Source organism: uncultured Faecalicoccus sp. (assembly GCF_944327125.1).
In the GTDB taxonomy this organism is placed as follows: Bacteria; Bacillota_I; Bacilli_A; order Erysipelotrichales; family Erysipelotrichaceae; genus Faecalicoccus.
Window position 1 is genome coordinate 1 of the sequence record NZ_CALVGO010000001.1, and the last position, 87,806, is coordinate 87,806.

87 protein-coding genes, 4 tRNA genes and 2 riboswitches are annotated in these 87,806 nt (G+C 40.4%); of the genes, 71 read left to right on the top strand and 20 right to left on the bottom strand.

Features of this window, described 5'->3' with window-relative positions; genetic code table 11:
* Positions 1–353 precede the first annotated feature (353 nt).
* Complete coding sequence (locus tag Q0K03_RS00005) at positions 354–1,481, bottom strand: trypsin-like peptidase domain-containing protein (protein WP_297236423.1); 1,128 nt, start codon at positions 1,479–1,481, stop codon at positions 354–356.
* A 217-nt stretch (positions 1,482–1,698) separates the two neighbouring features.
* Between Q0K03_RS00005 and Q0K03_RS00010 the strand changes: the two genes are divergently transcribed.
* Together Q0K03_RS00010 and Q0K03_RS00015 are read left to right on the top strand one after the other, a co-directional pair.
* Positions 1,699–2,856, top strand: a complete 1,158-nt coding sequence (locus Q0K03_RS00010; RefSeq protein ID WP_297236425.1) for a neurofilament protein — start codon at positions 1,699–1,701, stop codon at positions 2,854–2,856.
* 73 nt (positions 2,857–2,929) lie between these two features.
* The gene (locus Q0K03_RS00015; RefSeq protein ID WP_297236427.1) at positions 2,930–3,181 is read left to right on the top strand and encodes a hypothetical protein; all 252 of its coding nucleotides are present in this window, start codon (positions 2,930–2,932) and stop codon (positions 3,179–3,181) included.
* A 2-nt stretch (positions 3,182–3,183) separates the two neighbouring features.
* Here the strand turns inward: Q0K03_RS00015 and Q0K03_RS00020 are convergent, their stop codons facing one another.
* Positions 3,184–4,185, bottom strand: coding sequence for an isocitrate/isopropylmalate dehydrogenase family protein (locus Q0K03_RS00020; protein WP_297236429.1), 1,002 nt, complete (start codon positions 4,183–4,185; stop codon positions 3,184–3,186).
* A gap of 12 nt (positions 4,186–4,197) precedes the next feature.
* Positions 4,198–5,460 (bottom strand): citrate synthase, encoded by a 1,263-nt coding sequence (locus Q0K03_RS00025; RefSeq protein WP_297236431.1) that lies wholly within the window; start codon positions 5,458–5,460, stop codon positions 4,198–4,200.
* A 96-nt stretch (positions 5,461–5,556) separates the two neighbouring features.
* Between Q0K03_RS00025 and Q0K03_RS00030 the strand changes: the two genes are divergently transcribed.
* The 9 genes from Q0K03_RS00030 (at position 5,557) to Q0K03_RS00070 (ending at position 15,271) form a co-directional block, all read left to right on the top strand.
* Positions 5,557–7,473: an aconitate hydratase gene (locus Q0K03_RS00030; protein ID WP_297236433.1), complete on the top strand. Its 1,917-nt coding sequence runs from the start codon at positions 5,557–5,559 to the stop codon at positions 7,471–7,473.
* Positions 7,474–7,572: 99 nt separating this feature from the next.
* Positions 7,573–8,712, top strand: a complete 1,140-nt coding sequence (gene nagA / locus Q0K03_RS00035) for an N-acetylglucosamine-6-phosphate deacetylase (RefSeq protein ID WP_297236435.1) — start codon at positions 7,573–7,575, stop codon at positions 8,710–8,712.
* A gap of 107 nt (positions 8,713–8,819) precedes the next feature.
* Positions 8,820–9,488, top strand: coding sequence for a transaldolase family protein (locus tag Q0K03_RS00040; protein ID WP_297236437.1), 669 nt, complete (start codon positions 8,820–8,822; stop codon positions 9,486–9,488).
* 81 nt (positions 9,489–9,569) lie between these two features.
* Complete coding sequence (locus Q0K03_RS00045; RefSeq protein ID WP_297236439.1) at positions 9,570–10,436, top strand: DMT family transporter; 867 nt, start codon at positions 9,570–9,572, stop codon at positions 10,434–10,436.
* The gene (locus Q0K03_RS00050; RefSeq protein WP_297236441.1) at positions 10,429–10,968 is read left to right on the top strand and encodes a hypothetical protein; all 540 of its coding nucleotides are present in this window, start codon (positions 10,429–10,431) and stop codon (positions 10,966–10,968) included. Before Q0K03_RS00045 ends, Q0K03_RS00050 begins: the two co-directional genes overlap by 8 nt.
* A 122-nt stretch (positions 10,969–11,090) precedes the next feature.
* Positions 11,091–13,652 (top strand): AAA family ATPase, encoded by a 2,562-nt coding sequence (locus Q0K03_RS00055; RefSeq protein ID WP_297236443.1) that lies wholly within the window; start codon positions 11,091–11,093, stop codon positions 13,650–13,652.
* Positions 13,653–13,749: 97 nt separating this feature from the next.
* Positions 13,750–14,115 carry a hypothetical protein gene (locus Q0K03_RS00060; RefSeq protein ID WP_297236446.1) on the top strand — a complete coding sequence of 122 codons (366 nt, stop codon included), beginning with the start codon at positions 13,750–13,752 and terminating at the stop codon, positions 14,113–14,115.
* A 39-nt stretch (positions 14,116–14,154) separates the two neighbouring features.
* A complete protein-coding gene (locus Q0K03_RS00065) occupies positions 14,155–14,874 on the top strand; it encodes an NAD-dependent protein deacylase (RefSeq protein ID WP_297236448.1) in 720 nt (239 codons plus the stop codon).
* Between the two features lie 184 nt (positions 14,875–15,058).
* Positions 15,059–15,271, top strand: a complete 213-nt coding sequence (locus Q0K03_RS00070) for a helix-turn-helix transcriptional regulator (RefSeq protein ID WP_297236450.1) — start codon at positions 15,059–15,061, stop codon at positions 15,269–15,271.
* 33 nt (positions 15,272–15,304) lie between these two features.
* Here Q0K03_RS00070 and Q0K03_RS00075 read toward each other — a convergent pair whose 3' ends face one another.
* Both Q0K03_RS00075 and Q0K03_RS00080 read right to left on the bottom strand, forming a co-directional pair.
* Positions 15,305–16,087 carry an HAD family hydrolase gene (locus tag Q0K03_RS00075; RefSeq protein ID WP_297236452.1) on the bottom strand — a complete coding sequence of 261 codons (783 nt, stop codon included), beginning with the start codon at positions 16,085–16,087 and terminating at the stop codon, positions 15,305–15,307.
* Positions 16,088–16,172: 85 nt separating this feature from the next.
* Entirely contained in the window at positions 16,173–17,450 is a 1,278-nt protein-coding gene (locus tag Q0K03_RS00080) for an adenylosuccinate synthase (RefSeq protein ID WP_297236454.1), read from the bottom strand.
* A 209-nt stretch (positions 17,451–17,659) separates the two neighbouring features.
* Between Q0K03_RS00080 and Q0K03_RS00085 the strand changes: the two genes are divergently transcribed.
* Positions 17,660–18,025, top strand: coding sequence for a BlaI/MecI/CopY family transcriptional regulator (locus tag Q0K03_RS00085; RefSeq protein WP_297236458.1), 366 nt, complete (start codon positions 17,660–17,662; stop codon positions 18,023–18,025).
* A gap of 58 nt (positions 18,026–18,083) precedes the next feature.
* Here the strand turns inward: Q0K03_RS00085 and Q0K03_RS00090 are convergent, their stop codons facing one another.
* Together Q0K03_RS00090 and Q0K03_RS00095 are read right to left on the bottom strand one after the other, a co-directional pair.
* The gene (locus Q0K03_RS00090) at positions 18,084–18,452 is read right to left on the bottom strand and encodes a BlaI/MecI/CopY family transcriptional regulator (protein ID WP_297236460.1); all 369 of its coding nucleotides are present in this window, start codon (positions 18,450–18,452) and stop codon (positions 18,084–18,086) included.
* A 470-nt stretch (positions 18,453–18,922) separates the two neighbouring features.
* Positions 18,923–18,996: transfer RNA gene (locus Q0K03_RS00095), tRNA-Trp, on the bottom strand.
* A gap of 141 nt (positions 18,997–19,137) precedes the next feature.
* On the opposite strand from Q0K03_RS00095, the gene Q0K03_RS00100 reads away from it, so the two are divergent.
* The 8 genes from Q0K03_RS00100 (at position 19,138) to Q0K03_RS00135 (ending at position 24,519) form a co-directional block, all read left to right on the top strand.
* On the top strand, positions 19,138–19,839 hold the full coding sequence (locus Q0K03_RS00100) for a TIGR00266 family protein (RefSeq protein WP_297236462.1): 702 nt from the start codon (positions 19,138–19,140) through the stop codon (positions 19,837–19,839).
* A gap of 146 nt (positions 19,840–19,985) precedes the next feature.
* Positions 19,986–20,303 carry a PadR family transcriptional regulator gene (locus tag Q0K03_RS00105; RefSeq protein ID WP_297236463.1) on the top strand — a complete coding sequence of 106 codons (318 nt, stop codon included), beginning with the start codon at positions 19,986–19,988 and terminating at the stop codon, positions 20,301–20,303.
* Positions 20,296–20,916, top strand: a complete 621-nt coding sequence (locus Q0K03_RS00110) for a DUF1700 domain-containing protein (protein WP_297236465.1) — start codon at positions 20,296–20,298, stop codon at positions 20,914–20,916. The genes Q0K03_RS00105 and Q0K03_RS00110 overlap by 8 nt, the downstream gene beginning before the upstream one ends.
* On the top strand, positions 20,904–21,101 hold the full coding sequence (locus tag Q0K03_RS00115; RefSeq protein WP_297236467.1) for a hypothetical protein: 198 nt from the start codon (positions 20,904–20,906) through the stop codon (positions 21,099–21,101). The genes Q0K03_RS00110 and Q0K03_RS00115 overlap by 13 nt, the downstream gene beginning before the upstream one ends.
* A 117-nt stretch (positions 21,102–21,218) precedes the next feature.
* A riboswitch (glycine riboswitch) is annotated at positions 21,219–21,308 on the top strand.
* Positions 21,309–21,357: 49 nt separating this feature from the next.
* Positions 21,358–22,755, top strand: a complete 1,398-nt coding sequence (locus tag Q0K03_RS00120; protein WP_297236469.1) for a sodium:alanine symporter family protein — start codon at positions 21,358–21,360, stop codon at positions 22,753–22,755.
* Positions 22,756–22,826: 71 nt separating this feature from the next.
* A riboswitch (FMN riboswitch) is annotated at positions 22,827–22,943 on the top strand.
* A 99-nt stretch (positions 22,944–23,042) separates the two neighbouring features.
* Entirely contained in the window at positions 23,043–23,657 is a 615-nt protein-coding gene (locus Q0K03_RS00125; RefSeq protein ID WP_297236471.1) for an ECF transporter S component, read from the top strand.
* 93 nt (positions 23,658–23,750) lie between these two features.
* Positions 23,751–23,838 (top strand) — tRNA-Ser (locus tag Q0K03_RS00130).
* 150 nt (positions 23,839–23,988) lie between these two features.
* Positions 23,989–24,519 (top strand): DnaJ domain-containing protein, encoded by a 531-nt coding sequence (locus tag Q0K03_RS00135; RefSeq protein WP_297236473.1) that lies wholly within the window; start codon positions 23,989–23,991, stop codon positions 24,517–24,519.
* 2 nt (positions 24,520–24,521) lie between these two features.
* Here the strand turns inward: Q0K03_RS00135 and Q0K03_RS00140 are convergent, their stop codons facing one another.
* Genes Q0K03_RS00140 through Q0K03_RS00150 form a run of 3 tightly spaced genes read right to left on the bottom strand, consistent with a single transcriptional unit; the run spans position 24,522 to position 26,655 of the window.
* Positions 24,522–25,358, bottom strand: coding sequence for a hypothetical protein (locus Q0K03_RS00140; protein WP_297236475.1), 837 nt, complete (start codon positions 25,356–25,358; stop codon positions 24,522–24,524).
* Complete coding sequence (locus Q0K03_RS00145) at positions 25,346–26,104, bottom strand: RNA methyltransferase (protein ID WP_297236477.1); 759 nt, start codon at positions 26,102–26,104, stop codon at positions 25,346–25,348. The genes Q0K03_RS00140 and Q0K03_RS00145 overlap by 13 nt, the downstream gene beginning before the upstream one ends.
* Positions 26,101–26,655 (bottom strand): hypothetical protein, encoded by a 555-nt coding sequence (locus Q0K03_RS00150; protein WP_297236479.1) that lies wholly within the window; start codon positions 26,653–26,655, stop codon positions 26,101–26,103. The genes Q0K03_RS00145 and Q0K03_RS00150 overlap by 4 nt, the downstream gene beginning before the upstream one ends.
* A 78-nt stretch (positions 26,656–26,733) precedes the next feature.
* On the opposite strand from Q0K03_RS00150, the gene Q0K03_RS00155 reads away from it, so the two are divergent.
* From Q0K03_RS00155 to Q0K03_RS00200, 10 genes are read left to right on the top strand one after another with little or no spacing between them, the layout of a single operon-like run.
* A complete protein-coding gene (locus tag Q0K03_RS00155; RefSeq protein WP_297236481.1) occupies positions 26,734–27,711 on the top strand; it encodes an FHA domain-containing protein in 978 nt (325 codons plus the stop codon).
* A complete protein-coding gene (locus tag Q0K03_RS00160) occupies positions 27,698–29,080 on the top strand; it encodes a hypothetical protein (protein WP_297236484.1) in 1,383 nt (460 codons plus the stop codon). The genes Q0K03_RS00155 and Q0K03_RS00160 overlap by 14 nt, the downstream gene beginning before the upstream one ends.
* Before the next feature lie 9 nt (positions 29,081–29,089).
* Positions 29,090–30,859 carry a hypothetical protein gene (locus Q0K03_RS00165; protein WP_297236486.1) on the top strand — a complete coding sequence of 590 codons (1,770 nt, stop codon included), beginning with the start codon at positions 29,090–29,092 and terminating at the stop codon, positions 30,857–30,859.
* Entirely contained in the window at positions 30,831–34,277 is a 3,447-nt protein-coding gene (locus tag Q0K03_RS00170) for an FtsK/SpoIIIE domain-containing protein (RefSeq protein WP_297236488.1), read from the top strand. The genes Q0K03_RS00165 and Q0K03_RS00170 overlap by 29 nt, the downstream gene beginning before the upstream one ends.
* Positions 34,270–34,506 carry a hypothetical protein gene (locus Q0K03_RS00175; protein WP_297236490.1) on the top strand — a complete coding sequence of 79 codons (237 nt, stop codon included), beginning with the start codon at positions 34,270–34,272 and terminating at the stop codon, positions 34,504–34,506. The genes Q0K03_RS00170 and Q0K03_RS00175 overlap by 8 nt, the downstream gene beginning before the upstream one ends.
* 14 nt (positions 34,507–34,520) lie before the next feature.
* Complete coding sequence (locus tag Q0K03_RS00180; protein WP_297236492.1) at positions 34,521–34,817, top strand: WXG100 family type VII secretion target; 297 nt, start codon at positions 34,521–34,523, stop codon at positions 34,815–34,817.
* Positions 34,818–34,828: 11 nt separating this feature from the next.
* Positions 34,829–35,119, top strand: a complete 291-nt coding sequence (locus Q0K03_RS00185; RefSeq protein ID WP_297236494.1) for a WXG100 family type VII secretion target — start codon at positions 34,829–34,831, stop codon at positions 35,117–35,119.
* Positions 35,116–35,289: a hypothetical protein gene (locus Q0K03_RS00190; protein WP_297236496.1), complete on the top strand. Its 174-nt coding sequence runs from the start codon at positions 35,116–35,118 to the stop codon at positions 35,287–35,289. Before Q0K03_RS00185 ends, Q0K03_RS00190 begins: the two co-directional genes overlap by 4 nt.
* A complete protein-coding gene (locus tag Q0K03_RS00195) occupies positions 35,279–36,088 on the top strand; it encodes a hypothetical protein (protein ID WP_297236498.1) in 810 nt (269 codons plus the stop codon). The genes Q0K03_RS00190 and Q0K03_RS00195 overlap by 11 nt, the downstream gene beginning before the upstream one ends.
* 12 nt (positions 36,089–36,100) lie before the next feature.
* Positions 36,101–36,379, top strand: a complete 279-nt coding sequence (locus tag Q0K03_RS00200; RefSeq protein ID WP_297236500.1) for a DUF4176 domain-containing protein — start codon at positions 36,101–36,103, stop codon at positions 36,377–36,379.
* Here Q0K03_RS00200 and Q0K03_RS00205 read toward each other — a convergent pair.
* Together Q0K03_RS00205 and Q0K03_RS00210 are read right to left on the bottom strand one after the other, a co-directional pair.
* On the bottom strand, positions 36,373–37,266 hold the full coding sequence (locus Q0K03_RS00205; RefSeq protein WP_297236502.1) for a hypothetical protein: 894 nt from the start codon (positions 37,264–37,266) through the stop codon (positions 36,373–36,375). The two genes, Q0K03_RS00200 and Q0K03_RS00205, sit on opposite strands and share 7 nt — an antisense overlap.
* Positions 37,256–38,287 (bottom strand): peptidylprolyl isomerase, encoded by a 1,032-nt coding sequence (locus Q0K03_RS00210; RefSeq protein ID WP_297236503.1) that lies wholly within the window; start codon positions 38,285–38,287, stop codon positions 37,256–37,258. The genes Q0K03_RS00205 and Q0K03_RS00210 overlap by 11 nt, the downstream gene beginning before the upstream one ends.
* A gap of 132 nt (positions 38,288–38,419) precedes the next feature.
* Here Q0K03_RS00210 and sufC point away from each other — a divergent pair, with 132 nt between their 5' ends.
* From sufC to Q0K03_RS00250, 8 genes are read left to right on the top strand one after another with little or no spacing between them, the layout of a single operon-like run.
* On the top strand, positions 38,420–39,235 hold the full coding sequence (sufC, locus tag Q0K03_RS00215) for a Fe-S cluster assembly ATPase SufC (RefSeq protein ID WP_297236505.1): 816 nt from the start codon (positions 38,420–38,422) through the stop codon (positions 39,233–39,235).
* Positions 39,236–39,237: 2 nt separating this feature from the next.
* Positions 39,238–40,035: a SufD family Fe-S cluster assembly protein gene (locus Q0K03_RS00220; RefSeq protein ID WP_297236507.1), complete on the top strand. Its 798-nt coding sequence runs from the start codon at positions 39,238–39,240 to the stop codon at positions 40,033–40,035.
* Positions 40,013–41,254: an aminotransferase class V-fold PLP-dependent enzyme gene (locus Q0K03_RS00225; RefSeq protein WP_297236509.1), complete on the top strand. Its 1,242-nt coding sequence runs from the start codon at positions 40,013–40,015 to the stop codon at positions 41,252–41,254. The genes Q0K03_RS00220 and Q0K03_RS00225 overlap by 23 nt, the downstream gene beginning before the upstream one ends.
* A 15-nt stretch (positions 41,255–41,269) precedes the next feature.
* Positions 41,270–41,710, top strand: a complete 441-nt coding sequence (gene sufU / locus Q0K03_RS00230; protein WP_297236511.1) for a Fe-S cluster assembly sulfur transfer protein SufU — start codon at positions 41,270–41,272, stop codon at positions 41,708–41,710.
* Positions 41,707–43,110: a Fe-S cluster assembly protein SufB gene (sufB, locus tag Q0K03_RS00235; protein ID WP_297236513.1), complete on the top strand. Its 1,404-nt coding sequence runs from the start codon at positions 41,707–41,709 to the stop codon at positions 43,108–43,110. The genes sufU and sufB overlap by 4 nt, the downstream gene beginning before the upstream one ends.
* Positions 43,103–43,633, top strand: coding sequence for a 5-formyltetrahydrofolate cyclo-ligase (locus Q0K03_RS00240; RefSeq protein WP_297236515.1), 531 nt, complete (start codon positions 43,103–43,105; stop codon positions 43,631–43,633). Before sufB ends, Q0K03_RS00240 begins: the two co-directional genes overlap by 8 nt.
* Complete coding sequence (locus Q0K03_RS00245) at positions 43,605–44,237, top strand: GDSL-type esterase/lipase family protein (protein WP_297236517.1); 633 nt, start codon at positions 43,605–43,607, stop codon at positions 44,235–44,237. Before Q0K03_RS00240 ends, Q0K03_RS00245 begins: the two co-directional genes overlap by 29 nt.
* Positions 44,234–45,283, top strand: coding sequence for a hypothetical protein (locus Q0K03_RS00250; protein ID WP_297236519.1), 1,050 nt, complete (start codon positions 44,234–44,236; stop codon positions 45,281–45,283). Before Q0K03_RS00245 ends, Q0K03_RS00250 begins: the two co-directional genes overlap by 4 nt.
* On the opposite strand, the gene Q0K03_RS00255 is transcribed toward Q0K03_RS00250, so the two are convergent.
* Positions 45,280–45,750 (bottom strand): HD domain-containing protein, encoded by a 471-nt coding sequence (locus Q0K03_RS00255; protein ID WP_297236520.1) that lies wholly within the window; start codon positions 45,748–45,750, stop codon positions 45,280–45,282. The genes Q0K03_RS00250 and Q0K03_RS00255 overlap by 4 nt on opposite strands.
* A gap of 68 nt (positions 45,751–45,818) precedes the next feature.
* Complete coding sequence (locus Q0K03_RS00260; RefSeq protein ID WP_297236521.1) at positions 45,819–46,028, bottom strand: cold-shock protein; 210 nt, start codon at positions 46,026–46,028, stop codon at positions 45,819–45,821.
* A 275-nt stretch (positions 46,029–46,303) separates the two neighbouring features.
* Between Q0K03_RS00260 and Q0K03_RS00265 the strand changes: the two genes are divergently transcribed.
* A complete protein-coding gene (locus Q0K03_RS00265; RefSeq protein WP_297236522.1) occupies positions 46,304–47,746 on the top strand; it encodes a leucine-rich repeat domain-containing protein in 1,443 nt (480 codons plus the stop codon).
* A 74-nt stretch (positions 47,747–47,820) separates the two neighbouring features.
* Here Q0K03_RS00265 and Q0K03_RS00270 read toward each other — a convergent pair whose 3' ends face one another.
* Both Q0K03_RS00270 and rnhC read right to left on the bottom strand, forming a co-directional pair.
* Positions 47,821–48,339, bottom strand: coding sequence for a hypothetical protein (locus tag Q0K03_RS00270; RefSeq protein ID WP_297236523.1), 519 nt, complete (start codon positions 48,337–48,339; stop codon positions 47,821–47,823).
* A gap of 34 nt (positions 48,340–48,373) precedes the next feature.
* On the bottom strand, positions 48,374–49,231 hold the full coding sequence (rnhC, locus tag Q0K03_RS00275; RefSeq protein WP_297236524.1) for a ribonuclease HIII: 858 nt from the start codon (positions 49,229–49,231) through the stop codon (positions 48,374–48,376).
* A 76-nt stretch (positions 49,232–49,307) separates the two neighbouring features.
* Between rnhC and Q0K03_RS00280 the strand changes: the two genes are divergently transcribed.
* Genes Q0K03_RS00280 through Q0K03_RS00300 form a run of 5 tightly spaced genes read left to right on the top strand, consistent with a single transcriptional unit; the run spans position 49,308 to position 55,469 of the window.
* Positions 49,308–49,862, top strand: a complete 555-nt coding sequence (locus tag Q0K03_RS00280) for a CvpA family protein (RefSeq protein WP_297236525.1) — start codon at positions 49,308–49,310, stop codon at positions 49,860–49,862.
* Positions 49,837–52,152 carry an endonuclease MutS2 gene (locus tag Q0K03_RS00285; RefSeq protein ID WP_297236526.1) on the top strand — a complete coding sequence of 772 codons (2,316 nt, stop codon included), beginning with the start codon at positions 49,837–49,839 and terminating at the stop codon, positions 52,150–52,152. Before Q0K03_RS00280 ends, Q0K03_RS00285 begins: the two co-directional genes overlap by 26 nt.
* A gap of 9 nt (positions 52,153–52,161) precedes the next feature.
* On the top strand, positions 52,162–53,928 hold the full coding sequence (uvrC, locus tag Q0K03_RS00290) for an excinuclease ABC subunit UvrC (protein ID WP_297236527.1): 1,767 nt from the start codon (positions 52,162–52,164) through the stop codon (positions 53,926–53,928).
* A 14-nt stretch (positions 53,929–53,942) separates the two neighbouring features.
* Positions 53,943–54,995, top strand: a complete 1,053-nt coding sequence (locus Q0K03_RS00295; protein ID WP_297236528.1) for a M15 family metallopeptidase — start codon at positions 53,943–53,945, stop codon at positions 54,993–54,995.
* Positions 54,996–54,998: 3 nt separating this feature from the next.
* A complete protein-coding gene (locus Q0K03_RS00300; RefSeq protein WP_297236529.1) occupies positions 54,999–55,469 on the top strand; it encodes a metallophosphoesterase in 471 nt (156 codons plus the stop codon).
* A 164-nt stretch (positions 55,470–55,633) separates the two neighbouring features.
* On the opposite strand, the gene Q0K03_RS00305 is transcribed toward Q0K03_RS00300, so the two are convergent.
* A tRNA-Arg gene (locus Q0K03_RS00305) sits at positions 55,634–55,710 on the bottom strand.
* Between the two features lie 80 nt (positions 55,711–55,790).
* On the opposite strand from Q0K03_RS00305, the gene Q0K03_RS00310 reads away from it, so the two are divergent.
* The 6 genes from Q0K03_RS00310 to Q0K03_RS00335 are packed head-to-tail and all read left to right on the top strand — an operon-like array spanning position 55,791 to position 61,273.
* A complete protein-coding gene (locus tag Q0K03_RS00310) occupies positions 55,791–56,570 on the top strand; it encodes an InlB B-repeat-containing protein (RefSeq protein ID WP_297236530.1) in 780 nt (259 codons plus the stop codon).
* Positions 56,571–56,598: 28 nt separating this feature from the next.
* Positions 56,599–57,417, top strand: coding sequence for a Cof-type HAD-IIB family hydrolase (locus Q0K03_RS00315; protein ID WP_297236531.1), 819 nt, complete (start codon positions 56,599–56,601; stop codon positions 57,415–57,417).
* Positions 57,418–57,461: 44 nt separating this feature from the next.
* The gene (hemC, locus tag Q0K03_RS00320) at positions 57,462–58,343 is read left to right on the top strand and encodes a hydroxymethylbilane synthase (RefSeq protein WP_297236533.1); all 882 of its coding nucleotides are present in this window, start codon (positions 57,462–57,464) and stop codon (positions 58,341–58,343) included.
* On the top strand, positions 58,340–59,731 hold the full coding sequence (gene cobA, locus Q0K03_RS00325; RefSeq protein WP_297236535.1) for a uroporphyrinogen-III C-methyltransferase: 1,392 nt from the start codon (positions 58,340–58,342) through the stop codon (positions 59,729–59,731). The genes hemC and cobA overlap by 4 nt, the downstream gene beginning before the upstream one ends.
* Positions 59,728–60,747 (top strand): NAD(P)-dependent oxidoreductase, encoded by a 1,020-nt coding sequence (locus tag Q0K03_RS00330; RefSeq protein WP_297236537.1) that lies wholly within the window; start codon positions 59,728–59,730, stop codon positions 60,745–60,747. The genes cobA and Q0K03_RS00330 overlap by 4 nt, the downstream gene beginning before the upstream one ends.
* Complete coding sequence (locus tag Q0K03_RS00335) at positions 60,725–61,273, top strand: biotin transporter BioY (RefSeq protein ID WP_297236539.1); 549 nt, start codon at positions 60,725–60,727, stop codon at positions 61,271–61,273. The genes Q0K03_RS00330 and Q0K03_RS00335 overlap by 23 nt, the downstream gene beginning before the upstream one ends.
* On the opposite strand, the gene Q0K03_RS00340 is transcribed toward Q0K03_RS00335, so the two are convergent.
* The gene (locus Q0K03_RS00340) at positions 61,253–62,788 is read right to left on the bottom strand and encodes a nitrite/sulfite reductase (protein ID WP_297236541.1); all 1,536 of its coding nucleotides are present in this window, start codon (positions 62,786–62,788) and stop codon (positions 61,253–61,255) included. The two genes, Q0K03_RS00335 and Q0K03_RS00340, sit on opposite strands and share 21 nt — an antisense overlap.
* Positions 62,789–62,892: 104 nt before the next feature.
* On the opposite strand from Q0K03_RS00340, the gene Q0K03_RS00345 reads away from it, so the two are divergent.
* The 8 genes from Q0K03_RS00345 to Q0K03_RS00380 all read left to right on the top strand — a co-directional run bounded on the left by Q0K03_RS00345 (position 62,893) and on the right by Q0K03_RS00380 (position 73,095).
* On the top strand, positions 62,893–64,254 hold the full coding sequence (locus tag Q0K03_RS00345) for an MATE family efflux transporter (RefSeq protein WP_297236543.1): 1,362 nt from the start codon (positions 62,893–62,895) through the stop codon (positions 64,252–64,254).
* Positions 64,255–64,302: 48 nt separating this feature from the next.
* Positions 64,303–66,075, top strand: coding sequence for a DUF885 domain-containing protein (locus Q0K03_RS00350; protein ID WP_297236545.1), 1,773 nt, complete (start codon positions 64,303–64,305; stop codon positions 66,073–66,075).
* Positions 66,076–66,160: 85 nt separating this feature from the next.
* Positions 66,161–66,880: a hypothetical protein gene (locus tag Q0K03_RS00355; protein ID WP_297236547.1), complete on the top strand. Its 720-nt coding sequence runs from the start codon at positions 66,161–66,163 to the stop codon at positions 66,878–66,880.
* 2 nt (positions 66,881–66,882) lie between these two features.
* The gene (gene tig, locus Q0K03_RS00360; protein WP_297236549.1) at positions 66,883–68,160 is read left to right on the top strand and encodes a trigger factor; all 1,278 of its coding nucleotides are present in this window, start codon (positions 66,883–66,885) and stop codon (positions 68,158–68,160) included.
* Positions 68,161–68,227: 67 nt separating this feature from the next.
* Entirely contained in the window at positions 68,228–70,531 is a 2,304-nt protein-coding gene (gene lon / locus Q0K03_RS00365; protein WP_297236551.1) for an endopeptidase La, read from the top strand.
* 1 nt (position 70,532) lies between these two features.
* Positions 70,533–71,108, top strand: coding sequence for a ribosome biogenesis GTP-binding protein YihA/YsxC (yihA, locus tag Q0K03_RS00370; RefSeq protein ID WP_297236553.1), 576 nt, complete (start codon positions 70,533–70,535; stop codon positions 71,106–71,108).
* Between the two features lie 80 nt (positions 71,109–71,188).
* Entirely contained in the window at positions 71,189–72,598 is a 1,410-nt protein-coding gene (locus Q0K03_RS00375; RefSeq protein ID WP_297236555.1) for an amidophosphoribosyltransferase, read from the top strand.
* A complete protein-coding gene (locus Q0K03_RS00380) occupies positions 72,598–73,095 on the top strand; it encodes a nitroreductase family protein (RefSeq protein WP_297236557.1) in 498 nt (165 codons plus the stop codon). The genes Q0K03_RS00375 and Q0K03_RS00380 overlap by 1 nt, the downstream gene beginning before the upstream one ends.
* Before the next feature lie 51 nt (positions 73,096–73,146).
* Here Q0K03_RS00380 and Q0K03_RS00385 read toward each other — a convergent pair whose 3' ends face one another.
* Positions 73,147–73,665, bottom strand: a complete 519-nt coding sequence (locus Q0K03_RS00385; RefSeq protein WP_297236559.1) for a DUF1836 domain-containing protein — start codon at positions 73,663–73,665, stop codon at positions 73,147–73,149.
* A gap of 115 nt (positions 73,666–73,780) precedes the next feature.
* Here Q0K03_RS00385 and Q0K03_RS00390 point away from each other — a divergent pair, with 115 nt between their 5' ends.
* On the top strand, positions 73,781–74,620 hold the full coding sequence (locus Q0K03_RS00390; protein ID WP_297236561.1) for a DegV family protein: 840 nt from the start codon (positions 73,781–73,783) through the stop codon (positions 74,618–74,620).
* Between the two features lie 11 nt (positions 74,621–74,631).
* Here the strand turns inward: Q0K03_RS00390 and Q0K03_RS00395 are convergent, their stop codons facing one another.
* Positions 74,632–76,563: an NAD(+) synthase gene (locus tag Q0K03_RS00395; protein ID WP_297236563.1), complete on the bottom strand. Its 1,932-nt coding sequence runs from the start codon at positions 76,561–76,563 to the stop codon at positions 74,632–74,634.
* A 98-nt stretch (positions 76,564–76,661) separates the two neighbouring features.
* Here Q0K03_RS00395 and Q0K03_RS00400 point away from each other — a divergent pair, with 98 nt between their 5' ends.
* From Q0K03_RS00400 to fba, 12 genes are all read left to right on the top strand, one after another.
* A complete protein-coding gene (locus Q0K03_RS00400) occupies positions 76,662–77,534 on the top strand; it encodes a DUF1848 domain-containing protein (RefSeq protein WP_297236565.1) in 873 nt (290 codons plus the stop codon).
* Between the two features lie 69 nt (positions 77,535–77,603).
* Positions 77,604–77,679 (top strand) — tRNA-His (locus Q0K03_RS00405).
* Positions 77,680–77,746: 67 nt separating this feature from the next.
* Entirely contained in the window at positions 77,747–78,544 is a 798-nt protein-coding gene (locus tag Q0K03_RS00410) for an MBL fold metallo-hydrolase (protein ID WP_297236567.1), read from the top strand.
* Positions 78,545–78,594: 50 nt separating this feature from the next.
* Positions 78,595–79,269, top strand: a complete 675-nt coding sequence (gene radC / locus Q0K03_RS00415; protein WP_297236569.1) for a DNA repair protein RadC — start codon at positions 78,595–78,597, stop codon at positions 79,267–79,269.
* A gap of 47 nt (positions 79,270–79,316) precedes the next feature.
* Positions 79,317–80,153, top strand: a complete 837-nt coding sequence (gene mreC / locus Q0K03_RS00420; protein ID WP_297236570.1) for a rod shape-determining protein MreC — start codon at positions 79,317–79,319, stop codon at positions 80,151–80,153.
* Positions 80,150–80,716, top strand: coding sequence for a rod shape-determining protein MreD (gene mreD / locus Q0K03_RS00425; RefSeq protein WP_297236571.1), 567 nt, complete (start codon positions 80,150–80,152; stop codon positions 80,714–80,716). The genes mreC and mreD overlap by 4 nt, the downstream gene beginning before the upstream one ends.
* 98 nt (positions 80,717–80,814) lie before the next feature.
* Positions 80,815–83,388 (top strand): DNA polymerase I, encoded by a 2,574-nt coding sequence (gene polA / locus Q0K03_RS00430; RefSeq protein WP_297236573.1) that lies wholly within the window; start codon positions 80,815–80,817, stop codon positions 83,386–83,388.
* On the top strand, positions 83,388–84,215 hold the full coding sequence (gene mutM, locus Q0K03_RS00435; RefSeq protein ID WP_297236575.1) for a DNA-formamidopyrimidine glycosylase: 828 nt from the start codon (positions 83,388–83,390) through the stop codon (positions 84,213–84,215). The genes polA and mutM overlap by 1 nt, the downstream gene beginning before the upstream one ends.
* Positions 84,188–84,784, top strand: coding sequence for a dephospho-CoA kinase (gene coaE / locus Q0K03_RS00440; RefSeq protein ID WP_297236577.1), 597 nt, complete (start codon positions 84,188–84,190; stop codon positions 84,782–84,784). The genes mutM and coaE overlap by 28 nt, the downstream gene beginning before the upstream one ends.
* Entirely contained in the window at positions 84,781–85,932 is a 1,152-nt protein-coding gene (locus Q0K03_RS00445) for a DnaD domain protein (RefSeq protein WP_297236579.1), read from the top strand. The genes coaE and Q0K03_RS00445 overlap by 4 nt, the downstream gene beginning before the upstream one ends.
* A complete protein-coding gene (locus Q0K03_RS00450; RefSeq protein WP_297236580.1) occupies positions 85,916–86,797 on the top strand; it encodes an ATP-binding protein in 882 nt (293 codons plus the stop codon). Before Q0K03_RS00445 ends, Q0K03_RS00450 begins: the two co-directional genes overlap by 17 nt.
* Before the next feature lie 68 nt (positions 86,798–86,865).
* Positions 86,866–87,738, top strand: coding sequence for a class II fructose-1,6-bisphosphate aldolase (gene fba / locus Q0K03_RS00455; RefSeq protein ID WP_297236582.1), 873 nt, complete (start codon positions 86,866–86,868; stop codon positions 87,736–87,738).
* Positions 87,739–87,806: the final 68 nt, after the last annotated feature.

Consider the following 87,806-nt stretch of genomic DNA (forward strand, 5'->3'; position numbering starts at 1 on the left):
TATGGAATTTACGGAATATAGCTCAGTTCAGTTCTACGTATGCGACCGTGTCACTGATTACGGAGCACAAAAAAACCAGATGAAGGGAGCGCTCCAGGCGGATATGGAAGATATACTGAAACGGTTGGAGCTTTCTGTTCCAGAGAATTCATCAACGCATACCGATCAATCCTAATTTAACGACTTTATGTCCAGTATTATACAAAACGGTTGGTCTTTCGATTAACCGTTTTTCCATATCTAGAAAGTGAGATGCAAATACAAGGGAAATCATGTCAAAATCAACAACATGTAGCTCTATATCCGTTTGTTTTCCGTATAGAAGTATAAAAAAACAGAGAAGATCTCTGTTTTTACGAAGACTGTTGTTGTAAGGTGATGGTAACATCGACTGTTTTTCCATCACGGGATACTGTCATATTGACCTTGTCACCAATTTTATGTTCTCTTAATATGGCCTTGACTTCCGCAGATGTTGAGACTTCCTTTCCATCAAAACTGATGATTCGATCTCCTTGCTTCAATCCGGCTTTATCCGCTGCTCCTTGAGGAACGACTTGGACGATATACACGCCATCTTCCATTGATGAGCCGCCAAAACTTTGTCCAGAAGCATAATCATACAAAGACACGTTCAGTGCTGGACGGCTTGTGACCGATCCGTTTTCTATAAGTTCATCGATGATGTCGATGGCTCCGTTGATTGGGATCGCAAATCCTAATCCTTCAATGCCGGTAGAACTTTCTTTGGCATTAACTATCCCAATCAGATTTCCGTTGGCATCAAAGAGTCCGCCTCCGGAATTTCCCGGGTTGATGGCCGCATCGGTTTGAAGGAGTGTCATGGTTTCATCTTCTACTGTGATTTCGCGGTCCAAAGCGGAAATGATTCCTTTTGTTACTGTACCTCCCAGTTCTCCTAACGGATTTCCAATCGCAATGGCTGCATCTCCGACCTGGAGAGAATCGCTGTCACCGATGGTTGCCGGCGTCAGGTTGTTGGCTTCAATCTTGATAACGGCTAAATCCGTTTGTGAATCGGTTCCAACAAGAGTGGCCTTATATTCATCCCCTGTTTGTGTAGTAACGGTGATAGATGTCGCATTTTCAATTACATGGTTGTTTGTGATGATATAGCCGTCTTCCGAAAAGATCACACCGCTTCCAGCTCCTTGTTGGATATACTGGCCAAAAATACTGTTTCCGCTAGAAACGGCTTCGGTGGTGATCTCTACCACGCTGGGACCGCATTTTTCCGCAATATCGCTGACGTTTTCGATCTTTCCGCCTTTTGCAGAACCGCCTGTCTGCTGATTTATCGTGATACCCCCAGAAGACGTTAGACCATCGGCCAGCATATTGCCGGCAAAACCGGCAACGCCGCTTAAAACTACAACGCAGGCACCAATGGCAATCATACGGTTGGTCGTACGATGTTTTCTTTTTGATTCAAATTCTGGTGGAGTTTGATTTTGATTCATTGTAATATACCTCCTTAAGCAAAACCATTTGCTTATCTTTATTACAAGGGAAAGTATACAATGAAATTGTGTCACAAAACAAATATCAATATGTGAAATGGTAGGAAATTCGGTTTGAATTTTAAAAAAAATGTGAAAAGTTTGGTCTTTTATAGTTTCGTAAAATTCTAAAAGTGATATACTTAAAACGACACTAGAATGTAAGGAGGGTCTGATCATGCCTGCAAAAAAAGCGGAAACGAAAGATACGACTGTTAAGAAAGGAACGAAATCTGTAGATGAAACAAAGAAAACAACAACCAGGAAAACAGTCAAGAAAACAGTATCGAAAACAGAAGCGCCTGCAAAGAAAGCAGCGAAAACTAAACAGACAACTAAGAAAGCAGAAACTCTTAAAAACGATAAAAGTGCTGTGGAAGCTAACAAAAAACCTGCAAAAGTAAAAAAGGAAGCAGAAGTTAAGAAGGCTCCGGCTAAAAAAGCACCAGCCAAGAAGACTTCAACCAAAAAATCGGCCCCAGCAAAAAAAGAAACAAAGAAAACAGTGAAGAAAGATACGAGAGCAGAACAATATCGTCAGTTCTCACTGGATACCTGCATTGATATGGCCAAGGCCATGGGAATCGATTTAGGATATGACCAATATGCAGAATTGTTGATGGAAAATTCAGACAACAAAAAAATCGTTTCCATCATTCAGGAACAGTTCCACCTCGATCCTAAAAAGTTCAGTTATGAAGAAGATGGATACGATTTGGATCTGCTGCCGATTCTGATTGAAAAAATTGCGGATACCGTGGATATCAAGGCCAGTGATTTTGTATCTCTGGGAAAAGCAGTTGCGGCTCATGAAAAGTACGAGATTGCTCAGGATGCCCTGGAGAACAATGAAGAATACAACGCTGACTTTGATTTGGTAAAACGCATTTTGATGATTGCGCAAAGAAAAGACATCACAACGATGGAAGAACTGAAAACGCTGATCAAAGTGGATGCGACATCTATGATCGAAAAATTCATGGATGTGGCCCTCACTGTATTGAAAAACTGGCAATACGATGATGTGAAATACTACGAAGGATTCATTTACACCGTACTTTCTCAGTTTACAGATCTTTATGATGCGTATGAAAACCGTGCCATGATGGATGTGGCAGACTTATACATTGAACATGGGGATTACGGTTTAGGTGATGCCAACTACAACTATATTTTACGTGAAAATCAAATCAAGGATTATATCTATTTCCGTTTTGCCAATGTCTATAAAGACATTGATCGTGAGAAATCCAGAGCGATTGCCAATGCCGCTATGCAGTTCGTTGACGATCGTTATGATTACTATCCACAGATCGCTCAATTTTTGGAGAACTAAGGTTCTCCTTTTTTTGACTTGATTTTTAATCAAAGCTTGGTATTATACTAGATGTTAAGCGAGGTGTAGTAAAATGGCGTCACAGACAAAGATTCCTGAATGGATCTTACAATGCCTGGATCAGTATGGCAATTGTGCTTGCGGAAGAAATATCACGAAGAAATTAGGGAAGGATAAACTTTTGGAAGAACTTGAATCGCTGGGATATCCATGTGAACTGGAGATCATTGCCGATCAGAAAGAAAAAAGTGCCTATCCTAAGGAAGGCACGTATATCCTGACTTTAAAAACGCACGATATATTACTGGAAGATGAGGACGAATGATCTCATCTTTTTATTTGGCTTTTGATGGCCTCTACAAATTCTCTTGTGGTTGCGTGACCTTTAAGATCGGGGGTCAAGTATTTTTGTTGTGCAAAGACCTGATCTAAAGCTCTTCGTATGGAGGCTGCCACATCCCCTTGTCCCAGATCATCCAGCATCATGCAGGCACTTAGCAATAAAGCCGTTGGATTGGCAATTCCTTTGTTGGCGATATCGGGAGCACTGCCATGAACCGCTTCATACATGGCGTATTCATCGCCTTTGTTACAGCTGGGAAGCAAACCCAGTCCGCCAATCAATCCGCTTGTCAGGTCGCTGATGATGTCTCCATACAGATTGGGCATGACGAACACATCGAACTGACCCGGATCCATGACTAACTGCATACAAGTGTTATCAACAATTAAAGAATTTGCTTCGATCGAAGGATATTGTTTGGCAATTTCTTCAAAGATCGATAAGAATAAGCCATCCGTTTTTTTCAATATATTGGCTTTATGTACACAAGTGCATTTTTTTCTTCCGTGATTTACGGCATATTCAAAAGCTGCTTTGATGATCCTTGTGCTGGCTTTTCGAGTGATGATCTTATAGGCAATGACCGTGTCATCGTCGATGACTTCCTCTTTTCCTACATAGAGATCTTCGGTATTTTCTCGAAAGGTCACGATATCGACATTGGAAAAAAGTGTATTTAGACAAGGATTGGTTTTGGCAGGGCGTATATTGGCCCATAAATCATATTTATTTCGTAATGTCACATTTAAAGAACGAAATCCTTTTCCAATCGGGGTGGTGATGGGGGACTTCAACAAGATCTTATTTTTTTCAAACGATGCAAAGCCTTCCTGGGGAATGAATTCTCCGGTTTTTTTATAAACGGCTTCTCCTACATTGAAGATTTCATAAGAAAGGTCCGCCTTTGCGGCATTCAGTATATCCAAGACAGCGTCGGTAATTTCCGGCCCGATGCCATCTCCTTTAAAAACAGTTATCGTATTCACTAAAGTTCCTCCTTATCTTTGGCCAACATATACGTTGGCAGGGCGAATCAGTTTTCGATTGTTTTGTCGGTTTTCCAAATGATGGGCCACCCATCCGGCCGTTCTGGCCATGCCGAACAATGGAGTGAATAAATTATCCTGAATTCCTAAAAGAGAATAGGTAAATCCCGAATAATAGTCCACATTGGCGCATGTTTCCACATGTTTGATCTTACGCATCTGGTATAAGGCAGCGGCTTCAAAAGCTTCCAGAAAATGATATTGATCCATGGCATCCTTCTCTCTGGCAAGAAGCTTACCAGCCTGTTTGATGACCTGGCAGCGCGGGTCACTTTTTGTGTAGATCGCATGGCCGATGCCATAAATCAGACCGGATCGATCAAAGAAGTCTTTTTCCAACAATCGTTTCGCAATGGTTCGAAGAGCCTTCTGATTGGTGGTGATGCCGATTTCTTTGATGATGGCTTCAAACATCGCGTTTGTCTTGATATTGGCACCTCCATGGCGCGGTCCTTTTAAAGAACCTAACGCTGCACTGATACAGGAATAGATATCCGTGCCAGTGCTGGACATGACAACATTGGTGAACGTGGAGTTATTTCCTCCACCATGGTCGGCATGAAGCATGAACAATATGTCAAGGACATCGGCTTCTCTTTGGGTGTAATGGGTGTTGCCTTTAATAATGCATAGGACATTTTCTGCGATCCCCTTATCGGGAAGGGGATACTTGGTGATTTTTTCCTTTTTATAGTGGCTGAGCATAAATAAGGGCATGCTTGCCAGAATATAAAGGCCTTTTCGCATACGTTCTTCCAATGTATCGGTATCCGGATCCTTGTCCTGGCTGTATAGTTTTAAAACATCGATCTGGATCGCATTGAGAAGATTGGATGGCTGATAGTGAATGTTTACGCTTTCAGCGTTGGCAATCTTGATCAGTTCTTTATGAAAATCCAAGAGTTGGCGATGTGTTGGGAGTTTTCCAAAAATCAGAAGAAAAGCGGTCATTTCATATCCAAAGTGATGTTCTTCGCGCAGAGAGATCAACTCTTCGATATCGTAGCCTCTGTAGATAAGACGGCCGGGAAGATTTTGTTTGTTTCCATTGACAATTTGATATCCGATTACATCGCTGATCTTGGTAAGGCCGACTTTGACACCGGTTCCGTTCTCGTTTCGAAGACCGGATTTGACTCGATATTTGGCATAAAGAGAAGGGTCGATGCGATTCCACTCTTCGTTGGCTCGGTATAACTTTTCAAAGTCATTCATATTCATTTCCTTTCATTTAGTTTCATGTATTATATCATAAACTTTCATTTATTTTCATAATTTGGTATAATAACTCGCATATAAAGGAGATCTCATATGGAAAATTTAACGCAGAAAATCTTAAAAGCTCATTTGGTAGACGGAGAATTGAAACAAGATGAAACCATCAGCCTTCATATTGATCAGACTTTGACGCAGGATGCGACAGGTACGATGGCTTATATCCAGTTTGAAGCTATGGGCGTTCCAAAAGTCAAGACTGAGCTTTCTGTCAGCTATGTGGACCACAATACTCTTCAGAATGGATACATGAATGCGGATGATCATGCGTATCTGCAGTCGGTGGCTTCAAAATATGGAATCTATTTTTCTAGGCCGGGAAATGGGATTTGTCATCAGGTTCATTTGGAACGATTTGCCAAACCAGGGAAAACGTTGATTGGAAGCGATTCACATACACCTACCAGTTCGGCCATTGGGTGTCTTGCCATAGGGGCTGGGGGATTGGATGTAGCCAAAGCCATGGCAGGAATGCCATACCGGCTTACCATGCCAAAGATCGTTGAGGTTCGCCTGCATGGGCATTTAAGACATGGTGTTTCAAGTAAAGATATCATTTTGGAATTACTGAGAAGATTGAGTGTAAAAGGGGGAGTCGGTTGTATTTTCGAATATACCGGAGATGCCTTGAAACATTTAAGTGTGTATCAAAGGGCGACGATTGCGAATATGGGGGCAGAGCTGGGGGCGACCACTTCTGTATTTCCAAGTGATGAAGTGACAAAACAATTCTTGTCCCAGCAAGGTCGTCTGGAGGATTTTGTGGAATTGAAAGCGGATGTCAATGCCCATTATGATCAAACAATTGAGATCAATCTGGATACATTGGTCCCTCTGGCGGCTTGTCCAGATTCTCCGGACAATGTCAAATCGGTTTATGAACTGGAAAAAACAAAAATTGATCAAGTGGCGATTGGATCTTGTACCAACTCGGGATTTGAAGATTTGATGAAAGTGGCTTCCATATTAAAAGGAAAGACGATTGCCCCGAATGTGTCTCTGGTGATCTCACCGGGATCCAGACAGGTTTTGATGAAACTGATCCAGACCGGAGCCTTACGTACATTTATTGAAGCAGGCGCCCGCATTTTGGAATGTACCTGCGGACCATGTATTGGAATGGGTCAGAGTCCAAAGACCAATGGAATCTCTTTACGTACGTTCAATCGAAACTTTTACGGCCGTTCTGGGACTTTGAGTGCAGGGATCTATCTGGTTTCTCCAGAAACAGCGGCATGCAGTGCGGTTGCCGGCCATTTTGTCGATCCCCGCAAGGTGGATTATGAAGACAAGCGTGTCTATGAGCCAAAGATCGTGGATGATTCTATGATTTATCCTCCAAGCACAGAACCAGAAAAAGTGGAAATCATTCGCGGGCCGAATATCAAACCGATTCCCACCAATGAGTCTTTACCAAACGATATCGATAAGAAAGTGGTCATCAAGCTGGGGGACAATATTACCACGGACCATATTGCACCGGCAGGAGCGAAGGTTTTGCCATATCGTTCCAATATCGAAAAACTGTCTACGTTTGTCTTTGAAAACAATAAGAAAGAGTTTTATAAAGTATGCCAGGAAAATCACGGCGGCATCATTGTGGCCAAAGAAAACTATGGGCAGGGATCCAGCCGTGAACATGCAGCGCTGGCGCCGATGTATCTGGGCATCAAGGCTGTGATCTGTTGTTCGTTTGCCCGTATTCATAAAGCCAATCTGATCAATTTTGGTATCCTGCCTTTGGTTTTTGTTCACAAGGAAGATTATGAAACCATTGATGAAATGGATGAATTGTATATCGAAAACGTTCGGTCTCTTTATTCACAAAGAACTTTAAAGGTACAGAATAAGACCAAGAATATTTCATTTGAGGTTTCCTGTGACTGCAGTAAGGAAGATCTTGATTTGATCATGGCAGGAGGGGCCTTGAATTATATTCGCAATTTAAAATAAAGAGTTTGTGCAAAAATAAAACTAAAAAGTATAAGCCTTCTATAAACAAAAGTATCGTAGAAAAAGGTATAATGTGTTTAAAGAAAAGAGGGAGTATTTATGATCATACAAAGTAAAAGAATCTGGGTCTTAAATAATTGGCTGGAAGCCCAGATCGAAGTGGAAGATGGAAAAATCGTAAACATCTATCCTTATCAGACAAAACCAGTGGATAAAGATTATGGCGACAAACGTATCGTTCCTGGATTCATTGATGTGCATACGCATGGAGCTTATGGCTTTGATACCAACGATGCCGAAGAAGAAGGATTGCGTAACTGGATGAAAAACATCGTAAAAGAGGGGGTAACTTCGATTTTGCCTACAACGATCACGCAAAGCGAAGAAGTTTTGACCAATGCGGTGAAGAATGTAGCCAAAGTAGTAGAAGAAGGATACGAAGGAGCTGAGATCCTCGGTATTCATTTTGAAGGTCCTTATCTGGATCAGGTTTATAAGGGAGCACAGCCGGAACAATATTGTGTAAAACCGGATGTGGAACAATTTAAACGTTATTATGAAGCTAGCAATCATCTGATCAAGATCATTACGGTGGCCTGTGAACACGATGAAGATTACGCTTTGACCAAATTCTGCGTGGATCATGATATCGTCGTCAGCCAGGGACATTCTGGAGCTACATATGAACAGGCTCGAATGGCTATTGCCAACGGAGCCAAGAGTATGACCCATGTATATAATGGAATGACAAAATTCCATCATCGTGATCCGGGTCTGGTAGGCGCTGCTTTCCGTTTCCGTGATGTATATGGAGAAATCATTTGTGACGGAAATCATTCTACTTACGATGCACTAAACGATTACTTTACGGCCAAAGGTCCAAATTATGCGGTAATGATCACGGATTCTTTGATGGTTAAAGGATTGCCTGCAGGCACGAAGACATTGTTTGGTGGAAACGAAATCGAACTGTATGAAGATGGAAGCGCTCATTTGACATCGACAAAGGGTCTTGCGGGTTCTACATTGAATGTCAATAAAGGTTTGGGAATTTTGGTAGAAAAAGCCCTGGTACCTTGGCAAAGTGCCATCAACTCCTGTACGATCAATCCGGCACGCATGTTAGGTGTTGATGATCGCAAGGGAAGCATCCAGACTGGAAAAGATGCAGACCTGGTTGTACTCAATGATGATTACAGTGTTGAAATGACATATATCAAAGGAAAAGAAGCTTTCTAAAGGTGTGCAGATGCACACCTTTTTTATCAAATAATAAAAATCAATAACAAATTATAGACAAACAATAATAAAGTTTGTATAATGTGTGTTGATGGAGGATTTAGAACATGGAACTAATTATTGATTCAGCAGACATTGGTAAAATCAAAGCATTGAATGAACTTTGTACGGTGACTGGAGTCACTACGAATCCAACGATTTTGACGCAGTCGGGCAAAGAAGCTTTGGATGTTATTGATGAACTGATTTCTCTTTTGAGCCCGGATCAAAAGCTCTTTATTCAGGTGGTAAAAACAGATTATGAAGGTATTATGGAAGAAGCCAGAAAAATATCTAAGCTTCGTCCTAAAAATATGTATGTGAAGATTCCTGTGACCCATGATGGCTTAAAAGCTATTAAAACTTGTAAGGAAGAAGGAATTCACACCCTGGCCACAGCGATCTATACGGCTGAACAAGGGTTTATCGCTGCCTGCAATGGGGCCGATTATCTGGCACCCTATGTGAATCGTATGTGCAATTACGGAGATGGCGTTGAGACGACAAAGGATCTGATTGAAATGCTTCGCGTTCATCAGATTCCAACAAAAGTGGTTGCGGCAAGCTTTAAAAATACATACCAGGTTCATGAATTGATCAAGGCGGGTATCCAGGCGGTTACCGTACCTTGTGATGTCTTGTTTAATATGATCGATCATCCGGCAACAACGATTGCGGTCGGCGAGTTCACGATGAACTGGCAAAAGGCTTATAATCGAAAAGAGCTTTTTAAATAATTCATATTCATAAAGGGTACAAGCCCTTTTTTTTGTGTTTTTGACAAAATCAACATTTTTATTCTGTGCTATAATAGAACAATGAGACAGGGAATATTGTTGTCGATTATCAGTGCTGTCAGTTTTGGACTGGTACCTTTATTCACAAAGGTTGTACTCGATCTAAATTTTGATGTATATGCCATTGGCTTTTTCCGTTTTTTAGGACTGGGAATCTTTTCCTACTGTATGTTAAGGTTAAAGAAACAATCGTTAAAGATGGATGGCCGCCAGTTGTTTTCGATAGGGATCGATAGTTTCTTTCAGGTGATCACTTTATTGCTATTAAGTACATCGTATTTGTATATCCCTACGGGTAATGCGACATCGCTGCACTTCATGTATCCGATTTTTGTGTTTTTGATCTTGTTTTTGTACTATAAGAATCGGTTTTCAAGAACGCAATGGTTCGCCCTGGTCATTTCCATTGTCGGCATTTTATTTTTTATCGAATTTAAGGATCTCAACAATGGCTACGGAATGGCGTTGGCTGTGATTTCAGGTTTTACCTACGCATGTTATATGGTGGTTTTGGATAAACAGGGACTTGCCGCACTGAATCCCTTTGTCGTTGCGTTTTATGCCTGTTTGATGGAAGTCGTCGTCCTATTTTGTATTTGCCTGTTGAAGGGAAGTTTCAATGTGATATGGAACTGGCAGGCTGCCGGTTCACTGTTCCTGCTGGTGGGATTGTCAATTTCCGGAGTTTTGCTTCTGCAGGTGTCAACACGTCTGATTGGTTCAGCGACAGCCTCCTTATTTTGTCTGTTCGAACCTTTGACCTCTTTGTTTTGCGGATGGCTTATTTTAAAGGATACGATGCAGTTTTCGAATATTATCGGATGCCTTTTGATCTTTACAGGGATCTTCCTGATCATGAAACCAAAAAGGAGAAAAGTGTATGGATAGAAGAAAAATTTATGAACAATCAAAAGATCCTTACCGATTTCCGTTAAAGAAAATAGCTTTTTATTCGGTTAAGGACAGTATATGGATTGCGATTATCATGGCGGCAATCTTTGGCATTATTCTTTATGTGTTCCAAAGAAATCGATGGCAGTCCTCGATTTTCATTCCCATCATTGTTTTGATTCCTGTTTTGATTTTTGGTATTTTGATTCCGCTTAGAAAGTCAAAAATGTTTTTAAGAGAACAGGAAAAACTCAGCGGACATGCTTTTGCCCAAAGAACGGATGCGGATCTTCCAGTACAGGACAGGGAATGGCTTTTATGTCGAATGTCACCGGGATATCTGATTTTTAATCGCAATGCGATACGGGAAGTGATTGGCTTTCAGACATCCAGAGTATCGATGACAGGGGATGGAAGCGGGAGAATCAAACTGGAATATATTGATTCCAGGGGAAATAAAAAGCTTGTCGATTTTCGTCATTCTGAAAAGAATAAACGTCGTTTTGAAGCGTGGTTTTATAGACAGTAAAGCACAGGAGACTGTGTTTTATTTTTATAAATATTTAGCACTAAATGGTTGCGAGTGCTAAATATTATGATATAATACAGTTAGCACATAGAAAGATAGAGTGCTAAAAGGAGGGATGTTCTATGGTAAACTTTGAACAGATGTCAGAACGTTTACAAAAAATATTGATGGAGTCATTTAATCTGGCCAAGTCGTATCAGCATACCAGCGTTGATACGATTGATGTGTTGGAAGCAATATTCAAAGAGGATGTGTTGGATGGATTGTATGATCGGCTGCAGATCGATAAAAATAGAGCACTGCAGATCATCGCGGACGAAAACAAGCGAATTGCGCGATCCAACAATGTGAACTTAAATTTTTCGTCCGAGGTTCAGCAATCTTTGGATACAGCTGAACAGTGGGCCAGAGAACACGATGAAACATACTTGAGCGTTGCCAGTCTCTGGATTGCGTTGATGTTCAATCGTTCGTACATTTCAAAACGTCTGGTCAAAGAATTTCATTTGACGAAGGAAGCCTGTCAACAGGCTGAACTGGAAAGACGAAATGGTAAGAAATACGATTCGCCAAATGCGGAAGAAAATGTAGAGGCATTAAAAAAATATGGACGAGATCTTGTTCAGGATGTTAAAGATGGAAAGATCGATCCTATTATTGGCCGTGATGACGAGATTCGTCGTGTTATGCAGATCTTATCTCGAAAGACCAAAAATAATCCAGTATTGATTGGAGAACCAGGCGTTGGAAAAACGGCAGTCGTAGAAGGAATCGCATGGCGTATCATGAAAAAAGATGTTCCAGAGTCGTTAAAGGAAAAACGATTGATCGAACTGGATATGGGTTCTTTGATTGCGGGGGCAAAATATCGAGGTGAATTTGAGGAAAGGCTGAAGTCGATCCTGGAAGAAGTCAAACGATCCAATGGACAAATCATTTTGTTTATTGATGAGATTCATAATCTGGTAGGAGCAGGAAAAACAGAAGGCTCCATGGATGCCGCCAACTTGTTGAAACCTATGCTGGCGCGAGGTGAACTGCACTGCATTGGCGCAACGACTTTTAATGAATATCGAAAATATATTGAAAAAGATGCTGCTTTGGAAAGACGGTTCCAGCGTGTAAACGTTCAGGAGCCGAGTGTGGAAGATACCATCAGTATCCTGCGTGGCTTAAAAGATCGTTTTGAGTCTTATCACGGTGTCCGTATCTTGGATGAAAGCTTGATTGCCGCTGCGACTCTTTCGGATCGCTATATCACCGATCGTTTTCTTCCGGATAAAGCCATCGACCTTGTGGATGAAGCTTGTGCAACCTTAAAAGTAGAAATGGAAAGCATGCCGCAGGAACTGGATGAACTTCAGCGTGAGATCCTGCAGCTTCAAATTGAAAAGACCTCGTTATCAAAAGAAGACGATAAAAAGGCAGTCGAAAGACGAAATGAGATTGAAGAAAAGCTGGGACGTCTTCAGAGTCAAAGAGACCAGATGCATTCCAAATGGGAGGATGAAAAAGCGGTATTGGCACATGCCAAGGAAGATAAGCAGGCATTGGAAAAAGCTCGCCTGGATCTGGAGCAGGCACAAAATGATGCCCGTTATGAAGAAGCGGCCCGCCTGCAGTATTCCGTTATTCCACAATTGGAAGCACGTATAAAGAAACAGCAGGAGCTGGTCAAGGAGGATTCTTTGATCCAGGAAACTGTAGATGAAGAAATGATTGCCAAGATCGTATCCCGCTGGACAGGCGTGGAAGTAACACGACTGGTGGAATCAGAACGGGAGAAACTGCTTCATTTGAAAGAACAGCTTCAAAAACGTGTCGTAGGTCAGGATGAAGCCCTGGATCTTGTGACGGATGCGATCTTACGAAGTAAAGCCCAGATTCAGGATGAAAACCGTCCTATTGGATCTTTTATGTTCCTAGGCCCAACCGGGGTAGGAAAAACGGAAGTGGCCAAGGCTCTTGCTGAGCAGCTGTTTGATGATGAACGGCATATCGTACGTATTGATATGTCTGAATATATGGAGAAACACAGTGTGGCCCGTTTGATTGGTGCGCCTCCTGGATACGTAGGGTACGATGAAGGCGGTCAGCTCACCGAAGCGGTTCGGCGCAATCCATACAGCATCGTTCTCTTTGATGAGATCGAAAAAGCCCATCCGGATGTCTTCAATGTTCTTTTACAGATCCTGGATGACGGACGAATTACCGATTCCAAAGGGGTTACCGTAGATTTCAAGAATACGATCATCATTCTTACCAGCAATTTGGGCTCCCAATATGCCTTTGAAAAGGATAACTATGACCGGTATATGGATGAAGTAAAACGTCATTTTAAACCCGAGTTTATCAATCGTATCGATGAAATTATCGTATTCAACGCTTTAGGGGATGATGCATTTATCAAGATTGCCCATAAATTTATCAATCAACTGGCGCATCGTTTGTTAAAACGGGATATTCATCTGCATGTCAGTGATCAGGTCTATGCACAGATTGCCAAGATGGGCGTGGATCCTGTTTACGGGGCTCGTCCTATGAAACGATACATTCAGCGGCAAATTGAAACCAATATTGCCAAAAAGATCATTGAAGCGGGTGTATTCAAAGAATCGGATCTTTATGTCGATTTTGAACAAGGCGAATATACGTTTACCGTCGTCGAAAAAGAAACCGATTAAACAGTTTGAGAGTCTTCTCTCAACTGTTTTTTTTGATATAATATTAATATAAACATTAACATATGTTTTCTTTTACTATAAACAAAGGAGGGATATTGTGAAAAGAGTAATTCCATTGCTTGGCTTGCTGGCCCTTGCGGGATGTCAGAATTCAGGAATAAAGATCTCGCAAGTGGATGATTTTTCTATCGATGGTTATGAACTATCTCAACCAGGGATCTATATGATCAATTCCAATGAGGATCCATATATTATTTTTAATGATTTTGGTATGGATGCAGAAAGTGTAAGCTGTGAACAAAAGGGGAAGGAGATCCTGGTCCGTTTTGAAAAAGAGACACCGAAAGAAGAAACGGTTGTATACCGGCTGGACATAGATTCTCCAAAGGATTCCACAATACGCTGTTTAGATGAAAATGGTCAGGAGTATTCTTTTGAAAATGTGATCTTAAAACAAGAATAGGTCTGATTTGCGTTATAATATATACAGGAGGATCAACAAATGGAACTGAAGGAAATGATTCAACAATCAAATAATATTGTATTTTTTGGAGGAGCGGGGGTCAGTACAGAAAGCGGTATCCCGGATTTTCGAAGCGATAATGGACTTTACAAGAAAAAGTATCGATATCCTGCCGAAATTATGGTATCGCATAGTTTCTTTGTTCAAAATCCTAAGGAATTCTATGAATTTTATTTTAATCAGATGATCTATCCCGATGCAAAGCCCAATAAAGCGCATCAGGCGCTGGCAAAGCTGGAGGCAATGGGAAAGTGTAAAGCCATCATTACACAGAATATCGATGGACTTCATCAAAAAGCGGGTTCAAAGAATGTGTTTGAGCTTCATGGTTCTGTGGCAAAGAATACTTGTGTTTCCTGCCGAAGACACTACACTTTGGAGGAAGTGATCAAGGCAAAGGATGATGAAGGAATACCTCGTTGTCCGCATTGTGGAAATATTATAAAACCGGATGTGGTTTTATATGAAGAAGCCTTGGATCAGGATGTATTGCATGGAGCCTTACGGGCTATTGCCAATGCGGATCTTCTTATCGTTGGAGGAACCAGTCTGGTGGTTTATCCAGCCGCTGGTCTGATCGATTATTTCCATGGCAAGTACTTGGTGGTGATCAATAAGGCAGCCACAGACCGTGATGGTATGGCCAATCTGGTGATCCATGATTCGATTGGAAAAGTTTTAGAAGAGGCAATCCGCTAAAAGAAATCAACACATTTAAAAATATTTCTATAATCCCCACTTTTTACTTAAAAATAAACAAAATTTACACTGTTTTTACAGAAAACCAGTGTGATGGAGTAGTCCTTTTTGAGCTAATATTTCGAATTTGACTATCGGTAATATATAATAAATTTAATAAAAAGAAGTGTTAAGAGGATACGTTATGAAGTTAAAGAGGATTAGAGATCTAAGAGAAGATAACGATCTGACGCAAGCCGAAATCGCTAAGTATCTTAATGTAACCCAAAGAACTTATTCCAGGTATGAAAATGATGACCGGGCGATTCCCCTTGAACAATTGATTAAACTGGCAGATTACTATAATACCAGCGTTGACTATCTTTTAGATCGTACAGACAAAAAGGAACCGTATTAAAAAGTACAAGCCGAAACTTGTACTTTTACGGTGTTAAATTTTGTTGAACCATCCTTTTTTCTCACAGATATTATAGATTCCATTATCTACATTTGCATCCGTTACTATGGATGCTTTTTCTTTGAGTGCATCACAGGCATTTCCCATGGCTATACTGGTCCATCGGGGATCAAACATGACGATATCGTTGGTGTCATCTCCAAAAACGACAACATCCTCGATTTTTCCGTGAAGCCTTTCCATCATATCAAGGATTCCCTGATGTTTGGCATCGTATTGAAAGATGAGATATTCTGGTTCGAATCGGATATGACCAATCGTGTTCAAAAGTTTCAAATCCTTTTCTTGTTCAGGTAAAACAGAGAGGTAGAGTTTATAGATAATATCCAACTTATCGTAGTCCATCTTTGGATCGATATAATACCGGGTGGGTTCTTTGCGTTCACCGACTTGTTGACGAAACAAATCGTTTTTGGCATACACATCGATGGAATCATTTAACTGCAGGAGAACGCCGATTCCATGTTCATCAGCTTCCTTGATCAGTGCTTTTGCCTTTTCAAGGTCTAAAGGCAGGTTTCGTACCAGTTTGTCATTGATGACAAGGCCTCCGCCTCCGCAGCATACCATATTGTGAAGACCCACTTCTTTCATAAAATGGATCGATTTATAATGGGCTCTTCCTGTTGCGATTGCGACAAAATGTCCTGCTTCCTGCAGCTTGTCCAAAGCCAGTTGGGCACTGGGAACAATTTTATTGGTTTTGCGATCTGTCAATGTGCCGTCTATATCAAAGAAAAAATATTTTTTGGTCATAAAACTTCTCCTTTTCGCTAGAATAATATCACGAAATTGCATCTATGTTAGATTCTTTTACAAAGAAAAAAGAGACCGAAGTCTCTTAGATTTCATGGATATAAATATTATTTACACGATCCGGTCCTACAGAAACCATAGAAATGCGGACACCTGTAAATTCTTCAATGAATTGGAGGTATTTTTTACAGTTTTCCGGAAGCTGATCATAAGTTTCCATTTTGGAAATATCTTCTTTCCATCCGTCAAATTCTTTGTATACCGGCTTTGCCTTGGCAACCATAGATTGATCGCTAGGAATGTAGTTATAAACTTTTCCATCAATTTCATATCCTGTACAGACATACAGTTTTTCCAAACCTGTCAATACATCGATCTTAGTGATTACGATATCTGTCAGTCCATTCATCATTACCGCATGTTTAACGACCAGCAGATCCAGCCACCCGCATCGTCTAGGACGTCCTGTGGTTGCCCCATATTCAAATCCTTTTTCGCGGATCCAGGATCCCTGTTCGTTGTTGAGTTCTGTTACAAACGGTCCTTCACCAACGCGGGTAGAATATGCCTTAACGACACCGACGACTGTCTGTATACGGCTTGGGGCCACGCAAGCTCCAACGGTAACACCGGCACTGGTTGGGGAAGAGCTGGTAACATAAGGATACGTTCCATAATTGATATCTAACATGGCTGCCTGAGCCCCTTCAAACAGAACGATTTTATCTTCGTCCAGCGCTTCATTTACGATATGCGTGGTTTCTTTGATCATAGGAACGATCTTATCGTAGATTTTTTCAAAGTCGCTGACCATCTTATCAAAATCCATTGCCTGACCATCATAGACCTTAGTGAACAGTTTATTTTTGAAATCCAGGCATTCTTTTAAACGGACTTTAAAGCTTTCAAAATCAATGAATTCATGGTAACGAATTCCTCTTCGTGCGTATTTGTCCGCATAACAAGGTCCGATACCTTTTTTTGTTGTACCAATTTTGTGGCTGGCACTTTGTTCTTCCAGTTCATCCTGGTAGCAGTGATATGGCATAAGCATCTGAGCTCGGTCACTGATAATAATGTGATCACAAGTCAGTCCGCCTTTTTCTAAGGTTTCCATTTCTTTTAAAAGTATAAAAGGGTTACATACAACACCTGGACCAATGACACAAAGTGCATTTGGATTGAGCACTCCGCTTGGCAGAAGATGCAGTACATGTTTCTTTCCCTGTACGATAACCGTATGACCCGCATTGTCTCCACCCTGGAAACGAACGATCATATCCGCTTTCTGGGCGAGCACATCAACGATTTTTCCTTTTCCCTCATCGCCCCACTGAGTTCCAACGATAACTTGGCTTGGCATAATAAAAGCCTCCTTAAACAATACAGAAAAATTATATCAGAATTGATACATTAGGGCAATTTGATATTCAATAGGATACCGGCTCAAATCGATTTAATTTTGATTTTTGAAAAAGAGGAAAAGTGAAAAAAGTGCATAAAATAGGGAAAATTTTAACATTTAGACAGAAAAGTATAGTATAATAATAAAAACGGAAAGGATGAACGCAAATGAAAGAAAGACTATCGAAAAGAGAATCGGACATTATGGAAACTCTATGGAATTCTAATGAACCTCTCTCGGCGAATGATATTTTAACTCTTATCCCAGATATAACGATGAATACGATTCAGCCAAATTTAAAGAAGCTGATGAAAAAAGGATTTATTAAGGTAACGGGTGTAGGCTATACAAAAAATTCGATTACCCGACAATTTTCGCCAATCATTTCACAAGCTACATATCTCTCGGCTTATTTGAATGATGAAGCATTGAAAGACTTTGCTCTTCGTTTTATTGAGCAGTCTTCCGATGATAAAGAATTAAAAGAATTACGTGACTTGATCGATAAAAGAAGAAAAGAGTTAAAAAAGTAAAAAGAAAAACCTGAGTTACAGATGAAACTCAGGTTCTTTTTTTGGGGAAGACAAGGGCTTACTTTTCGAGCTCTTTTTTCTTCCGGTCGATTAGTTTTTTTAATTCATTGAGTTCGTTAAGATTGGTGTTGGAATTGATCAGATACGCTGTGACCTCAAACCGACTTTTATCTCCCAGTAAAAATTGAATATAATCTGCCTGAGATACAGTAGGAGCATATAAGCGAGTTAAAGAAGTGCTGGAATATCCAATGTCTGCCACTTTGATATATTTCATGTTCAAAAGAACTCTTAGAACTTGTTGAACTGTATTCATATTGAGATTTTCATCTGCTTGATGGATTTGGCTCGCCGATAATGGTTCTTTTGAATTCCATAATATAGACATCACTTGATTTTGACGTTTTGTCAACAGTTTAAGTTTCATCGTTTTACCTCACTCACTTTTGACTATATTATATTCATGAAATCTTTTATTTACAAACAAAATGTAATTAGTGTAAGAAAAAATTCTAATCAAAAAAAACACCAAATCACCATATTAAAGGGATTTGGCACTTTAGGATCGTTATCCTGTGATCCATTTAATCACTACTTCTTTAGATTCCTTGATGAGAGGATTTCCTAATAGATCGGATGGACGACGACATGGAATTGTTCACAAAAAGCAAAATCTTTTGTTTTATCCATGAAAAACAGATCTTCATCGCTTTGTACTTCTTCAATGCCGAGAATTTTTGTTTCTACATTTTTAAATTAAATAAATGACAGTTCTAAAACCGTCAATATGATGCTTTTAGGTTATAAATTTATAATCACAGTCAACGATCGTAATTAAATACAAAAAAGTGTCAAATCTGCTTTATATAAAGGAGATCTGACACTATATTTTCTTAATGGCAGGGGTAGCAGGAGTTGAACCCACATCAACGGTTTTGGAGACCGCTGTTCTACCATTGAACTATACCCCTAAGCGCTTGTATATTCTAGCATAATTGCGAATAGGATTCAACTGTAATTTTGCCTCTTATACAACATACAGATATTTTATACAAGCTTGATAGAAGTATGGAGTAAAATCTTATATACTATAACTAAGGAGGTCATTTTACATGAAATATACGATTTTAGGAGATTCTGATTGTCCTATTGTTCAGGCAACCTTGGAAAAAGGAGAAACAATTAAAATAGAGAGAGGTTCTATGGTTTATCTGTCGAATGTTTCTATTGAAGGGAAAATGAACAGTCAAAAAAAGGGAATAGGCGGAGTGCTTGGAGCCATTGGTCGAAGTATGACCAGCGGTGAAAGTATGTTTATCACCTTTGCGACAGGACAAACAAATCAAAGCGTTTTGGGGATTGCTCCACCGATTCCAGGAAAGATCCATTGTCTGCATGTGGATCCATATCAACAATATCGATTGAATACAGGAGCGTTTCTTGCCTGTGATGAAACAGTGGATTACGTAATGAAAAAACAGGATATAGGAAAAGCTTTATTTGGTGGAACTGGTGGTTTGTTTGTGATGGAAACACAAGGGCAAGGAGATATCCTTGTGTCTGCTTTTGGAGATTTGATGAAGATTGAAGTCACACCGGATCATCCAATCACAATTGATAATGAACACGTTGTTGCCTGGGACAGTTCACTTGAATATAATATCAAAGTCGCTTCAGGAACATTTGGATTTACAACCGGGGAAGGACTGGTCAATGAATTTTATGGTTCAGGAACCGTTTTGATTCAGACACGAAATGTTCACAACCTGGCGGATGCAGTTCGCCCGTTCTTGCCAACTTCTTCCAGCAACTAAATGAAAACTGAACCTCATATTTTTGAGGTTCTTTTTTTATGCTCTTAAATCAAGATTTTTTGTTCAAAAAAAGTTTCAAAATTTAAATATACGAGTTGACACATCATACTATGCAATATATAGTAATATGTGTAAGGAGGTATAAAATGGATGCGCAGTTAAAAAAGGGTTTTTTAGAATTTTGTGTTTTAGCTTCCTTAAAGAATAAAGACTCTTATGGCTACCAAATTGTTAAGGATGTTTCGCAATACATCGAAATATCTGAATCTACGCTATATCCCATATTAAGACGCCTGGAAGCCAGCCAAAGTGTCGTGACTTATACCGAAGAACATAAAAACCGATTAAGAAAGTATTATCGAATCACCCCAAAAGGGAAAGAATCGATTCAATTATTTTTAGATGAATGGAAAGAAATTCAATCCATCTATGAATATATCAAAGGAGAAATGGATCATGAATAAAGAGGAATTTTTAAGGACTCTGGAAAGACTTTTAAAAAGCCTTCCTAAACAAGAGAGTCAGAAGATGTTGGATTATTATGCGGAAATGATCGAAGACCGTATGGAAGAAGGAATGAGTGAAGAAAGTGCTGTAGAAGATCTGGGCGATGTGGGAGTGATTGCCAGTCAAATCTTGAGCACGCAACCCGTTAAAGAGAAAAAGTTATCCAATCCTGCAAAAGTACTGATTGTCTCCTTGTTGATCTTAGGAAGTCCTTTATGGGCTTGTATCGCATTAGCCTTATTGGCACTGATTCTGACCGGGCTCTTGTTGATCTTGACTGGATACATTCTGATTTGGCTGATCCCTGTCTTGGCGTGCGTATTCATGGTTGCCGGATTGATTGTGTGCTGTGTAAGTATTCTGGGTTCACCATTTGTGATGGCATCCAGTTTTACGACAGGACTCTTACAACTGGGTGTAGGTTTTATCGCCGCCGGTCTTTCTATTCTGGCTGGATTGTTCATGGTTGTGGTATCGCGTTTCTTTGTGCGGATGACCGTTGGCTTTAGTCATTGGCTGAAAGTGCATGTATTCTGTAGGATGAAGGAGGTCCACCTATGGCAAAGTTAAAACTATTATTGATCACGGCTTTGGGTTGTATTGTTTTAGGCTTGACTTGTTGCGGGTATGCATATTTTTCAGGTCAGGACCTGCACTATGAAAGTGGACAATGGTATCAAAGTGTACATGTAAATGAATCGAATGAGTTAAATCTAAGTATTCACTGGAACAATTTATCAATTGTTCTAAAATAGACTTGCACTCTTTGTGATTTTTCATTACAATGCAATGGTAGAGTTCGGATGACGAATGTTAGAGAGAGTCTTTGGACCACCGAAGAATTTATTATTTCAGGTAAAAGGATAGCATTCTGACGAGCCTCTGGAGAGTTCCTTAAATGGACGCCGAAGGAGCAAGCCCTTAGGGGTGAAACTCTCAGGCAAAAGGACAGAGGATTAGATAGTTTTACTATATTCTAATTCCTCTTTTATGATAAAGGAGGATTTTTTTATGGACACTCTTTCCAATGTTTTGAGTCAGATCAATGATTTGGTCTGGGGATTGCCTTTGATTTGTTTACTGTTGGGAACTGGCCTGTATTTTACCTTGCGGTTAGGCCTGTTACAGTTTCGCCGTCTTCCTTTGGCTTTTAAACTGATGTTTAAAAAAGAAGACCATAAAGAAGGCGATGTTTCCAGCTTTCAGGCCCTTTGTACCGCTTTATCCAGCACGATTGGAACCGGAAATATCGTAGGGGTAGCCACTGCCATTATTGCCGGAGGACCAGGTGCTTTATTCTGGATGTGGATTTCTGCCTTTTTAGGGATGGCCACAAAATATTCAGAAGGTCTTTTGGCAATCGTTTATCGGCAGCGGGATGAAAAAGGACAGATGTCTGGCGGTCCAATGTATTATTTAGAAAAAGGGTTGAAACATAAAACTTTAGGAAAGATCTTAGCCCGCCTGTTTGCGGTATTTGGCGTAGGTGTGGCTTTGTTGGGGATTGGAACGTTTACCCAGGTTCGCTCGATTGCCGATGCGGCGCAGCTGACACTCAATATTCCCCCTCTGGTTACGGGAATCTTTCTTGTGGTGACTGTGGGCTTCATTACCATTGGTGGAATCAAGCGAATTGCTTCGGTTTCAGAAGTTATCGTTCCTTTTATGAGCGTTGCCTATATTGCCAGTGTTGTATTGATCATGATCACGCATTATCAAGCAATACCGGGAACTTTGGCTTTGGTTGTTCAATCGGCCTTTACGCCTTCGGCTGCTTTTGGCGGAAGTGTGGGTATCACGATGCAGATGGCGATGCGAAGCGGAATCAGCCGCGGAATTTTTAGTAATGAATCGGGATTGGGAAGTGCTCCGATTGCCGCAGCGGCCGCTAAGACCGATTCTTGTGTAGAACAAGGTTTAGTTTCTATGACGGGAACCTTTATAGATACGATCTGTGTTTGTACGATGACGGGGATGGCCATCATCATTACCCAGTCATATTTGCTGGGCGTGGAAGGATCGGCTATGACGACCATCGCCTTTCAAAACGGATTTCCTATTGGAGAGATTGGCATCTATGTCGTGAATATTGGCTTGTTGTTCTTTGCGTTTACGACCATTATCGGTTGGAATTATTATGGGGAAAAGTGTATCCAGTATCTTCTGGGACAAAAAGCAATCCTTCCTTATAAAATTCTTTTCATTGTCTTGATTGGAATCGGACCTTTTATGTCTTTGGATTTTGTCTTTACTTTAGCGGATATTGTTAATGGCTGTATGGCATTTCCTAACTTGATTGGTCTTGTGGCATTACGAAAAGTCGTTTACCAGGAAACGAAAGCTTATTTTATGAATTATCGCTGTGTGAAAGAAGCCCGAAAACAAGAGCTTGCTGCTAAATCGGCTTAAAACCAACTTTGGTAAATTTTTCACAAAAATATTGACAAACGGATTTCTACAGGTTTAGTATAAGGACGTACAAAAAACTTCAGGGTCGGGTGAAATTCCCAATCGGCGGTCATACTCCGCGAGCCTTCGGGCAGGAATCGGTGCAATTCCGATAGCGACAGTTACAGTCTGGATGGAAGAAGGTTTTTTGAAATCCTTTTTTATCGTTTTTGTATCCTGAGAGGTTTTGTGACAAACCTCTTTTTCTTTTGAAAAAGAGGGGGCTGATCTGTGAGGAGGTAATGAATATGTCAGCACAATCGACTGTCCAGTCAAAAACATCTCGTGTGCAATGGATCGCAAAGGTTTCGATTCTTTCGGCAGTTGCGTTTCTATTGATGCTCTTTGAGATCCCACTTCCGTTTTTTCCGCCTTTCTACGAACTTGGTTTTGATGAAGTAGCGGTCATGATTGGAGGATTTGCGATGGGACCTCTGGCCGGGGCTTGCATTGAAACTTTAAAAATCGTTTTGAATTTATTGTTTCAAGGAACTGACACGGCTTGCGTGGGAGAAATTTCCAATCTTATTATTGGTTTAGCTTTTGTGGTTCCTAGTTCCATCTACTACCAAAATCATAAGACGCGCAAAGGGGCTTTAATTTCCTTGATCATTGGAATTGTATCCTTGGCTGTAATTGGATCTTTGGCAAATTATTTTATCGCATTGCCGGCTTATTCTTATTTCTATGGCTTACCGATGGAAGCTATCATAAAAATGGGAACAACGCTGTTGCCGCTTGTTTCCAATACCTTTACTTTTGTCCTCTTTATGACATTGCCTTTCAATTTATTAAAAGGCTTGATTGTTGGAATTATCGTATTTATTTTATACAAACGGATCTCACCTCTTCTGCATCGTTAATTTTCGAGGTGAATCAAGTTCTCCTGCAGGGTGGATAACCCTGCTTTTTTTGTTTGACAGATGGAGTATTCCTTAGTATTATATTTAAGCACTGGAGAGTTGTCCGAGCGGTTTAAGGTGCAGTCTTGGAAAGGCTGTGTGGTTAACGCCACCAAGGGTTCGAATCCCTTACTCTCCGCCATTGCATGTAAAGTCCTTTTATCAAGGGCTTTTTTCATATATTGGTAATATATTGACTCAGATATCATAAAGTGTGTGAAAATATATTATTTCCAGGATATTGAAATATTTTCTGATAGAATAGCTAGTATGGAAAGGTCAAAGTGAAATTATGCGAGATCCTTATGAAGTTTTGGGCGTGTCTCGAGACGCGTCTCCCGATGAAATAAAATCAGCGTATCGAAAACTGGCTAAAAAGTATCACCCGGATCTACATCCAGGGGATGAGGAATGTGCAAAAAAGATGCAGGAAGTGAATGCGGCATATGATCAAATCACAGATCCGGAAAAATATGGCAATCCTTCCTACCAACAATCCAATCCGTATGGCAATGCATATCAGGATCCGTTTAGTTATTTTTATAATCAGCAAAATCAAAACAACCAAAATACTCATTTTTTCTATTATGGACCGTTTGGGTTTAATTATTCATCCAATTCACAAAATACTAGAGCGCGGGGTTCTTTCTTTAGAAATATGATCCTGTTGATCTTGATTTTTAATTTACTTTCTTACTGTACAAGAGTGGCTTACTTTTATCCTTATGGCTATGGAAATGAAAATAGGGAAGAAAGAGAGCAGGAAGAACAAAGAGACAACAACGATTCGTGGTGGAATAATGATGAAAGCGTAGCTGTTTGAGACTACGCTTTTTTTGATATTTCCTGATGGAGATAGTCTTTGTCTTCTTCCTTTTTTGTGGGAATAAAGAACTGGATAAAGGCAAACTGTTTTGAGTTCTTAGAATAGAAATAACTGAATATAGAAAACACTGTAGCGCCTACAAAATTTACGAAGAGATCGCTCATCGTGTCAATCAATCCAATATCTACATACCCCTTGTCGGAGATGACTTCACCATTGATTGTCACTTCCTGGATCTCATCGATGGAAAAAGCAGGAAGCTGATCATCTACACCTGCACTGTGGATCTCTTGGATCAGAGTGTCTTTTTGAGTATCCATTCCAAAGAAGCGGTCCATGGAGTACTCGAAGAATTCCCACATTACGCCGATTGTCATGGAAAAGGTAAAGGAAACGATCGCAAAGAAAACAGGAGAGACAAAAAATTTGATCTTTTCTTTTTTATTCAATAGTCCGACCAATGAAAAACCGATGGCGGCGCATACAAAACCATTGATGGTGTGCAAAATCGTGTCCCAGTAAGGGATGGAGAAATAATAGTTATCGATTTCCCCCAGAATTTCGGCGGCATAAATAAAGACCAGGATCAATATTTCTAAAAAGATGGGCAACTCAACTTTAAAAGTCAGCTGCACCAAACTGGGAACGATAAAAAGCAAAAGGGTCAGAACACAGACAAAGATGTTTTCATAATTCTGTGTGAAGATCTGACGAATCAATACTATGATGACCAAAGTTCTTAAGATCATATATACCGCAAAGGAGGACCGATGTTCTTTGATTTCTTTTGACAGGGCCTCTTTTAGGCAGAGTAAATACTTTTTTATCGATTGCATTTAATGTCTCCCTGACGAATGAAAAAGTAATAAGATAGAATTCCTCCGGCAATCGCTACATTCAGGCTTTCAAATGAGGCCATTTCAATTTTTATGGTTTGATGACAAAGCTCGATCAATTCCGGATGGACGCCTTGTCCTTCATTTCCTAACACAATACCATAGCTTTCGGGTACCTGGACGCGATCGAGGGGCACCGATTGACTGTGTAAACTTGTGGCATAGATATTCATTCCGTTGTTTTTGAAATTCGGAATGGTAAAGATCAAATCGGTATATATAACAGGTACATGAAACAAAGCTCCCTGGGATGATTGGATCGTTTTCGGATTGTAGATATCGGCGCAACCGGATGAGCAGTAGACGGCCTCGATTCCAAAGGCAAGAGCCGTTCTTATGATCGTACCTACGTTGCCTGGATCTTGTACATCATCCAGGAATAAAGCCCTGTGAATGGGATGGGATGTCCATTCCATTTTCTTGCACAGGCCGATGATTTTTGCCTGTGAATTTTGTACTGAAAGTTTCTGCAGGACCGGTTTGGTACAATAAGTCAAAGGTACATTCAAAGAAAGCTTTTCATCCTGCAAAATGAAAACTTCTTTTAAACATCCAGCTTCATACGCTTCATGGACAAGATGTTGTCCTTCGACAAGAAAGAGATTTGTTTTATCTCTTTCTTTTTTTTTGTGCAGCTTGGTTAGCTCACGAATGGTTTTATTTTGAGTAGATTCTATCAATTTCATGGCTTTATTGTATCACGCTTATGTAAAAACGCCAGTATATATAAAACCATGTTGACCAAACAGGAAAAGGCTGTTTCTGCACTGGATGTGATATGTCCGGGAAACAGTAAAAGAAAGGCACAGAACATAAAAACAAACAATAGGAAGCGTTCATATCGGTCAAGGTTTCCTTTCCAATAGAAATAATACAGCCATTCCATGATGAAACAAGTAACCGAAGCGATGGCTATCCAGATATGCAGATCATTGATCCAGGAACTTTGATCCAAAGAATATGGAATGATGCAGGATAAGACCATGAGGATACAGATCAGTGTGTGAAAAAATCCTGGATAGGGGAAATTCGTTTTATCCCAGATAACCTTTGAAAGATAATAAAAGCCCCATGCACTGCTGATGGCCCAGAGAATCAAATAGATAGGATGCCCCATTTGGTTTCCAATGTGACTTTGGTTATCAAAAAAAGGGTCGATCACAAAGAATGGATATAAGTTTAAACAGAGATTCAGAATCCAGACATGGATCAATGATAAGTATTTTGTGTATCGCATAAAAGAATTTTAAATATTTTTTACGAATTTGTCATTTCTTTTCGTATTTATTAGTGAGGTTGAAAAGAGGTGATTGATTTGAACGATTGGATCCGCGTTCTCTCTAAGAATCCATCTGTGCTGGAAACCATATTGAACGATCCAATGAAATTAGATCTGAGTGTATTTGACAAGATGGCTCACGACGATTTCAGTCTTCGAAGTGCTCTGCACGATCCCAAACGAGGTATCATCCACTATTCGATTGAGGGACTGGTTAGTCTCGAAGATTTTTTGAATCAGGTAACTTTTGAAGATAGAGAAGGATATCTTTTTCTGGATCAACTTTTTGAGACAGCCATCGCGGTCAATCGAAACAAACCGGTTTTGTTTGATCCATCTTATGTGTTTGTATCTCCCTATGGCGACAAGTTCTATTTTCTTGTCGTTCCCATTATGCTGGAGGAATGGATGTTTCAAAAGGAACAGATCTCATCATGGGTCCAGTATCTTTCCAAACATTTCAAAACACATACGGCGTATGAAATCATCGGCTATATGCTGAGTCTTTCCCAAAGTGATGAATTTTCCTTACCCAATCTGATTTCCGGTTTGGTCAATTTAAAGGATCATTATTATCCGAAAAAAAGACATTTCTTTTCTATTCCAAAGAAAGAACGGTTTTATTTAAAAGAACCGGTGCACTCTCTTTACTATGATGCATACTCTTCGGCTTCCAAGGTAGTACATGAAGAAAATGGTACACAGGTCTTAGGTGAGCCTTTGGTAGGCAAAGCCTATTTGATCCAAGAAGATACCCAGGAGAAGTTCATGATCCAGTTTGAATCCACGGTTGTCGGCCGTACAGTATCTTGCGATATTCAGTTATTGGAAGATTCAATATCCTTAAAACATGCCGAAATACTTTATGAGAATCAACGATACTATATCAAAGATCTGAAAAGCCGAAACAAGACCTTTCTTAACGGAAAACAGGTGATTCGAAAGATGCGTTTAAAAGAAGGAATGCGGATTCAATTTGGGAATATAAACTTCATTTTCCATGAAACTGGATGATAGCCGATATCGAGTTGTGGAAAACTATCACATGTCATTCAATAGCCGCGTTGATCTCGTGGAAGATCAGTTAACAGGAAAGAGATATATCTCGAAGTCAATCGATTTAAACAAAAGTACACCTGTCTTGATTCATCAATTGAAAACAGAGATCCATATTCTTTCTTTGTTGAATGATGTGCACGTACCGCAGCTATCGGATGTGATACTTTCTCATGACTCTATGAGCTTGATTGAAACAAAAATTGATGGAATACGCCTGGATCAAATCCAAAATCGATGGACAGTTCTCAGATATCGAAAAAGATGGGCGTTGGAATTGATGCACCTCTTGGAAACCCTTCACCAATTCGGTTTTCTTTATATCGATGTAAAAAAAGAAAATCTAATTGTATCGAAAAACCATCTCTTTCTCATCGATTTCAACGCTTGTATTCCTATTCATTCTGTTCAGGCTTGTATGGCCTCTCCCTCAAATGAGGCTCCTGAATTGAAAACTAAAAGTAGAAAGGAGGTATACACAGATATTTATGCATTGGGATCGCTGATGACGAGTTTTTATCATTTTGGTTTTCTTAAAATATGGATTCGAAAATGTATGCGTGTAACACCGCAAAAGAGATATCCAAGTATCTCTAGGACTCGTTTCAGTTATCTGATGTTCCTTTATGTCCAAAGAATTTTGATGATCTGTGTTTTTATATTTCTGTCTGTTTTCTGGATCTTTCAAAATTCTTTGGCGTATGAAGGGACACTGATGGAAAAGTATCGGGAAGAGATCATGGAAATCACAGGTACAAGGCAGGAAAAAACACAGATTGTTCTTCATGACTGGATCGTAAAAGGAAAACTTAAAAAAGGATCTTTTGACGATAATCAAACCGCAAAGTATTTTTTGAATCAAGCTTTATTGACAAGAAATGTCGAAGTAATTCGATACATTGTGCAAAACATACCGAAATCTATCGTAAAAGAGATCTATGTTCCTTATCAAATGGCAAGGATGATATCAAGCCCGGACAAACCAATGTCGCAGAAACAGATTCTGAAACTTTTGCGTGCTATAGAAAAAGAAAAAGATCTTTTAACCCGTGTAGACAACCTTCAGCTCTTTGAAGAAATATTACTGGAAAAAGAAAGAGTCTTATCAACAGAAAATGTCCAGTATCTATCAACGATTCATCATAGATGGACCAACCAGCAAATGAAGGAAAATCAGGAGATATTTTTAAAGTTGGCTTGTACTCATGGGGAATACTGTCTTTATCTGGAAACCAGGGGGTTCAAGAAACAGACGTTGCCAGATAACTATATAGAGATGTTTAAAGAGGATCAAACGTTCAAAAAAATCATGAAGATGATGGAATAGGAGGCGATTATGAAATTTGTAAAGATAGTGATTCCATGTATGTTGTTGTTTTCACCTGTACAGACTTATGCGCAGACAGATATTGGATCCACTGAAATCTCTCAGAAAGAGAGCCAGAAGCTTATGGTATTGGAAAATGGCAAAGAGGTCGAAGATGTTCTATATCTGTTTAAAGATTCCTGGATCGAGATTCGTAAGACTGAAGAAATAAATGAGATACAAGTTTGGATCGACGGCGTCCTGGTACCGGTGCAAGAAAAAGAGGAAGGCTGGAGGGTACCGGTCCAATATACCAACCAAGAGATCTTGATTCAATATGAGAAAAGTCAGGAAGAATCAGCGCTTCGAAAAATACAAGTTCATTCTCTACAGAAACTCAAAGCACAGAGTTCTGTTTCTTACGGAGAGTACATTTTACAGAATTCGGTTACCCTTCATTTTGATTCTCTATGTGAAGAAGACGTTGTGCTTTGTCTGTATATCAATGAAGAAAAGATCCAGGAATATCTGTGTCAGGGAAAAGAAGAGGTTCAAGTGGACTTGAATCAAAGCGGTAAAGTGCGATTGGAACTCTATTACCAGCATAATCCAGGACATAAAATCCTGATCAACGACAAGAGAGATCTTAGTTTTTATTTTACAAACAAAGATATCGAATTGGATATTTCAAATCAAGAAAAAATTTCAAATCACGATATAGAACTTCACATAGCGTGGCCAAACGATTTAAAAGAGGGATTTGTACAGATCGATGATGGACAAGATACTTTGAGATACAATCCTGAAGAAGACATCGTATTAAGGGCTAAATCCGGTCAAAGGTTGCAGTATCATGTCTTGGTCTATGCACAAGATCATTATGGCCGAAACGTACATAAAACAGTTTCTTATATTATCGATCAGAAGATTCCTGGAATTTCCTTATATCATCATGAGAAGCTGGTAAATCCGGGTGTTCTGAATGTATTCAATGAGAAAAACGATCTTTCCTTTCTCTGGGATAAAGAAGTGAACAGTTCTTTTACTTGTTTTGTCAATCATCAGCAAGTTGAAGCGGTCAATCTTAACCAACTATGGCAATCATTGCATACAAAAGATATTTTGACCATTTCTTTTTTGGGAATTGATGAAGCCGGAAACAAAGGGGTCTATCCATACTATCTTCAATATGTTGAACCATCGATTCTTGTATCTGGACCAACCGCAAAAAATCCAACCGTAATGAAACAGGAGCCGAAGATGGAGACAAAATCAAAGACAATTGTTTCAAAGATACAAAGTCCAATCATGGGATCGTATTCGGATGTGCAGATCACGGAGAGAATATGGAAACGTTTCCCAGACCAGAAATTAAAAATGGAAAAAAAGACGGAAACGATCGATCATACGAAACCCATCATCCGCCTTTTATGTACAAAAGGTTCGATGAAGGAATTAAAAAAAGGAGATACGATTCGCATTACATTGGTCAACACACAAAGCTATTCGAAAGACCGTTTTAAGAAACTTACGATCAACGGTAAAAAAGTCAATGTCAATACGTTAAAAAAGGACAACTTGAACAACGATTATTATGAATTTGTTTTGAATCGGCCTACCACAAACATTGAAGCTATCGCGGTGGATCATTCCGGCAATCAGACAACGTTTAAAAAGACATTGAGTGTAAGTGACAAAAATCAAGCAATTTGGATCATCCCTGTGTGTCTTGGCTTGATTGCGCTGGTGATTGCGGCAGGATATAGAGCTTATGCCATGTCTCAAGATCACAACCGCTAAAAACTGTATCATTCGCTCTTTCGAATCGATTTATGATTATCCGCAGGTGAAGATACAGCAGAAAAGAAATCAATGGTCTTTGGTTTATGCCAAGAAATCGTATCCCTTATCCAGTCTGGGACAACATGTAACGATTGATGGACAAGAGGTGATCTTTTCTTTATATGAGAAACCCAAACAATGGAGTTTGGTGAAACTGGAAGAAAGAGTGACCATCGGACGATCCAAGCCATGCACAATCTGTATACCGGATAGTACTTTATCCAAAGAGCATTTCATTATCGAAGGATCGACCATGAAAGATCCAGGAAGCAGAAATGGTACCTTTGTTAATGGAGAAAGGAAAGAATTTTACGATCTTGTTCAAGGGGATCATATCATTTTTGGTCAGCAGGAAGCGTATTTCATTCCCGGATATTTGATTCTTAGCCGTTGTGTTAAATCAGACACCCCTTGTTTAACGGATTTTTTATCTCCTAAGTATGAAGTCTTTCAACCAAAAGAAAAAATCATTCCTGTTATTGAGACCAGTGAGTATTTTATCGAGTCTCCCCAGTCGCCGCTTCCAGTCAAAAAGGCAAAGTGGTTTCAGACCATTGGGTCTTCCATTTTGATTCTGGGTTCAGGCATCGTCAGTTCTCTTGTTGCACTCTTAAGCTCGAAGGGGAATACCGAATCCTTATTCACGCTCCTTTTAAGCTCTTGTTCAATGAGTGTTGCCTTTGGGATCTATGGCTTGTTGAATCGTGAAAGCATGTACCGGGAAGGCTTGAAAGAGGCACAATACTTAATAAGAAAATATGACCGATACTGTGTCCGATGCTACGAAGAAATTGATAATTTAAAACGTGAAAAAGAAAGTCAGGTCCAGGAAATCCGAAAAGCTTATCTCTTAAAACCAGAAAACTATCAGCGCCAAATGGGTTCAGATTTCGATTTATGGCTAGGCTATCAAAAAGAAAAATGGCTTCAACTTCATTGGAAAAAGCCCAATTATCTTCAGGAATCCGAGGCTCTTTTTCAAAAACAGAAAAATATGATCCGCAGTATGAATCCCTATATGAAGATGCCGGCTTTCTTGAAAAAGGGAGAGACCATCTATATTTCAAAAAATGATTCTTTGATAAAAGATTCTCTTTTTCTGCAGTGGGCCCTCAGCATCTATCAACCTTCTTTAAAATGGGTTTGGATCGATTCTCATATGAACAAAGAGGACCCTTATCTATATCATCCAGGCTGTCGAATCGGTCATCGGTTGTTATGGATCCGTTCTCAACAGGAATGGCAGGCTTTTCTGGAAACAATGGATTCCAATTATGAATACATTTACTTTGCGAAGGAATCTTGGATCAATGGTTCAAACCGGCCAGAGGGAACCTGGATCATAGAAGGAAAAACGAACCCGAACATAGTATGGGATGCATTTTTTGTACCCGCTTCGTTTTATCGGAATCTATTGTATACCACCCAAAGGAGCATGTGTTACCAAATCAACTTCTTGAGTGTTTATAAGAAGAAAGACCCTTCTTTTTCCTTGCGTTCGATTCGAGGCAAGAAAGTGAATCTAAGAGTTCAAATCGGAATTTCTAATAATAATGAACCTGTTTATTTGGATTTGGATGAAAAACATGACGGACCACATGGCTTTGTAGCGGGAATGACAGGAAGCGGAAAAAGTGAACTTTTAAAAAATATTTTGATGCAGCTGGTGCTCCAAAATGATCCTGCGCTTTTTCAATATATCCTCATTGATTTTAAAGGCGGCGCTTTTGGTCAGGCTTTTTACACTTTTTCCCACTGTCAGGGAATATTGACCAATCTGGACCACCTGGACATGGAACGTTTCACGATTCTGATTTATGGTTTTTTGGAAGAACGTCAGCGAAGAATTCGTGAATTCATAAAAGCTTATCCTCATAAGGAAGCGCATATCGACACATACAACCAATACCATCCGAATGAACATATGGCTCATGTATGCATACTGGTTGATGAGCTGGCCCAAATCAAGCAAAAGTATCCGGAATTTCTTGTTCAACTCAAGGAAATATCCCGTATTGGGCGTTCCTTAGGTGTTCATTGTATTCTTTCTACTCAGAAACCGTTAGGCATCATCGATGATCAGATACTGGCTAACAGCCGTTTTAAGATCTGTCTGAAGGTTGCTTCAGCTGCCGATTCCTATGAAGTATTGCATCATGAAAGGGCAAAAGATATCACACAGCCGGGTCAATTTATTTTGCAAGGAGACACGGAAGTAGAAGGAAGATCCTGGTATCTTTCGGACACCGTTTTTTTAAGGAGGTACGGTTTTACAGAAGTCGATGAAATGGGAAATGAGATGTACAGTTACCAACAGGAAAAACAGTCACTGTTTCAAATCCTGTCAAAGAAAATTGAGAAAAGAAAACAGGAGGCCTCGTGGCTGGTTACGCCCTTTGATCAAAACATCTTTAAAAAGGAAGAATTTGCCTTGATCGATGATCCTTATCACAGATCGATCTATGAATGGAAATTTCATTTAGGGGAACAGATTGCGGTCTATTGTTTTCAACCTTCTAAGCAAAAGGAATGGATTGGTCTGATCAGAGATTGGGCAAAGGTACCTGTATATGGAATGGGATGTTCTGTGAACTATGGATTTGATCGATTGTTTAGCGAGAAAGAATTCGCAAGGATCCATCGTTTTATCTTGCCCTGTATATGGATCGTTTCCTGGAATGGCTTGATGAACAAGAATCTGCAGATCTTAAAGAATTCCAATGTTCTTTTGTTTGTGTTATTTGACAGAATTCCTTCCCAGGTAAAGTTTGGTTTATATACAAAACGATTATGTTATGACTTTGAAACCATCGAAGATGTTCGTATGTTTTTTGATACATTTGTCAAATCAAATCTGACCAATCGTTCATTTTACGGCTGGACTTATATTCACGATCAAATCTATTCTGTTCTTTTTCGTTCGTCATTTCCTTGCCAAGATCAAACTTCAAAATCGGTTGCTTATGAATGTTTGGAAGAGGATAACTTCTTTTATTTAGGTTTTGATCTGTCGCTGCAAAAAGAAATCTACTGGACAAGGAAACGTCCATTGCTCATTGTTTATGCACAGCGTTCGGTTTCTGTCTCTATTCAGAAAATGCTGGATCAATGGCGGAAACACGGTCCTTTACAAATACAGGATCACTTCGAGGACGATGCAGATGTGTATGTTATCGATGGGATACATCAAATCCATGCGTTCCAATCGGAAGAATTTTTATCCAAGGTATACGATATGGACATTTTATGGATGGGAAAGGGTGTCCAGGATTATGTGTATCTACTGAAGCGTTCGATTTTAGAATTTACCGATTGTGATGCGGTTGCCTGGATCAATGAAAAAACCTATTACCTGAAGGAGGAAAAACGTGGATGAATTAATGATCCATATTCGAATCTTTACAGAAGACAAGATCCATCATGTATGGATTCGGGATACTTATGTTGTCCGTGATTTTTTGAAAGATATTCAAAAGTCATGGCATTTGGAAAATACAAACTTTGAACATTTTTTTTATCATATTGAATCAAACAGAATTTTAGATCCTGGTCAAAGCTTTTATGACAACATCGTAATGACCGGAGATCACTGTATTTTATTTTAACAGGAGGCAAAGTTATGAAAATAATGGTGAATTATGAAGAAGTCGCACAAGGGGCGTCCTATCTTCAGCAAAAATCAAACGATTATCAACAGATGATCGAACAGATCTATGCCCGTATGCACCAGATGGAGTCTATATGGCAGGGAAGCGATCATCAGGCTTTTATCAGTCAGCTGGAACAATTTCGTCCTCAGCTTCAGAAACTGACAGGTATTATTCAGGAATATTCTAAATATCTATATAAAAGCGCTGCCCTTTATCAACAAGTGCAGCAGGACCGTGTCGCCAAGGCTAGAACGTTGGCTGGATAAGGAGGGATTTTATGGCATCAGTACAAATATCATCTCAGGAAGTTTTTCAATATTCGAATCAGCTTTCAGGACTGAATCATCAAATGCAGTCGATTTTCGAAGAAATCAAAGCACGAATGCATCAAATTGAATCCATATGGCAATCTCCGGCATCCAGAGTTTTGATGGAACAGTTTTCACAGATGAATCCTGTCTTTGAAGCGTACGTGGAAGCCTTGGAACAATATTCAGTATATCTCAATCAAACGGCTTTAAGTTATCAGGAAAATGAACAGATTTTATCACAGGGGATCAAAGTATGAATCCGCTGCTTGGTTATTATGAAGATTTGGCACAATATTTGTTGTCGATTCAGCGCGAGATTGGTGTTTTGACGTCAAAAGAAGAAGGAGACTTGTTGATAAAGGGAATCCAGGATCTATATATGCAGGTGCAGCTGCAGATCAAAGAAGTGATGCTCAATGGAAATTGATACCCAAAGACTTAGACAGCTAGCCTATGGACTCATGTCTCGAAAGCGGTATGGCGGAACCTTAAAAGATCCCGTCCAACGTTTTAGACACGAACGGATCCAGGAAAAACTGAATGTTTTTATTGATCATCTTAACCATACAGCCCATGCCTATGAGACAGCCGATCGGTCTTTGTTTTCGAATTTTAGAACATACAGTAAGGAGGGAACAGCTAGTTTTTATCACAGCGAAGATCTAAATTTGATTTCACAACTGACAAAAAAAGAAGATCCCAGTGTATTTTCAGTGGGAGCTTCATGGTCATTCAAGGAAGTGGGGGCCGTGTATCAGTCGAAATATTTAAACGCTTCTCTTCGATCGGATTTAGGCTCCATTGAAGCTGAAGGATCGTGTTCCATAGGGCTATGGAAAGAAGGCGAATTTGATCCATCTCTTGATCTGGAAGCACAGCTGGAAGCATCACTGGTTTCCTGCAGCGCACAGGCTCGTTTGGGAACAGCCAATGCGTATATACAGACAAAGGCCACTGGATCGATTGGAACCGTTTATGCAAAGGCAAACTGTACCCTGACAAAAGAGGAACAAAACCTGGAAGCAGGCGTTGGAGCAGCGGCTCTTCGCGGAGAAGCATCGCTGGCGTTTAGTTTATTTGGGGCAAAGATCACCTTGACAGCACAAGGATCGATTGGAAGCGCCGAAGCCAATGTATCTTATCACCATAAAAACAAAGAGTGGGAGTTTTCCAGCAAACTGGGATTTATCGCAGGTCTGGGATTTAAAGTGAATGTCAAATATTAAGGAGGTGTGAGAGTGAAAGAATTATTGCCTATAGGAACGGTTCTGACATTAAAAAACGGATCAAAAAAAGTGATGATCACAGGACGCATCCAAAGAGAAAAAAAGACAAAGAAAGTATTTGATTATGCCGCATGTCTGTGGCCTGAAGGTATGCTGGATTCCAGCCATTTCTACTTGTTCAATCATGAAGATGTAGATATTTTATATCATATTGGTTATCAGGCACTGGAAGAATTCCAATTTCGCAGTGTGTTGGAAGAAGAAATAAAAAAATTAGAGGAAGATCATTGATCTTCCTCTTCTGTTAATTCTGGGTGATTTACAAGGTATTCTGGATCCGAGACACGTAAAGCATCAAAGATTTCCTGATCGTGGATCTCAAATCCATGTTTCTGGAGATAATAAATCAAACAGTTATTGGATATTTCCTGATTGGAATTGCTGACGAGATCGGTTTTGATCTTATCAATGTTTTTGTCATAGTCTTTACTGATCAGAACTCCAACATAATATGCACCGCTGGATTCGTCTTCATCGGTCATGACTTCATCGATTACGCCTTCCTCTTTGGCAGAGTATAAAGAATTGATGACATAATCTGGGAGGGAATCTTCCAAACATGTCGAAACAACGATTTCTTCATTTTTAAATTTAGAATCTTCACTGGAATACTGATCCCATACCGTTTGGGCATCTGTCCCTTCCTGTAATGCCTTTAAAGCATTTTTGGCATCATCTTTGTTGTCGCACATCAGCACTTTGGCGATGGTAGGTTTATATTCTTTTTTGATCTCTTTTTTCTGGTCTTTGAAGTATTGATCCATCAGTTTTTCCTGTTGGATCATAGGGATGATGATGTTTTCAATATAATCATCTTTGTTTCCTTCTTCGCCTTTTTCATCGGATTCTTCATAAAGCTTGTTGGCTTCTTCCTGAATCTTCTTGCCACGTCCGATCTCTGCATCTAACACAGCATTGGTAGCAAGCAGGATCGTATTGGAAGAACCGGAATATTTTTTAAGCAGATCGTATTCTTCGCCGCGGGTAAAGCTTTGATCTCCAACGGTGAATAAGACTTCATCTGCGTCTTTGATCTGTGTCGAAGACTGGGAACAGGCGCTTAGCAACAGCAAAGAACTAAAGGCAAAACATAACGTTTTTTTCAAATTACTTTTCATTGTCTTCATCTCCTGTTCTAGAGGAAATATATTCATTGATTTTCTTTTCGGTTTCATCATCTTTAAATTCGATGTCAAGATCTTTCGCATAAGCTTCTACGATTTTAACATCCAATCCTTTATTTGCGTTTAGAATGGCAGAAAGGACATTGTTGGATACCGTTTCATTTTTTGAATTCCACATCTTTTTTAAATCGGTTTGATCAACGTGTACACGATATAAGTAGAACAGTCCAGTGGATGAATCTGTAACTTCGATCCAATCGCTGGTTTCCCCTTCTTGTAGTTTGGTAGCGGCATCGATCACAGCGGAGTTTAGTGTGGAACTGCTTGCGGCGTCGGTATCGATATAGCCATAGAAACCGTCATTGCTGGCCGTGGAAGTATCTTCGGAATATGCCGTAGCAGCATCGGCAAAGCTTTCCTTTTCCAAAGCAGAATCGATATTATCTTTTTTCTTCTGTTCATCTTCTGTTAAACTGTCCAGACTTTCCACCTGCATAGAGAGAATAGAAATCGTACGAGGTTTTTTCTCTTGCAGTGCTTTGGTTGTTTCATCGAAATGTTCTTCGATATAATCTCTTTGCATTTCTGTTTGTTTCACAGTCATTAAATAAAAATCATACAAATCGTCTGAATCAGTAAAACCGTAAGCGGCCAGTTCTTTTTGAACTTGCTGTTCCAGCTCCAAATCGGTCGTGGAAGACTGATTGGCTTCAAAAGCTTTCAAATATTCTTTTGCCTGTTTTTCGATTTCGTCAGTAGTTTCAATTGCCTGGTTTACAACGAGATTTCGGTAGGCGTTGTAAAGAATCTCGTTATCCGAATCTTTTGATTCCTCATAAATATCCTGGGCGGTTATATTCGCCTCATCCATACTGGCAACAACCTGGTTGCCGTCGGAATCTGTCATCTTGGAAACATTGTATTTATTTTCATCGTATACAAAATAGCATACAAAAGAGATGATGATGATGGCAATTACGACCACAAACCAATTGTGTCTTAAGAAATCGCTCATGGTAGACCTCCTCATAAAAAATCTTTATCAATTATAGCGAATATCCTTATAAATTGCAATGAATGTTAAAATCGTATGAATTGAGATTTAAAAGCTTTTTTGTTACTATAGTACAGGAAAAGAGGAATGAATATGACAGAGCTCGTTATCAAAGACTTACATGTATCTGTAGAAGATAAAGAAATTCTAAAAGGATTGGACCTTACGATCCATTCTGGGGAACGTCATGCCTTGATGGGGCCAAACGGAAACGGAAAAAGTACCCTGTTAGCGGCCATTATGGGAAATCCCAAATACAAAGTGACCCAGGGATCCATTACTCTTGATGGAGAAGATGTCCTGAAAATGGAAGTAGACCAGAGAAGCAAGGCTGGTTTATTTTTAGGTATGCAGTATCCCAGTGAAATCAGCGGTGTAACCAATTCTGATTTTTTACGTTCGTGTATCAATGCCCGCCAGGAAAAACCAATCAGTTTATTTAAATTTATCAAGGAAATGGATAAGGCCATTCAACAGTTGGACATGAAACCGGATCTGGCGCATCGTTTCCTGAATGACGGATTTTCCGGAGGGGAAAAGAAGCGCAATGAAATCGTACAGATGATGATGCTCAAACCATCCATCGCAATGCTTGATGAGATTGATTCGGGATTGGATGTGGATGCCTTGAAAATTGTCAGTGAGGCAATCGATCAATGCCAAAAAGAAAATGATATGGGACTTCTGATCGTATCGCATTATGCACGTTTCTATGAATATCTGCAGCCTACGCATGCTCATGTTCTGGTGGATGGCAGAATCGTTGTTTCCGGCGGTCAGGAATTGATTGAAAAGATTGATACCCAGGGGTACGAATGGCTGGAAGAAGAATACCATGTAAAAGCCAATAAAGAAGATACTCGGAAACGTCCGACCAGTCTTGGCCTTTGCGGTGCGAAAAGAGGCTGAGTATGGAAAAACAGTATATTGATGTATTTCAAGACGAGCTTTTGATCGATGCGCCTTCCCAGTTGTCGATCCATATTCATAAACAAGCCAGAGGAAGTCTTTTTATCGTTGTTCAAGAAGATGTACAGATTTCCATCGTTATGGATGAACAAAGCTCTTCCCATATTTTGTTCTATAATAAGAATCAAGATAAACTGAAGCTGGATATCCACTCGAATTTGAAAAAAGATGCTGAGTGCAAAATGGGCTTTTTAGATATGGAAACCGATTCGGTTTCTATGGATCTTAAGACTGTTTTGGATGAACCGGGCGCTCATTTTGAATTGATGACAGGTCAGCTGGGACAGGAAAATACGATCAAACATAACAATATTGAGATCTTGCACAAGGCAGGATATACTCAGGGTCTGATGCAGAACTTTGCCGTTCTTTTTGATAAGGCAGATTATCAAATGGTCGCCAATGGAAACATCAAAAAGGGATGTTCCCAGGCTCAGTCTCATCAGGTCACAAGAGTGCTGACCCTTGGAAAAGACCATAAAGCCAAGGTCATTCCGCTTCTTTTGATCGATGAAAATGACGTAAAAGCAAGCCACGCCCAAACAATTGGCCAGCCCGATGAAGATCAGCTCTATTATTTGAAATCCAGAGGACTCTCTCATCGTCAGGCGTTGGGATTGTTGAGTATTGGTTATTTACTTCCGGTTCTTGATTTGATGGACAACGAATCAAAGAAAGAAGAACTGCGGCAGGAAATGGAAAATAAGGTGGGATTATATGGAAACAGAGAAAATTCGTAAAGATTTTCCGATTCTTTCACGGACAATGTCAGGACATCCGCTGATCTATTTTGATAATGGAGCAACGACCTTAAAACCACAGCCTGTCATTGATGCGGTCGTGAATTATTATACCTACCTGGGAGCCAATGCGCATCGTGGAGATTATGAGATGAGTGCCCAGGTAGACAGTGCTTATGAGGGAGCCAGAAAAAAGACGGCCAACTACCTCAATGCATCCTGTCCTGAAGAAATTATCTTTAATTCAGGAAGTTCCGAAGGACTCAACCAAGTCGCTTTGATGCTTACGCAACAGATGCTCGAACCAGGTGACGTTATTTTGAGTGATGAAAGTGAACACGCCAGCAGCGTATTGCCGTGGATGCATGCGTGTAAAGAACACAATTATACATTGGAATATATTCCTTTGGACAATGAAGGAAAGATCACGGTTGAAAATTTTAAGAAGGCCTTGCATCCAAAAGTTAAGGTGGTTTGCCTGGCCCAGGTTTCGAACGTACTGGGGTTTACGGCTCCCATTAAAGAAATCGTCAGACTGGCGCATGAACAAGGCGCCCTGGTTGTGGTGGATGGGGCACAAAGCACTCCGCATCTTCCTATCGATGTACAAGATCTGGATGTGGACTTCTTTGTGTTTAGTGCCCACAAAATGTGCGGCCCGACCGGCGTCGGTGTTCTGTATGGCAAAAAAAGTTTGTTGGATCAATTGGAACCCATTTTTTATGGCGGTGAAAGCAATGCCCGATTCAATCGCTGCGGATCTTTGATCTTAAAAGATACCCCATTGAAATACGAAAGTGGTACACAGCCCATTGAAGGAGTTTTGGGACTGTCGGCTGCAATTGATTATATTGAGTCCATTGGGAAAGAGAACATCCATGCCTATGAAATGGAATTAAAGCGATATTTTATAGAAAAGGGAAAACAGTTGGGCAACATTCATTTTTATAATGAAAATGCCGAAAGCGGCATCTGTACTTTCAATGTTTTTGACAATGGACAAATGATTCCCAGCCAGGATGTGGCCAGTTATTTAAATACAAAGGGAATTGCCGTGCGCTCTGGTACGCATTGCGCCAAGATGCTTGTCGATGTTTTACAGGTGCCGGGAACATGCCGTGCCAGTTTCTATTTTTATAACACTAAAGATGAAATCGATCGGTTGATCGAAGCTTTAAAAGAAGCTACTTTGGAGAACTGTATCAATATATTCTTTTAGAACAGGAGGGGTACAATGAGTGAAATCGATCCTAAATTATTAAGAGATATCATTATGGATCATTATCAGTATCCAAGAAATCACGAATTGACAAATGAAGAAGGGTATTTATCCAAACACATGGCCAGCGATTCCTGTATCGATGATATTACCGTTCAAGTCAAATTGGATCAGGATACGATCCAGGACGTACGCTTTGATGGCGAAGCCTGTACGATTTCAACGGCCAGTACCAGCATTATGTCTGAACTGGTAAAGGGAAAAACCACGCAAGAAGCCAAAGAGATCATTCAAAACTACTTCTCGATGATCGATCAGAAAGAATATGATGAAGATCTTTTAGAGGAAGCTGTTGCGTTTCAAAATGTGGGGAAACAAGCCAATCGAATCAATTGTGCAACCATTGGATGGAAAGCGCTACGAGACATGATCAAAGAAAGTGAAGGGCAATCATGAAGGAAAAAAATGAAATCAATCTCTCAAATGAATATGAATATGGCTTTCATGATGAAGACACCAGTGTGTTCAAGACCCAGAAGGGTTTAAATGAAGACGTTGTCAAAACGATATCGAAAATCAAAAAGGAACCCGAATGGATGCTGGATCTGCGTTTAAAAGCGTATCACTCCTTTGTCGAACAAAAAAATCCAGAATGGGGTCCGGATCTAAGTCATATTGATTTTAACGAATATACGTATTATATAAAACCCAGTGAAAAACAGGAAAAATCCTGGGATGAAGTTCCTGATACGATTCGCGATACTTTCAATAAGCTAGGGATCCCGGAAGCGGAACAAAAGTTTCTGGCGGGTGTCAGCACACAATACGAAAGTGAAGTTGTCTACCATAATATGCTTGAAGAAGTTCAGGAAAAAGGGGTATTGTTCTTTGATACCGATACCGCTTTGAAAGAATGCCCGGAACTCTTAAAGAAGTATTTTGGCAAGATCGTTCCTTACACAGACAATAAATACGCTGCGCTCAATACGGCAGTATGGTCTGGAGGCTCCTTTATTTACGTTCCCAAGGGCGTTACACTAGAAAAACCGCTGCAGTCTTATTTTCGAATCAATTCCATGAGTATGGGACAGTTTGAGAGAACGCTGATCATCGTTGATGAAGGGGCAGATGTGCATTACGTTGAAGGATGTACGGCCCCCATCTACTCCAAAGATTCATTACATGCAGCTGTGGTTGAGATCTATGTTCATAAAGATGCCAAATGCCGCTACAGTACGGTTCAAAACTGGTCCAACAACATTATCAATCTGGTGACCAAAAGAGCAAAAGTTTATGAAAATGGTCATATGGAATGGATCGACGGAAACATTGGCTCTCATATCAACATGAAATATCCGGCCTGTATTCTGGCAGAACCATATGCCAAAGGAACTACGGTTTCCATCGCCGTGGGAAGCAAAGGACAAAAGCAAGATGCCGGAAGTAAAATGATTCACCTGGCTCCTTATACCACCAGTAATATTATTTCCAAATCGGTAGCTCGTCAGGGAGGCGAGGTCAACTACCGCGGTTGGGTTACCCATTCTAAAAATGCGAAATATGCCAAGAGCAAAGTTGAATGTGACACCCTGATTCTTGATAAGTACTCTCGCAGCGACACGATTCCATTGAACTTCTCGCAAAATGATACTTCGCAAATCGAGCATGAAGCGACCGTTTCCAATATATCCGAGGAACAGCTTTTCTATTTGATGAGCCGCGGTTTGTCCCGTTCTCAGGCCACTGAAATGATCGTAATGGGCTTTTTAGAACCATTCACGCGGGAATTACCGATGGAATATGCGGTAGAGCTCAATCAAATGCTCAAGCTTGATATGAGTGATTCGATTGGATAGAAAAGCGACCATTCATAAGCGAAAACATCTTTCGCTCATTCAAAGACAACAAAAAGAAAAGGCAATAGTCCAGAAACTTTTGCCTTTTTTAGAAGGAAACATCGGTGCTTATATGCCGATTTTGGGAGAAGTGGATATCATGGAAGTTTCTTTGGCGAAAGGAAAAGTGTTTCTGCCCAAAGTGCTGGATAACCAGAATATGGAATTTATTCTTTTTGACGGAAACTTAAAAGAAGGCGCTTTTGGTGTTATGGAACCCTCTGGACCCGCCGTGGATCCAGAATCTTTGGATGTGATTGTTGTTCCTATGGTCAACTTTTGCGGATTTCATAGACGAGGATATGGAAAAGGGTATTATGACCGCTATTTAAAAAAGACGAAAGCCTTAAAGATTGGTGTGGCTTTTGATCTTCAGGAAGATGAGTTTTCTACGGGACAATACGATGTGGATATGGATATTTTGATTACCGAAACCAAGTTATGGAGGAATCCGAATGCGAATACTATTTTATGGAGACAGTAATACATGGGGATACGATGCGCAAAGCGGGCTTCGATATACAGAGCGGTTTACCGCTTTGATCCAGAAGGCGTGTCCTGAAGATGAGATCATAGAAGAAGGCCTTTGCGGGCGAACGATTTGTCATGAAGATCCTTACAGCTTTGAGCAGCGAAACGGAACGAAAACGGTTTCCATGGTGATTAAAACACACGTTCCTCTGGACTTGATCGTCATTATGTTAGGAACCAATGATGCCAAACGGGTTTATGGTACCAATGCCGCATCTTCCATCGAAAAGGGGATGGATATGCTTCTTCATGAGGTAATGGATCCAGAGAATTATAAACACGCATCCAAAAAACCGAAGATTCTTGTCCTTTGTCCGCCAAAGATGCATCCAGGCTTTAGAGATCGTGAATTCACATGGGCCAATTTCAGCGAGGAGGGTTATCGTATCATTGAAAATATGAAAGAACCTTTAAAACGAGTCTGTGAGAAGTGGAAAGTGGATTTTTATGATTTGGAAGATGTTGTTGCCGGTCAATTTGATGCCCTGCACCTGGATCTGCAAGGACATCAAAAAATCGCTGAAAAACTGATACCGAAGTTAGGAGAATATCGATGAGCACTAGAGAAAACGCTGTAAAATTCTGGAAATCTTTTGAAAAGGTAGAACGCCAGATCAAAGAGTATCTAACACAACAAAAATATGAAGAATGCATGGAAATCATCGAAGAACTCGATACGGCGGCTTATGAAGATTTCGGCTGCCATTTCTTTGTGGACAATGCCTATTCGGATTTTGAACTGACATGGGATACAGGCCCAAATAAAACCGTTCAGTACATTGCCGATCTTGTTTGCGCCATGGCACCTGAATCGATTTCAAAGTCATGGATATTGAATTCTTCGCTGCCTCCGCTTTCGCAAAAGGCCATTCAAGCTCAGGTCCAGATCAAAGACCAAGTTTATGCGCTTCCTGATTTTCTCCTTTTTTATGAAACAGTGCCTGGACAGGAAACCTGGAACTGTGAGATCTACTGCCCAGGGTTCTCGTTGATCAAAAATTCGGAGAACAAAAAGGAAATGGGAATGTATCTTTTGGAGCTGGCTTTAGGACAATGTGCTTATGAGGCCTATATCTCAAAGGTTGATTTTTTAGATCAGCCTAAAAAGGAGTCGCCTTTCTGTAACTTGGTAGACGCTTATGAAACTTTGATGGAGCATGTAGAAAAGAATCAATGGAAAACCTATAACACTCCGCTTGAAATTTACAGTGTATATCAGCCGATGCAGGATTTTGCCCATGATTCCTTGCGAAAAGATATGAAGTTTATCTTTACGACCCATCCTTTACTGATTGAAGAAACCATTGAAGGGCAAACCGATGTCATAAAAGATCTGGAAGCCAAGGAAGGAGAGTTTGGCTATCTCTATTATTCCAATCCTTTTGGATCTAGAGAAGACGCTCTGTTTCGTCAAAACCTTTCTTCACAGCTCAATGAACTCATGAATAAGACCCATTGTGCCAGAGTGATCGGGGGAGCGATTGGAAAGAGCTACTCCTATATCGATTGGATCGTTTTTGACAGAAACCGTTTTTTAAAGGCTCTTGAACAAATAAAAAAGCAGATCGATCCAAAAGTCGAACTGCATTATCAGAAATTCTAAGTTTGAATGTCCGCCAGGGCATCAATCAAACGCTGTCTTCTGATGCCGGTTGGCGGCTTGTCTGGATTTTCCAGAAAACGAGCCAGAATATCGGCATCTTTCAATAATTCACACAATGGTGAGTCAAAAAGCTCTTTTTTGGAATGCTGAGCGATCGCAAAACAGATATCGTCGATTTCATAGACTTTGAACTCTTTCGATTGCGACAGATACTGGTGAGCGTGCAGGCTGGAAAGCCGGGCATGTTCACTATGGGCGCAATTGTCGATATATTGCGCATAGTCATGGAACAAAGCGGCAATTTTTGCCTTTTCAACTGAAATGGATCGCGTGATGGCCAATAAGGTCACACAGCTGTCCACCATGGCAGTATGACTGATCGCCGCAATGCGCAGAGGCTCATTATGGATTTTGGCAAATTGTTCATAAACAAAGGCCTTTGCCTTTTCGTAACGTGTAAGTTCCATAGCTTTATTATACAATAGATTCAATAAAAAAACGCACCTATGTGCGTTTTTTTGTACAACATCGTACATTATTCAGCTTCGACCACAGTCACATCACTTGCCTGTTTACCGCGATCACTTTCTATGATGTTGTAAGTAACCGTCTGGCCCTCGTCAAGAGTTTTAAATCCTTCAGCGTTGATTGATGAATAATGAACAAATACGTCTTTACCATCTTCACCGGTGATGAATCCATACCCCTTTTCGGCATTAAACCATTTTACCTTACCAGTGTTCATGCAAACCTCCTATTCCATTATCTTCTGTTGTTAACTGAGGGTATAAGTATTCATACTCGCAATCATTCAAGACGATAACTTGATTACCTAAATAATAACACTCATAGACCATTTTGTCCATTTTTTAAAAGGAGATTCTAAAGTATATTATCATATAAATTTACGTTTTATCTGTTGTAAGAACCATGTTAAATTCTACCATTTTCTTTGTTTTTCAGTGCACAACCTTCTTGTTTTGTTGTATTATTAAATTGATAGATTGAGAGGGTTGTACTATGTTGATCAAGGACGATGCACTGCGACAAGTTACCGCACGTACTTTACGTGTTAAAGAAGAAGATTTAACGCCGGAAAAAATGCTGGAGCTGAGACATCTGGAAGCACCAGACTATGAAATCAAGACCTTGGAAGGCCTGGAATACGCCGAAAATCTTGAAGTGCTCAACGTTTCAAATAATAATCTGGAAGAATTGGATCCTATTCGGGATCTGAGAAATCTTGAAGTCTTGGATGTTTCCCGTAACCAGATCCGTGACCTTCAGGCTTTGCATGGACATCGTCAGTTAAAAAAGCTGAATCTGTCCCGAAATAAGCTGTACACGATGGATATCAGCAGTGTGGCGGCCATGATCGATTTGGAATATTTGAATCTGGAGCGGGCAAAAGTAGACAGCCTGGAATACTTGGAACGATGTAAGAAACTAAAAGAAGTGTTCATCAATACAGAAAACGGTCCGTTTAGTTTTGCGATTCTGGGATCTCTGAAGAATCTAAAAAAACTGCATATGGCGGGTATGCGTCTGTTTAATATTCAGGATCTTTCCTACTTGGAAAACATTGAGGAATTGGATCTTTCTACCAACTTGATGAGCGACATTTCTCCGTTGATGCTGATGAAAAAGTTAAAACGTTTGAACCTTTCGAATTGTCCTTATATTCATAATTATGACGTCTTAAAGGATTTTTGTAATCTGACTTCCATCAACATTGCGTTTAACCAGGCAGATAACTTTAATTTTCTTAAAGATCTCGAACTTTGTGAGTCCCTGCATCTGCAGCAGACAGGATTTACCGATTTAAGCCTTTTAAACAAGATGAAGAATTTGAAACGTCTCAACGTTTCTAAAAACGAGATCAAAAACATGAATCGTTTTAAGGCTGTCGAAAATCTTGAAGTTTTCAAGGCGCAGTTCTGTCAGCTGGAAAACATTGATTTTTTGAAGAAAGCTACCAAATTAGTGTATTTGGATCTGTATACCAACCGAATCAAAGACATCTCGATTTTGAAGAGCATGAAAAACATGGTCAATCTGAATGTAGGACGAAACGAGATCAAGGATATTCGATGCTTGAAAGATATGAAACAGCTGCAGATCTTATCTTTGGAAAATAACGATGTCAAAGATATCAGTCCGTTAAAAGATTTGGTGGACCTGTGCAATGTGGATCTTTACAACAATGTGATTTCCGATCTGAAACCATTGGAAAACCTTGGCTTTATATCGTATCTTCGCTTAGACCACAATGCCATTACCGATCTGAAACCATTGGAAAAGCTGAAATTCCTTCGATCGTTAACGCTGAAAGCCAACTATATTACGGATGTTTCACCGTTGAAAGATCTCCAGTTACTGGAAGCGCTCCGACTGGATGATAATCCAATTGAAGATACCAGTGTATTGGAAACGATGAAGTTCTATGATAAGTTCTCTGACTGATGGATAAGACAGGGGAATTGGATCATTGCAGAGTAGAGAAAAAGAATGGATTTCCTATGTGGATGATCCATTTTTTATTTGATAGAAAGAACCAGTTTTGAAATCGGAAGCATTTCCAGAATAACTTCATTTTTTGAAGTGTCAGGCTGCAGATGAGGAGAATATTCATATGTATGTTTGTTTCCTTTTTGATCTACTCCGGATACTTCAAACGTAACGGAATCAAAAGTAACCTCTTTTAACCGTAAGACTTGTGGGTTTTGAAGATAAGGAATTTCACAGAGAGGCAGAATGACACTTTGAATACATAACAACGGTCCCATGATCATGGCAATGATGGAAACTGTGGTATTTATTATCCGTTTCCGCCAGGTCCAGTCGAGCGGTTTTCTTTTTTGAAACAGGAGAATTCCACCGACAATGAGCTGCACAGACAACAACAAGAAAAATGGAATTATGGTATAGCGAATGAAGAGCTTGAGCTCAAGTGGATCGACCGATACCTGACTTTTCCAAAAACACAGCCAGATGGAAACGATGCTCAATCCACACAATATCCATTTCATTCTTCGAAACCATTTTGGATCGTTCATGTTTTCATTATAGTGAAAAGATGTAAGAGCGTAATTAAATATCCGTTAAATCAATACGTTCTGTATTTTTAAAATGCAGCTTGGCAACCTGGAATAAGGCATCACGACCAAATCGCTGGACGAATTCTCGGGCGCAGCGATCAACGTTGGAACCAGCTCCTTTTTCAAAATGAAAATCGTAGGCTTGTTCCATTTTATCCATGGATTCCAGAAAGGCATTTCTTGCCAATATACTGGCGCAGGCCACCGATAAATATTTGTTTTCGGCTTTTGTTTCAAAATGAATGTTTTTGACCACTTCCGGTTCATTCTGAAGATAACGGTAATAGCTTTTTTCCTGGACAAATTGATCAATGATGATCTTTTTAGGAAGGATAAATCCTTTTTTTTTCAAATTGATATATGCCTGATTGTGCAAGCGGCATTTTATATCCACCATGTTGTGTACGGCATGGACAGAATTGTATTTGGCGTTTTGCACGATCAGTATGGAATGTGGGCAACAGGCTTTGATTTGTGGAGCCAGCTGTACGATTCTTTTATCCGGGATTTGTTTGGAGTCCTGGATGTTTAATTCTTTGAGTTTTATGGAAGCATCCCGATCAACGATGCAGGCGGCCACAGTAACAGGTCCAAAATAGTCACCAGTACCTACTTCATCACTTCCTGCCTGCGGATAGATTTCGTAGTCAGAGTCTTCACTTTTCATCCAGTTCAGATCCTGACCCTGAAAGACGACCTTTCCGCTAGTGTAGGCTGTGATCGTACATTCCTCTGTTTTGATTTGATAGTATGTGTAGTCAGGCTGGCTCTCTTTGATGATATGAGAAGAGAGTCTTTCTTTTAAATCTCCAATTTCCTTTGCAGTCATTGTTTTCGTATATGTTGCCATGAAATCACCACCCAAAGTGTATCATAGAATCGGCTTTCTTGCCTTTTTATTGATTGATTTATGATACAATATCAATATGACTTTAAATACACGTTATTTTGTTTATTACGATTTTGGCTTGATTCTGATTGCGGTCTTGATTTTGTTTTTGGCCTATCGAAAAGGTTTTGTTCGACAGCTTACCGATGTGACGACGTATCTGATCAGCTTGATCGTATCGATCCTTTTAAGCCCTGAACTGGCCAGTGTCTTTCCCATTGTATCTCTAGATAACAAAGACAAGCTGTGGGAAATCGTCGATAAAGTAACGATGCCTGTTGTCAACATATTTCTCTGGTTTTTGATTCTCTTTATAGGGCTAAGGATCCTCTACCGTATTTTGGCTTTTGTTTTTTCTTCCAGGAAAAAAACAAAATTATCTTTACTGAACCATCTTTTAGGCTTAGGGCTGGGGATGATCAAAATTTTTCTTCTGGGAATCACGTTGACTCTGGTGCTGCAGTGTCCATTGATTCGCTTTGGTGATGAATTTGTTCAACATTCGGTTCTTCGATATGTGGAGCCTTCGATGGATATTTTGATCGATTATTGGGAAGGAGAAGAGTATGCGCACGGAAATACAATTTCGTAACGAATTAAATCATGCCATTGATTTTGATAAAGTTCTTCAGCAGTTTTCCAGTTATACTTCTTTTTCCTTGAGCTGTGAAAAAATCAAGGCCGCTTTACCGAATTTGAGCTTATATCAGATCCAGGAAGATCTGAAGCTGGTTGAAGATTCCATTCATTTGTTTCAAAGCGGAAGCACGCTTTCACTTCAGGGATGTTTTGATATTGAAGAATCCATAAAAAAAACATCCAAACAAATGACGCTGAGTCCATCTGAACTTTGGGAGATCCAATCGGTATTAACCGTTATAAGACGCGTGATCAATACTTTAAAACAGGAAGAAAAGACCAAGCTCCAGGAATATGCCGCTACCATGGATCCTTGCACAGAATTGATGAAATCGATTCAAAAGTGCGTGGATGCCACCGGGTCCATCAAAGAAGATGCCTCGGTGACGCTGATTCAAAAATTCCATGAGCTTTCTTCAACAAAAAGTGCATTGACCTCCAAAACACGCGATTTTGTCAAACACAACAGTATGCGTTTGATGGAAAATTTAACAACTTCCATTTCAGGAAGGGTTTGTGTATTGGTCAAGGCTTCAGAAAAGAATGCCTTTGGCGGTATGATCCATGGACAATCCCAAAGTGGTTTGGCTTATTACGTAGAACCTTCTGCCTTTGTTCCTTTCAACAATCAGATTCAGCTCGTGCTTTCTCAAATCGAAGAGGAAAAAATGCGGATCTGTAAAGAACTTTCTATGCAGGTTGCCAAAAAAGAAAGAACCCTGTTGTCAAATATGGAAACCTTGACGCTTTTGGATTGTGCATTTGCCAAGGCTCGATGGGCCAAAGACTATGATGGCTGTGTCCCTGTGCTGCAGACCAAAGATCATGCTTTAAAGCTGGAAAATGCCCGGCATCCCATGATTGATCAAAAAAAAGTTGTGGCCAACACTTACCAGTTACGATCCAACCAGAAAATTCTGATGATCACGGGCCCGAATATGGGTGGGAAAACGGTCACTTTGAAAACGATTGGATTATTTGTCGCTCTTTCCCATAGTGGATTTCCAGTATCGGCGCATCATGCCATGATGCCATATTATCGTTCTTTATGGTTTGATATCGGTGATCAGCAGTCTATCGAAAACAACTTGTCGACTTTTTCCAGTCATATATCGTCTTTGTCGAGGATCTGTTCTTCTTGCGATCGGCATTCTTTTGTCCTGCTGGATGAAGTGGGCAATGGAACCGATCCCCTGGAAGGAAGTTCACTGGCGATTGCTATACTGGAGTATCTGGCCCATAAAGAGGCTACCATTATCACAAGTACACATTATAATGCGGTCAAGACATTTGGGAAAACGCATCCTGAAGTTTTAGTTTCAACCATGCAGTTCGATAAAGACACCCTGCAGCCTACCTATCGCTATATTCCTGGAGTCTCCGGTGCAAGTTATGCGTTCTATATTGCCCGTCAGTATCAGTTGGATCCTAAGATCCTGGAAAGAGCCAAAGCGCTTAAGGAAGAGGCAGAAGATCTGAACAATAAGGAATTGGAAAAGCTGGAACGTCTTCAAAATGAAGTCGTACAGGAAAAAGAAAAGTTTGACCAACTGATTCGTAAGGCACATCAGATACAAAAAGAAGCCGATGAGAATAAACGAAAATGGGAAAAAGAGAAAGAGCGTTTTGACAAAGAGTATAACGAAAGGCTTCAAGAAATGCTTGCCCAAAAAGAAAAAGAGGCCGATGAGTTGTTTAAAGAGCTTCATAAAAAGGATACTTTGAAGCTTCATGAACAGACGAAATTTTTTCATGACTTGTCCCAATTGGAACCGGAAACAAAAGAACAAAACAACGATGAAGTCTTTTCTGTGGGAGACTACGTTAAGATTGCGGATCTGAATACTCATGGAGAAATCATTGATTTAAAGAAAAAAGAAGCCACTGTTCTGACCAATGGTATGAAAATGAAGGTCAAGACCAATACACTGCATAAAATAAAACGTCCCAAGGTACAACAGCCGGTTTTCAAACAAAGAAAAGAAAAGGTATTTACCCGCGTTCCTTTGGAATTAAATATTATCGGATATCATGTGCAGGAAGGGCTTTCGGCATTGGATCATTATTTAGATCAATGTGTAGCTCATCAAATCAAACAAGTTCGCATTATTCACGGAATGGGAACAGGAAAACTAAGAACGGCTGTTCTTAATGATTTAAAAAAACATCCCAATGTAAAGGAATACATGGCAGCAGGTCCCAGCGATGGCGGTTTAGGAGCGACCATTGTTGTTTTAAAGTAGGTGAACGATATGGCAATATCTGAACTTCTAAAAAACAAGCTGGCTCTTTTACCGGATCAGCCCGGCTGTTACATCATGAAAGACGTCCGGGGAAACATTCTGTATGTCGGTAAGGCCAAGGTCTTAAAAAATCGGGTACGCAGTTATTTTCATGGGGTTCATGACAATAAAACGACCCGTCTTGTTTCCCGAATACACGATTTTGAATTTATCGTGACCGGCAGCGAAAAAGAGGCCCTTCTTCTGGAAATCAATCTGATCAAGAAGAATCAGCCTCCCTTTAACATCATGTTCATGGATGACAAAAGTTATCCTTACATTGTGATGACCAAAGAGAAATATTTTACTGTGCAGGTTACACGGAACATCAAGAATAAAAAAGATGAATATTTTGGCCCTTATCCCAGTGCACAGTCTTGTTATGATATCGTAAAGCTGATCAATCGGCTGTATCCGATCCGCAAATGCAAGACCATGCCCAAAACCCCTTGTCTGTATTATCACATGCATCAATGTTTAGGGCCTTGTTTCCAGAAAATCGATCATCAGGAAAATGAAGGATACCGAAAACAGATTCGCCGTTTTCTTCAAGGCGATTCCAGTGAAGTGATCAAAGTGGTTAAAGATAAGATGGAGAAAGCTTCTTTGAACCTGGAGTTTGAAAAGGCACAGGAATACCACGAGATTCTTCAATCCATTGAACATGTGATGGAAAAACAGACCATTGATTTCAAGGACCGCAAGATTCGCGATGCCTTTGGGTATTATGAAGACAAAGGATATATCTCTTTGCAGGGATTTTTTATTCGCAATGGAAAACTTTTGGAGCGCACCTTGGCTATACAGGAGCTGTTTGAAGATCCCATGGAGGCCTTTGTCAGTTTTATTCTGCAGTATTATCAACAAAATATGATTCCTAAAGAGATCCTGGTTCCTGAAGGGACACCGGTGGAACTTTTAGAACAGGTGCTGCAGTGTAGAGTCTATATTCCGCAAAGGGGAGCGAAGAAAGCTTTGCTTGATCTGGTAAAGAAAAATGCCAGAGAAGCCCATGAACAGAAATTTGAACTGGCTTTGCGCAAAGACAAAGAGCTGGCGCAAGCCAATCAGAGACTTTCCTCGTTGATGAAAAAAGAGATCCATACAGTAGAACTGTTTGATAATTCCCATATTCAAGGAGCGTTCAATGTGAGCGGGCTGGTCGTTTACGAAGACGGAAAACCGGATAAAAGCCAATACCGGCATTATAAACTCGACACTTATCAAAGCGATGTTGACAGTATGAAAGAAGTTTTATACCGAAGATATTTTCGTCTTTTGATGGAAGACAGAAAAATGCCGGATCTCTTGATCGTGGATGGAGGAAGCCAGCAGATCCAGGCGGCCAAACAAATCAAGGAAGAATTGGGAATCGATTTGATGATTGCCGGGCTGGTCAAAGACGATAAACATACCACCAGAGCTTTGATGAACGAAGATCTTCAGGAACTTGCACTGGATAAGAAAGAACCTTTGTTCTTTTTGTTGACGCGAATGCAGGACGAGGTCCATCGTTATGTAATCACATATCATAGAAAGATTCGATCGCAATCGATGACCAGATCCATCCTGGATACGATCGAAGGAATCGGACCGAAGCGAAAAAAAGAATTGTTGAAACATTTTAAAAGCATGAAAAAAATCAAGGAAGCCTCTGTGGAACAGCTTCGTGAAGTTCTTCCGGAAAAGACGGCTTACTTAGTCTATGCTCAGTTTCATAATGGGAAAGAATCATGATATAATACGGCCGTATGGTAAAGGAAAAAAAAGAATTATTTGCCAGGATCGTGCTGATCTTATTTTGCCTGACGATTTTTTCGGCCTGTTTCTGGGCGATGAATCAGACCTATGACCCTTTGGCTCGTTATCCTTACGCAAATGATCAAAATAGAGAAAAGATTTTGACGTATCTGGATTCGGATGATATCGATTATATTATTTCCAATCAGATTCATCCGGACGAATTTATGGATTTTATTGATGTTCCCGGATTCGATATCCGTTATTGCCGGCTGTATACGCTCTGCAAAGAGACTCAAAATCAGGAAAACGACTATATCGTAAATTTTGTGAATCGTTACCGCACGCACTTTACTGCGGGTTCTCTGGAAACTTTGTTGAAGCATTATTCTTATCTGGATTTGACAACTTTCTACGAAAACGAAATGACAAACAATCCGACTCTGAAACTTGTGGAAGACCCTACATGGCCTTTGCTGGTTTTAAATAATAGAACCTCTGTGTATAAATATGCGCCCCAAGATCTGGTTTCCGGGCATGGCATATTTTTGAAGCAGGAAGCCATGGATGCCTATGAAGATATGAACAATGCCTATAAGTCGATGCTGGAAAGTTCGGATTCCCTGGTGTTGGAAAAAGGGTATACCGCATATGAAAATATATTTACGGAATACACTTCTTTATCTACGGTTTCTCCTGAGTACGTGGATACAGTTTTCCTTCCTGCCGGAGAAAATGAATTTCAGTTAGGATATACAGTGGCCCTGGAAGGCTATAACCAGTGGCGTACGCAGGTCTTGTCTCAGGAAGAAGTTTATAAGGATCATCAATACGATTTAATATTGGATGCATTAGACCAGACAATACGATCCAAAATCTCCTGGCTGGAAGAAAATGCTTATCGTTTTGGTTTTGTGGTGCGTTATCCACGTGGTAAAGAAAGCCAGACCGGACATGCATATGATCCTTTTGTGCTTCGTTATGTAGGGAAAGAAAATGCCAAGGCGATGAAAGAAAAGGACAACGTAATGGAACAAATGAATTTTAGTGAGGAACTGGAATAGGATATGCAGATTGTTTTGATTAGTGATACTCATTCGCAAAATGAGATTCTTCATGCACTGACAGAAAAATATAAAAAAGCGGATGCCTTTATTCATTGTGGTGATTTGGAAGACGATCCCCGGCTTTATCCGCAATGGCTGATTGTTAAAGGGAATAATGATTATGGAAAATTTAGAGACCATTTACGGCTGAGGGCAGGAACACATCGTATTTACGTAACGCACTCACACCATTGTTCTTACTTGTACAGAGAAAAAAATCTGGAACGGCTTGCCAAGGAATATGATTGTGACATTGTGTTTTATGGCCATACACACGTATCTCGCATCACAAAGACAAATGATATGCTTCTTGTCAATCCCGGTTCAGCCAGGCTTCCTCGAGATGGAAAATCACCAAGTTATGCATTGGTCAATATTGATGGAGACCAAGTCGATGTAAAGATCATTCATCAGGAAGAGTGGGATTTTTAAAAAGGAATCTATACATGCCGGCAGCTGCTGGCTTTTTTATATACGCTTTGAATGGGAAGGTATAGAAAGTCGCAGAGAAAAGATTGATATTCAACGTCAGGATTATGTATAATTCTATTGGTAATAAAAAAGCTCTTGATCAACAAGAGCTTTGAAATCAAAAGTGGCGTCCTCGGAGGGATTCGAACCCCCGACCGTGCGCTTAGAAGGCGCATGCTCTATCCAACTGAGCTACGAGGACAGCACAAGTATTATAACAAAACCCATTTTCAAATTCAATGAATAAATTTTATAAGGGAAGAATCAGTTAGGGGAATAAAGATGGAAAATGAAACCAATCAGGAATTAAGAAAGGGATATTATTTCGTAGGATGGTATATTGACGAAGAATGTACCAAACGTTTAAATCCAGGGGGGATCCTTCCTACGACAATGACTCTCTATGATAAATGGGTGCCTATATGGTATAAGATCCATTATGAATTGAATGGCGGAATGAATTCCCGACTCAATCCTAATTTTCTAAATGTAGAGTCTGGTGTCCTGCGCCTTCATCCGGCTCGAAAACCAGGTATGGCTTTTGATGGTTGGACATTGAATGGAAAAAAGATCGAGATCATCCCTGAAGGACAGACCAGCGAGATCACTCTGGTGGCTCATTTCAAGGAGCTGAGTACGGTGAGTTTTGAAAGTAATGGTGGCGGTCTGATCGAACCCAAACAAGTGGACGGTCAGGGAAAGATCAAACCGTTTCGGCATCCTTTGAAACTGGGTTACGATTTTGTTGGCTGGTACTACGATCCTCAGTTTGAGCACCCCTTTTCTTTTGACCATAAGATCTCTTCTTCATGTACTTTATATGCTCGTTGGGAAGTGAGCATTTATCACATTCGCTATGATGCTTCCGGAGGTGTTTCATCTCGGCGAAACCCGCATATTTATACATATTTCAGTCCTACGGTAAAACTTTTACCTGCCTATAAAAAAGGATATGTTTTTGATGGGTGGTATGATCATCGAGGCAATCCGTTGACACAGATCGTGACCCACAGTATGGGAGACAAGGTCTTGATTGCCCGGTTTCACAAAGAAGATAAATAAATGAAAACAGAAAAAAAGGAGAAAAGTTATGCACACAGTTACTTTGGTCGCCACGGATCTTGATGGAACTTTTTTAAACAGTCAGAAACAAGTTTCAGATTTAAACCGCAAGGCAATTTCTTTGTTGAAAAACGAAGGCATTTTATTTGGAATTGCTTCGGGAAGACCGATTGAAACCGTTCGCGCCATGTTGGATGAATGGCAGATTGCTGACAGTGTCAGCTTTATCATGGGAATGAATGGAGGCGCCATTTACGATATTCGTAGACGGACAAAAGAGGAATATCATTTGTTGGATGGCAAGATTGTTTTGGATATTATTCACTTTTATCAGGATATGGATGTGATTTTCTTCGTATTGGTTGGAGACATTCGCTACACCAACAAATCTACACCGGAAACCCGTGCTCATGCCAAAATGTTTGGTGAAACAGAAATTGAGATCGATTTGGAAACGTTCTTAAAAGAAAGGACGGTAAACAAGCTGATCATATACTGCGATCCTGCTTATATGCCTAAAGTGATCGAACGATCAAAATCTTTCCGCCGATTTGATTGTGTAGGTTTTACGACCGCTCCCGATCTTTTTGAATATTGTGATCCCGTTATCAACAAAGGCTATGGGATACAGAAACTCTGTAAACATTTTGGAGTAAATCTGGAAAACTGCGTGGCTTTTGGTGATGAGGCCAATGATATTCAGATGCTTGAGAAAGTGGGAATGGGCGTCTGTATGAAAAACGGCTGCGATGCGGCCAAAGCGGTGGCCAATGTTGTGAGTGAATATACAAATGATGAAAGTGCTTTAGGGCATTTTCTCATGGATCATGTTTTAATGACAAAGTAAGAAGATCTTAGGATCTTCTTTTTCCCCTTTAGGAAGGAGATTTTATGAGAATCCATGTTGGAACAAGAAAGTCAAGATTGGCCTTAGCCCAAACGCAGCTGGCTATAGAGTCTTTAAAAAAGTTTTTGCCAAATTTGGAAACACAAATCGTTTCTATTTCCACAAAGGGAGATCAGGATTTTCAAACTCCTTTGTACCAGATGCCGACGACGGGGGTTTTTATCAAGGAAATTGAGCAGGCCTTGATTGACCATACCATCGATCTGGCTGTGCATTCACTGAAAGATGTGAGTTCTATAAGTGACGATCGGTTGATGTTGTTGCCGTTTACTGTATTCGAAGATAAAAGAGATGCCTTGATCTCAAAAGATCACCAGTCTTTGACGGAACTCAAAAAAGGAGCCCGCATTGCGACCAGCAGTATCCGAAGGATGGCTTGTATCCATCAGGTGCGTCCGGATATTGAGTTTGTAAGTATACGGGGAAATATTGATACAAGACTTGAAAAATTTAAAAAGATGGATCTGGATGGCATTGTATTGGCCATGGCCGGCTTAAAAAGGCTTTCTAAAGATGATCTTGTGGATGAGATCCTGGATCCTTCGATCCTTGTCCCGGCTTGCGGACAGGGAACCCTTGCCGTGCAAATTCGTAAGGAAGATAGAGATTTGTATGCCGGTTTGCCAAAGAGAACCATTTCGCAAAGAGAAGTAGAAATTGAAAGAGAATTTCTTTCTTTGTGCAATACCGGATGCCATGATCCAATCGGATGTATGATCCAGTTTGACAACGATCATATTCTGGCTTATGCCTGTCTGGGAACATCTATGGAAGACATTAGTGTGATTCGAGAGGTTCTTCCTATGGAAAAGGAGTCCCAAACAGCCAGCATTCTTTATGAGAGATTACAGGAGAAAAAAAGATGATTTGGTTTATAGGTGCGGGTTGTTTTCATCCCGATATGCTTACATTAGGGGCAAAGAAAATATTAGAAACTTGTGACTGTATCTTGTATGATCATCTTGTCAATAAAGAGTTCCTGCAGTATGCCAAAAATGACTGTGAATGCATCTGTGTTGGTAAACGCGGACATCAACATTCTTTTCCTCAGGAAGACATCTTTAGTTTATTGGTGGAAAAAGACAACGAATACGCACAAGTTGTTCGTTTAAAGGGAGGAGACCCTTTTTTGTTTGCCAGGGGAAGTGAAGAAATGCGGTATGTGCTGGAACATGGCTGCAACTGTCAATACATTCCCGGCATCAGCAGTGCGATTGGGGCCCTGGGGTTTGCGGGGATTCCTGTAACGCAGCGCAATACATCGACTGGGTTTGTGGTGCATACGATGCACTTTCAAGATGGCAAGGATCATTTGGATTACGATGCCATTGCCAGAGAGAAGAATACACAGATCTTTTTTATGGGGTCGCACAAAATCAAAGAGCTTGCGCAAAATTGTATGGATCACGGGATGCCAAAAGATACACCGATTGCCTTGGGATCGCATTTGACCTATCCTTCGCAAAAAGTTTTGACATCGACTTTAGAAGAGATCCTACAAGAAGACATCACACCCTATACAGCTCCTTTGTTGATCGTATTGGGAGAAGTAGCCCGCAATCAAGAATTTTTCGATAATACAAAACGACTTTCTTGTTTTTCCAAAAAGGCACTATTCTGCACGATCGATGAAGAGCGTTTTCCCATAGAAGATCTCACTTTAAATAAAGGAATCTATACGTACCATCGTCAGGTAGGACACATTGAATATACATCTAGCCACGATCTTTTACTGGATGACCACGATATTTTGATTTTCAGTTCAAAACATGCTGTGACTGGTTTTTTTCAGTATCTGAACAGGAAACAAATTGATATTCGTTCGCTTTCTGATAAAAAGATCTTTTGCATTGGAAAGAAAACCGAGGATGCTCTTTGTCAAAGAGGATTGATCGTTGATCATATGGAAGATCATCGAAATGCGATGTTTGCGTCTATCGATTCAAAAAGCCGGTGTCTTTATATCAAAGAAGAGAGTGTATCCTGCCCGCTTCCTTCTTTTAGCTGTTACAGGATCGTTGCCAATGATTTTTCTTTGCCGGAAGAATCAATGGATGCTCTATGTGTTACCAGTCCTAAAACTTTGGAGATTCTTTGTGCCCATGGCATCGATCGGAAGATCGATCTCTTTTGTTTCGATCATCGCTCCAAAGAGAAAGCCATAGATCTGGGTTTTCAAAACATTCATCCTTGTCCTTCCTCCAAAGAAGCCCTGATAGCGCGGATGGTCGAATTTTTTGAGGAGTCATTATGAGAGTTTGTCTGGATATTGAAATGCAGGATCATATCGTCTGTATCTTGGGAGGCGGTCAGGTCGCTTTACGCAAAGCTAAAAAGTTTTTATCCGCTGGTGCTAAAGTGTATCTGTGCAGTTTGAAATATTTACCAGAATGGAAGGATTTGAACGTTACGATCTTGACCTATTCGGAATTGATGAAGCTTCTGCCCAATGCCACTTTGGCCATTGCCTGCACAGACGATGTTTTCGCAAACAAGATGTTTATTCAAGAGGCGAAAAAACACAGTGTTTTGACTATGTCTTGCCATTTAGAGCAAGACCAGGATACCTATGCCATGGTTGAATCAAGAAATGAGGATCTTGTCCTGGCCTGTCATACAAAGGGTGCTTTTCCAGCGGCCAACAGGGCGATACTTAACGATTGGAATACCTCCTTACAACTATTAAAAGCGATTCGAGAACGTTTAAAAAACCGCCAGCTCAGTCCTGTCCTTTTAAAGCTGAATCGGGAACATCTTCAATTTCTTTATGAATGCATCGATTTGCCAGGCCTTGTGTATCTGCTTCATGGAGGCAGTTCTTTTCGGGCCAGGCTTCAGTGCTGTATTTTACAGGAGAAAGCCAAAAAGAACTTTTCAAACTATGCGATAGGTACGTTTTTCTTATCCAAACGTCATCAGGATGTAAGTTTGGAAGAATTCTGTGAACTTCTGCAGGACTTGCAGTGTAAAGTGCATTTTGTCTTTCTGTTTTGGGAATGGGGAAATTATGTCAAAAAGGGAAAAGAGGTCCTGAACTCCTATTCTTTTTCGAGTCAGGTCCTTCATTTTGATCCTTCCTGTTATGTCAAAACAAACGAGAACCTGATCATGCATACGAACAAGAAAGCGAGTACGAAAAACAGCGTTGTGGTCAGTATGCTGGATTCTTCATTTTTAAGGAAACAATATCCGGACTCTCGATTTGTTTCCTGCCTGGAAGATGAAAAGACCTTGGAAAGGATCGTTTATGAAACCCATCCAGCTTTTTAGCCGAAGTGCTCTTTTTCTGACGCTGATGATCATATCGGCGTATATTCAGATTACTTTGCCCACTCCATATTATCCAATGCATATCACCTTGCAGCTCTTTGTATGCATTGTCTGCGGGTTCTGTCTTCCTGTCCATTATGCGATCTTGAGCATGGGCGTTTATATATTGATGGGGCTGATTGGATTTCCTGTTTTTGCCAGTGGCGGCGGAATTTCCTATATCATGCGCCCTACTTTTGGATTTATTTTAGGTTTCTTTTGCTGCTCCATTTCTTGTTCGGCTTTGAAACAAAGAAAAAGACCCACATGCCTTTTGGATTATTTCAAAATAGGCGTTGTCGGTCTGTTTCTATACTACTTGATTGGGAATCTCTATTACTATTTTTCTTTCCCTGTTTTAATGGAAACGCATATCCCTCTCTGGTTTTCTTTGTTCAATGGCGTTCTGGTATCCATTGTACCGGATTTTCTCCTTATGGCGATCGCATGCCGGACGTCCAAATCTTTACAGATATTTTTCCAGTAACGCCTGCCATTGGTCGGCGTTTTCTTTTTGCCAGAGATCGAAGGTCTGGTGTGCCCGGGTGACTTTTTGTCCCAATTCGATAAAGAAAGCATTGATGTCATCTTGTAAGATCAGTCCAACTTCTTTTCCAAACTGGGTCGCATCCATAGAGGCCTGTCCTTGTACGGTCATCTTGAAAGCCGGATAAGGTTTTTTATCTACCAGTTTTGTGAACCCCTGAAGGCCAATGGCTCCGATCTGGTTGGCTCCGCAGGAACTTGGGCAGCCGGAAATATAGATCTTAGGAAGGACTCCTTCTTCAAAATCATACGGACGAAGTGCTTCAATCAGGGCTTTTAAGACATTGTTGGAGTCGCGAAGACCAATTTGACAGGTTGCGGCGCCAATACAGCTGACGCTGGCTTCAAACTGGGTGCGGGCTCCATCGTCTGTATGGCTAAGAACTTCTCTGGCTTCCTTTTCGGTCAAGTTTACGATATACAGATCTTCCTGCGGACTCAAACGAATCTCTACATCTTCCATATTCTCGATCACGTCCCAAAGTTCTTTCCACTTGGCTGTTGTCATATTTCCACACAAAGGATGATAATACACTGCATACAATCCTTTTTGTTTCTGGGCAATTACCCGTTTAGGCAGATCGTTCCAAAGAGGTCCTGTTTTTGAGATTGGATTTGAGACAGGGGAAACATCATGATCCAGATTTTTCATGGCACGTTCCACTTTTTCTTTGAATTCCTTCTGGATTCCGTCGATTCCCAGTGTTTCTTGTAAATAGCGTGTTCTGGCTTTGGCACGGTTGGTATAATTTCCGTGTTCCATAAAAAGGAGAACCATAGTATTCACGTAATATAAGATGTCTTTGGGGTTGATATGATCTCCAACCTTGACCCCCATCCTTGGATTGTTTCCCAATCCTCCGCAACAATACACATCAAAGGTATGATCTTCATTGGCAATAAAGCCCAAGTCTCTGAAATTGGCATGAGTCTCATTGGCTTTAGAGTTGGAAAAGGCTACTTTCAGCTTTCGTGGAAGAGAATATTTGTTGATAATGCTCAATAAATATTCGCCGGCTTGTTTGGCGTAGGGGTAAACATCGAAAGGCTCCTCGGGATCAATGCCGGATAAGGGAGAGCACATGACATTCCGTGGGAAATCGCCTCCGCCTCCGCGTGTAATGATTCCTTTTTCTAAAGCTTCTTTCATGATTGGTGTCAAAGCCTCCGGTTTCACATCGTGCAGCTGGACGGTTTGACAAGTTGTACAGTGGGTGCGCTCAATGTCGTATTTTTCACATTGTTCGACAAGAAATTTTAGTTTTTCTTTTGTGATGCGTCCCTGATTCATTCTCAATCGCAGCATAAAGGTACTGCCGCCGCGCTGGGCATAGGAACCAAAGCCACCGCTGTATCCCTTGTAGTCTTTGATTGATATCTCTTTTTGATAGAATAATTGTGTCTTTCTTTCAAATTCAGGTAATTCTTTTAAAAGTTCTTCACGTAGCTGATCCATTGTAGTTCCTCCATGTATCCCTATTATATAAGATTTCATTTAATAATCATAATGATATTTGATATAATCTAAAACTGTAGATAGTATATGAAAGAAGGGAAGACATGGAGAATATTTTAGGCATAGAGAAGCCTTCAAAATTATTACGGAGTTTTGCGATTCCCAGTATTATTTCCATGCTGGTGAGTTCTCTTTATAATATCGTCGATCAAATTTTTATCGGCCAGGGTGTAGGCTATCTGGGGAATGCAGCCACCAACGTAGCCTATCCTTTGACCACGATTACTTTGGCAATCTCTTTATTGATTGGGATCGGTTCAGCGTCCCGTTATTCTCTGTATTTGGGGGCCGGTCAAAAAGAAAAAGCACGCAGCGTGATTGGGAATGGTGTTGTGGCGATGTTGATTGCCAGTTTGATTTACGTGGTCCTCGTTTTCCTTTTTCTGGAACCGTTGATGCACGCCTTTGGGGCAACGGATCAGATTCTACCGTATGCTCTGGAATATACTTCCATTACGACTTTTGGTGCCCCCTTTTTAATTGGAACCAATGTATTGAGCAATATGATTCGCGCGGATGGAAGTCCGAAATATTCGATGTTCTGTGTGCTGATCGGCGCTTTGGTGAATACGGTTCTTGATCCTATTTTTATCTTTCCTTTCCATATGGGAGTGGCCGGTGCTGCCTGGGCCACGGTATTGGGACAGGTGATTTCCTTTGTTGTGGGCGCGTTCTACCTTAAACATTTTAAACAAGTGGACATGCAACTGAAAGATTTTCGTTTTTCTTTCTCTCAGACGCTTCAGACTGCCGGGATCGGCATCAGCGCCTGCATTAATCAGTGTTCGATTCTTTTTGTCCAGGTCATTTTAAACAACTCTCTGGTGTACTACGGACAGTTTACTGAATTTGGTCAGGAAATCCCATTGGCGGCCTGCGGTATCGTCATGAAAGTCAATGCGATCTTACTGGCAGTGATCATTGGAATCTCACAGGGGACACAGCCGATTGTCGGTTACAATTACGGAGCAAAAAAATATCAGCGTGTCAAACAGACTTTCCGCCTGTCTTTGGGTTGTGCTTTAGGTGTTTCCATGGTGGGGTGGCTTTGTTTTCAAATATTTACCCAACCCATCTTATCGTTGTTTGGAACTGGAAATCCCTTGTATTTTGATTTTGCCACACGGTTTATGAAGGTGTTTCTTCTTATGGCCTGTGTAATTGGTGTTCAGGTTGTATCTTCCGGATATTTTTCGGCTGTAGGAAAGCCTTTGAAAGGGATGGTCCTTTCTTTGACCCGCCAGGTTTTGTTCTTTATTCCTCTGGTGTTGATCCTGCCGAAATTCCTTGGCCTGGATGGAATTATGATCAGTGCACCCATTGCCGATTCGGTGGCTTTTATCGTATCAGGAGTCTTTGTGATGAAAGAATGGAAACATCTTAAATATCTTCAGGAAACTTCGTGATCGTTGTTTCCTTTTTTTGTGTTAAAATTTTTCTGAGAGGTTATAAGTATGAAATGGAATAAATGGATTGTTTTTTTGGTAAGTGTTTGTCTGTTGTGCACAGGCTGTTCTTATTCTTCAACACAGGTTACGGTTCCAAAAGAAGAAAAAATACAGCTGACCAAAACACAAAAAGAATTTGATGATTTTCTTGAGGAGCAGATGATAGAAACCCTGACTGCGGATTACTATACGCTCCATTCGTATGTCGAAGATCCAGAAGCCTTGGGAATTGATGAATCTACGGTCGAAAAAACATTTGGCCGCATGGATGAAGCCTCCATGGAGGATAACAGGCTAGAGATTCAGGAGACGTTGGATGAATTACAAACGTTTGACAAAGAAGATCTGACATCTTCTCAACAAGATACTTATGATGCGTTTTTATTTAATATGGAAGTTTCCCAGAAATTAAGCGATCCTAAGTTTGATTATCTTTCCAGTGAGTTCAGTCCGACCAATGGGATCCATGTTTCTTTTCCGATGATTTTTTCGGATTGGGAGCTATATTCTCAGAAAGATGTAGAAAATTTGATTCTAATGATCGAGGATGTAGATGATTATACGCAAAGTGCCATCGACTACACATGGAAACAAAATGAGATGGGGACAATGTGCATTGATTTTGATTCGGTGATTTCTTATTGCCAGCAGATCCTGGAACAAGGCAATGAAAGTTCTTCGCTGAACACTTTGATCAAGAGAGTAAAAGAACTATCATTAGATACAAACCTGGAAAAAGAATATATATCCAGGATCCAAAAGGCATTTAATGATTCGTATCTTCGCTCCTATCAGATGATCCTGGAAGCAATGACAGAGTTGGAGGAAAAAGGAGAGAATCATCCCACTGGACTGGCCAATTTGCCAAACGGCAAAGAATATTACACGTATCTTATGCAGTCCAATACGGGACGAATCCAATCGGTGGAAGATGTGGAAGAAAAAATGAATGAAGCGTATCAAGATCATATCTTTTCATTCTACAATAACTATGAGGAAACGATGGATCTTTTCGATATGAAGACATCGTATACCAGTTATGAAGAAATTCTGGAAGATGTCAAGGAACAGATGTTTGAAGATTTTCCTACCATTTCCAGTCTGGATTATGAGATTCGGGACATGGAAGAAGACATCGCCACCGACAATGGCATGGCCGCTTATTATCAGATTCCTACCTTGGATGGAAACCAGAAAGGACAGCTGCGTGTCAATCCCCACAACAATGATATTTCCAGTGTGGATACATTTATGACGGTCTGCCATGAAGGAATGCCGGGGCATATGTATCAGTATAACTACCTGCATGAAGCCACATCACAAAAAATTCGATGGTCTTTATTACGTTCGATTGCCTATCAGGAAGGCTACGCTACCTATGCGGAACATTACAGCCTGAAATATTTAAAGGATATTCCGCAGAAAACGTTGAAAGCTTATAGTTCCTACTCAATGTTTCTATACGATGCCCTGATCTTGGCAGATATCGGTATCCATTATTATGGTTGGGATATTGATACATGCAATGAGAATCTGGAAATGTATGGAATCAATCTGATTCAGGAACAATACGATCAGCTTTTGTATGATGCTTGTATCTTTGAGCCTTACTATGTAGGCGCCTACGAGTTCTTTACCCTTCAAAAGAAAGCGCAGGAAAAGCTTGGACATTCTTATGATGACCGTGAATTTCATCAGGCCATTCTGTCGGCAGGATCCCTGCCTTTTGAAATCGTGGAGAGGCATGTAGAGGATTATATTTCGGCACAAAAGAAATAAAGTTGAATTTGTGGAAAATGCAAGAGGCTCCGTTGATTCTTGCTATCACTTATGATAAACTTTAACTGTTTCGCCAGGAGGTACGATGAATTCCTATTATCAGTCTTTATTTAAAGAACTCCAGACAAAAATGGAAGAGGAAAAGTACCAGGAGGCGTACGATTTGATTCATCAGGAAATCTCTGTTCCTTACGTTCCCCAGGACTGCCTGGATCGATTGATGGAATATGAGGAGGATTGTCGCCCTTATTTAAAGGAAGAAACAAAGTCTCCTTCCATTGAGCAGGTCTTTTCCTGGATCGATGATCCTTTGAAACAAGATCTGGTGATCCCTTTTTTAAAGACAGTGAATTTAAGGCAATATCCTGAAGAAGTACAGTCTTTACTGAACAAGGATCTGTTGCCGGAAGTCAAAGGGGAACTGATTGAGTATCTGATGGAACAGAAAATCGATCTTCCTTTCCAAGTGGAAAAAGAAGGATGGGAGATCACCTTCATTCCAAGTGCGATCTTGGATGAGCATTCAGACCCGACCGTGCAGGAAGTCTTGGCGCTTTTTGATCAATGGTTTTCCAATGAGGATCCTGCATTTCAAAACTTCTGCATCACACTTTTTCATCAGGAGATCTTATCCCGAAGACCTTTTGATTTCAGTGAAGAAGAAGCCCTGCCTATCGCCATATCCATTGTTCGATTGGTGTATGATGCGTTTATGAGGGATGACGAGTTTGAAATCTTTATTCAAAATCATGAATTGTGTCAGGTTCAGAATGCCGTTTTATATATTGAAAGAAGAGGAGAATAAAAATGAACACTACATGGACAGTAAAAGAACATTCAGAAGGTGAACTGCAAGTCACAGTCGATGGAGAAGTTTGGGAAAAGGCCCAGAAAAAAGTCTTCAACAATTTAAAACAGTCTGTCAATTTGAAAGGTTTCCGCAAAGGACATGTTCCAGAAGCCCTGATTCGCAAGCAGATCCCTGCCAAGGCTGTTTATGATTATGCCGCTGAAGAAGTCGCAAACGATGCATTGGCACAGGCTGTAGAAGAAACAAAAATCGAACTGGTAGCCCGTCCTACGTTAGAAGTAAAGGAAGCGGATGAAAAATCCGTCACTTTAGTGTTCCACTGTGTTGTGATGCCTGAAGTCACATTGAAAGAGTACAAAGGGTTAGATATCCATAAAGAAGAAGTTTCGGTTACGGATGAAGATGTTGAAAAAGAAGTAGAAAGAATCCAGAATCGTTATGCCGACTGGGTACTTCGTGAAGAAGATCAGGCTGCGGAAAACGGAGACCAGGTTACCATCGATTATGTAGGAACCATTGATGGTGTTCCTTTTGACGGCGGTTCTGCAGAAAATTATCCTTTGGAGTTGGGATCAGGAACGTTTATCCCAGGATTTGAAGATCAGTTGATTGGTGTAAAATCCGGTGAGGAAAAAGACGTTGTCGTAACGTTCCCAGAAGCGTATGGGGCCAAGGATATCGCAGGAAAAGAAGCTGTTTTTAAATGTACGGTTCATGAAATCAAATATAAAGATCTTCCAGAAGCCAATGATGAACTGATCAAAAAGTTAAAACGTGAAGGTGTTGAAACTTTAGAAAAGTTCAAGGAAGTGACAAAGGAAGATTTGGCAAAGCGTAAAGAACAGCAGGCTGAAAATGACTTTACGAGTGCCTTGATTGCGAAAGTAACAGAAGACGCTGAAGTTGATATTCCAATGGTTATGGTGGAAAATGAAGTCAACCGCCTATACAGAAACTTCGAAAATCAGATGATGCAGTCTGGATATACCGCAAAACAGTATTTTGAAGCCAGTGGACAGAATGAGGCGGATCTAAAAGAAATGATGAAGCCGGAAGCTGAAAACAATGTAAAGACCAGCCTGGTTTTGGAAGAAATCGTAAAGGCAGAAAACATTGAAATCGATGAGGATGCCATTGAAGCAGAATACAAGAATATGTCGGAAACATATGGTATGGATGTTGACCGTATCAAACAGTTGGTTTCTCCAGACAGCATTCAGTATGATCTGGCACAGAAAAAAGCAATTGAGTTGCTTAAAGAATCTGTAAAATAGTATAATAAAATATAATAAAAAAGACGCCTGGCGTCTTTTTTAAAAGGAAAAAAAGGAGGTTGTATTTATGTCTCAAACATATCCTTTAGTATGTACAAGGGGAGTGATCTTATTCCCTGAGCAGGAAATTGTAATTGATGTGGGGCGTGAACCGTCTTTAAAAGCGATTGAAAACGCACAGGATAATTATGAGGATAAGGTGGTTTTATTCTCTCAGATCGATCTGCAGATCAATGATCCAACGATCGAGGATATCTACCAGGTCGGAACTCTTTGTGAGATTCGTCATGTGCGTCGTTTTGATAACTTTTTACGAATCAAGTTTAAAGGGCTTGATCGAGTAAAGCTGGTCAGCTGGCAGGAAGGAAGCTTAAGTGATATCGCTCAAGTGGATATTCTTCACAGCTATCGCCAGGACGAAATGGAAGAGGTTGCACTAGTTCGAATGATTGCCAATGAATTTGATTCTTTAGGAAATGCGGAGAAATTCCTTTCGAAAGAGTTGATCATTGAACTGTCAAAAGGGATTGGAGCGGACCTTTTAAGTGATCGTGCGATCCAGGCTTTTCCTTTGTCGACCGAAAGAAAACAGAAATATCTGGAAACGCTTGGGATCAATGACCGTTTAGAGATGCTTCTGGCCGATATGGAAAAAGAAAAGAAGATGTCTGAGGTCGAACAAAAAATCAATGAAACAGTCAAAGAGCGCATTGACCAGGGACAGAAAGATTATTATCTTCGTGAAAAAATGAATGCGATTCGTGAAGAGCTGGGAGACATTGCTTCTCAGGATCAGGATGCTGAAAAGATTCGCAAGCGTCTGGAGGAAAATCCGTATCCTGAATACATCAAGAAAAAGGTTCTTGAAGAATTACAGCGATACGAGATGCTTCCAATGGCATCCGGCGAGACCGGCGTCATCAAGAATTATATTGATTGGCTGATGGACCTTCCTTGGTGGCAGGAAACGCAGGATAACGAAGACCTGAACGAAGCACAAAGGATCCTTGATGAAGATCATTACGGCTTGGAAAAGGTCAAGGAACGTATTATGGAGTATTTGGCTGTCAAACAGATGACCAATTCCTTAAAGGCTCCGATTTTATGCCTTGTCGGGCCTCCTGGGGTAGGAAAGACATCTCTGGCAAAAAGTGTAGCCCGTGCTTTAGACCGCCATTTTGTGAAAATTTCCTTAGGCGGTGTACGTGACGAAGCCGAGATTCGTGGCCATAGACGGACGTATCTGGGAGCTTTGCCGGGACGTATCATTCAGGGAATGAAAAAAGCTCAGGTTGTCAATCCGGTTTTTTTGATCGATGAGATCGACAAAATGGCTTCGGATTATAAAGGCGATCCAAGTTCAGCTATGCTGGAAGTGCTGGATCCAGAACAGAATGCGATGTTCTCCGATCACTATATTGAAGAAAGCTATGATCTTTCCAAAGTACTTTTTCTCGCAACAGCGAATTATTTGGAAAACATTCCGCCTGCTTTACGTGATCGTTTAGAAATTATTGAATTATCCAGCTACACGGACATTGAAAAAATCAACATTGCCCGTGAACATCTGTTGCCAAAACAATTGACTGAAAACGGACTGAAGCCTTCGCAGCTGAAGATCAATGATAAGATGATGCTGTATTTAATTCGCTATTACACTCGAGAAGCTGGCGTTCGTCAGCTGGAAAGAACGATCGCAACAATTTGCCGCAAGACGGTTCTGGCTATTTTAAAGGATGGCAAACGCAACATTTCCTTAAATAAAAAGCTCATTCATGAATGGCTGGGAAATGAAAAAGTCGACTATGGTAAAAAAGAGAAAAAAGACCAGGTAGGAACGGTTACCGGATTGGCTTATACAAGTTTTGGAGGAGATATCCTTCAAATTGAAGCGAATAAATTTGACGGACATGGAAAACTTATCCTGACAGGACAGCTGGGGGATGTAATGAAAGAAAGTGCAAGTATTGCTCTGGATTATATTCGGGCCCATGCCAAAGAGTACCATATTGATTCCAGCGACTTTGAAAAGTTGGATGTTCACATTCATGTTCCGGAAGGAGCGGTGCCTAAAGATGGACCAAGTGCCGGCGTAACCATGACCACGGCTCTGGTATCTTGTTTCAGTAACATTCCTGTAAAAGCCAATCTGGCCATGACCGGGGAAGTCACCTTACGAGGCAATGTTTTGCCAATTGGTGGATTAAAGGAAAAATCGCTGGCCGCTCATCGAAGCGGAATCGATACGATCCTGATTCCTCGAGGCAATGTCAAAGATCTGGACGATGTTCCTCAGGAAGTCAGAGATTCGGTAACCTTCATTCCAGTTTCAAATGTGAAACAAGTTCTGTCTCACGCATTGGTTCAATAGTATGCAGGCAGAATTTGTGACCAGTGCCGTTGGAAAGGATCAATGGCCGGAAAGTACACTCCCTGAAGTTGTGGTTGTCGGCAGAAGTAATGTAGGAAAAAGTTCATTTATCAACGCCTTGACGAATCGAAAGAGACTGGCGTACGTAGGAAATACACCCGGTAAGACAAGGCTCATCAACTTCTTCTCGATTGATGGAAAATGGATGCTGGTGGATGTGCCTGGATACGGGTATGCCAAAATGTCTAAGACGATGCTCAAAAAGATGGGCGATATGATGGAGGAATATTTTTCCAAAAGAGAACAGCTGGTTTTGGCGATTCAGCTGGTGGATGCCCGCCATGATCCAACGCAGGATGATATGGATATGATCGATTATTTCAAGGCTTTAAAGATTCCTATTCTCTTGGTTGCGACAAAGATCGATAAGATTCCTAAAACAAAGCGAATCAAATCCTTAAAAAATATTTCTCAGAAACTGCAGATTCCTCTTCGCATGGTCTATGGCATCAGCAGTACTGAAAAAATTGGATTTGAAGAAGTGATTGATTTGATTGAAAAACAGATTCTTGGATAGAGTCTGTTTTTTTTTAATATTTTTGTCGGAATTCTGTCGTTGTGTGGTATACTTTTCGTATATTTTAAAAGGAGAATCGTATGAGTGGATTTTTTGGAGTAGCTTCAAAGAAAAGTTGTGTTTTAGATTTATTTTTTGGTACAGATTACCATTCTCATTTAGGAACTCGCCGTGCCGGAATGGCCGTTTATGGAAAAAATGGTTTTAATCGAGCCATTCACAACATTGAAAACAGCCCTTTCCGTACTAAATTTGATAAAGACCTGGATCAGTTTGAAGGAAATCTGGGAATTGGTTGTATCTCAGATTTTGAGTCGCAGCCGCTTCTGGTTCATTCGCATTTAGGAAGCTTTGCGATCACGACTGTAGGACGCATCAATAACTTGGAAGAGCTGAAAGAAAATTGTTTTCAAAACGGTATGACACATTTCTTTGAAATGAGCACCGGAGGAATCAATCCCACTGAACTGGTTGCCGCTTTGATCAATCAGAAGGCCAGTATCGTAGAAGGTCTTCATTATGTTCAGGAAGTGGTTGAAGGAAGCATGAGTATCATGCTTTTGACCAAGTCAGGAATCTATTGTGCCCGTGATAAGGTGGGAAGAACGCCAATCATCATTGGTGAAAAAGACAGCGGATACTGTGCAACTTTTGAAAGCAGTGCCTTTTTAAATCTGGGATATCATCACTATAAGGATATGGGACCTGGGGAAATTCTTTTTATGACACCAAATGGAGTGGAAACGAAACAGGAACCTGGGGATACTATGAAAATTTGTTCTTTCTTATGGGTATATTATGGATATCCAACAAGTACCTATGAAGGGGTCAATGTAGAATGTATGCGTAACCGTTGCGGAGAAATCTTGTCTTCACGCGATGAGAAAGTGGATATCGACAGCGTAGCCGGTGTTCCAGACAGTGGAATTGCACATGCGGTGGGGTATTCAAACGCAACGAAGATCCCATTCTCTCGTCCATTTATCAAATATACACCAACCTGGCCTAGAAGCTTTATGCCGACAAGTCAGAGTCAGCGAAATATGATTGCCAAGATGAAACTGATCCCGGTAAAGGAACTCATTAAAGACAAAAAACTTCTTTTGATCGATGATTCGATCGTACGTGGTACACAATTGGGAGAAACAACGGATTTCCTTTATCAGTCGGGCGCTAAAGAAGTTCATGTTCGTCCAGCTTGTCCGCCAATCATGTTTGGATGTAAATTCTTGAATTTCTCTCGTTCCAGTTCCGAGATGGACTTGATCACTCGTCGTGTGATCAAAGATTTGGAAGGCGACAATGTCAGTGAAGAAATTTTGAAGGAATACGCAGATCCAGACAGTCAGCGTTATCAGAATATGTGTGAAGAGATCCGCAAGCGTTCTAAATTTACGACATTGCGTTATCATCGTCTGGACGATATGATCGAATCCATTGGCCTTCCAAAATGTAAACTTTGTACATATTGTTGGGATGGCGAAGAATAATGAATCCTATCTACCAGCGATGCAGTATACGCCATTTTCAGATGGAGCCGATCCAAGAAGAAGACATTCAGAGCTTGTTGAAAGCGGCTTTTAGTGCTCCATCGGCGCGCAATCTTCAGCCATGGATGTTTGTCGTTGTAGAAGATATTCAAAAAATTCGACGCCTTCGTGATTTTTCTCCTTACGCCGGTCCTCTGGAAACGGCCACTCTGGCCATCCTTGTTTGTGCGGATCTAAAATTGAATCCGAGCCTGGATTACTGTCAGCAGGATTGTGCAGCGGCTACTGAAAACATCTTGATTCAAGCCAAATCCATGGGGTATGGATCCTGCTGGTTAGGCGGATATCCCAATGAAGATCGTATAGAGAAGCTCAAGAAATTTATTGCGCTTCCAGAAAATGTATTGCCTTTATGGGTGATTGCGATCGGGATTCCCAATGAAAATGAGAACATCAAAGATAAATGGGATGATCATAAAATCATTCGTTTAAAATAAAAGGTCCAATATGGGACCTTTTTTTCATAAAAAAAGTGAGCGGTATGCCCACTAATGATCTTGAGAGATCAGATAATACTCGGTATAGATTTTCATGACGATGGAAGAAACGACATTACAGAGGAGTTCCTCTTCCTTGGATCGATATTTTGGATTCAATTCGTTTAGATTTCCTTTTTCAATAATTTCATGAAGATAGATCTCCAGATAGGATGAAAATTTGTCATAGGCTTCCATATAACTGGAATAACGCATTTTACTTTGAACTTCGATCAGAGAAGAAATCTCGTTCAAGGTAAAAACCCGTTTTAATATGCAGACAACGATCAAATAAGCCAAATGCTTGGCATTATAGTGCTTTTTGACAGGGGGGTCCAGGATACTGTTTTTCACATAATTGTTGACCATACTGTTGGTAAGGATCTTTTCCTCCTGAAAGTAGAGCGGTTGCAGATAGGAAGTGATACAGGCAATCAATTGATCCATATAGATATCAAAGTTGGGAAGATCTTTCCAGCGAGGACATGAGAAATTCAACAGGTCTGTCTTGATTTGTTCCTTCGTTTTCATGGTTCAAGTTTATCACAATTACAATAACCAAGCAAACTAGATATTAAAACTAGATATATTGACTTTGAAAACTATTAATGATACTTTAATAACAGGACAAACAGGAGGATCAACAATGTTGCAGATTGTTACAGATTCATCAACTTTATATTCGATTAAAGATGGAGCAGAAAAAGGAATTACCGTCTGTCCGCTGAATGTAAATATCGAAGGACAAAGCTATCGGGATTTTGAAGATATCACGAGTACGAAACTATTGAAAATGATCAAAGAAAAAAAGGTTCCCAGCACTTCACAGCCTTCTATAGGAGAAAAAATTGATACGTATAATCGTCTTTGCCAACAAGGGGAAGTGTTGGATATCACGATGGCGCAGGGACTCAGCGGGACCTATGATAATGCGATACTGGCGAAAAACCAGTGTGATCATCCCGAAAAGATCCACGTTTTGAATTCAAAGACGCTGTGCGGGCCGCATCGCCTTTTGGTTGATCAGGCTTTAAAAATGGCACAGGAAGGTAAATCACTGGATGAAATCGTTAGTTCTTTAGAAAAGGCCAGGGAAACAGATCTTTCCTTCCTGATCCCTTTTGACTTTCAATTTCTGCTTAGAGGAGGACGCGTTCGACATGTGGAAGCGGGCCTAGGAGGCCTTCTGAAATTGATTCCTGTTATGAAACGGCAGGAAGATGGAACGATTCTGGTGAAGTTTACAGTTGTTCGTACTTTTAAAAAGGCTTTACGGATGATTCTTGAAGAGTTTGATAAAAAAGGGGTCAATCAGGATTATATATTCTATATTACACATGCCTTTAATGATGAATTGGCTTTTGAAGCGCAGTCTGCTTTACGAAACAAATATCCGGAAGCTAAGATCGTTGTATATCCGCTTTCTCCAACCTTTATTACACAGGGTGGACCGGGATGTATTGCGATCCAGACGATCAAAGTATAAAAAAATCCGAGTTAATCTCGGATTTTTTCAATTTGGTCAAGCCATAGATTGCGGCTTCCATCACTAGGCATCCGCCAGTCTCCGCGGGGAGAAAAACAGATGGAACCCACTTTTACGCCATCCGGCATACAATTCCGTTTGAATTGCTGCGCAAAGAAGCGTGAATAAAAAGTGCGAAGGGCCTGTAAGATCGTTTCTTTGGAAATATCTGGAAAGGCCAGCTTACATAATTCATATATTTTTTCTGGTTCTTCATGGAAACGGAGCATATGGTAGAGGAAAAAGTCGTGCAGATCATAAGAGCCTAAGACTTCTTCTGTCTTTTGTTGGATCTTTCCTTTGGCATCCGGCGGGAGAAGTTCTGGCGATACAGGGGTATCACAAATGTCAATCAATACATCGTGAAGTTTGTGATTGCCTTGTTCTTTAGCCAGGATCGCAAAACTTTCGACAATATAGCGAACCAGTGTTTTTGGCACGCTGGCATTTACGGCATACATGCTCATATGATCTCCATTGTATGTGCACCAACCCAATGCCAGTTCACTGAGATCGCCTGTACCCACGACCAATCCATTGTATTTGTTGGATAGGTCCATCAGGATCTGTGTTCTTTCCCGTGCCTGTGAATTTTCATATGTGATGTCATGGATATCTGGATCGTGGGAGATATCCGCAAAGTGCTGGTTTACCGCATCCAGGATCGAAATTTCTTCACTGGAAACATTCAACAATTCCATCAATGTATGTGAATTTGTCTTTGTGCGTTTTGTCGTTCCAAATCCCGGCATGGTTATCGCATGGATACCGTGAGGATCGTAACTATTGATCTTAAACGCTTCATGACACACCAGCAAGGCCAGGGTAGAGTCCAGTCCACCGCTGATGCCAATCACAACATTCTGGCTGTGGATCTTTTTTAACCGTGTTGCCAGGCCTCTTGCCTGGATATGAAGAATGGTCTGACAGCGCTCCAGCCGTTTTTCCAGGTTTTGCGGTACAAAAGGATAGGCATTGATCGATCGGGTCAGTTCAATATTTGGATAAGGCTTGCTTTGGAAAAAGATGATCAAGGCCTTGTCCACTGTTTCTTCGCGGCTTGTTTTGAAATGAATGCGGTCCTGTTCCAAATGATCCAGGTCAATTTCACTGACGATAAAGTCGGCGTTTTCATTCATGGTTCTTTCCGCCAACAATGTTCCATTTTCAGCGATGATATCATGTCCGCCAAATACCAGGTCACTGCTGCTTTCATACGGCCCGGCACTGGCATAGATGTAGGCTCCATAGCATTGAGCACTGTGATGCACAACGAGATTTCTACGATAGGTTTCCTTGGCAATGATCTCATTGGATGCGCTGCAGTTACACAGGATATTGGCTCCCTGCAAGGCTTGTCGGGAGCTGACCGGAATCGTCACCCATAGATCCTCACAGATCTCAACCCCAATGCAGGCACCGGTAGTCTGGTCTTTGAATAAGATATTTCCGGAAACCGGGACGATTTGATCGCCAATTTGAACAGTTGTACCTTCTTTTAATTCTTTGGAAGAAGAGAACCATCTTTTTTCATAGTATTCGTTATACATCGGAATATAGGTTTTGGCATAGATCCCCAGGATCTTGTGATCAAATAACACAGCAGCACAGTTATACAGCTTTGTGTCGACAACCAAAGGAAGACCGATGATGACGACCTTATTCTTTGGAAGGTTGGACGCAAGAAAAAGTAGCTGCTCTTTACAGCTGTCCAGAAGGATCTTTTCATAGAAAAGGTCCTGGCAGGTATACCCGCTCAGACTCAATTCAGGAAAGACGGCACACTGAATATCTGCCGGCATCTTTTGCAGGGTTTCCAGTATAGACCGGGCATTGGCACAAGGATCGCCTATGGAAACATGAGGCGTACAGGCGGCCACCTTATAATATTGAAATCGTTTCATATTTTCACTCTTTTCACTGGTATAAGTATACAAAAAAAACGAAAAGAGAGCTATATCTACTGACTTGAAATTTTTATAAGAAGCTATACACTGAAAGTATGATCATTAACGCTAGCGGCCGAACGGACATCGTGGGATTTTATACTCCCTGGTTTTTAAACCGTATAAAAGAAGGGTATTTTCTTGTACAAAATCCTTTTGATGCTCATTTTCTATCCAGAATTGAAATGAAAGACATCGATTTGATTGTCTTTTGTACCAAAAATCCACTCCCTATTTTAGGTTCGTTAGATCAGATCCCCGTACCATATCTTTTTCAAGTGACATTGACACCTTATCATCAAGATGTTGAACCCAATGTTGCGAATAAAAAAGAAATTATCAAAGGGATACAAGCCCTCTCTTTATGCTCAAAAATCAAACCGGTATTGCGATACGATCCTATTTTAGTAAATTCAAGATATACGGTGGATTATCACGTTCGAGCCTTCTCGAAATTATGTAAGGAACTTGACGGATATGTTGAAAAAATCATTGTTTCTTTTGTGGATGTATATAAAAATGTTCGGTTTCATCAACAGGAGTTACAATGCCGATCCATCGGTTCTGAAGATATGGAGAAAATCGGACTTTCTTTTGCACAGCTGGCCGCAAAACACCATATGAGTGTGCAGACTTGTTTTGAAAAACAAGATCTTTCAGAATACGGATTTAAAAAGGATGTCTGCCTCAGTGTTCAGGAAGCGTATGCGATCACGGGAAAGATCTTTAAAAAATGGAAGGCAAGAAATTGTGGATGCGTAGAGATGGTTGATATTGGAGCCTACAACACCTGCCAACATCTTTGTAAATATTGTTATGCCAATTATGATGAAAGACAGATCCAAAGAAATATAGATCGGCATGATCCGCTCAGCCCTTTATTGATAGGACATCCAAGAGTTGGGGATGTCATCAAGGAGCGCCGATGAGTTTTGCGACAAAAATAAAAATTGTGCTTTACAATCCCTTTTAAATTGTATACAATAAACAAGCACATGGCGGTTGTGGTGAAGTGGTTAACACAGCGGATTGTGGCTCCGTCATTCGCGCGTTCGAATCGCGTCAGCCGCCCCATAAGCAATTCAATCCCCAAAAAGGGGATTTTTTTATGTTTCTTGATTTAGAATGATATAATTTCAGTATGAAAATCACTGTATTGATTGAAAATACCGGTACGGATCCATTGTGCAGAGAGCATGGCTTAAGCTTTTACATCGAACATGACTCAAAAAAATATCTGCTGGATGCCGGACAAAGTGAAGGCGTTTTGCAGAATGCGAAATCTTTATCCATTGATTTGGATTCGGTTGACTATACGATTCTCTCCCATGGGCATTATGATCACGCCAATGGCTTTTTATCGATTATGGAACAATATCCGGAACATAAGATCTATGCTTCTTCTTCTGTTTTTGAAGACTATTATTCTGGTTCAGGAGGGCAGATCCACTATATAGGGCTTGATCCAAATCTAAAACAAAAGAAGAACCGTTTTTTCTGTATTGATCAGGATACAAAGCTTGAAGACAACGTGTATTTGATTCCCGACGAAAAAATGCCCAATGAATCGGCTAAACTTTACCGGAAAATAGGAGATACTTACCTGGTGGATGATCTTAGTCATGAGCTTACGCTGGTTTTTGACACTCCCAGAGGTTTGATTCTTTTTAACAGTTGTTCACATTTAGGACTGGAGCCTATCGTCACTTCGGTTAAAAAGAAACTAAAGCGTCCGGTGTATGCCTATATTGGAGGCTTGCACCTGAAGTCGTTGCGTCATCCTGAACTGGTTACCGGTTCTATGGCGAAGTTTATACGAGATCATATTTCCGTTGTATATACTGGACACTGCACAGGGCATGTAGCTTACCAATTTTTAAAGGCGGAACTTAAAGATCAAATCCATGCATTGACAACTGGAAAGACCTTTTATTTGTAAAAACTTTGATTTTATGGCGAATCAAAGCTTTTTTTTACGTATCTATACATATGAAAATCAAAGAAGTAGAAACGCAATTGCGCCCGCGCGAAAAAGCACTGACGTACGGATTGGAATCTTTAAGTGACATGGAGATCATCTGTCTTCTTCTGCAAAGCGGAAATAAAGAAAGGAGTGTTTTTGATCTGGCTAAAGAAGTTTTGACGATATCCGATGATCTTTCCAAACTCTTTGATTTGACCATCAATGATTTGGTACAAATTAAAGGGATCAAGGAAGTCAAGGCTTTACAGCTGATGACAAGCATTGAGCTTTGTAAAAGAGTTATGAGAAAGAAGAACTATTCCGCTTCGATTTTTGATCCGGTGGATCTGGTCAACTGGTTTCAGACGGAAATCGGATATAAAGCACAGGAACATTTTGTCTGTGTGTATTTAAATGTAAAAGGCAAGATTATCGGACATAAAATATTATTTATCGGAACCTTGAGCGAAAGTTGTGTCCATCCCCGTGAGATCTTTCACGATGCAATCCAGGCACGGGCTTTTTCAATCATCATGGTTCACAATCATCCCAGCGGAGACCCTGCGCCCTCCCGTCAGGATATTCTCTTTACAAGACGTGTTAAAGAAATCAGTCAAATCGTGGGCATCGATCTGTTAGATCATGTCATTGTCGGAAAAGAGGAATGGTATTCTTTCAAACAACATCAATATCTTGATTGAATGATTGTTGGATTCCTATTATAATGAAATGTACTTGGGGGAACATAATGAAAAGATTCACAAAACTTCAGAGGATTTTGTTGATAGGAAATATTGTTTTACTGGTTTTTGGATTGACGATGATGGGATTACGACAGAATCCTTTATCGAATATGGGATACAGTGCTTGGACCTATATCAAATATGGACTGATTGACTACCCATTGACTTCAATAGGCAATGCGTTTAGTGATTTGGCCAATCTTTGGCATGTCTATGAAGACAATCAGTATTTGAATGAGGAGCTTTCTCAACAAAGAAGTTATAAAACTTTATACGAAGAAGAAAGAAACCGAAATGCGGAATTGGAAGAACTCCTTGAAATGAAAGGAGCTCTCAAAGATGCGAAAAACGTCAGTGCCACTGTATTGTCCCGTGATGTTTCTGGATGGGATCAGACGGTAACGATCTCGGCGGGATCCAAACAAGAGATTGAGCCCAATATGATCGTTTGTACCTCAAAAGGGGCAGTGGGGTTGATTGAAGAAGTGCAAACTGCAACTTCCACGGTCCGGCTTTTGACCAGCGATGATCTGATCAATGATATTGCCGTTAATATCGCATTGGATGATGGAACCAATGTCGAAGGTGTATTGGAAAGCTATGACACGGAAAGAAAGGCCTATCGTGTATCTTTGTTTGATAATGAAGCCACTGTGACACAGGGGCAGGAAGTCAGCACGTCAGGACGGGGAGGTAATTATCCTTCAGGAATCTATTTAGGACAAGTACAAAGTGTAGAGACCAACGACGATGCTATCATTTCCACGATCTATGTGAAGCCGGTCAGCAACATTGGAAGTTTTAATTATGTTTTCGTGATTGGAAGTGGAAAAGTATCATGAAAATAAGAGCTTCTGTGATCTTGATTCTTGTCTGTCTTTTGGTGGATGATTTGATTGCGTATGGTCTGTATCCAGATCCAACGTTTAAAGGGTATGGATTTATCAGTCATTTGACTTTTCTGGCTTTAATGTTTGTTCTATATGATCAGCCCTGGAAAACAAGAATTCTTTCCGGTTTGTTGTGCGGGTTGGTTTCCGATTTCTTTTTTACTGACAGTTTTCCTTTGTATGCACTTATTTATCCATCCTTGATCTACATAGCGGGTCTGGCTAAAGAATGGATCAAAGAGAGCGCATTGAAACGGTTTCTTTGGTTTCTTCTTTTATTGATCTTACTGGATCTTATTCCTTACTGTACTTTTGCGATGATGGATCCTTACCAGGTTCCTTTTGGGGTTTGGATCTGTCACAGAGGAATTTTGACATGGCTGATCAACGGCCTGATGATTTTATTGTTTCAATATATTTTTGATGTTATGGATCGTTATTATACGATTCGCAGACATCGAATTTCGGCTCAGGAAAAGAAAATTTATAAACGGCTTCGGCTGTCTCGAAAGTAAGCACATCTTGGATATGTGCTTTTTTATGTTTGCCATGTCTTCTCGTTTCATTTTCTTCTCTGTATGATACAATAAAATCTAGAAATGGAGATTTCACTATGAACAAATTATTACTGCTTGATGGCAACTCCATGTTGTTTCGCGCTTATTATGCCACTTTGTATTCACATAGAATGTCTACTTCAAACGGGATTCCCACCAATGCCGTTTTTGGATTTATCATGATGCTCAACAAGGCAATTGAGGTCATTGGCCCCGATGCCATTCTGGTCGCCTGGGATGCGGGTGAAAAGACGTTCCGCCATGAAAAATTTGGAGAATATAAAGGAACAAGAAAACCGGTGGACGAGGAACTGATCGTGCAGTTTCCCATTGTCCGGGAATTTCTGGATGGAGCGGGAATCAAGCGTTATGAGCAGGTTGGTTTTGAGGCGGATGATATCATTGGATCTATGGCAAAATCTCATCCGGAGATCCAGACAACGATCTTGACCAGTGATCGGGATTTGCTGCAGCTGGTGGATGAATCCACTTCGGTTCTGTTAATGAAAAAAGGCATTACGGATATGGAATTGATGAGTCTCTCTAATTTTGAAGAGGTGTATGGACTCCAGCCACCCCAGATCATTGATCTTAAAGGTTTGATGGGAGATTCCAGTGATAATATTCCGGGTGTTGCCGGTGTAGGACAAAAGACAGCTGTAAAACTTTTACAGGAGTATGATTCGGTCGAAAATGTATATGCTCATATAGATCAAATCAAAGGAAAATTAAAAGAAAAACTTGAAAACGACAAGGAAAAGGCGTTTTTATCGAAAGATCTTGCGACCATCTTTACAAAGATGGAACTCCCGTTTTCTTTGGAGGAGGTCTCCTTTACCGGTTTTCAGGATTCTGTCAACGAATTCTATAAAAAATATGAAATGCGGTCGTTGATGAATCAGAAAGTTACCAGTAACAAGTCACAATGGAAATTGAAAACGATTAAAAACTGGACGTTAGACAAAGAAGACCTTTTGCTCATTCCTGTTTGTACCAAGGAGTCTTTTCTCAATCAAAAACTTCAGGGCTTTATGATCCCGAATCAGGGAACGGTTTTTTACCTGGAAGTTGAAAATGCATTGGAGGACCCGGGATTCAAATCACTTCTAAAAAAAGAAGATCTTCATACCTGGGATGCCAAGGAAACCAATCATCTTTTGGATCGATATGGATTTGAAACGGTCTCTTTTAAGGAAGACCTCCATATTGCTTCATTTTTATTGCATTCCCAGGCGACCGATCTGGATAGCTTAGTGGAAGCTTTATCGATAGAACTTCCGGAAACTTTCCATGATCTTTCCAAAAAGACAAAAGAATCGAAGGCCTATGACCCAGAACGGATGCTCTTGATCTATCGTGCTTTTACGGAACAGCTGGCCGAAAAGGAAGACCAGATTTTTAAAGAACTTCAGGAACAAAATCTTGTTTCTTTATATGAAGAAATCGAAAAGCCGTTGATTCCTATTCTTTATAAAATGGAAAAAGAAGGGATTCATATCGATGAATCGGTATTGGATGATATCGGCCAGAATGTTTCAAAACGAATGAAGGAACTTTCCAATGAGATCTATGGATATGCCAATAAGATTTTTAATATCAATTCACCCAAACAGCTTGCCGCTGTTCTTTACGATGATTTGAATCTGAAAGGCGGAGGAAAGAAACGTTCAACCAGTGCAGAGGTGCTTGAAAAGCTTCAGGGAGTTCATCCTATCATCGATGCTTTGTTGGAATACAGAAAGTACTCGAAGATCATGTCGACTTATATCGAAGGATTAAAAAAACATATCCAGGAAGATCAAAAGATCCATACGACCTTCAATCAGACGATGACGCAGACAGGAAGGCTTTCCAGCAGCGATCCAAATCTTCAAAACATCAGCGTCCGTGACGAAGAAGGAAGAGAGATCCGTAAGGCCTTTACCGCAAAGCCGGGGTATGTTTTGCTCTCGGCAGACTATTCGCAGATCGAGTTGAGAATGCTGGCTCATATGGCCAATGAAGAACATATGATCCAGGCTTTCAACAACGGGGAAGATATTCATAATAAAACGGCCAGTCTGATTTTTGGATGTGATGTTGACCAGGTCGATGCTTCGATGCGCCGTATTGCCAAAACCGTCAATTTTGGAATCGTTTATGGGCAGACTGCCTTTGGCTTGTCTTCGCAGTTGAAGATCACGCGTAAGGAGGCGACGGATTTTATGGATTCTTATTTTTCTAATTATCCAAGTATCCACTCCTTTATGAATCGCTTGATCGAAGATTGTAAACAAAAAGGGTATGTGGAGACATTGTTTCATCGAAGAAGAATGATTCCGGAAATCAATGATAAAAACTTTATGACCCGGGAATTTGGGAAAAGAGCGGCGATGAATGCTCCGATCCAGGGAAGCGCAGCCGATCTGATCAAGATTGCCATGCGAAGAGTGGACGAAGCCATGAAAAAAGAAAATGTACAATCAAAACTCTTGCTGCAGATCCATGATGAATTGATCTTCGAAGTCCCTGAATCAGAGCTTGATTTAATGATTCGCCTTGTTAAGGATGCCATGGAAAACGCGATGAAACTACGGGTTCCTTTAAAGGCAAGCATACAAGCCGGCAAAAGCTGGTATGAGGCAAAATAATGCCGGAAGCACCAGAAGTACAGACGGTCTTATCGACCCTGGAAACACAGATCAAAGATTTGGAGATTCTTTCTTGTCAGGTTTTGTATAATAAGATCGTTTCTTATCCCGATTCAATCCGGTTCTGCGAAGAAATCCAGGGACAGCATTTTCGAAATTTTCGTCGGTTAGGGAAATATTTAATTTTTGAACTGGATGATCTGGATTTGATCGTTCATCTAAGAATGGAAGGTAAATTCTATTTATTTGATCAACCCAAGACGGATAAACATATTCATGTGCAGTTTTTTCTAAGCGATGGACGTGTCATGTGTTATCATGATACCCGTAAATTTGGCCGTATGCAGCTTTATGCGCATCGACAGGATCCATTTCAGCACCCTTGTTTTGAACACATAGGCAAAGATGTACTGGATCCAGAATTCAACAGTGAGTATTTGTATGCGAAGATCCATAAATGTAAAAAGAACTTGAAATCCTGCTTGTTGGATCAGTCCATCGTAGCCGGTATCGGCAATATATATGCCGATGAGATTTGTTTTTCTGCTTTATTGGATCCCCGTTCAAGGGCAAATCGAATCTCAAAAAAAGATTGCGAAAACATTGTTTTTCATACAAAACGAATCATGAAAGGGGCTATGAAGGCTGGCGGCACTACGATTCGAAGCTATACTTCCAGCCTGGGAGTGACTGGACTTTTTCAGCTAAAACTGAAAGTACATTCCCGCAAGGGAGAATTGTGTCCCGTTTGTCAAGCTCCAATCAAAAAAATCACGGTATCACAAAGGGGGACGTATCTATGTCCAAATTGCCAAAAAAGAAAATAATTGGAATCACTGGAAGCATGGGTTCGGGCAAATCTATGGTATCCAGTATGATCCGTAAAAGATTTCCGGTTCTTGATCTAGACCAGGTCAACCGGTCTTTAATTGAAAAAGGGAATAAAGGATACAGAGCTTTATCCAGAAAACTGGATATTCCTTTTGATAAAGACAGGAATATTGATAAGAAAGTTTTCTCAAAGAGAATGTTTTCTGACAATGAGTATAAAGAAAAAGTCGAAAGAATCATCCATCCTTTGATTTTGGATGAAATGAAAGAATGGATCGACCGGCACCAGGATGTTCTTGTCTTTATCGAAGTTCCTTTATTGTTTGAAACGAATATGGATGTGTTTTTCGATGAGATCTGGTGTGTCGTATGCGATGAAGCCATTGCGTTACAGCGCCTTCAAACTAAAAGAAACTATTCCCTGGAAGAGGCTAAGTCGCGTTTGGCTTGTCAGTATTCACCTATCATCAAGCTTCAACAAAGTGATGTTGTCCTCTATAATAACGGAACGATAGAGGAGTTAGAAGAACAGGTGTCGGTTTATTTGGAAAGGAGTCTTTCATGAATTCTAAAGATAAATTTCAGATTCAGATTCTTTCTTCAATGTCTCACGATGAGTTTTCTTCCTTGTTGTTTCTGTATGGACCCTTGATGGGAAAAGAAGCGGTTTATCTGTATGAAATCTTGACTTGTTTTAAAGAAAAAGAAGCCCTTCCAATCACCGAACTGGAAAAGGTTTGTCATTTAAGTCCAACTCGTTTTCGTTATGCACGTAAACAGCTTGAGCAGTATAATTTGATCCATACGTATTATGATGGGATCACACAGCTGTGGCTCTTTGTTCTGGAGGCTCCTAAAAAACCGAACGTCTTTTTAAAACACGATGTATATTCCCGATTGTTTTTGGAAAAAGAAGGCTCGAATCAATTGGATGCGATGAAACACTTCTTTGCTCAGCCTTCCATGATCACACCATCCATGAAAGAAATCAGTGAACCTCTGGATGTTTCGGTATTGAATTCCTGGACCTGTGAAAAGGAGAATGCCTTACGATCTCAGTCGACTATGAATGATTTCCAGACAAGATATCCTTTTGATTTTAATCTTGTATTCAAAGGGATGGATCGTGTCATACCGCAGCGCCTTCGTACCCGGGATAATTTAGAGAGAATCTATGATCTTGCCCGTATTTTTGGTATTGATGAAAAGAATATGCGCCGGTATTTATCGCTGAGCATCGATCCCAAAAAGTCTTCGATCGATTTTGAAAAATTAAGAAATCACGTGGTCAGTGCCCGAAATTTAAAAATCAATACAACGGATCCTTATACCATGGCCCCGGTCTCTTTTTTACAGTGGAAACAGGAGAATAAACCGGTGGCCTATGCCGATAAGCTCATCATAGAAAATGTGGAAAAAAACTATCAGTTGCCTAGTGAAGTAATCAATGTTTTGATTGAATATACTTTGAAGGTGTCCAATCAAACATTCAGCCGATCTTTTGTGGAGAAAGTGGCAAGTTCCTGGGCACGATTAAAAATCGACACCAAAGAAAAAGCTCTTCAACAAATTTCTCATTCTGTAAAGACAAAAGAAGATCTGCCTGAATGGTATGAAGATACCCGGCAGACAGAGGCCGATGAGTCGTTGAAGGAAGAGATAGCTCGCATTCAAAAAGAGCTTAGAAAGGAGAAGCATGGAGAAGACCAGTAAAATGAAGATGCCGGACGATTCTTTATTGGAACCATTGAAGAAAGATGTACGTATCCAGAGATTTTTAAAAGAACATCATAAAGAAGAGTCCTTTTTACGGGATCATGCTTCCTATTTCTTTATGTGGCAGGAGACCCTGGATACATGTAAAAACTGTTTGGGACTGGCCCAGTGCCGACAGCCTTTGGCAGGAAAAGTAAAAACACTGGCATTTAATGAAAACGGGGATCTGATACAAAATTTTGTATCCTGTAAATATCAGAAAAAAATCGATGATGCCCATGGGCATATGCAGTATTTTCGCCTGATGCATATGGACCCAAAAGATCTGGAAATCAATCTGGAAGATCTGGCGGATGGCCAAAGCATGCAGTATCTTTTAGGGTATAAAAGCATCTATGAATCGCTATCCGATACCAAAGGGATTTATCTTTACGGCCAGCCAGGCGTAGGGAAAACGTATTTATGTCTTGGCCTGGCAAACTATTACGCAAAGAAGAAAAAGAGCGTTTCCTTTGTTCATGTGCCAACGCTGATCAGTGATTTAAAACAGGCGATGTATGATACAGACTATCGCCAAAGACAGATGAACGCCTTAAAGTTTTCAGAAGTGGTGATTTTGGATGATATCGGTGCCGAAGCCGTGAGTGCCTGGACGCGGGATGAGATCCTCTTGCCAATCCTGGATCATCGAATGAGCCATCATAAGAAAACGTATTTCACCAGCAATTATGCGTTGGAAGAACTGGAGAAACAATATATTCTTCGAGGAGAGGCAAATTCGAAAGTGAGCGCGCTTCGAATCATGGAAAGAATCAAAGCCTTATCTACAGTTTGTAAATTATCTGGTGAATCCCGACGTTAAATCTTTTCAAATCCTTGTATTTGGAGTAAAATATTCTTAGCAAAAAAGACATAAAGGAGGAAATTGTTATTATGTTAGTATCTGCTACTGAAATGATCAATAAGGCCCATGAAGGACATTATGCGATTGGTGCTTTTAACATCAACAACCTGGAATGGACAAAAGCTATTTTAGCGGCCGCTGAAGAAGTAAAATCACCAGTTATGTTAGGTGTATCTGAAGGTGCTGCTAAATATATGTGCGGATTCAAAACTGTTGTAGCCATGGTAAAAGAGATCCATGACTATATGGGAATCACAGTTCCTGTTGCCATTCATTTGGATCATGGAACATACGAAGGTGCTAAAGCTGCTATCGAAGCAGGATTTACATCTGTAATGTTTGACGGTTCTCATTATGATTTTGAAGAAAACCTGGCAAAATCAAAAGAAATGATTGAACTGGCTCATTCAAAAGGATTGTCTATTGAATGTGAAGTCGGCGGAATCGGTGGAGAAGAAGACGGTGTCGTTTCTGCCGGTGAATTGGCCGATCCTCAGGAATGTAAAACAATCGCTGAATTAGGCGTTGACTTCCTGGCAGCTGGTATCGGTAACATCCACGGTAAATATCCTGAAAACTGGGCAGGTTTGAGCTTTGATCGTTTAGCTGAGATCCAGGCTTCTACAAACGGAAAACCATTAGTTCTTCATGGTGGTTCTGGAATCCCTCGTGAACAAGTTAAAAAAGCGATCGACCTGGGTGTTTCTAAAGTAAACGTTAACACAGAATGCCAGTTGGTATTTGCCGAAGCAACTCGTAAATACATCGAAGCTGGTAAAGATCAGCAAGGTAAAGGATATGACCCTCGTAAACTGTTGAAACCAGGTGCTGATGCCATTACAGAATTAGTTAAAGAAATGATGACTAACTTCTTTGGTTCTGCAGGAAAAGCTGAATAATTCATTGAACAAAAATAACTGAGAAAAAGGAACGGACGCTCCACTTCAAGTGGAACCGTTCTTTTTTT

What these genes read in the sequence shown, in the direction of transcription:
- Q0K03_RS00005 (WP_297236423.1), bottom strand. Translation starts at nt 1,481, where the DNA reads ATGAATCAAAATCAAACTCCACCAGAATTTGAATCAAAAAGAAAACAT.
- Q0K03_RS00010 (WP_297236425.1), top strand. Translation starts at nt 1,699, where the DNA reads ATGCCTGCAAAAAAAGCGGAAACGAAAGATACGACTGTTAAGAAAGGA.
- Q0K03_RS00015 (WP_297236427.1), top strand. Translation starts at nt 2,930, where the DNA reads ATGGCGTCACAGACAAAGATTCCTGAATGGATCTTACAATGCCTGGAT.
- Q0K03_RS00025 (WP_297236431.1), bottom strand. Translation starts at nt 5,460, where the DNA reads ATGAATGACTTTGAAAAGTTATACCGAGCCAACGAAGAGTGGAATCGC.
- Q0K03_RS00030 (WP_297236433.1), top strand. Translation starts at nt 5,557, where the DNA reads ATGGAAAATTTAACGCAGAAAATCTTAAAAGCTCATTTGGTAGACGGA.
- nagA (WP_297236435.1), top strand. Translation starts at nt 7,573, where the DNA reads ATGATCATACAAAGTAAAAGAATCTGGGTCTTAAATAATTGGCTGGAA.
- Q0K03_RS00040 (WP_297236437.1), top strand. Translation starts at nt 8,820, where the DNA reads ATGGAACTAATTATTGATTCAGCAGACATTGGTAAAATCAAAGCATTG.
- Q0K03_RS00045 (WP_297236439.1), top strand. Translation starts at nt 9,570, where the DNA reads ATGAGACAGGGAATATTGTTGTCGATTATCAGTGCTGTCAGTTTTGGA.
- Q0K03_RS00050 (WP_297236441.1), top strand. Translation starts at nt 10,429, where the DNA reads ATGGATAGAAGAAAAATTTATGAACAATCAAAAGATCCTTACCGATTT.
- Q0K03_RS00055 (WP_297236443.1), top strand. Translation starts at nt 11,091, where the DNA reads ATGGTAAACTTTGAACAGATGTCAGAACGTTTACAAAAAATATTGATG.
- Q0K03_RS00065 (WP_297236448.1), top strand. Translation starts at nt 14,155, where the DNA reads ATGGAACTGAAGGAAATGATTCAACAATCAAATAATATTGTATTTTTT.
- Q0K03_RS00070 (WP_297236450.1), top strand. Translation starts at nt 15,059, where the DNA reads ATGAAGTTAAAGAGGATTAGAGATCTAAGAGAAGATAACGATCTGACG.
- Q0K03_RS00075 (WP_297236452.1), bottom strand. Translation starts at nt 16,087, where the DNA reads ATGACCAAAAAATATTTTTTCTTTGATATAGACGGCACATTGACAGAT.
- Q0K03_RS00080 (WP_297236454.1), bottom strand. Translation starts at nt 17,450, where the DNA reads ATGCCAAGCCAAGTTATCGTTGGAACTCAGTGGGGCGATGAGGGAAAA.
- Q0K03_RS00085 (WP_297236458.1), top strand. Translation starts at nt 17,660, where the DNA reads ATGAAAGAAAGACTATCGAAAAGAGAATCGGACATTATGGAAACTCTA.
- Q0K03_RS00090 (WP_297236460.1), bottom strand. Translation starts at nt 18,452, where the DNA reads ATGAAACTTAAACTGTTGACAAAACGTCAAAATCAAGTGATGTCTATA.
- Q0K03_RS00100 (WP_297236462.1), top strand. Translation starts at nt 19,138, where the DNA reads ATGAAATATACGATTTTAGGAGATTCTGATTGTCCTATTGTTCAGGCA.
- Q0K03_RS00105 (WP_297236463.1), top strand. Translation starts at nt 19,986, where the DNA reads ATGGATGCGCAGTTAAAAAAGGGTTTTTTAGAATTTTGTGTTTTAGCT.
- Q0K03_RS00110 (WP_297236465.1), top strand. Translation starts at nt 20,296, where the DNA reads ATGAATAAAGAGGAATTTTTAAGGACTCTGGAAAGACTTTTAAAAAGC.
- Q0K03_RS00115 (WP_297236467.1), top strand. Translation starts at nt 20,904, where the DNA reads ATGGCAAAGTTAAAACTATTATTGATCACGGCTTTGGGTTGTATTGTT.
- Q0K03_RS00120 (WP_297236469.1), top strand. Translation starts at nt 21,358, where the DNA reads ATGGACACTCTTTCCAATGTTTTGAGTCAGATCAATGATTTGGTCTGG.
- Q0K03_RS00125 (WP_297236471.1), top strand. Translation starts at nt 23,043, where the DNA reads ATGTCAGCACAATCGACTGTCCAGTCAAAAACATCTCGTGTGCAATGG.
- Q0K03_RS00135 (WP_297236473.1), top strand. Translation starts at nt 23,989, where the DNA reads ATGCGAGATCCTTATGAAGTTTTGGGCGTGTCTCGAGACGCGTCTCCC.
- Q0K03_RS00140 (WP_297236475.1), bottom strand. Translation starts at nt 25,358, where the DNA reads ATGCAATCGATAAAAAAGTATTTACTCTGCCTAAAAGAGGCCCTGTCA.
- Q0K03_RS00145 (WP_297236477.1), bottom strand. Translation starts at nt 26,104, where the DNA reads ATGAAATTGATAGAATCTACTCAAAATAAAACCATTCGTGAGCTAACC.
- Q0K03_RS00150 (WP_297236479.1), bottom strand. Translation starts at nt 26,655, where the DNA reads ATGCGATACACAAAATACTTATCATTGATCCATGTCTGGATTCTGAAT.
- Q0K03_RS00160 (WP_297236484.1), top strand. Translation starts at nt 27,698, where the DNA reads ATGAAACTGGATGATAGCCGATATCGAGTTGTGGAAAACTATCACATG.
- Q0K03_RS00165 (WP_297236486.1), top strand. Translation starts at nt 29,090, where the DNA reads ATGAAATTTGTAAAGATAGTGATTCCATGTATGTTGTTGTTTTCACCT.
- Q0K03_RS00170 (WP_297236488.1), top strand. Translation starts at nt 30,831, where the DNA reads ATGCCATGTCTCAAGATCACAACCGCTAAAAACTGTATCATTCGCTCT.
- Q0K03_RS00180 (WP_297236492.1), top strand. Translation starts at nt 34,521, where the DNA reads ATGAAAATAATGGTGAATTATGAAGAAGTCGCACAAGGGGCGTCCTAT.
- Q0K03_RS00185 (WP_297236494.1), top strand. Translation starts at nt 34,829, where the DNA reads ATGGCATCAGTACAAATATCATCTCAGGAAGTTTTTCAATATTCGAAT.
- Q0K03_RS00190 (WP_297236496.1), top strand. Translation starts at nt 35,116, where the DNA reads ATGAATCCGCTGCTTGGTTATTATGAAGATTTGGCACAATATTTGTTG.
- Q0K03_RS00195 (WP_297236498.1), top strand. Translation starts at nt 35,279, where the DNA reads ATGGAAATTGATACCCAAAGACTTAGACAGCTAGCCTATGGACTCATG.
- Q0K03_RS00205 (WP_297236502.1), bottom strand. Translation starts at nt 37,266, where the DNA reads ATGAAAAGTAATTTGAAAAAAACGTTATGTTTTGCCTTTAGTTCTTTG.
- Q0K03_RS00210 (WP_297236503.1), bottom strand. Translation starts at nt 38,287, where the DNA reads ATGAGCGATTTCTTAAGACACAATTGGTTTGTGGTCGTAATTGCCATC.
- sufC (WP_297236505.1), top strand. Translation starts at nt 38,420, where the DNA reads ATGACAGAGCTCGTTATCAAAGACTTACATGTATCTGTAGAAGATAAA.
- Q0K03_RS00220 (WP_297236507.1), top strand. Translation starts at nt 39,238, where the DNA reads ATGGAAAAACAGTATATTGATGTATTTCAAGACGAGCTTTTGATCGAT.
- Q0K03_RS00225 (WP_297236509.1), top strand. Translation starts at nt 40,013, where the DNA reads ATGGAAACAGAGAAAATTCGTAAAGATTTTCCGATTCTTTCACGGACA.
- sufU (WP_297236511.1), top strand. Translation starts at nt 41,270, where the DNA reads ATGAGTGAAATCGATCCTAAATTATTAAGAGATATCATTATGGATCAT.
- sufB (WP_297236513.1), top strand. Translation starts at nt 41,707, where the DNA reads ATGAAGGAAAAAAATGAAATCAATCTCTCAAATGAATATGAATATGGC.
- Q0K03_RS00245 (WP_297236517.1), top strand. Translation starts at nt 43,605, where the DNA reads ATGCGAATACTATTTTATGGAGACAGTAATACATGGGGATACGATGCG.
- Q0K03_RS00250 (WP_297236519.1), top strand. Translation starts at nt 44,234, where the DNA reads ATGAGCACTAGAGAAAACGCTGTAAAATTCTGGAAATCTTTTGAAAAG.
- Q0K03_RS00255 (WP_297236520.1), bottom strand. Translation starts at nt 45,750, where the DNA reads ATGGAACTTACACGTTACGAAAAGGCAAAGGCCTTTGTTTATGAACAA.
- Q0K03_RS00260 (WP_297236521.1), bottom strand. Translation starts at nt 46,028, where the DNA reads ATGAACACTGGTAAGGTAAAATGGTTTAATGCCGAAAAGGGGTATGGA.
- Q0K03_RS00265 (WP_297236522.1), top strand. Translation starts at nt 46,304, where the DNA reads ATGTTGATCAAGGACGATGCACTGCGACAAGTTACCGCACGTACTTTA.
- Q0K03_RS00270 (WP_297236523.1), bottom strand. Translation starts at nt 48,339, where the DNA reads ATGAACGATCCAAAATGGTTTCGAAGAATGAAATGGATATTGTGTGGA.
- rnhC (WP_297236524.1), bottom strand. Translation starts at nt 49,231, where the DNA reads ATGGCAACATATACGAAAACAATGACTGCAAAGGAAATTGGAGATTTA.
- Q0K03_RS00280 (WP_297236525.1), top strand. Translation starts at nt 49,308, where the DNA reads ATGACTTTAAATACACGTTATTTTGTTTATTACGATTTTGGCTTGATT.
- Q0K03_RS00285 (WP_297236526.1), top strand. Translation starts at nt 49,837, where the DNA reads ATGCGCACGGAAATACAATTTCGTAACGAATTAAATCATGCCATTGAT.
- uvrC (WP_297236527.1), top strand. Translation starts at nt 52,162, where the DNA reads ATGGCAATATCTGAACTTCTAAAAAACAAGCTGGCTCTTTTACCGGAT.
- Q0K03_RS00295 (WP_297236528.1), top strand. Translation starts at nt 53,943, where the DNA reads ATGGTAAAGGAAAAAAAAGAATTATTTGCCAGGATCGTGCTGATCTTA.
- Q0K03_RS00300 (WP_297236529.1), top strand. Translation starts at nt 54,999, where the DNA reads ATGCAGATTGTTTTGATTAGTGATACTCATTCGCAAAATGAGATTCTT.
- Q0K03_RS00310 (WP_297236530.1), top strand. Translation starts at nt 55,791, where the DNA reads ATGGAAAATGAAACCAATCAGGAATTAAGAAAGGGATATTATTTCGTA.
- Q0K03_RS00315 (WP_297236531.1), top strand. Translation starts at nt 56,599, where the DNA reads ATGCACACAGTTACTTTGGTCGCCACGGATCTTGATGGAACTTTTTTA.
- hemC (WP_297236533.1), top strand. Translation starts at nt 57,462, where the DNA reads ATGAGAATCCATGTTGGAACAAGAAAGTCAAGATTGGCCTTAGCCCAA.
- cobA (WP_297236535.1), top strand. Translation starts at nt 58,340, where the DNA reads ATGATTTGGTTTATAGGTGCGGGTTGTTTTCATCCCGATATGCTTACA.
- Q0K03_RS00330 (WP_297236537.1), top strand. Translation starts at nt 59,728, where the DNA reads ATGAGAGTTTGTCTGGATATTGAAATGCAGGATCATATCGTCTGTATC.
- Q0K03_RS00335 (WP_297236539.1), top strand. Translation starts at nt 60,725, where the DNA reads ATGAAACCCATCCAGCTTTTTAGCCGAAGTGCTCTTTTTCTGACGCTG.
- Q0K03_RS00340 (WP_297236541.1), bottom strand. Translation starts at nt 62,788, where the DNA reads ATGGATCAGCTACGTGAAGAACTTTTAAAAGAATTACCTGAATTTGAA.
- Q0K03_RS00345 (WP_297236543.1), top strand. Translation starts at nt 62,893, where the DNA reads ATGGAGAATATTTTAGGCATAGAGAAGCCTTCAAAATTATTACGGAGT.
- Q0K03_RS00350 (WP_297236545.1), top strand. Translation starts at nt 64,303, where the DNA reads ATGAAATGGAATAAATGGATTGTTTTTTTGGTAAGTGTTTGTCTGTTG.
- Q0K03_RS00355 (WP_297236547.1), top strand. Translation starts at nt 66,161, where the DNA reads ATGAATTCCTATTATCAGTCTTTATTTAAAGAACTCCAGACAAAAATG.
- tig (WP_297236549.1), top strand. Translation starts at nt 66,883, where the DNA reads ATGAACACTACATGGACAGTAAAAGAACATTCAGAAGGTGAACTGCAA.
- lon (WP_297236551.1), top strand. Translation starts at nt 68,228, where the DNA reads ATGTCTCAAACATATCCTTTAGTATGTACAAGGGGAGTGATCTTATTC.
- yihA (WP_297236553.1), top strand. Translation starts at nt 70,533, where the DNA reads ATGCAGGCAGAATTTGTGACCAGTGCCGTTGGAAAGGATCAATGGCCG.
- Q0K03_RS00375 (WP_297236555.1), top strand. Translation starts at nt 71,189, where the DNA reads ATGAGTGGATTTTTTGGAGTAGCTTCAAAGAAAAGTTGTGTTTTAGAT.
- Q0K03_RS00380 (WP_297236557.1), top strand. Translation starts at nt 72,598, where the DNA reads ATGAATCCTATCTACCAGCGATGCAGTATACGCCATTTTCAGATGGAG.
- Q0K03_RS00385 (WP_297236559.1), bottom strand. Translation starts at nt 73,665, where the DNA reads ATGAAAACGAAGGAACAAATCAAGACAGACCTGTTGAATTTCTCATGT.
- Q0K03_RS00390 (WP_297236561.1), top strand. Translation starts at nt 73,781, where the DNA reads ATGTTGCAGATTGTTACAGATTCATCAACTTTATATTCGATTAAAGAT.
- Q0K03_RS00395 (WP_297236563.1), bottom strand. Translation starts at nt 76,563, where the DNA reads ATGAAACGATTTCAATATTATAAGGTGGCCGCCTGTACGCCTCATGTT.
- Q0K03_RS00400 (WP_297236565.1), top strand. Translation starts at nt 76,662, where the DNA reads ATGATCATTAACGCTAGCGGCCGAACGGACATCGTGGGATTTTATACT.
- Q0K03_RS00410 (WP_297236567.1), top strand. Translation starts at nt 77,747, where the DNA reads ATGAAAATCACTGTATTGATTGAAAATACCGGTACGGATCCATTGTGC.
- radC (WP_297236569.1), top strand. Translation starts at nt 78,595, where the DNA reads ATGAAAATCAAAGAAGTAGAAACGCAATTGCGCCCGCGCGAAAAAGCA.
- mreC (WP_297236570.1), top strand. Translation starts at nt 79,317, where the DNA reads ATGAAAAGATTCACAAAACTTCAGAGGATTTTGTTGATAGGAAATATT.
- mreD (WP_297236571.1), top strand. Translation starts at nt 80,150, where the DNA reads ATGAAAATAAGAGCTTCTGTGATCTTGATTCTTGTCTGTCTTTTGGTG.
- polA (WP_297236573.1), top strand. Translation starts at nt 80,815, where the DNA reads ATGAACAAATTATTACTGCTTGATGGCAACTCCATGTTGTTTCGCGCT.
- mutM (WP_297236575.1), top strand. Translation starts at nt 83,388, where the DNA reads ATGCCGGAAGCACCAGAAGTACAGACGGTCTTATCGACCCTGGAAACA.
- coaE (WP_297236577.1), top strand. Translation starts at nt 84,188, where the DNA reads ATGTCCAAATTGCCAAAAAAGAAAATAATTGGAATCACTGGAAGCATG.
- Q0K03_RS00445 (WP_297236579.1), top strand. Translation starts at nt 84,781, where the DNA reads ATGAATTCTAAAGATAAATTTCAGATTCAGATTCTTTCTTCAATGTCT.
- Q0K03_RS00450 (WP_297236580.1), top strand. Translation starts at nt 85,916, where the DNA reads ATGGAGAAGACCAGTAAAATGAAGATGCCGGACGATTCTTTATTGGAA.